We start from the raw sequence: 114,011 nt of genomic DNA on the forward strand, positions 1-114,011 counted from the left end.
GCCGCTTCCCGGTCCACCTGCCGTGGATCCGCCGCATGCAGCGGGCCCGCGAGGCCCTCGACACCGAGATGCTGCTCTCGCTGATCGACGAGCGCCTCTCGACACCGGACTTCCTGACCCCGCCGCCGCGCTCCCCGTTGACCCGCCTCGAGGACGAGCTGGCCGCGATGGCAGCCACACCGGCCGACGTGGTCCGGCGCAATCTGCGTCAGCTCTACCGCACCGACGAGGACGTCCCGCCGCCGCTGCGCGAGGCGGACGCGCTGCCCCGCATGGTGGCCGCCCTGGCCGGCTACTGGGACGCCTGCTTCGCCGCGCACTGGCCCCGGATGCGGGCCCTGCTGGAGGGCGACGTCACCCACCGGGGACGGGAGATCACCCAGCACGGCCTGGCCGCGATGTTCGCGAGCCTGTCCGACCGGGTCACCATGACAGGCGACACCGTGGAGGTACGGCTGCACTCCGACGTCCACTACACCCGGCCGACCCTCGGCGGCCTGACCCTGGTCCCGACGCTGTGGACACCCGCGGTGGCGGCCCCGATCTCCCCCGACGAGCCTCCGATGATCATCTACCTGGCCCGGGGCAGCGGCACCCTGTGGGAGCCCGAGCCGCTCCCCGCACCGGGCGCCCTGGCCGCACTGCTGGGCGCCCACCGCGCCGGCCTGCTGGCCCGCCTGGACTCCCCCGCCTCCTCCACCGAGCTGGCCACCCGCCTCGGCGTCACCACCCCGGCCGTCAACCAGCACCTACGTGCCCTCCGTGCCGGCGGCCTGCTGGTCAGTGCCCGTCATGGCCGGTCGGTCCTCTACCGCCGCTCCGACCTCGGCGACCGTCTCCTGGCCGGGTCCGCGCGCCCGGACCGGTGATCCGGGCGCGCGGCGGCCTTCGTCAGGGCAGGGTCCAGCGCTGGTTGTCGCCGGCGAAGCAGTCCCAGAGCTGGAGCTTCGTGCCGTCGGCCGAGGACGGGCCGGTGGCGTCCAGGCACTTGCCCAGCGAGCGCAGGGTTCCGTCGGTGCCGGCGGTCCACTGCTGGGCCGCGGTGCCGTTGCAGTCGTAGATCTGGATCTTCGTGCCGTTGGCGCTGGACGCGGCGTTGACGTCCAGGCACTTGCCGAGGGCGCGGATCGTGCCGTCCGAGCCGACGGTCCAGGTCTGGGCCGACGAGTTGTTGCAGGTCCAGAGCTGCACCTGGGTGGCGTTGGCGGCGGACGCGCCCGCGACGTCGACGCACTTGCCGCCGAAGCCGGTGATCTGCCCGGAGCGCGACGGGCCGGCGCCCGCGTCGCCCGCGCCCGCCCAGACGTAGGTGCCGGTGGTCTTGGCCGGCAGCGTGCCGGTGAACTGCCGGGTTCCGGCGCGCAGCGTGAAGGCCTGGTTCGACGCGGTCTGGTTGACCACGACGGTGACCAGGGAGTTGTCCGGGTTCACGAACGCGACGTTGGTGACCGTGCCGGTCGAGCCGTAACCGGTGGCGACACGTTTGGCGCCGGCCTGCACGAACTTCGAGAACTGGGCGACCATGTTGAAGTCGGGGGTCTTCCAGAACGTGTCGGGGTTCGAGGTGCTCTGCACCAGCATCGTCGGGTCGGGCGAGCCGCTCCAGCGCTCCGGCGAGCGGTTCTGGTCGAGCATCGAGACCCAGCCCTCGTAGAGCGTGGACTGGTTGCGGAAGTACTGCACGATGCGGTCGGCGCCCGAGGTGCCCCAGACCGAGCGCTCGGTCATCAGTACGTCCTTGTCGGGGAACTGCGCCTTGACCTGTGCCATCGCCGACGGGTCACCGGCGTAGTCGTGGAAGGCGATGCCGTCGACGGAGGATCGGGCGTCGGCGGTGAGGACCCCCTGGGCGTACGCGACGCCCTCGCTGAAGTTGTGGTCGAAGGCCCAGATCCTGGTGGCACCCAGCCCGTTGCCAGTGAGCTCGGCCCGCAGCGCGATCGCGAGACGCCGCTCCTGGTCGGCGGTGACCCGCATGCCCGGGTAGTCGGCGGGCTCGAACAGCGGCTCGTTCTGCAGGGTCAGCCCGTGGATCGGGATGCCCTGCGCCGCGTACGCCTGGATGGACTTGCGGTAGTAGGTGGCGAGCGTGGGGATGTACTGGTCGAGCAGGCTGCCGGTGATCAGCGAGTTGCTGCTCTTCATCCACGCCGGCGCGGACCACGCGCTCGCGAAGACCTTGAGGTTCGGGTTGATCGCCAGCGCCTCGCGCAGCGTCGAGACGATCTTGTAGTCGATGTCCCGCTGGATCGAGAACCGCGACAGCGACGGGTCGGCGGCGCCGTCGTCGTAGGTGTAGAAGTCGTGCGAGGTGAAGTCGCTGGTCCCGAACGTGATCCGGGCGACGTTGAAGCCCGCGCCGGCACTCGGGTCGACGAGCGTGCGCAGGGCGTTCGTGCGCCCGGCCGGGCTCATCCGCGCCAGGTTGAAGATCGTCGACTCCTCCAGTGAGGAGCCGACGCCGAGCACGGTCTGGAACTTCTGGTTGGTGTCGACCGAGATCGTGGCGGTGCTGCCGGCCGCGGCCGTGGCGATGTCGGCCTGCCGGCTGAGCTGGTAGGGGGTACCGGCCAGACCGGTGGCGGGATCGGTGTACCAGTTGGCGTTCTTGGGCTCGTAGCCCGCGGTACGCGACTCGGAGCTGAACCACACCTGCACACTCGCGGCGGGCGCCGCCTGGGCGGCCTGCGGGATGAGGAGACCTGTGGTGGCGAGCAGGCTCGCTACCAGGCCGGCGAAACGGGGACGGGTCATTCGGCGGAGGCCTCTCCACTCAGTCGAAATAGCAAAGAAACTGAACGGAAATCCTTCTGACCCCATCGGATCGAGTCAATGGCCCTGCCCGCCCCGGAGGCGAAGGAGCGACGAAAAACTATGAAACACCTCAGCCGCGGTCACTTCTCGGGGCCGGACAGGGCGGCTCGCAGAATCGGCTCGGCGTCGGGAGCCGCGTCCAGGGTGTCGAGAGCCAGCAGAGCTGCACCGGTCACCGGCGGGGTGGACAGGACCGTGACGTCGGCCAGCGGCGCCTGGGCCCGGAGACCACCGACGACCGCATCGTGCAGGCGGGGGATGCGGGCCTGCAGGACACCGCCGCCCAGGACCACGGCGTGCGGGGCGGTCAGCAGGCCCAGGCGGGTGGCGGCCACCCGGTGCTGGGCCAGGATCTCCGCGGCCTGCCGGTCGACCAGCGCCGACGCCACCTCGTCACCGGCCGCCGCCACCTCGAACAGCAGCGTGGTCAGCTCGGGGATGCGGTCGCGGGGCACGTCGCCCAGGTGCAGGGCGATGCTCACCCGCTCGACGGTGGGCAGCCCGAAGTGGGCGGCCACCGCGGCGGACAGGGCGGTGGGACGGCCGCGGCCGTCCTCGCCGCGCGCCGCCTCTCGCAGTGCGTGCTCGGCGAGGTCGTGGCCGCCGCCCCAGTCACCGGAGATCGGGCCGAGGGCGACGAACCTGGCGGTACGCCCGTCGGCCGCCCGCCCCACACAGTTGGTGCCCGCGCCGCACACCACGGTGACCGCGTCCGGTGTGGACGTCCCGGCCCGCAGCAGGGCGAAGCAGTCGTTGTCGGCGAGCGCCCGGCGGGCCCACCCCTGCGCGGCGACGGCCTCGTGCAGACGGGTCACCTCGATCGGCAGGTCGGCTCCGGCGAGGTAGACGGCGACCGTCTCGACCGGCACGTCCGCGGCCAGGCCGGCCCGGTCGCGGGCCTCGCCGATCAGGTCGCCGAGCACGTCGATCGTCCCGGCGAGGCCGATGTTGTGCGGGGACGACGTGCCGCCGCGGACCGTGGCCAGCACCTTGCCGGTGGCGTCGCCCAGGACCACGTCGGTCTTGGAGTTGCCGCCGTCAGCCGCCAGGTACAGCGTGTTCACCGGGCCCACGCGAGGTGGGCACGGCCGGCCGCGATCAGCCTGTCGGCCAGCGCGTCGGCGTACTCGTGCTGGCCGATCAGCGGGTGTGCCAGCAGCGCCCGGTAAACCCGGTCACGGCCACCGCGCCGAGCCGCGTCGAGAGCCAGCTCCTCGTACCCCCAGGTGTGGGTGATCAATGCGGCCAGATCGGGCGGGACCGCGGTGACCGGCAGCGGCGTCGGCCCGTTGAGGCCCGCCCGGGCCGAGACCTCGATGACCGCGTCGGCCGGGAGGAACGGCAGGGTGCCGTTGTTACGCACGTTCACCGAGTGCACCGCGGTGTCGTCGAACCCGAAGAGGGAGGCGAGGAGACCGACCGCGGCCTCGGAGTAGAAGGCGCCGCCGCGTTCGCCGAGCAGTGCGGGCTTCTCGGTGAGGGTGACGTCGCGGTACATGTCGAGCAGGGTCGCCTCGATCTCGGCGACCCGTTGGCCCCGCGTGGACGTGCCGACCGATTGCCGCACATGCGCATCGTGTCGATAGAAGTAGGACAGATAATATGAAGGCACCGCACCGAGCATGGTGATGATGTCAGCCGGAATGTCGACCTCTTCGGATATCTCCGACAAATGAGAGTCGATGAGCCCCGGCAGGCGGTCGACGCCGTCCACCAGCGCCGCCCGCTCCCACGTCAGGTGGTTGAGCCCGACGTGGTCCAGCACCACGGCGGCAGGGTCGACACCCAGGTAACCGGCGAAACGCCGCTGGAAGCCGATGGCCACGTTGCAGAGGCCGACCGCCCGGTGCCCGTCGTCCAGCAGGGCGCGGGTGACGATGCCGACCGGGTTGGTGAAGTCGACGATCCAGGCGCCCGGCTTCGCACGCCGGCGGACCCGGTCGGCGACGTCGAGGATCACCGGGACCGTGCGCAGCGCCTTGGCCAGCCCGCCGGCCCCGGTCGTCTCCTGCCCGACACAGCCGCAGTCGAGCGGGAACGTCTCGTCGGTGATGCGGGCCTGCTGGCCGCCGACCCGCAGCTGGATGACGACGGCGTCGGCATCGGTGACCCCGGCGTCCAGATCGGACGTCCAGGTCACCTTTCCCGGGTGCCCGTAGTGCCGGAAGATCCGGGCGGCGAACGCCCCGACGATCTCCAGCCGGTCGGCGGCCGGGTCGATGAGCACCAGTTCGGAGACCATCGTGCCGAGCCGGGCGAACCCGTCGACCAGCTCGGGCGTGTAGGTCGATCCGCCTCCGACGACTGCGATTTTCACCCTTTGAATCCTGTCAGCGTGATGCCCTGCACGAACGAGCGCTGGGCGAAGAAGAAGATGACGATCAGTGGGGCCATGGCCAGTACGGTCGCGGCCGTGACGAGGTTCCAGTCGACGTGGTGGACGGTCCGGAACGACGCCAGGCCCAGCGAGAGCGTCCACGAGCTCTCGTTCTCACTGGTGTAGAGCAGCGGGCCGTAGTAGTCGTTCCAGCAGTAGAAGAACTGGAACAGCCCGGCGGCCGCGATACCGGGACGGGCCATCGGCAGCACCACCCGCAGCAGGGTGCGCCACTCGCCGCAGCCGTCCACCCGGGCCGCGTCGAGGTATTCGCTCGGAATGGTCAGCAGGAACTGCCGCAGCAGGAAGATGCAGAACGCGTCACCGAACAGCGCCGGGATGATCAGCGGGGCGAGCGAGCCGGTCAGTCCGTAGCGGGCCCACATCAGATACAGCGGGACTGTGACCACCTGCGGCGGGAGCATCATCACGCAGATCACCACGAGGAACATCGGGTTCCGGCCGCGGAACCTCAACTTCGCGAGGGCGTACGCCGCGGGCACGCTCGACACGAGGGTGAGGACGGTGGCGGTCACCGCGTACAGCATGGTGTTCAGCAGGTAGTGCGGCAGCGGGGTGGCCTGGAAGACCTTGAGGTAGTTCTCCGGATGCCAGGTGTTGGGCCAGTAGTCGCTGGTGAGGGCCTGGTCACTGGTCATCAACGACAGCAGGACGAGGTAGACGACCGGCGTGACGAACATGATCGCGAGCGCGATGGCGATGCTGTGCCGGGCGATCCAGGCGAGCCTCTGCTGCCGTCGCCCGGCCTTCCTGTCGGAGAGCGGTAGGGCGGTCACGATTCCTCCCCGGAGAAGGCCTTGGCGCGGCGCAGCAGGATCACGGTGACGGAGAGCGCGACCAGGAAGAGGACGATGGCGAGGGCGTTGGCGTAGCCGAGCGCGCTGTAGCGGAACCCGACGGTGTAGAGCCACAGTGGATAAGTGAAGGTGGAGCCCTCCGGGTAGCCGAAGGCCTGGGAGATCCCGGCGCCGACGGTGGCCTGCCCGCTGGCGATCGAGCCGGCCACCGCCGCCTGGTCGAAGTACTGCAAGGTGTAGATCACGCCGGTGACCGCGGCGAAGAGGATCACCGGGCGGATCGTCGGCAGCGTGATCGACCGGAACTTGTGCCAGGCGTTCGCGCCGTCCAGCGACGCGGCCTCGTAGAGGCTCTCCGGGACGCCCAGCACCGCCGCCAGGAAGATGATCATCAGGTCGCCGATGCCCCACAGGCCGAGCAGGACCAGTGACGGTTTCGCCCAGGCCGGCGAGTTGAACCAGAGCGGGCCGTCGATGCCGATCATCTCGAGGAAGTGGTTGACCGGACCGGTGCCCGGCTTGAGCAGGTAGACGAACGCGATGGTGGCGGCCACCGGCGGGACCAGGGCGGGCAGGTAGAAGATCGTCCGGAAGAACCCGGCACCCCGCTTGAGCTGCACCAGAAGCATCGACAGGCCGATCGCGCCGAGGATGCGGATCGGGACGAAGACCACGACCATCCACAGTGTGTTGCGGATGGCCTGGAGCAGGAAGGGATCCCCGCCCATCCGTCGATAATTGTCCAGACCGACCCATTGGGGTACGGACAGCAGGTCGAACTCGGTGAACGAGAAGTAGATCGCCGAGAGCAGTGGGTAGACGAAGAAGATCGCGATGCCGAGGAGCGCGGGCGCGACGAACGTGAACGTCGTCGCGCCCCGGCGCAGGGAGGTTCCGGTCACCGATCAGCCGCCGAGCGACATGACGCTGTCGATCTGCTTGTCCGCCTCCAGCAGGCCCTGGTTCAGGTCGGCGACCTTGCCGGACTGGTAGCCGGTCAGGAACGTCCCGAAGGTCTCCTGGTAGGCGGGCCCGGACGACGACGGCGGCGAGGTCATCGAGTTCGGGTTGTTGAAGATGTCGATGAACGCCTTGAAGTCCTGGTCGGCGTTGAGCCCCGGGTCGGCGATCGCGGTGGTCGTGGTCGGCACGTTCTTCAGCAGGCCGGCCAACTTGATGACCGCCTTGTCGTCGGCGGTCAGGTACTTGATCAGCTCCCAGGCCGCCTCGGGGTTCTTGGCGTTCCTGCTGATGCCGACGATGTTGCCGGTCACGTAGCCGCCGCCGTAGCGGGACGGGTCGCTGGTCGGGAGCGGCGCCACCCCGTATTTCAGGTCCGGGGCCTGGTCCTTGAGGAAGGCGAGGCGGTACTCGGCGTCGACGTTGATCGCGACCTGGCCCTTCTGGAAGGCGTTGTCGGCGCTGAACTCGTCACCGAGACTGGCCTTGAACCGGGTCAGGTCGTCGTAGCCGTACCAGTCGACGAGGCTCTTCTGCCAGGTCAGCAGAGTCTTCCAGCCGGGGTCGGTGCCGACCGCGCTCCTACCCTCGGCGGTCAGCCACTTGGCGCCGGTGGCCGGGGCGAGGTGCGAGGCCGAGTTCTCGTAGAAGTCGTAGAGCGGCAGGAACCCGACGGTCTTGAGCGAGCCGTCCGGGTTGCGCACGGTGAGCTTCTTGGCGTACTCGGTCAGCTCGTCGAGGGTCTTCGGCGGTGCGGTCAGGCCCGCCTTGGCGAAGAGGTCCTTGTTGTAGTACATCCCATACGCGTCGGCGAGGAACGGCATCGCGCAGCGCTTGCCGCCGAACTCGGTGTACGTCCGGGTGGTCGCGTTGAGCTTGTTCAGGTCGACCTTGTCGCGGGCGATGTACGGGTTGAGGTCGACCCACGCGCCGGAGGAGCAGAACTTGCCGACGATGTCGGTGGAGTAGGACAGGCCGATGTCGGGCCCGTTGCCGGCGCCGATGGCCTGGGTGACCTTGGAGTCGTCCTGTCCGGACTTGACGGTGACCTTGATGTTCGGGTGGCCGTCCGAGAAGTCCTTGATCACCTCGTCGATGGCCTTCGCCTCACGCTCGGTGAAGAAGTGCCACAGTTCGACGGTCCCGGACACCGCGGTCCCGGGGTCGGCGATCTTGTTCTCCTTGGGCGCGGGGGTGCACCCGGTGGTCAGCAGAACCGCTGTTGTCATGACAAAAAGGGCATGGGGTATCCGCTTGTTCACTATTCAGGCCTTTCAGCTGTCTCTAGCTGTCGCGAATGGCGGTGATCAAGGCTTGCCGGACCGCGGCGAGACCGGCGTCGAGTGCGCCGACCAGCACCGCGTCGTCTTCGATGGTGGTGACGGCGAACGAGCTCTCCAGCGGGGCGGCCCGCCGGAACGCGGTGTTCACCGCGGCGAGCAGGGTGTCGCCGCCGGCCTGGGCGATCGGGCCGGCGAGCACCACGAGGTAGGGGTCGAGGATCGCGGTCACCGCGGCCAGGCCGACGACGATGCGGTCGGCCAGGGTGTCGATGAAGTCCTCGGCGCCGGTCGCGGCGGCGCTGGTGACCACGGCCGCCGGAGTGTCCCCGGCGACGCCGTTGTCCCGGGCCAGCTCCATGATCGCGGCGCCGCCGAAGAGATCCTGCAGGTCGAGCTTGCGGTGCGGGGAGTCGGGTGAGTAGAGCGGCACGTAACCGATCTCGCCCGCGCCCCCACGGGTGCCGCGCAGCAGTGTGCCGTTGATGTCGATGGCCAGACCGAGGCCGTCCTGGCCGATCCAGAGCAACGCGAAGTTCTCCGCGTCCTGGCCGGCACCGCGCCGGCGTTCGGCGACGGCGGCCAGGTTGACGTCGTTGTCCACGCCGACCTGCGCACCGAGCGCCGCGGCGATCGCGGACCGCAGGCCGGGCCGGTCGAAGCCGGGGACGTCGACCAGGCGGATCGATTCGGTACGCGGGTCGTAGGAGCCGGGCACGCCGAGCTGCACGTGCCGGATCCGCTCCGCCTCGACGCCGGCCTGCTCGCGCAACCGGTCGACCACGCCGGCCACGACGGTCACCGGGTCGGCGCCGAGGAAGTCGACGCGCGACTCGAACCGGGCCCGGACCGCACCGGTCAGGTCGCAGAGCGCGGCCCCGACCGACGGGGTGCCGCTGGTGCCGACGTCCCGTACCGAGACGGCGACCGCGTAGGCCGCGTCCGGGTTGGCCGCATAGACCTCGGCGTTCGGTCCCGGCCGGCCGCTGGCGTGCCCGACGACGTCGACCAGCCCGGCCTCGGTCAGCCGGCGCAGCACCTCGGAGATCGTCGGCGTGGAGAGCGCGGTGAGTTTGCGGAGGTCGGCCCGGGTGAGGTTGCCGGGCTCCAGGAGCAGCTCGAGTGCGGCGCTCTCGTTCATGGCGCGCAGCAGTTTGGACGAGCCGGCCAACCGCGCCATCGGACCTCCGTTAATAGGCAAAGTGTTTAACAGTTGGCTCATCCTGTGCCAACGAGCCGCCCGCGTCAAGCCTCTCAGCAAACATTGATAAAGCTACTTAACAGTCGTAGAGTCCGACTCCAACGCGCGCGCCACCCCCATCATTCCCCCTCTCTCAGGAGCGCCATGATTCGCGTCAGGACAATCGCCTACGCAGCATCAGGCCTGGTCATCGCCGGAACAGCCGTGATCGTCGGGCTGCTTCCGGCCAGCGCCGCCACCGCGGGCCCGATCAAGGGACTGGGCGGCAAGTGCATCGACGTCGCCGGCGCGGCGTCCGCCAACGGCACCGCCGTTCAGCTCTACGACTGCAACAGCAGCGCCGCCCAGCAGTGGACGGTCGGCAACACCGACAACACCATCCGGGCGCTCGGCAAATGCCTGGACGTCACGGCGGCCTCGACCGCCGACGGCGCCAAGATCCAGCTGTACGACTGCAACGCCACCGGCGCCCAGAAGTGGACCGCCGGCAACGGCACCCTGGTCAACACCGGGTCGGGCAAGTGCCTCGACGTCACCGGCAACACCAGCACCAACGGCACCCGGCTGCAGATCTGGACGTGCGCCGCCACGGCGAACCAGAAGTGGACCCTGCCCGGCGGCTCGACCCCGCCCACCAGCCAGCCGCCGTCCACCGGTAAGAACCTCGACGATCCGGCGAAGAAGGACGTCGCCATGCAGATCGTCTCGGCGGCGGAGAACTCCTCGCTGAACTGGCGAGCCCAGTTCTCCTACATCGAGGACATCAACGACGGCCGCGGCTACACCGCCGGCATCATCGGGTTCTGCTCGGGCACCGGCGACATGCTGGAGCTGGTCGAGGCGTACACCGCCACCAAGCCGTCGAACGTGCTGGCCAAATACCTTCCGGCGCTGCGCAGCGTCAACGGCACCTCGTCACACGCCGGCCTCGACCCCAACTTCACCAGGGACTGGAAGAGCGCGGCGGCCGATCCGGTGTTCCAGGCCGCCCAGGAGTCCGAGCGGGACCGGGTCTACTTCAACCCGTCGGTCCGCGACGGCAAATCCGACGGGGTACGGGCACTCGGGCAGTTCGCCTACTACGACGCGTCGGTGGTGCACGGCTACGAGGGCATGCGGTCCATCCGTACCCGGGCCCTGAGGAAGGCCAAGCCGCCCACGCAGGGCGGTGACGAGCGCACCTGGCTCAACGCCTTCCTGGACGAGCGGGTCGTCGAGATGAAGAAGGAGGCGGCCCACGACGACGTCACCCGGATCGACACCGCCCAGCGGGTCTTCCTGAACAACGGCAACTTCGACCTCAACACGCCGCTGGACTTCAAGGTCTACGGCGACCCGTTCCACATCGGATGAGCCCGCGCCGGGGCCCCGATCCCCTCGGGGGCCCCGGCGTGTTCCGGAACCACAGACCATTGACCGCCGCCGGTCGCAACAGCGAACATCCCTTCCCATCGCGACAACACGAAGGGTCCCCTATGCGTCGCCTCGCCCGGATCGGAGCCGCATCCGGCTTCACCGTGCTCCTCCTCACGGCCACCGCCGCACCCGCCCTCGCCGACCCGCCCCACAACCTCCCCCAGAACGCCGGCGGGTACGAGCAGTCGTTCTCGCCCGCGTTCGACTACGACGGCGACGGCTGCTACGCCACCGCCGCCATCGGACCGGACGGCACGATCGCACCCGGACTGAAGACCACCGGCGCGGTCAACGGCAGCTGCCGCGACCAGTCCGATCTCGACAACTCGCAGACGTACGCCCGGTCGAAGTGCAACAACGGCTGGTGCGCGATCGTCTACGCCGGCTACTTCGAGAAGGACCAGGCTGTGGCCGGCAGCGGGCTCGGCGGCCACCGGCACGACTGGGAACACGTCGTCTCCTGGGTCAGCCAGGCGAGCAACCAGGTCGAATACGTCAGCACCACCCAGCACAGCTCGCAGAAGACGTACCCCCGCTCGCAGGTCCGTTTCGACGGCAGCCACCCGAAGGTCGTCTACCACAAGGACGGCCTGTCCACCCACTTCTTCCGGCTGGCCAACAGCAACGACGAGCCGCCGGAGAACCACTACCACAACTGGCGCTACCCGCCGCTCGTCGACTGGAACGGCTGGCCCAGCCTCGACCTGCGGAACCGTCTGATGGCCGCCGACTTCGGCTCGGCCACCATCAAGATCAAGGACGGCTCGTTCGAGTACCTGCTGAACGCGGCCAAACCGGCTGGCATCCCCTTCGACCCGTACGCCTGACGCCCGCAGCCGTTCTCAGCCGGGCGGGCCCGCGTCTGCGGAGCCCCGCCCGGCGTAGCGCCGGTAGGTCCACTTTCCGAGCCGAAAGACGAGGTAGGCCGGCACGACCACGATCGCCAGCGCCACGTCGAGCAGCTTCTTCAGGATCGGGTCCACGACCCGGTCGACGGCCCGGTCGATCCGGTCCCCGATCGCGCTGAAGAGCAGCACGAAAGGCAGGAAGACCAGATAGATCCCGCACGTCAGGGCCACGGCGATGAGATGGACGTAAAGGGGGACGCCGGCGATCTCCTGCTCGAAGAACGAGGGCTCCGGCTCACGGGGCGGGTATGGGTACACGCGATCACCGTAGAGACCCCTGCCAATACCGGTTCCTCCTTGCGGGTACCGCCTGTCGTCGGCCCCGTGCCATTCACCGAGCATAATCCGACGCGCTGAGCCGGAGGGCCGCCGCCAACCAGTGGAGCTCCGCGGTGGCGTCCGGTGAGCTGCGCTGCCCGCGAACCCTGGCGACGAGAAGGCGATATCGCTCCGCGCCCGCCTCGATTCCGGCCTCCAGGGATCGCAGCACGACAGCCCGGTCGGCGTCGCCGAACATGTCGGCGATCAGCTGCTCCGCGGCCGGATCGCCCGGGTCGACGCCGTCCTCACGGGCTTTCGCCACGAGCGAGACGACCTGCCTGGCCCACCAGATGCGCGCCCCCGGCGGCACCGGCCCGCCCGGCACCGGGGTGTTCGATGCCAGGAAGACCCGCATTCCCGCGCGGAAATCCGGATCCTGCACCAACTCCGCCAGTTCCACCCAGGCGTCCACCTGATCCGGCGACGGGTCGTCGGGCAGTTCGATGCGCAATTCACGAACCCTTTCCCGCAGCTCCGTCCCGATGTCCAGACTCCCGAACACCTCCGCCTTGAAATCGTCGATGATCTGCACGCGTTCGGCGGCCGAGAGCCGCGCCAACCGGTTCATGAAAGCTGTCTCCTCCACGGTGGAACCACGCTGTGACACGGTGGACAGAACCGCCCGGCTGACCTTGAGGGAACGGATCTGCGCATCGAGCGCCGCCACATGAGCCGCGGCGACCTCCGCCACCGTGGCCGACCCGTCCAGCACCCGGCACACCTCGCCGAGCGGGAGCCCGAGCTCCCGCAGCGTGCGAACCAGCTCGACCCGGGCCACACCCGCAGCGTCGTAGAGCCGGTAGCCGCCCGCCGACCGGCCCGCCGTCGGAACCGCCCCCTCGTCCGACCAGAACCGCAGGGTGCGTACCGAGAGCCCGGTACGGCGTGCAAGCTGACCGATGGTGATCAGTTCGGGTTCGTCGTCCATGAACGCATCCTCGACGTTCCAGCCACGGGAGGGTCAAGCCACCCGAGGCGAATCCGGGGCCGGTAGCCGTACGGTGAAGGTGCTGCCCTCGCCCGGAGCACTGACCACGGTGACGTCGCCGCCGTGGGCCCGGGCCAGTTTGCGGGCGATGGACAGCCCGAGGCCGCTGCCGACGGTGGCGCTGGTTCGACGCCGCCACCGAACGGTTCCCCGCGGTCGTGCTCGGCGCGGAAGCCGCCGGGCGCCTCGGCATCGAGGACCCGTCCGGCGACCCTCAGCTGTGGATCGGCGCCCGCTGGTTCACCGTGACCGGCGTCCTCGATCCGATCCCGCTCGCCCCCGAGATCGACCGGGCCGCGCTGATCGGCCGGCCGGCCGCGAAACAGCTTGCCGTCAAGAAGGACGGCGAATGGGCTCCCGGCCCCACCTGGTTCGGTGACGACGCCCTGCCGCCGAACGAGAGCGTCGAGCTCGCCTGCCAGGCCGAGGCCTTCGACGGCCGCAAGGGCTAGCTAGCCGGCCAGGCTCTTGACGAACCGGGCCGAGGACGCGCAGACGTCCTCGTAGCCGAGGAGCCGATAGAACTCGTGGGTCCGCGTCCGGTGCCGGCTGCTGGTGACCTCCATCCTCACGCAGCCGGCCGCGCGGGCCTGCTCCTCGACCGCCGTGACCAGCGTCTGCCCCAGCCCACGGCTGCGGTACCGCTCGTCGACGACCAGAGCCAGCAGGCGACCCAGCCGGCCGTCGACCTCCAGCATCGGCATGACGTGGAGCGCCGCCACACCGGCCAGGACGCCGTCGTCGTCCGCCCCGGTGAGCCGGCTCGACGGGTCGTCCAGCCACCGCCCGAGCCGCTCGCTCACCTCCGCCTCGGTCGCCGGATACCCCAGCTGGCCGAGCAACCCGGCCAGCTCTGCCGCGTCCTGTCGCCGAATCGGCCGAAGCTCCAGACCCATGCCGGGCATGTTGTCACCCGTCCGCCACCACCGCGGTACCGGCTGCGGGACGGCGCCGCTGCCGCGCGGCTACTTCCCCGATCCGGCTTGACCTCGGTGAGCTGCAGCGATATATCCTGCACCGGAAGCATGTCGCTCGTCGATGGCCCGCGTGCGCCGCGAAGCACGTTTCCACATGACTCTCGAGTGCTGGAGCGCCGCAGCTCCCCCACGGTGAAGCCCGCGATCCGGGTCCGGACCCCACAGGAGATCCGGTCGGCCCGGCGACCTCGACGGCACCGATGCTGGGGCCATCTCGTCGCAGCCCCCCTGTGGCCGATGCACGGCGCCAATCTGGGCACGCTCCTGCGTACCTGTGACGCCGTCGGCGCGTGCCTCGCGGTGCCGCCGTTCGGCTGGGTGGACGAAGCCCTCGCCCGCGGCAACACACTGCGGCAGCCGTCTTGCGTGCACCGCGTCGGCAATCCGCTGACATGGCTCGCCGAGGAGCGCCGGACGGGCGCGGCGGTCCTCGGCGTGGAGTTGGCCGACGAGGCGGTACGGCTCGCCGACCTGCCGCCCGCCCGGCGCCGCACGGTGATGGTTCTCGGACACGAGGCCACGGGCATTCCACCGGAGGCGCTGGACCTGCTCGATGGGGCGGTGGAGATCCCGATGACCGGCACCGGCTCGAGCCTCAACGTCGCGGTCGCCGGGTCACTGGTGCTCTACCGGCTCGCCGGCCTGCTGTGAGCCGGCCCGCCATCGGCCGGGCGGCCCATCGGGAGGCGGCCCGTCAGGGGCGGGCCGCCGCGAGCCGGCCACCGGCGGGTCAGCCGAACTCGATCTCCACCAGGGGGCTTCCGGCGATCCAGCTCTCCAGGCTGCCGCCCCAGTCCAGTGCCGGCACTATCTCGCCGAACACGCGGGCCCGCTCGTCCGGATCGGTCACCGGGCGTCCCCGTACCGCGAGATCGCGATCTTTCAGATGCAGGGTGAAGCCGGGGTGCGCGACCACGTTGGCATACCAGTCCCGCGCGCCGGGGCTGCCGGTCAGCCAGAAGCGGCCGGCAGCCAGATAGCGCCATGTCTCGATACGCCGCGGCCGGGCGCTGCGCCGGCCGACCGTGGTGATCTCCACGGTCCGCTGCCGCTCCAGCGCCTGCCGCACCTCGTCGGAAACCGTCATGCGCCCATGCTGCGACCTGAACCCCACTTCAGGTCAAGACGATCACTGCTCGACGATGTCGCCGTCGACCACACGAGCCCCCGGCTGCGACAGCTCCAAACCGGCGAGGTGTTTCTTCAGCCTTTTGGCCATCGGCAGATAGGTCGCAAGGGTGAATCCACCGGAGATGACCGCCCCGATGATCGGGATTGCTTTGGAAACCGACCGCGCGAACGTCTGTTTCGTCATGTGGACGCCGAGATAGCCGGCCACCTTCTTCACCGCCGGATAGATGACACCCTTGGTGAGGGCCTGCTGCGGCAGCTTCTTGACGGCCTGTTCGGAGAGCATGCCCGCGACCTTTCCCACGGCGGCGTTCGCCGATTGGGTGCCGACCATGACACCGACGAAAAGAGTGAGCACGCTCTTGGTCGCATCGTCGACGTCGTCACTGTCGTTGTCGAACAGATCCGGCCAACTGTAGAGGTAGGCGAGTTTCTGCGCGATACGCAGCATGTGACCGAAATACTGGGCCACGTCGGCCGGGATCGTCGCCGGCAGGAAGAGCAGGCCCGGGATCCCGGCGGCGGCGGACAGCGCACTGGCTTTGGCAGCCTCGTAGTTGATGGACTCGTTGGCCGCCTTGTCGAGGACCTCCAGAGGAATTCCCGCCGCGGCCGGGCTCTGCTCGATCGCGCGGCTGATCTCACCCTCGGAACAGTGTTTCTTCAGAGCCGTCCGGAGATATGCGTTTCTTTCGATCCGCACTCCCGGAAGCCTTGCCGCACCCACCAGTAATGCGGTGAAGGTGGAATCCGGATTGTCGATGGCGCTGCTCGCGGTCACGGCAGGAATCTACCGCACGACTCGGCATCCCCATTCTCGGGCGGAAATGGCCGGGATCTCCGGAACCGGCGATTCACCCCGCAGTGACCGATGACGATAGGATCCGCCGCGGAGGGGGTTTCTTGAAACGCACGATGCTGCTCCTGCTGGCTCTCGTGGCCGGCGGCGCCTGGCTGATCGCAGGAGCCGACCGGGGCCTGCGCCACGAGCACGTCACCTCGGCCGGGAGGCCACTCGACGTGGTGCACCCGTCGGTGAGCGGCCGCCGGCCCGGTGTGGTGGTCGCGCACGGTTTCTCCGGGTCGGCGAGGCTGATGGCGCCGTTCGGTGACACCCTGGCCGCCCGTGGCTACGTTGTCGTCCTGGTCGACTTCGCCGGCCACGGGGCGAACACGAGCCCCCTGCCGGACCAGACCGCCGGAACCGAGAGGTCCACCGACGCCCTGGCGGACGACCTCGCCACGGCGGTGGCCCATCTACGGTCCCGGCCGGACGTCGACCCGTCCCGGATCGCGCTGGTCGGGCACTCGATGGGCGCGGGCGCCGTGACCAGATATGCGGCGGCCCACCCCGACGTGACCGCCACCGTGGCGATCTCCCTGCCCAGCGCCGTCGCCGCCTCCGCCGAGCGGCCCGCCCGCCTGCTCACCGTGGTCGGTGCCCTGGAGTTCCCCGGCTTCCGGTCGGCCGCCACCACCGTCGCCGCCCAGCGCGACGACCGGGCGGTCCGTGTCGTCCCCGGCGTCGAGCACATCTCCGTGCTGTACGCGCCGGCCACCCACCGCGCCACCGTCGACTGGCTCGACCAGGCCTTCGACGCCCCGCGCGCCGAAGACGGGACCACCCCGCCCAGCCCGCGCGCCGACGACGGGACCACCCTGTCCGACCGGCGCGCCGACGACGGGATCCCCTTTCCCGGCCGTCGCCTGGCCGGCGCCGCCCTGCTGGGGCTGGCCCTTCTGCTCGGCCTCCACCCGTTGGCCGCCCGGCTCGGCGAGCGGCGCGCCACCCCACGACGGCCGGCTCCCCGCCTCATGATCGCGGCGATCGCCACGGGGGCGGCGGTGGTCGGAGCGCTGACCGCCCGGCTCCTGCCCACCACGATCCTGCCCCTCGCGATAGGCGGTTATGTCGCCGCCTACGCGGCCGTCACCGGGGCATTGCTTCTGCTGTACGCAACCCGGCGCACCCGGGAACACCTGAAGCACGAGGACCGCACCGTGGAACAGGCCGGAGCCCACCACCCACCCCGATCCAGTGGCCCCGCAGCGGCAACCGCCGGCGACCGCCGACCGGCACAGAGCGCCGACCGGTCCCCAGGCCCGTCGGACGACCGTCAACCGGCACAGACCGCCGGGCTCTCCCTGGGACCGTCGGACGACCACCGACCGGCACAGACCGGCGACCACTCCCCAGGACCGTCGGACGACCACCGACCGGCACACCACGGCGGGCCTGCCGCGGCCGGTTCGGGCGGCCACCTCCCGGCCACGAAGGGTGGGCCCGGTTCGGAGGGTTCCAGCGATGGCGCATCGGCGAAGACCGGCCTCCGTCTGCGCTACCTGCTGGTCCCGGCTTATGCGGCGATCGCGATCGCCGTACCCGTGCATCTGGGTATGACCCACGCCCTGCCCGTCGGTGACCGCTGGTGGTTGCTGTCGATCATCTGGGCCGCGTTCGCCCTGCTCGCCTACGCGACCGAACGCGTCACCGACGGCGATCCCGTGGCCGTCCTGGCGATCGCGGCGGTCTTCGTGGCCGTCCTGGCCGTCGCGGCGATGTCCGGTCTGACCCACGGCTTCGTGGTCCTGGTCCTGTTCCCGCTGATCGGCCTCCTGCTCTGGCAGGCGCTGTGGAGTGCCCTCCTGCACCGTTTCGCGGCGCCCACCTGGGCGATCGCCCTGGCCGGCTCCCTCGTCGTGACCTGGCCGCTGGCGGTGACGCTGCCCCTGGTCGGCTGAGCGCACCGATCAAGCCGGCGGGCCACGCCGGCCGGTCGTGTAACGGCCGCGCTCACCGGCAGCACTCGCGGGCCGCGCTCACCAGCAGCGCTCACCGGCAGCACTCGCCAGCAGCACTCATTGGCCACGCTTGCCAGCAGCACTCGCCAGCAGCACTCACCGGCCACGCTTGCCGGCCACGCTTGCCAGCAGCACTCGCCGGCAGCGCTCACCGGCCACGCTTGCCAGCAGCGCTCACCGGCAGCAGTCACCGGCCGTGCTCACCGACGTGCTCGTCGACCGCGCTCGCCGGGCACGCTGAAACCATTCAGCGCTATCGTCGTCCCATGATGGATCAACGGCCCACGCTCGCCGACGTGGCCCGGGTCGCCGGAGTGTCCCGGGCGGCCGCGTCACGGGCGATGAACGGCGCCTACGGCGTGTCCGACACCGTACGCGACCGGGTCCGCGCGGTCGCCGCCGAGCTCGGCTTCGAGCCGCACGCGGTGGCGCGGGCGCTGGCGACCGGCCGGGCCAGCGCGGGCCGCCGGGAGCGCATCGAGGTCCTGATCGTCGATCCGGATCCGGCCGCGATGAGCGCCAAGCCGTTCTACAGCCGGGTGCTGACCGGCGCGATGCGTGCTCTCGGCGACCGGGACATCACCCTGGAGGTCCGCCGGGTCGCCACTCTGCCCGCCGATGACGCCGACCCGCCGTTCGGGCGGTTGCTGATCAACGTGCCGGGCGCGGCGGGGGCCGCCTACGCCCGCCGGGGGCGCACGGTCGCCCTGGGCCGTTCCGCGCCGGGTGTCATGTTCGTCGCCCCGGACAACGACGGCGGTGGCTATCAGGCCGCCGCCCATCTGGTGACGAGCGGGCGTGAGCGGATCGGCGCGGTGTTCGGCCCGCCGACCCCGTGCGCCGACGAGCGCCGGGCCGGTTTCCTGCGGGTGATGGCCGGCGCCGCCCGCCCGGTGACCGCCGCCGACGGCGATTTCACCCGGGCCCGCGGTTACGCCGCGGCCAGGGAGCTGCTGGCCCGCGAGCCACGTCTCGACGCGGTGTTCGCCTCCTGCGACGTGACCGCGATGGGTGTGCTGCAGGCGCTCCGCGAGTCCGGCCGCCGGCTGGCCGACGACGTCGCGGTGGTCGGTTTCGACGGCAGCACCCTGGCCGAGGCCGCCGACCTCTCTTCGGTGTACATGCCGGTCGAGGACGAGGCGACGGCCGCGGTCCACCACCTGCTCGATCCGTCCCTGCCGCCGCCTGCCCGTCTGCCCACCAGCCTGACCGTCCGCGGTTCCAGCTGAGACAGGCCGCACCCGGCCACCTCACCGCGCCGCACCGCACCGCGCCCCCACCGCGCCGCACCCGGCCACCCGACCGCACCGCACCCCGTCACCCGGCCGCACCGCACCGCACCCGATCACCTCACCGCGCCGCACGGTCCGTCATAGGAGCCTCCACGGGCTGCTGACCGCACCGGTCACCGGACGGCGCGCGACAGGCTCGGTCAGGCCCGGCCGGCGCGGAAAGGCCCGGTGGCCCGGCGGGCGCCGTCGGGTCCGGCGGGCGCGGTCAGGCCCGGCGGGCGCGGCGGGCTCGGCGGGCGCGGCAGGCGCGATCAGGCCCGGCGGGCGCGGCAGGCGCGGTCAGGCCCGGCGGGCGCGGTCAGGCGCGGAAAGGACCGGCAGGCGCGGCGGGCGCGATCAGGCCCGGTGGCCGGACGCGGGGGTGGACTCCTCGAAGAGCAGGAGGGTCCGGGTGCTGACCACCCCCGCCATGCCCTGGATCTCGTCGAGCACGAGGTGCCGCAGCTCGGTGTTGTCGGCGACCCGGACCAGCAGGATCACGTCGAAGTCGCCGCCGACCAGGCCGATGTGCACGACACCCGGCAGGGCGCGCAACCGGCCGAGGACCTCGCGCCAGTTGGCCTGCTGCAGGTTGAGCGTCACGTAGGCGGCGGTGGTGAGCCCGGCTGCGACCGGGTCGACGTCGGCGTGGAAGCCGCGGATCACCCCGTCCTGTTGCAGGCGGGCGACCCGGGCGTACGCGTTGGCGCGCGAGATGTGCAGTGTCTCGGCGAGCGTGCGCATCGACATCCGCCCGTCTCGCCTGAGCTCGGCGAGGATGCGCCGATCGGTGTCGTCGAGCATGTGGCCACCTGTCTTCCCGGCCGGGCTGACGACCGGTCGTGAAAAGACGATCGGCCCTCTTTTCGGGGCGTACACGAAACAATATCTCGTCTTCTCCACACCTCTGGTGATCGTTTGGCAACGTGGCCACAATCCTGGCATGACACGTGACGCAGCTCTCCTGCTGCCGTCCACGGAGCCGGTGACGCTCATCGACCCGGACGGCCACCCCGTTCCGCACGTCGGCCACGATCTGCCCGACCCTCAGGCACTGGTACGCGCGTACGCTGCGCTGATCTCCGCCCGGCGCTTCAACGACCAGGCGAACGCCCTGGTCCGACAGGGCAGGCTGGCCGTCTATCCCTCCTCGCACGGACAGGAGGCCTGCCAGGTCGCCTGTGTCCAGGTTCTCGACGACGGCGACTGGTTGTTCCCCACCTACCGGGACAGTGCGGCGATCGTGGCCCGCGGTGTCGACCCGGTGGAGACGCTGACGCTGCTGCGCGGCGACTGGCACAGCGGCTACGACCCGCACGCCACCCGGGTCGCGCCGCAGGCCACGCCGCTGGCCACGCATCTGCTGCACGCGGTCGGCGTCGCTCACGCGGCCCGGCTGCGAGGCGAGCCGACGGTGGTGATGGCGCTCTGCGGGGACGGCGCGACCAGTGAGGGCGACTTCCACGAGGCGCTCAACTTCGCTGCGGTCTTCCGTACCCCCGTGATCTTCTTCATCCAGAACAACGAATATGCGATCTCGGTGCCGCTGGCTCGCCAGACGGCGGCGCCGTCGCTGGCGCACAAGGGCATCGGGTACGGCGTGCCCGGCGAACGTGTCGACGGCAACGACGTCGCCGCCCTGCTGAAGGTGCTGGGCACCGCCGTGGCCCGGGCGCGTGCCGGCGAGGGCCCGCAGCTGGTGGAGGCGCACACCTACCGGGTGCAGGCGCACACGAACGCCGACGATCCGGGCCGTTACCGTTCCGCCGACGAGGTCACGCCGTGGCTGGCCCGCGATCCGATCACGCGGTTGGAGACCCATCTGCGGGGGCGCGGGCTTCTCGACGACGACACCGCGCGGGGGTACGCCGAGCAGGCCGAGCACCTGGCCGGGCGGATGCGCGCCGGACTGGGCGAGGACACGCCCTCGGACTACCGGGACCTGTTCGCCCACGTCTACGCCGAACCCACCCCCCAGCTGCGTGAACAGCAGGCCCTCGTCGCCGACGAGCTGTCCCGTGAGGAGGTCCGCGGATGACCGCCGAGAAGCTCACCATGGCCACCGCTCTCAACCGCGCCATGCGCGACGCCCTGCGCGCCGACCCGGCCGTGGTCGTCTTCGGGGAGGACGTCGGCCCGCTCGGCGGCGTCTTCCGGGTCACCGACGGACTGACCGCCGAGTTCGGTGACCAGCGCTGCTTCGACACCCCGCTGGCCGAGTCGGGGATCCTCGGCATGGCGATCGGGATGGCGATGAACGGCATGCGCCCGGTCGTGGAGATGCAGTTCGACGCGTTCGCCTACCCGGCGTTCGAGCAGCTGGTCAGCCACGCGGCGAAGATGCGGAACCGGACGCGCGGCCGGGTGCAGGTGCCGCTGGTCATCCGGGTGCCGTACGCCGGTGGCATCGGTGGCGTCGAGCACCACTGTGACTCGTCCGAGGCCTATTACGCGCACACGCCCGGCCTGCACGTGATCGCGCCGTCCGATCCGGCCGACGCGTACGGGCTGCTCCGCAAGGCCATCGAGTCGGACGATCCGGTCGTCTTCCTGGAGCCGAAGAAACTCTACTTCTCGAAGACCGAGGCGGATCTGACCGCGCCGGTGCCGCCGATCGGCCGGGCCGTCGTCCGCCGGCCGGGCACCGACGCCACGCTGATCGCCTACGGCCCGGCCGTCCCGATCGCCATGGAGGCCGCCGAGGCCGCCGCGCAGGAGGGCCGCAGCCTGCAGGTCGTGGATCTGCGCTCGATCGTGCCGTTCGACGACGAGACCGTCTGCGCGGCCGTCCGCTCCACCGGCCGGGCCGTCGTCGTGGCCGAGGCCGCCGGGTTCGCCAGCGTGTCCTCCGAGGTGGTGGCCCGGGTGACCGAGCGCTGCTTCCACTCGCTGCACGCCCCGATCCGGCGGGTCACCGGGTTCGACATCCCCTACCCGCCGCCGAAGCTGGAGCACGTTCATCTGCCGTCGGTCGACCGGATCCTCGACGCCGTCGACGAGTTGCAGTGGGAGTACGCGTGACCGCCCCGAGCACCACCGCCCGTACCTTCGTGCTGCCGGATCTCGGCGAAGGCCTCACCGAGGCGGAGATCGTGCGCTGGCTCGTCGCCGACGGCGACCTGATCGAGGTCGACCAGCCGGTCGTCGAGGTGGAGACGGCCAAGGCCGTGGTCGAGGTCCCGTCGCCGCACGGCGGACGGGTCGTCACCCGGCACGCCGCCGAGGGCACGACCCTCGACGTCGGCTCGCCACTGATCACGGTGGCCGCGCCCGCGACGGCCGGGCCGTCGACGGCGGTGGCGGCCGAGACCTATCGCGAGGAGGAGCGGGCCGGTTCGGGCAACGTCCTCATCGGGTACGGGACCAGGCCTGGCCACGCCGCGGCCACCCGGCACCGCCGCCCCCGCAACTCGCGCCCGTCCGCCCCCGAGCCGCCCGCCCGTCCGGCCGCGCCCAAGGTGGCGTCCCCGCTGGTCCGGCGGCTGGCCAGGGAGACCGGCGTCGACCTGTCGGCGCTGCACGGCACCGGCCCGGACGGCGTGATCACCCGGCAGGACGTCGAGTCGGCGGCCAGGCCGGGGCCGGCTCCGGAGAGCACGAAGGCAGCCCCTCCCACGGCGGCGGTGACGGCCGCCGCCGGGGAGCGGAGGGTTCCGCTCAACGGGTTCCGCAAGCAGGTGGCGGCCGTGCTGAGCCGCAGCCGGGCCGAGATCCCCGAGGCCACGGTCTGGGTGGACGTCGACGCGACCGCCCTGTGGGAGCTGCGCGAACGGGGTCGCGGAAAACCGGGGGCGCCGGGCCTGATGGCGTACGTGGCCCGGTTCACGGTGGCGGCGCTGCGCGAGTACCCGGTGTTCAACGCGCGGCTCGACACCGAGCGGCAGGAGATCGTCGAACTCGACCGGATCAACCTAGGCATCGCCGTGCAGAGCCCCCGCGGCCTGGTCGTCCCGGCCGTGACCGACGCGCAGACGATGACGGCGACCACCCTGGACGTCGCGATCCGGGACGTGACGGCACGGGCGCTGCGCGGGGAGTCGACCGCGGCCGAGCTGTCGGCGGGTACGTTCACGCTGAACAACTACGGCGCTCTCCGGGTCGACGGCAGCGCGGCGATCATCAACCATCCCCAGGTGGCCATGCTCGGTCTCGGGCGCATCATCGACCGCCCCTGGGTCGTCGACGGCGCTCTGGCCGTACGAAAGATCGCGCAGTTGTCCTTCGTCTTCGATCATCGGGTGTGTGACGGCGGTGCGGCGGCCGGTTTCATGCGGGCGGTGGCCGACGCGATGGAGGATCCGTCGTCGGCGCTGGCCCGCCTGTGACCCGCTGATCCGTCGTCGCGGCGCGGGCCGGTGGCAGGGCCGGGCCCGCTCGTCGCGGGCCGGCCCGCGCCGCGCGACTTCGGCCCTGGTCCCGAGGGGTCTAGAAGGCGGCGCCGCCCGCGCGCAGCTGCTCCAGGACCAGCGGGTCGATGGCGCCCGCCACGATCCGCTCCTCCAGGTTCTCGACACCGGCCCAGCTCGCCAGCGTCTCGTCCAGGTCGGGACCGGTGTGGCCGGCCTTCGCCAGGCGGGCGCGTACCTCGTCGGCGATCTCGCCGGTCAGCGGGATGAGGGTGGCCGGGTCGGGGCGCTCGAAGTAGAGCGTGTGCAGCTCCAGCAGGCGCGCCAGCTCGGCCACCGGGTCGGGGTGGTCGTCGACCCGCAGATCGGCCAGGACGTCACTGGTGCCGCCATACCCCATGCCCTTGGCCACCACCAGCAACGCGGCGCTCTGCCGGCCACGCCGGTCGCCGCCGGCCAGGTCACCGGCACGCAGCGCGCCGAGCAGCCGGTACGGCAGTCGTGACTGATCCGCGCCGGCCAGCCACGCGGTCTCCATGTCGGCGACCACCTGCGGGCCGGCCAGCATGTTGCCCTGGATGGCGTAGCCGTCACCGGCCACCCCTCCCGCCCATGGATGACACTCGTCGCCGGTGAACGTCGCGCCCGGCCCCGTCACGCCGACGACACCGACCTGCCGGTGCGTGACCGGCCCGGCGTCACCGGCGATCAGCGCCTGCACGGTGCCGGTCGCGGTCACCCCGGTGCCGAGCAGCGCCAGACCCTGCGGGCGGTAGGCGAGGTTCGCATACGACTGGGTGGCCACCGCGCCGACGTCGGCCAGGGCGGCCGGAACAGCCGCGCCGACGCCGAGGAACCTACTGGCCACGGCCACGCCGAGCACGGCGTCGTCGGCGGAACGGGCAACGATCGAGAAGGTCATGGCGTGACCGTACGCCGATCGTGGATCATCGTCCCCCGGGAGGATCCGCGGCTCGGCCGAACCACTGACCGCCGGGGACGTACCCGTGCCCGTTGTGGCCTTGCCCGCCGTTCCCGGGTGGGACCGTCGGCGAAAGCCGGCGGATCGGAGGCCCGACGTGACAGTGGTGGACGACGCGTACGGTCCGGTCCGGCGCACGGCGGCGTTCGTCGTCGCCACGATCCTTCTGCTCGGCTCCGCGCGGGCGGGCGCTTCCGAGGTCACCGTGTGGGTGGTGTTCGCGGTCTTCATCAGCGTCTCGACGATCTGGATCCGCGGTCAGTACGTGGACAGCCTCGACGGCCGCCAGTGGGTGCTGCCCCGGCGGGCCGTCGCGACGCTCGCCGTCCTCGCGGCCGTCCTGTTCGTGATGCCCGGCCCGGAGTGGTTCGGCACCGGTTTCTGCAGCGTCGGCGCGGTGGTCCTGGTGTACCTTCTCGCCGGATCGCTCCTCACGCGCCTGCGGCAGAGCGCGTCCGTTCCGGTGTTGCGGAGGCGGGTGACGACCGGCCGGTTCGGTGTGTGGCTCACCGGCGGCGGTGTCCTGACCGTGCTGGCCGGCGCGCTGCTTCTGGGTTCCGGTCTTCCGATCATCGTCGGCGCGGTGGCTCTCGCACTGGGTTCGTTGCTGATCCTTCCGGCCGGTCTGGCCCTCACGGCCGAGGGCGCCCTCCGCGTGCTGTGCCGTCGCGAGCGGGCGGCCGCGCTGCTGTGGGGGCTCGGCATCGGCGGCGTCGTGGTCTTCGCCGGGGCCGCCCACCTCGCCGTGGAGGTGAGCGGGTCGCGGTGGCTGACCGTCGTCCTGGTGGTTCTCGGGCTGGTGGTCTTCGCCCTGGTGTCGACGACCCAGGCCGACATCGTCGCGGTGCTGGCGCTGGTCGCGCTGATGGGGGTCACCCCGTCCCAGGAGCCCCAGCCGGACACGCCGAAGCCGGCCCGCAGGAACGTGCTGGTGGCTCTGGGCGACTCCTACATGTCGGGTGAGGGCGCCCGGGTCTATTACCGCGACACCGACAACGGCGGAGTGAACGAGTGCCGCCGGGCGCCGACCGCGTGGGCCGCCATGGCCGCCCACGAGCAGTTCTACGGCATCCGGTTCCTGGCGTGCTCCGGCGCCCGGACCCGGCACGTCCTGACCGCGACCGGCCCGGACACCGGGGCGTCCGAGGAGAAGGTACGGACCGGCATGAGCCCCGGCCCGGAGCCGCAATACCCGGCGGAGGGATTCACCCAGCTCGACGCCTACCTCGCCGCGAAAGCCAACCCGGCCACCGATTTCCAGCCGGCGATGGTGGTGCTGAGCATCGGCGGCAACGACGCGGGCTTCTCCTCGATCGGGGAGATGTGTGTGGCGCCCGGCAACTGTCACGACCGGAAGGAGCTGTGGGAACGGACGGTTCCCCAGCTACGGGCGCAACTGCGGGTCACCTACTACGAGGTGGACCGGATCTTCCGGAACATCCCGGTGGTGGTGGTCCCCTACCCGGATCCGATCGCGCTGCGGGGAGACGAGTGCACCGGTGTGGCGCTCTCCGCCGGCGAGCAGGTCTTCATCCACGACTACGTGACACGGACGTTGAACCCGGCGATCCGCGCCACCGCCCGCGAGTACGGCTTCCACTACCTCCAGGAGATGGAGAGCGCGCTGGCGGTCGCGGGCCTTCAACTCTGCGACCGGGTCAACGGTGACCGGCCCGGCATCAACTTCATCGGTCTCCGGTCGGTGGACGGCTTCGCGCACCATCGCTTCAACCCGGCCAAGTGGATGCACGGCAGCCTGCATCCGAACGAGCGCGGACACGTGGCGATGCTGCGGGCCTTCCAGACGTGGCGGGCGAAGCAGCCTCCCTACATCAGCGCGCGGGAGCCGATCAACTGGACCACCTCGGTGCGGAGCCGGAGTGAGCTGCACAAACTGGACCAGGCCAGCGAGAGCGAGGTGGAGCGGACGGCGCGGGCGGGAAGGCCACCGTGCGACCTGCTCGCGGCCACCGAGGACGGATGCCGGCGGCAGGCGCAGAGCTGGGCGTACCGGAAGATCGGCCAGAGGCTCACGGAGGACGGGCTGTGTCTGTGGATCACGGCGGCCGTCGGGGGCGCATGGTGCGTCGGCGTCGCGTTCTTCGGCCATCGCCGCCGGGTGTGGGCACGACGCTGGGCGAAGTCTCGTCCGGGGGACCGGTCCGGCGCGCCGGACGGGCCGGACCGGTGTGATCCCTAATCTCGGCGACGTGCCTGAAAACACCACGCAACGCCGCACGACCGCACGCGCGATGATCGTGCTGGCCGGACTGTTCGCCCTGGCCGTGCCGCCGACGGCGATACCGGCGCGGGCCGCGGCAGCCGACTACTACGACGCCGCGGCCGGCCTCTCCGGCGCCCGGCTCAAGGACGCACTGCACGACGTCATCTCCACCGGGACGACGGCCATCTCGTACCGGAGGGTCTGGGACGCCCTCAAGGTCACCGATGAGGACCCGTCGAATCCGGACAACGTGATCCTGCTGTACTCGGGGTTCAGCCGGGCCAAGGCGCGCAACGGCGGCGGCGTGGGCGACTGGAACCGTGAGCACGTCTGGCCGCAGTCGCACGGTCCGTTCACCACCGGCACCACACCCGGCACCGACCTGCACCATCTGCGGCCGGAGGACGTCCGCGTCAACAGCGACCGGGGGAACAAGGACTTCGACACCGGCGGATGGCCCGCCGCGGGGGCGCCGGGCAACCGGACCGACGCCGACTCCTGGGAGCCGCGGGACGCGGTCAAGGGCGACGTCGCCCGGATGGTCTTCTACATGGCCGTGCGGTACGAGGGCGGGGACACCCGTCCCGACCTGGAGGTCGCCGAGGGCCCCACGCACGGCAGGACCCCACTGCTGGGCCGCCTGTCGGTGCTGCGTGCGTGGCACGAGAAGGACCCGGTGGACGCCTCCGAGCGCCGTCGCAACCAGATCATCTTCGACCGCTACCAGCACAACCGGAACCCTTTCATCGACCACCCGGAATGGGTCGACGAGGTGTTCTGAGAGCCGGTCCGCCGGAGCGCGGAGCCCCCCGGTGCACGAACCGCACTCCGGGGGTCTCCGACGAGGCCGCGCCCGGGGACGGTCGGGGCGGGGCCGAGTGGGGGTCAGCCGCGGTAGGCGGTGTGCAGGGCCGGGCCGTAGCGGCGGGCGGCGTCCTGGCGGCTGAGGATGGCGTCGATCTCCGCCGTCTCGGCGGCGCTGTGGCGGCCGAGCACGAGGTCGAGCTCACTGCGCTCCGCGGCGGTGCGGAAGGCCGCGAGCTCGTCGCTCAGACGGCGGTGGGCGCGGCGCTCGGCGAGACGGTGAGACAGGGCGGTACGGGCGTTACGGATGAACTTCACGGCGAGCTCCTCGACGGATAGTGACGGGGACTCTGACGTGACCAACCATCCCTCAGCCCCGCGTCGTCCCCAAATCCACCAGGTAAAACTCCCGTGCGGAAAGTGACCGCCACCACCGGATTCCGGTAACCCACGTCACTGTGCGTTGTGGACCCGCTGGTCACGACGGGTTAGTGATCTCCCCCACCGGAAGAGCCGACAGCAGCTGTGTACGCGACCGGACGCCCAGTTTGCGGTAGACGCGGGTGAGTGTCGCCTCGACCGTCTTGACGCTCAGATACAGCCGGGTGGCGATCTCCCGGTTGCTGGCCCCGTCCCGGACCATCCCGGCGATCCGCAGCTCGGTCGAGGTCAGTCCCTGATCGGGGGTGCCCTCGGTACGGGCCAGCGCCCGCTCCGCCTCGAGCAGCCACGGGCGGGCCTCGGCCGCGCGGAACAGGGCCGACGCCTCCCCGATGGCCTGCCGCGCGGCCGCGTACCGTCGCCGCCGCCGTTCCGCCCCGGCCACCACGAGCAGGGCGTACGCCTGCTCCACCGGCTGACGCAGCAGCTCGAAGTGCTTGGCCGCCGCGGTCGCCAGATCGGCGGCGGTGTCGGCCTGCCCGGACTCGGAGTTGACGATCGCCGCGGCCCGGTGCAGGTAACCGCTGAGCGCAGGGGTGCTGCCGAGGCGTTCCGCCGCGGCCCGGGCCAGCGCCAGGGTGGTCGCCGCCTCGCCGTGCTCGCCGAGCGAGGCCAGCGCCGCGGCCAGGTCGGCACGCCACCGCACGATCATCGGGTCGGAGCTGCCCGCCTCCGCCTCCTGGTCACGCAACTGCCGCAGGGTGACCACCCCGGCCCGCGTCTCCCCGGCACGCACCTGGGCCTGCCCGAGGGCGTGCAGCAGGCGGCGCAGATAGAGGCTGTCGCCCTCCTGCTGAGACGACCGGATCCCGCGCCGGGCGAATCCGGCCGCCGCCTCCAGGCTGCCACCGGCCAGCTCGGCGACCGCCGCGGTGTACCAGGTGGGACCGGGGCTCAGGCCCGCCTCCTGTGCCGCCCGGACCGCGCGGTGGGCGTACCGCAAAGCCTCCTGGCACCGGCCCGCCCTGGTGGCCACCTCGGAGAGGCTGCGCAGCACCTCGACCCTCGCCTCGCCGACCCGGTCGTGCTCGGCGACCGCGAGCAACCGCAGCAGCTCGGCACGGGCCTCGTCGAGCCGGTCGTCGAAGAGCGCGAACCGCGCCGCCATGTAGTGCGGGCCGTAGTGCAGCCAGTCGGGCGCGGGCGCGGCCGGCAGCGCCATGGCCCGGTCCAGGGTCTCCTGCCAGCGGTCCTCGCCCTGCACCCGCTGGATCTGCGCCTGCATGGTCAGCGCCATCGCCTCGATCGTCAGGTCGCCACCGAGACGCGCCGCCTCCTCGGCGCGGCGGGCCTCGTCGGCGCCCGCGTCCAGGTCACCGACCAGGAACGCCGCCCAGGTCAGCCGCAGGCGAACCGGGGCGGCCAGCACCGGGTCGTCACCGGCCTCGGCGAGAGCCGCGGCGAACGTCTCCCCCATCTCGGCGAGCGCCTGCCCGGCCAGGTCGAGCAGCACCAGCCGGGCCCGGACCCGGTGGCCGGCCGGCGCGTCGGCGGCCAGGACGGCCTCCGCGGCGCGGCCGGCCAGTGCGGGCGAACCGCCGGTGATCGCGGTGCGGGCCGCGGTGACCAGCCAGTCGAGACGGTCGGCGGACCGGTCCGGGGTGCACCGGTCGGCGGCGAGAAGATACAGCTCGGCGGCGGTACGCTCGGCGCCGCTCCGTGCACAGCGCCCGGCCGCGGCGGCCAGATCGGCGGCGACGGCGGCGTCCGGGCGGGCGGTGCGCAGCGCCTGCTGGCGAAGTGCCTCGACCGGGTCGTACGCCGCGGCGGCCAGCTCGGCGTGCACCCGGCTCCGCCTGGCCGCCGGCGTCTCCTCGGCGAGCACCTGGGCCAGCAGCGGCGGCGTGAACCGCATCCGCTCACCGGACACCTCGATGACCCCGGCGGCGACCGCGACACGAAGCTCCCGGGCGGCGTCGTCACGGCCGGCGCGCAGCATCAGACCGAGCGTCGGCTCGGTTGCCAGGGCCGCGGTCAGCAGGGTGTCGAGGACCTCGGCCGGGAGCAGGGCGAGCCGCTCGCGGGCCATCTCGCGAACCGGCTCCGGCAGCGGGGCGGGCCGCCACGACGGGCCACGGGCGACGGCGCCGCCGAGGGCGAGGGCGAGGAACGGGTTGCCGGCGCTGGCCCGGTGCAGCTGACTGGCCGTACGGCAGGGGAGCCCGTGTGATTCGAGCAGGGCGGTCAGGTCGTCCGGTGACAGCGGCGGGACGGCCAGCTCGACGGCGGGGGCCGGGCACAGCCGGACGGCCCGGGACGGGCCGGGCCGGCGCTCGGCGGCGAGCATGCGGACCCGGGCGCCCGGGCGCCGGCGCATGGCGAAGGCGATCAGCTCGGCCGACTCGGGGTCGAGCCACTGGGCGTCGTCGAGGACGATCAGGACCGGGCCGTTACGGGCGCAGTGGGCCAGCAGCTCGGGCAGGACCAGGCGCCGGGCCAGGGCCGGGACGCCGGTGCGCGACGGTCGCCGGCCCTGGCGGAGGGCGGCCAGCGAGTGCCGTGGCGCGGGCGCGAGGGCGGCGACCGCCTCGTCGGGGACCTGGCGCAACAGGTCGGCGACCCCGGCGTAGGCCAGGACGCGCTCGCCGCGGGCCGGGCGCAGGCGGAGAACCGTCTCCCCCCGTGCCGCGGCCCGATCGGCGACGGTGTCGAGCAGTGCGGTGCGGCCGATGCCGGGCGGGCCCTGCAGGGCGACCCCGCCCCCGGCGGCGAGCCGGGCTTCGATGGTCGCGAGCAGGGCCTCCCGGCCCAACAGAGAGGGCACTGGGCTCTCACCCCCTAGGTCTGAGGTCGTCAGCCTAGGAACAGCGACGTACAACCATCAATAAGTTCGCGGGTATGTCACATCGCGGTCATTTGGTCGCGGTGACCGCGGTGGCGGTCACCGAGCCGTCGTCACCGGTGGCGCCTTCGACGGTGATCGATTGACCGGCCTTGACGTCGCCGAGCTTGCCCCTGGTCGCGGTGTTGACCGTGGTCGATCCATCGGTCTTGACGGTGACGACCGTGCCGTCCGCCGTCTCCACGTAGATGGTCTTGCCGTTGACCAGCTTGACCTTCCCCGTGGCGCCACTACCCGCCGCCGCGGTGCCGGTCGTCGCCGCGCCGGGGAGGTTCCCGCCCGGCGCCCCGCTGGCCCCGGTCCGGGGGAATCCGGCGCCGCCCGCGCCACGTGTGCCCGTGCCGCCGCCGGGGAAGCCGCTCGCCGCGCTGGTGGTCGCCCCCCACTGCTTCTGCGCCTGCACCCCGCCCAGGAAGCCGCCCATCAGCAGCACCGCCACCCCGAGGGCGACGGTGCCCTTGTTCCACCACTTCTTCGGCGCGGCCGCCGCCAGCTCGGCGGAGAGACCGTCCCGGTCCGGCTCCTCGATCTTCGAGATGATCGCGGTCTCGTCGTTCATCGTTGTCACAGCAGGGTCCTCACTCGTAGCGCAGCGCGTCGATGGGACGCAGCCGGGCGGCGCGGGCGGCGGGCAGCCCGCCGAAGAACAGGCCGATCGCGATGGACACGCCCACGGCGTACCCGATCGAGCTGGGCACGATCACCGGTTTCACGCCGACGATCTCGAACTGGCTCCCGATCAGGGCGGCGGCGACCCCGAGGGCGCCGCCGAGCACGCTCAACAGACTCGCCTCGATCAGGAACTGGGTCAGGATGACCCGGCGGGGCGCGCCCAGGGCCTTGCGGATGCCGATCTCCCGGGTCCGCTCGGTCACCGTCACCAGCATGATGTTGGTGATGCCGATGCCGCCGACGAGCAGACTGATCGCGGCGACCGCCCCGAGCAGCGTGGTGAACGTGTCGGCGGTCTCGGTCTGCGTCTCCAACAGCGACGACGCGTTCTGGATCCGGTACGGGGTGCTCGTCGACGACGCGTCGACGTCCAGTCTCTGGTTGAGGATCGTGGACACCTCGGACTGGGCGGCGTCCACCCTCTCCGGGTCGGCGGCCTCCACGATGATCGACGTCAGCGCGCCGTAACCGGTGAGCACCTGCTGCACCGCGGTGAGCGGGGCGACCGCCGTGTCGTTGGCGTCGTTGAAGCCGGTGGAGCTCTTCTCCTCCAGCACGCCGACGATGGTGAACAGCGCCCCGCCGACGGTGACCTGCTTGTCGATCGGGTCGACGCCGGGGAAGAGCTCCTCGGCGACGGTCTGGCCGATCACCACGACCCGCCGGCCCTGGTCGACGTCGTCGGAGCTGAAGGCCGAGCCCCGGCCGACCGGGGTGGTGGAGGCCGCGAACCAGCTGGGCGTGGTGCCGACGAACGTGGCGACCGAGTGGTCGCTGCCCTCGTAGGTCATGGTCGCCGACGACGAGCTGACCACCGGCGACACGGACTTGACGTCGGGCGCCAGCTCGGGGTCGGTCAGCGCGTCGGCCATGTCCTTGGTGAGGGCGGTGCTGCTGGATCCGCCGCGGCCGGTGCTCATCACGGTGATGGTGTTGGTGCCGAGCGCCTCGATCCGGTCGCTGATCGTCTTGGCCGAGCCGTTGCCGACCGCGACGAGCAGGATGACGGCGGCGACGCCGATGAGGATGCCGAGCATGGTCAGGGCGGAGCGCAGCTTGTTGGCCGACAGACCGCGCAGGGAGAAGCGGACTACCTCGAAGAAGTTCACTGGGAGTGTCGCCCTCCGGAGTACATCGCGGCACGCCCGGCCGGTGGCTGATACGACTGGTGCGACTGGCGTGGGCCGACCGGGGGCAGGTGGATCGGCGACTGGCGCACGTCGGTGACGATCGAGCCGTCGACCAGGCGGATCAGCCGTTTGGCGCGGGCGCCGACCTCGTCCTCGTGCGTGATGATCACGATGGTGCGGCCGGCGGTGCTGAGGTCGTCGAAGACCTGCAGCACGTCGTCGGTGGACTTGGAGTCCAGGTTGCCGGTCGGCTCGTCGGCGAGCAGCAGGGCCGGCTCGGTGACCAGGGCCCGGGCCACCGCGACACGCTGCTGCTGGCCGCCGGAGAGCTGGTTCGGCTCGTGACCGCCACGGTCCGCGAGACCGACCACGTCGAGGGCCTCCATGGCGCGCCGGCGGCGTTCCCTCGGCTTGACCCCGGCGTACGCCAGAGGCAGCTCCACGTTGGCCACCGCGGTCGTCCGCGGGATGAGGTTGAACGACTGGAAGATGAACCCGATCAGCCGGTTCCGGGCGAGCGCGAGCTGCCCGTCGGACAGCTTGCTCACGTCCACGCCGTCCAGAAGGTACTGCCCGGAGGTGGGGACGTCGAGCGCGCCGAGGATGTTCATCAGGGTCGACTTGCCGGAGCCGGACGAGCCCATGATGGCCACGTAGTCCCCACGGTGCACGGTCGCGGAGACCCCGCGCAGCGCGTGCACGGTCGCCTCGCCCTGGCCGTAGATCTTCTTCAGGTCGGTCACCTGCAGGACGGGTTTGCTCACCGGGTCCGCCCGCCGCCGCCGGGCGCCGCTCCGCCACCGTTGAGCCCGCCGCCGCCGAACCCGGTGCCGCCGCCGGGGAATCCGCCGCCGCCCTGCTGGGTGCCGCCACCCGTACTCGTGGAGGTGGTCTTGACGACGACCTGCTCGCCCGCGGTGAGACCGGAGGTGACCTCGGTGGCGCTGTCGCCCTCCAGGCCGATCTCCACCGACCGGGTCTCCTGGACGCCGTTGGTGACCACGGTGACCGTGTGCCGGTTGCCGACCGTGGTGATCGCCGCCGCGTTGACCAGGACGGCGTTCTCCTTGGAGCCGGTGGTGACCGACACCGAGACGGTCTGGCCGACTTTCGCGCCGGCCGGCACCGCGTCGAGCGTGAGCGTGACGCCGTAGGTGACCACGCTGTTCGACGTGGTCGCGGACGGGTCGATCGCCGCGATCTTCGCGCTCTGCGAGGTGCCGCTGAGCGCGTTCCAGGTCACCGTGGCGACCTGGCCGTCCTTGAGGCTGGTCGCGTCGGCCTCGGCGAAACCGGCCGACACCTGCATCTTGGTGAGGTCGGCGATCTCGATGAAGCCGGTGCTGCTGCTGGAGGAGGACGAGCTGGTGGAGCCGCCGCTCTGGGAGCCGCCGCCGGAGGTGGAGCTGGAGGAGCTGCTGCCGGAGGCGGAGCCGCCGAGGGTGCCGTTGACGGCGGTGACGGTGCCGGCCATCGGGGCGGTCAGCGTGGCGCCCTCGACCGCGGCCTCGGCCTCGTCGACGGCCAGGTTCGCCTCGGTGACCTGGTTCTCGGCGTCGGAGGTGTCCGAGCCGGCGTCCTCGGCGCGGTCCAGGGCGTCCTGGGCGGCGTCCAGGTCGGCCTCGGCGGCGTCGAGTGAGCGCTGGGCGGCGGCCGGGTCGACCTTGGCCAGTACCTGGCCCTTCTTGACCTTGTCGCCGACTTTCACACTGATCGAGGTGACCGTGCCGCTGGTCTCGAAGGTGGCGCTGGCGGTGCTCGCGCTCTCCAGGGTGCCGTCGGCGGTGGCGGTCTTGGTGACCGTGCCCTGCTGGACGGTGACCGTTCGCTCGGAGGCCGTCGCGGCCGTCGCCCCGTCGTCGGTTCCGGAAAATGTCTCGTACACCGTATAGGCCCCGGCGACGAGCACGACGCCTATCACGGCGTTGACCACCAACGACGGGTGGCGGCTCAGACGTACCTTCATGGCGGACACTCTGGAGCCACGGGCTATGAGGAGCTTCGGCGCAACCTGGGAGCCACCTCAAAACCTCACACGGAGTCACTGACAGCAGGCAGGGCCACACGGAACGTCGCGCCACCGCCCGGAGTGTCGCGCAACTCCACCCGGCCGCCGTGCTGCGCCACGATCGCCGCCACGATCGCCAGGCCCAGTCCGGAGCCGCCGCCCTTGGCCCGTGACCTGCTGGAGTCGGCCCGGTAGAGCCGCTCGAAGACACGGGGCGCGTGCTCAGTGGGCACACCCGGGCCGTCGTCACAGACCGCGAGCACCGCCTCGTCACCGTCCAGCCCCACCCGTACCGTCACCGTCGTCTCCGGCGGGGTGTGGCTCAGCGCGTTGGCCACCAGGTTCGTCACCACCTGCCGCAGCCCGTGATCGTCGCCGAGCACGGTCGCGGGCTCGAACGTGTCCTCCTCGTCGCTGAGCCCGGCGAGCAGCACCTGCCGGCCCGGCATCCGCGCGTGCGCGTCACGGATGGTGTCGGCCGCGATCTCCAGCAGATCGATGCGGCGCAGGTCGAGTGTTCGGTGCTGGTCCATCCGGGCCAGCCGCAGCAGATCCTCGACCAGCACCGCCATCCGCGCCGACTCGGCCTCGATGCGGCCCATCGTCTCGTCGAGTTGCGGGCCGGGCGGAGAGCCGCCCCGGCGGTAGAGCTCGGCCCAGCCGCGGATCGAGGTGAGCGGGGTGCGCAGCTCGTGCGAGGCGTCCGCGACGAACTGCCGCAGGCGCTGCTCCGAGGCGGTCCGCGCGTCGACCTCGCCCTCGATGCGGGTGAGCATCGCGTTGAGGGCCAGGCCGAGACGGCCGGGCTCGGTGTGCGGGTCGGTGCCGGGCACCCGGCCGGACAGGTTGCCGCCGGAGATGTCGGCGGCCACCGCCTCCATCTCGGTGAGCGGCCGCAGCCCGATCCGCACCACGAACGCCGCCCCGAATCCGAGCAGGGTCAGCACCAGCAGCAGCACCCCGGCGTCGATGAGCATCAGCTGGTCGGTGGTCTGCTCGACCTCGACCAGCGAGTAGCCGATGAGCGCGCGCTCGCCGGTGTCGGCGATGTCGACGGTCAGCACCCGCCAGTCGGCGCCGGCGACGGTCGAGACGGTGTAGGGCAGGCCGGCGCCGCCACCGATCGCGTCGGTGACCGGCCGGGTGTCGTCGGCCGGGGAGCTGCGGGCGGCGTCGAGAGTGCCGTCAGCGTTGTAGAAGTACATGATCTGGTCGGGGCCGAGGCCACGGAAGCGGCCCGGTCGCGGCCCGAATCCACCCTGCGGCGCGTCGGCCAGCGGGCGGCTGATCGCGATGAGCTGGTCGTCGATCCGGTTCTCGAGGTATTTCCGGATCAGCAGCACCCCGGCGACGTTGGCCACCACCAGGGCAATGCCGGATAAAACCGCAACGACGAGGACGAGTCTGGACTTGAGTGTCCAAAAACGCCAGCTTCTCACTCCTCGCCGCTTCGGGGCAGGCGCAGGGCGTACCCCACTCCCCGCACCGTGTGGATCAGCGGCGGATCGGTCTTGTCGATCTTTCGCCGCAGGTAGTAGACGTAGGACTCCACGATGCGGCCGTCGCCCCCGAAGTCGTACTTCCACACCCGGTCCAGGATCTGCGCCTTGCTGACCACCCGGCCCGCGTTGATCATCAGGTACCGCAGCAGGTTGAACTCGGTCGGGGACAGCTCGATCAGCCGGCCCGCCCGGCGCACCTCGTGGGCGTCCTCGTCCAGTTCCAGGTCCGCGTACCGCAGCACGCCGGTGTCCTCCTGCGGCTCCTCCGGCTGGCTGCGGCGCAGGATCGCGCGTATCCGTAGCACGACCTCCTCGAGACTGAACGGCTTGGTGACATAGTCGTCCGCGCCGGCTGACAGCCCCAGGATGCGATCCTCCACCGCGTCCCGCGCGGTCAGGAACAGGACCGGGACCCGGTGGCCGGCGGCTCGCAACCGCCGCGCGACCTCGATCCCGTCGACGTCCGGAAGCATCACGTCCAGGACGATCAGATCCGGCTCGAAGTCCTGCACCGCCACGAGAGCGCCGTGCCCCGTCTCCGCCACCCGGACCTCGAAGGCGACCAGCCGCAACGTCGCGCTCAGCAGCGCGGCGATGTTGGGCTCGTCGTCGACGACCAGGACCCGGAAGGGCCGGGACGCGGCGTCACTGAGGGTCACGGGACCACGGGTTTCGGAGAGCACCGTAAAGAACTATCAGCGTTTTCTTTGAATGACCTATGAACGGGTGGGGAGGACGCTGCTCACCAGGACTTCGCCACCGGGTCGCCCTCGGTGATCCCGGAGGCGATCTCGGTATACCGGTCGCCGCGCAACCCCAGCTTGACCTGGACCTCGGCACCGCCCTTGAGGACGGTACCGCTGTCGCCGGACACATCGTGCACCGCCGTACTCGGCACCCGGAGCACATCCTCCTCACTGCCGGTTGTCACCCGGACGTTTGCACTCTGCCCGACGAGCAGCTCGTCCGGCGCGTCGTTGAACGACAGCACCACCCCGAAGCGGGTGAGCGTGCCGTCGCTGGTGCCGACCGGGTCGACCTGCACCACGGTCGCGTCGAAGGTCTCGCCGGGCCGGTCGGCGAGGGTGATCACCGCCTTCTGGGTGACCTCCAGGTGATCGGCGTCGGCCTCCGGGAAGTCGGCGCTGATCTGCATGTCGTAGACGTCGGCCAGGGTGATGAAGGCCGACCCGGACCTGGCCGTGCTGCCCACCTTGCCACTCACCGAGATGATCTTCCCGGCGATCGGCGCCTTGATGGTGGCCCCGGCCAGGTTCTCCTCGGCCTCCTCCAGCGCCACCTCGGCCGCGTTGACACGCTGCTGTGCGCTGAGGATCGCGTCACCGCCGGAGCCGCCGCGGGTGGAGCCGCCCGTGGAGGTGGCACACGTCTTCGTCGCGGTCGCCCGCGGCTTGGTGGTCGTCCTGGCCGGCGTCGGCGAGGGCGACACCGACGGGGAGGACGACGGCGAGGGCGAGGCCGAGGGAGACGCCGAGGCCGAGACGCCGGGTGAGGTGCTGGTGTAGGCCGCCGCCACGTTGCAACCGGACGTGGCGGCGGAGGTCGAGGCGGACTGCGCCGACTCCAGCGCGTCGTAGGCGTCCGAGAGCGTCGACGTGGCGTCGTCGACCTTCTCCGCCGCGGCGGTGTCGTCGACGGTGGCGAGCACCTGGCCCGCGGTCACCGTGTTGCCGGCCCGCACCTTCACCGACTCCACCTCGGCCGACACCGCGAACGACAGGCTGCGCGTCTGCGCCGCCTGCAGCGTGCCGGTGGTGGCGACCTCGGTGGTCACCGTTCCCCTGTCGGCCTTGACGATCTCGGCCGCCTTCGACTCCTCCTGCGCCGCGCCGGCCGTCAGCGCCCGCACCACGCCGAAGGCGATCAACGCGAGTACGACGACCGCCACGGCGAGCCAGATCAGACGCCGGCGACCGGCCAGTGCAACACCCATGGTCGCCGAGTGTGACGAGCGGTCCTCGCCGCGGGCTCGGTCCTACCTGGGAGTTCGCTCGGAGCGCCGGAAGTCGTTCTTAGGTAACTCCTAGGGTCGTCCGACCTTGCGCACAGGTGCGGCCGCTTTCCTTCACACGTCCGGAGCACCAGTGCCGATCCTAAGGAGAACCCCCGTGCCGGTGATCAGTTCGAAGGCGCCCCGCCGCGCCGTAGCCGTCGTCGCGGTCTCGGTCGCCATGCTCTTCACGGCGGCGTGCGGCTCGGACGAGGCGACCACGGACAACAGCGGCACCACCGGTCAGAACGGCGGCGGCAGCAACGCGTTCGCGGCGTACATCAGCTGTCTCAACGAGAACGGCGTCACGATCACCATGCCGTCCGGTGCGCCCGGTGGCGGCATGGGCAACGGCGGCGCCCGGCCGTCCGGCGCGCCCGACGGCGTCCGACCGTCCGGCGGCGCGCGCCCGTCCGGCCAGCCTCGGCCGGAGGGCAGCGCCGGCCAGCGTGGTGGTGGCGGCTTCCCCGGTGGCGGCGGTTTCAGCAAGCCCGAGGGTGTCGACGACGCGACCTGGCAGAAGGCCCAGGAAGCCTGCGCCTCGGTGCGCCCGAGCATGGGCGCCGGTCGCGGCGGCAACGGCAACGGTGGCGGCGGCCGGGGCGCGAACGCCGCCTACGAGAACTGCCTGAAGGAGAACGGCGTCACCGACACCGCGAACCCCGACACCTCCGACGCGACGGTGAAGAAGGCCGTCGAGACCTGCGCGGTCCTCAAGCCCACCGCTAGCGCGGCTTCCTGACGAAGCCCACCCCGGTCCCCGTGCCGGCATCGCCGTCCCCCCGTCGATGCGATGCCGGCACGGTGTCATCTCTGATGCGATCCAGGCCTTCATCCGGTACGGGCCACCCGGCCCCGCCGAACCACACCTCCCGGACCACCCCGCGACGGGGCTGCCGGGTCCGGGCCGCAGCGCGACCGCCGGGCTGGTCGCCCACTCACCGAACAGCCGGTGGCCGGGCCGTGTCCAGCACGTCCTGGACCAGTTCGCGATCGGGGCCGGCCGCATAGACGGCCAGTTCACCGGCGTACACGTACCCCGCCCAGGTCTCGCCCTCGCTCTTGCGCACTCCCGGCCGGTGCGCCGGGTCGAACGTCGCCGCCCCGTAGAACACGACCCCGACCGTCATCCGGCACGGCGGCGCACCGGGCGGCGCCCACCGCTCGAACCGCAGCTCACAGCCCGTGCCGTCCGGCTGCACCCAGTCGGCGGGGACGTCCACCCGCACGTCCCGGTACTCGACGGTCTTCCACCCGTCCCGCAATCGAGGTGCCTCCGATGCCGACGGCGATGCCTCCGCCGACGGGGCCGTGACCGGGGCTACGGCAGCGGTCGATCGTTGCTGCTCGCCCGCCTCCTTCTCGCCCGCCGTGCACCCCGCGACGACGAACAAGGCGAAGGCGGTGGCCGACGCGACGAACCGGGCACGGTGGGAACCGCTCTGATGAGTCATGCTGCTCCGACGGTCCCCGGCGTGGCCGAGTTCCGCCGGCCGTGCGCCGCCCACCGCTGAGACCTCCGCCGGCCGGGCGCCGGGCGCCGCTGAGACCTCCGCCGGCCGTGCTCCGCACATCGCTGAGGGCTGTGCGGGAGGGCGGTGGGCGCCTCACCGGCCCCGGGACGCCGCGGGTGGGGGGCCGGTCGTGGTGCGGACGACGAGGCGGGGCGGGAGGATCACGGCCCGGGGGCCGGACGGGGTGCCCTCGACACGCTCGACCGCGCGCTCGATGGCCCGGGTGGCCAGGGCGTCGATGTCCTGGCCGATGGTGGTCAGGTCGATGTGGGCCAGGCGGCTGAGGCTGGTGTCGTCGTAGCCGACGACGCTGATGTCGCCGGGCACACGCAGGCCGTGCTGGCGCAGCACGTCGAGCAGGCCGGTCGCGCTCAGGTCGTTGAAGACGGTCACCGCGGTCGGCGGGTCGGTCAGCAGCCTCGCGGCGGCCCGGGCGCCGTCCTCCTCGCCGGCGCCGCCGGGCACCACCCGGATGTGCTCGCCCAGACCGTGCCGGTGCATCGCCTCCTGGTAGCCGGCGCGCCGCTCGGCCGAGCCGTGCACGGTGCCGCCGTCGACGTGCGCGATCCGCCGGTGCCCCAGCGACACCAGGTGGTCGACGGCCTGGTGGGAGCCGAGCGCGTCGTCGTTGTGCACCACGTCGACGTCGCGCCGGCGGGCGCTGCGCATCATCGCCACCACCGGCAGGCGGGACGCGATCGAGGCGAGCTCGGCCGAGCGCATCGTGCCGCCGAACAGGACGATCGCCTCGCACCGGTCCTGCAGCAGGTCGCCGACGGCCGTACGCTCGCCGCGTCTCGGTGTCACCGCGCTCAGGGTGAGCTGATAGCCGGCCGCGCCCGCCGCGTCGTAGAGCCCGGTGAGCAGGTCGTGGTGGAACGGGTGCCGCACGTCGAAGACGACGCCGATCAGGCGGCTGCGACCGCTGCGCAGCAGGCGGGCCCGGCTGTCCGGCTGGTAGCCGAGGTCCGCCGCGACCTTGAGCACCCGCTCGCGGGTGGCCTCCCCGGCGCCCGGCGCGCCCCGCATCACGATCGACACGCACGCCACCGACACCCCGGCCTCGGCCGCGACGTCGGCGAGCGTGATCCGCCGCTCCCCTGAACGCATGTCGCGATGGTACGGGGTGTGACAACTAGAACGTTCTACCGACACGGCCACTAGAACGTTCTAGGATCCGGTGAGTGGACACCCTCACCCGCGGCCGCCGATGGGCCGCCCTGCTCGCGCTCTCCCTCGGCGGCTTCGGGCTCGGCCTCACCGAGTTCTCGGCCATGGGCCTGCTGCCCGAGATGGCCCGCGACATGCTCCCCGTCGAGTACGCCGCCTCACCGCCCGACGCGGTCGCCAAAGCCGGCTGGATGATCACGATCTACGCGCTCGGCGTGGTCGCGGGCGCGCCGACCATCGCCGCCCTGACCGCCCGGCTGCCCCGCAAGCGCCTGGTCCTCGGGCTGCTCGGGCTCTTCCTGGTGGGCACGGTGCTGTCCGTCGCGGCGCCCACGTTCGAGCTGGTCCTGGCCGGGCGGTTCGTGGGGGCGCTGGCCCACGGCGCCTACTTCGGCGCGGCGGCGATCCTGGCCGGGCGCATCCTCGGCCCCGGCAACCAGGGCAAGGGGTTCGCGATCGTGCTCGGCGGCCTGACCGCGTCCAACCTGCTCGGGGTGCCACTGGTCACCAGCCTCGGCCAGAGCCACGGATGGCGTACGGCGTACCTCCTCGTGGGTTTGATCTTCGCTCTCAGCCTCCTGGCCGTGCTCGCCACCGTGCCCACCGTCGCCGCCGCCCCCGGCGGATCACCGCGCGCCGAATTGCGCGCCTTCCGTTCGCCGCGGGTGTGGCTGGCGTCCGCCGTCGTCGCCGTCGGGACCGCCGGGTTCTTCGCCGTCAACAGCTACATCGCGCCGCTCACCACCGAGGTCGCGGGCCTCTCCAACGGCGCCGTCCCGTGGGTGATGGCGCTGATGGGGCTCGGCATGACCATCGGCATCGCGGTCGGCGGAGCCGCCGCCGACCGCGACCTGAGCCGCACCCTCCGGTACGGGTTCGTCGCCGTCGTCGCCGCGGTCGTCCTCTTCGGTCTCGCCGCCGGCCACCCGGCCGCCCTGTTCCCGGCCGCCTTCCTGGTCGGGGCCACCAGCGCGTTCATCGGGCCGGCCCTGCAGTCGCACCTGATCGAGAGCGCGCCCGGAACCCAACTGATGGGCGCCGCCGTCAACCAGTCCGCCGCCAACGTCGCCAACAGCCTCGGCGCCGCCCTCGGTGGCGCCGCGATCGCCGCCGGCTGGGGCTACCTGTCGTCGGTGTGGATCGGCGCCGTCCTCGCCGCGGTCGGGTTGCTGCTCGCGCTCCGCAGCCTGCGCCCGGCCCCGACCCCGGCCCCGATCTCGACTTCGGCCTCGGATCCGGCCCCGGCCCCGGCCCCGGCCCCGGCCCCGGCCCCGGCCTCAGCTTCGGCCTCGGCTTAGGCCAGCCCCAGCCTGGGCTCCAGCGCCGGCTTCGGCTCCGGCCCCGGCTCCGGCCCCGGCTCCGGCCCCGGCTCCGGCTCCGGCTCCGGCTTCGGCTTCGGCTTCGGCGGATGCCAACGATGCGGTATCCGCCTAAGCAGGGCTCCACGCCCCCCTGTGATTGCTAGAACGTTCTATTCCCGCCCGGACTAGAACGTTCTAGGGTCGCGGGGTGGACACACTCACCTCCGGGCGTCGCCTCGCGGCCCTGATCGCGCTGGCGCTGGGCGGCTTCGGGCTCGGGCTGACCGAGTTCGTCGCCATGGGACTGCTCCCGGAGATGGCCCGCGACCTGCTGCCCGAGGCGTATGCGGCCTCGGTTCCGGACGCGCTGGCACAGACCGGCTGGATGATCACCGTCTACGCGCTCGGCGTGGTCGTGGGCGCCCCCACCATCGCGGTGATGACCGCCCGGGCGCCACGGCGCCGGCTCGTCGTCGGGCTGCTCGTACTCTTCGTCGCCGCGACCGCGGCATCGGCGCTCGCGCCCACGTTCGAGCTGGTGCTGGCCGCACGGTTCGTCGCCGCGCTCGGGCACGGCGCATACTTCGGAGCGGCCGGGATCCTCGCCGCCACCATCCTGGGGCCGGGCAACCACGGCAAGGGCGTGTCGATCGTCATCGGCGGGCTGACCGCGGCGAGCCTCGCGGGAGTTCCGCTGATCACGGTGCTCGGGCAGTCACGCGGATGGGAGGCCGCCTACCTGGCGGTGGCAGCCGTCTTCGCCCTCAGTCTGCTCGCGGTGCTCACGACCGTACCGTCGACGGCGGCCCCGGCCGGCGGATCACCCCGCGCCGAACTGCGGGCCTTCCGCTCGCCGCAGGTCTGGCTCGTCGCCCTGGCCGTCGCCGTCGGCACCAGCGGATTCTTCGCGGTGAACAGCTACATCGCGCCGATCACCACCGATGTGGCCGGGCTCGACGAGTCGACGATCCCGTGGGTGCTCGCGTCGATGGGCCTCGGCATGACCGTCGGGGTCGCCCTCGGTGGCATCGCCGCCGACCGTGACCTGCGGCGCAGCGTGCTGGCCGGGTTCGGCGGCCTGATCGTGTCAGTGGCGTTCTTCGCCCTCACCGCCCACCATCCGGCCGGGCTCGTTGTCGGCGCGTTCCTGGTCGGGGCGGCCAGCCTGTTCATCGTCCCGGCGCTCCAGTCACGGCTGATCGCCGTCGCGCCCGGCGCACAGCTGATGGGCGCGGCCGTCAACCAGTCGTCACTGAACATCGCCAACAGCATCGGCGCCGCCCTCGGCGGAGTGGTCATCGCCGCCGGGTGGGGATACCTCGCGTCGGCGTGGCTCGGCATCGGGCTCTCCATCGCCGGCCTGTTGCTGGCGCTGCTCAGCTTCCGCCTCTCCTTCAAGCCTGAGACCGCCGAATTCGACGAGAAGGCACTGGTCAACAGCTTGTGACTTGCACTCGGCCGGTCCGAGTGCTAACACAGAAGTAGTGGATGTCCGGGAGGTTCTCCCGGCACCCGGCCGGGATATCTCACCCGGCAACGCGTCCGGGAGGTTCTCCCGGCGACCTGTCCGGGAGGCTTTCCCGGCATTGGTGAGGCTTTTGGTGAGGGAGCACCGAAGGAGGAGATGACCATGCTTCTGCGCACCGACCCGTTCCGTGACCTCGACCGCCTGTTCGAGCAGTTCAACGGCACCAGCAGCCGCCCGGCGGCGATGCACGTCGACGCCGAGCGTGACGGCGACACCTTCTACGTCTACTTCGATCTTCCCGGCGTCGACCCCGACTCCATCGACGTGACCGTCGAGCGCAACGTCCTGCAGGTCCGGGCCGAGCGACGCCGCCGGACCAAGGACAACGCCGAGACCGTGATCAGCGAGCGTCCGATGGGCGTGTTCAGCCGGCAACTGTTCCTCGGCGACACCCTCGACACCGACAAACTGCAGGCGGCGTACGACAACGGCGTCCTGACCCTGGAGATCCCGGTGTCCGATCGCGCCAAGCCCCGCCGGATCACCATCGAGTCCGGCACTTCCGGCCGACGGCAGATCAAGGGCTGACCCCTCCCCGAGACCTTGACCCGGTCACCTCCATAGCGGCCCGGCATCCGGCACCCAGTCTGGTTGCCGGGCCGTGACCACGCCAAGCGACAGACCGGGATCCAGGCGGGCCGCCGTCGTAGCCGGTCGGGATGCCGGCGGGCCGCCTACGTGGCCAGCCGGGATGCCAGAGGCCGCCTACGTGGCTGGCTGGGATACCAGCAAGTCTCCGTCATCACCGGCCGGGTAGCCGGTGGGCCTCCGGGGTAGCCGGTGGGCCTCCGGGGTGCCCCGGCGGGGTCAGGCGTCGTTCTCGGGGGCGGTGAAATCGGCGAGCCTGCTGCGGTCGGTGACGGTGACGCCGTTGGGGCTGAGACGGACGGCGGCCGCGCGGCTCAGGCGGTTCAGCGCGCGGTTGACCGTCACCCGGCTCAGACCGAGCGTGCGGGCCAGGTCGTCCTGCGAGCCCGGCCACGCCGTCCGGCGGCTCGGGTCCTGATCGAGCAGCCGGGTGGCGACGCGGGCCACCGCGGGCAGGGTCGCCGAGCGGACCAGCTCCCGGCGGCCGGCCAGCGCGTCCCGGGCCAGGGCCGCGAGCACGTGATCGCGGACCTCGGGTTCGTCGTGCAACAGCCGGCGGAAGTCGGCGGCGGGCAGGAGCCGGGCGGTGACGGCGGTCGTGGCGCGGAGCCCCGTCGGGGACGGCTCGCCGCTGAGAACGGCCGGTTTGTCGGCGATCGTGGGCCCGGTCCACCGGCCCGGCCACACCTCACCGCCGCCGGCCGTCTCGTGGGTGGCGACGACCGTACCCGAAAGAAGAAGGACGACGTCGGACGCGCTCGCCCCGGCCCGGCGCAGGAGGTCTCCCGCCGCGAAGCGTGCGGCTCGTGCCCGGCGCCCCAGGTCGTCGAGGCGCTCGGGCGGGAGACCGCGCAGCGCCGGGATGGTGCCGAGAGAAGTCACGTATCAACTGATACATCGTGGCACCGGCAGGCCGCCGTAGCGTCGGGCGCATGTGGATCGTCGAGCTCACGTTCACCCCGGCGCCGGAACGGCTCGCCGCCCGCCCCGCCCATCGGGACCGGTTGACCGCGCTGCACGCCGCCGGTGCCGTCCGGGCAGCCGGCCCGTTGGCCGACGACAGCGGCGCCCTGATCATCCTGGACGTGCCCGGCCGGGCCGGGGCCGACGAGATCCTGGCCGCCGACCCGTACTTCCGAACGCCGGGCGTCGAGGTGCGATCCGTACGGGAGTGGAGCCCGTTCCTTCGCTGAGGAGCACCTTCACGGAACGGACCGGCGAGACCCTCTTCCTGGTTGAGGCCGTCGACCGGCGGCCATCACGTCTCGGAAAGGGTGCGTGCCCGGTGAACGACATCGACTCTCCATCCGGTGACGGCGAGCAGGCGGCGGTACGACAGGTGACGCCGCTGTCCGCCGAGAACCTGCTGATGGTGATCAACGGGATCCTCGTCGGAGTGGGTGGGGTGTTCCTGACGACCTCGTCGCTGCCCGTCACGGCCGTCGCCGCGGCCTCCGCGGTTCTCCTCGCCGTGGTGATCCTGCGATCGCGCCGCTGAACACTATGTCCGAAAAAAGATTAAAAAGGATGTCACAGTCGGGCATCTCGGCACCTCTTCTGTATGACAGCCGGTCACTACGACGAGCCAAAGCAGGTGCCGATGGGCCACAAGGAGACCAACCGTCCCGACGACGGTCCTCAGTTGCCCCCCGCAGCGGAGTTCGACCCTTTCTTCGACCTGCTCTACCCGCAGTTGGTGAAGTACGGCGCGGTGGTGTGGGGAAGCATCCCCGACGCCGAGGAGGCCGCCGCCGACTCGATGACCTACCTGTACCGGCACTGGTACAGCATCGAGAACAAGGAGGCGTACGCCCGGACCATGGTGACCCGCTCCATCGGCCGCCTACGCCGGGACGAGGCTCGCCACGCTGACCGGCTCGACCGGGCCGAACACGCGAACCGCGCCGGCAACCCGATCTCCGAATACGTGCAACGACGGTGGATCACCGAGCTGCTGCGAACCCTGCCACCCGCTCAACAGGCGGTCATGGCCGGCTTCCTCGACCAGGTGCCCACCGCCGACATCGCCGCCGCGCTGGGCAAGACCGAGGCGGCCGTACGCAAGAACCTGCAACTGGCCCGCCGGAGGCTGCGTGACGAGGTCGAACGGCAACGAGCACGCGACGCGGTCACGTCGGCATCCGGAAAGGAGGCAGCGTGAGCCACTTCGACGATCGTGAACAGCCCCTCGGGGAGTTGATGTGCGAGGTCATCGGGCTGGCCGACGAGGCGGTCACCGACCGGCTGGCCGGCGATGAGCTGGCCCGGCGCCGGGAGCTCCTCAAGTTCGAGGCCTACATCGGCCCGGACACTCCACCGGCGCAGAGCCGTATCCGCCACGGTCTCGCCACCGCGGCCGCGGGCATGCGCCGCTGCGTCGCTGCGCTGCGGCCGACGACGGCCGTGGCGATGGTGGTGCTGTTCGGCTTCCTGGGCACCGGGCTGACGGTCACCGCACTGCACCGCCAGCAGGAGCGGCAACAATTCGCACACTTCATGGACCTGCAAACGCAGAGCGCCACCCGAGCGGTGTCCGCGAGCCTCTCCCGTTACACCGAGCTGGTGGACAGCCTGGCCGCCGCTGTCGGTGGACTGTCCGACTCCGACACGGTGCGGTTCTGGGACCTGTCCGCGCCCATGGATCAGCAGCCCCTTCCGGCGGCGGCCGGCGTGGCATATGTCGTCGCCGGTCACACGACCGAGATCCCGCAGCTTCAGGCGTCGTGGCGTGCACTCGGCGTATCGCAACTCGATCTGCGACCTGCGGGCTCATCGGATTCGCACCTGTTTCCGGTTCTCAGCTGGCCACCGCAGAGTGCCACCGACGTGGTCGGCAGCGATCTCTCCGTCCGGCCGGAGGTGGCCGACGCGCTGCAGGACGCCCGGCGCACGCGCACGACCGTGACGAGTCGCACCTATGTCACGCCGACACGACAATCGTCCGCGGTACTCAGCGCGCCGGTCTACGACACGACCGACGACTTCCGGGGGTGGATGGTTCTCAGCCTGCGCTGGCAGATCCTCCTCGCGGAGAGCCTTGACGGCATCACGACGGGCGGCATGTCGGTTCGCCTGGCCGACATCGACCACGAGGAGCTCGCGACCTACGGGCAGACCGAGGACGCCGAGGCGACGAGGAGCACGCTCGTCCTCACGTCAAGCCGGGAGTTGGCGCTGCGGATCAGTGCTGACGAACGACCGGGCGGTTCGGGCGGCGTTCTGGCCATGTGGCTGGTCGGCTCGGTCGCCACTGCGCTACTCACCGCGCTCACCTCGACGGCGACTCGGCGCAGGAACGGTAGCCCGCGCCGAGACGAGCCGATCCCCCTCGCAGCCGGCCTTCCTGTACTCGATGACCCTGCCGCCGACGAGGACGATCTGGTGATCCACGGTGAGCGGGTCAGCGGCGCCGGGTGGCGACGGTGAGGCCGAGGTCGGTCGGTCTGCGGGTGATCACTTCGGCGCAGACCGGGTGGCGGCCGTCTACTGCGGAGCAGCCGATTTCCGGGCGGCCCGGGCGAAGAACCGGCCGATCATGCGGGCCCCCGTCCGGGTGGGCAGGATCCGGCTGAAGACGAACACCTGCGCGGCGTAGAGACGGCCGTCGACCACGGCTGGAGCGCGCCCGCGCAGGGCCGCGACCACGGTGTCGGCCACCTGTTCGGGGCTTCGCTTGCCGCGGAAGTGGCCGGGGTTCATCGGGGTCTCGACCGCTCCGGGGCTGACCGCGACCACCCGGACGCCGGTGCCCTCGGTCTCGATCGCGAGCGCCCGCGTGTAGGAGAGGACGAAGGCTTTCGAGGCCGCGTACGCGGCGTTCCAGGGCGCGGGTGTGTACGCGGCGGTGCTGGCGATGTTGACGATGGCGCCCCGGCCGCGGGCCAGCATGGCGGGCAGGAACCGCGCGGTGATCTCGGCGAGGGCCGTGGCGTTGAGGTCGACGGTCGCGCGGATCCGGTCCGGTCCGGCGTCGGCGACCGTGCCGACGTGGGCGACGGCGGCGTTGTTGACCAGCACGTCGATGTCCGTGCCGGCGAGGTGCTTCTCCAGTTCGGCGGCGGCGTCCGGCCGGGACAGGTCCAGGGGTACGGTCCGCACCTCGATCCCGTGGGCGGCACGCAGCCGCCGGGCCGTCTCGTCGAGGCGGGCGCCGTCGCGGGCCACCAGGATCAGGTTCGTGCCGTCGGCGGCCAGGCGGTCGGCGATCGCCGCGCCGATGCCGGTGCCCGCGCCGGTGATGATGCCGTTTCTCGTCATGACGCCAACGCTAAACTTTCACGTTGACGTCAATGTCAAGCCGAGGACGGAGCGGGTGGCGATGCGGATCGGGGAGCTTGCGACGGCGGCCGGGGTCAGCACCCGGGCGCTGCGCTACTACGAGGAGCAGGGCCTGCTCACCGCCGAGCGGCGCGGCAACGGTTACCGGGAGTATGACGAGCAGGCGGTCCGGCAGGTCGCCTTCATCCAGGATCTGTACGGTGCGGGCCTGCCGTCGGAGGTGATCCGGGAGATCCTGCCGTGCACGGGGGCCGCCGGGCCGACCGGTGACTGTTCCGCGCTGCAGGTGAAGGTGCAGGAGGTCCGCGATCGGCTGGCCCTGCAGGAGCGGCAGATCGCACAGCGCCGGGAGATGCTGGAGCGCTACCTCACCGGTGCGGCCGCGCCGGCCGAGTTCAGCGGACTCCCTGGGCTCTCAGCAGGCGCGTGATCACGGGCCCGGGCAGGGCCGGGTTGGCGGCGGCGGCCTCGGCCGTGGACTCGTCGTCGACGAGCGCGAGCAGCCGTGACCGTGGGATGCGCGGGTCGGCGGCCATCGCGCGGCGGACCGGGCCGGCCGGGTCGTGACTGAGCCGTTCGATCAGCGCCGGCGGGGCGGAGGGGTCCAGCGCGACCAGGGCGCGGGCTCGAGGGGCCGGGTCGTCGGCGAGGCGGGCCAGGTCCGTACGCGGAAAGGCCGGATGCCGCAGCAGGTCCTCGTCGCCGGTCGCGAGATACGTCTCCAGCACCAGCTCGCCGGGGGCGTGCGCCTGATGGGAGCAGAGCAGCGCCCGTACCCCCGGGTCGGGGTCGGCGGTGAGCACGGCGAGCAGGTCGGCCGGCAGGTCCGGGTGGCAGGCGGCGCTGCGCCGCAGGGCGGGATGCGCCGAGCGTACGCACCGGTCCAGCTCGGCCGGCCCGGAGGCGAGCACCCAGTCCAGGGGCGGTGTGGCGTCGGCCGGTCCGGTCCGGTGATCGATGGCGGCGCGCCGGGCCTCGGTGAGCTCGGGGCGGGTGGAGACGGCCAGGCGCACCCGGGGCGACGGGTCGGCGGCGAGAACGGTGATCCACTCACTGGGGAGGGCGGGGTCGGCGGCGGCCCGTTCGCGGTTCCAGTCGGCGGCGTCGGCGGCGAACCGGGCGGCCTCGTCGCGGCCGAGGGAGACGGGCTCGTACGGCTTGCGGTCGAGCAGGGCCCGGGCCGCGTCGGCGATGCCGGGGTGCCGGTCGCGGGCGAGCAGCGCGACCACGTCACGGGGTGTGCCGGGCAGGAAGGTGAGCAGGTCGCGCACGAGCGGTTCGGGGTGTTCGGCGAGGCGGCGGTACACCCAGTCGGGCAGCGGCCCGGCCCAGCGGGTCGGCGGGCCCTCGAGCACGGCCTGCAGGACCCGGACGCTGAGGTCGCCGACGAGCCGGGCACGCTGGTCACCGGTGGCGCCGGGGCTCTGGGCGAGCGCCTCCCGGACCTCCGGGTCGGGGTGGGTGGCGAGAGCGTCGAACGCCTCGTCGGTCCATGCGCTGCGGGCGGCGAGGTCCCACCGGCTGACCCGGTCGTCGCCGGCGAGCCGCAGGAGGGCGGCCGGCGGGAGGGCCGGGTTGCGAGCCAGGCCGCGCAGGGGGGTGGACACGAGGAGGAACATTACGGCTCTTCGTTTCTCGTATCCATGTGCTGTCGTGGGGGTGACCGAAATGGATCCGGCCGGGCCGGTGTGACCGGCCCGGCCGGATCACCGGGGCATCAGCTCAGCGGGCAGCTGCTGCGGTAGTCGGAGATCGCGGTGCCGCTCGGCCCGGGACAGATGAACTGGTCGTAGCGGGTGTCGTTGTCGACGAACCGCTTCAACCAGGACACCGCCTGCACCGCGGTCGGCGTGTTGGTCGACTGCGGGAAGAAGTGACTGGCGTTGTTGAGCTCCAGGTACGACTTCTCGGCCGACGACGGGATGCTGTTGTAGAACGGGATGGAGTGCGAGGCGACGGCCGCGATGCTGTCGCTCTCTCCGCCGACGATCAGGGTCGGCACCCGCAGCTCCGACCACGACTTGTCGGTGTTCCACGGGGCCAGCGGGACGGCGGCCTGCAGCGACGGCCGGTCGCTGGCGGCTTCGAGGCTGCCGCCGCCGCCCATCGAGTGCCCGGCGACCGCGAGCCGGGTGGCGTCGATCCGCGTCCGCACGGAGCTGCGCTGGGTGAGGTAGTCGAGGGCGGCCAGGAGCTGGTCGCCGCGGGAGCCCGGCTGGTCGGCGGTGGTCAGCGTCTCGATGCCGATGACGACGAAACCGTGTGAGGCCAGCCGCGGCCCGAGCCAGGAGATGCTCGACCAGTAGGCGGTGAAACCGGGCGAGATCGCGATCGCGCCGAAGGTCCCGTCGCCGGTGGTGGTCGGGTAGTAGATCTCGCCGCCGCCGAATCCGGTGGCGGCCAGGCGGGACACCGAGGTGGTGCTGACCGCGTAGGGGCCGCGGGAGGCCTGCAGGGCCGCGAGGGTCGGTGCCGGGCCTCGCTCGTACGGGTTGGCGGCGGCCGCTGCCGGGGTGACGCCGGCGCCGGTGACGAGGGTGATCGCGGTGGCCGCGACGACCAGCCAGCGTCGGGCGCGATCGGAAACGAATGTCACGTCGATGTCTCCTTACCGTGGGGGAACAGATCGACGGGGGTCAGTTTTGGCGCTCCGGCAACAAGCGCGCATCGGCGAAATCACCTGCGTCGTGTCATCGCCCCGCAACATCCCGGAAATTTCATTTGCCGCAACGGTGTTCCGTTCCGGCCGGGGGCACGGCACACTCGCCGCATGATTGATGCACCGGCAGTGCAGAAACTTGGGCTGGCCGGGCGCGCGGACGCCCTGGCCGTCATCGGCCGTCTGACCTCGGCGGCCGCGGCCGGGCGCGGCGGCATCCTGGTGATCTCCGCGGGCCCCGGCGAGGGCCGGACCGCGCTGCTGCACGCCGTCGCCGAGCACGCCGACGGCTGGACGGCACTCACCGCCTCGGGCTTCGCCGACGAGCGCGATCTGCCGTACGCGAGCCTGCAGACCCTGCTCGCGCCCCTCGATGACCGGCACGCCGACCTGGCTCCGGCAACGCGCGAAGCGCTGTCGCGCGTTGCCGGCGGTGACCGAGGCGATCCCCTCGCGGCCGGCCTCGCCGCACTGTCCCTCGTGCGTACGGCCACCCGCACCCGCCCGGTGCTGTGCCTCATCGACGACGCCCACCTGCTGGACCCGTACTCGTGGCGGGCCGTCGCGTTCGCCGCCCGCCGCGTCGGCGGTGAACGGATCGCGATCGTCGCCTCCGTGCCGGCCGGTGCCGAACCGTCCGGCTTCCCGACGCACCGGCTCGCCCCGCTCGACCCGGCCGCCTCCCGCCGGGTGCTCGCCGCGCACGCCCCCGACCTGGCCGAAGATGTCGCCGGCACACTCACCGAGATCGCCGCCGGGCACCCGGGCGCCCTGATCGACCTGGTCCACGGGCTCAGTCCGGAGCAGCGCCGCGGCTACGCGCCCCCACCGGAGGCGCTGCCGCCGGACAGTCCACTGCGCCGCCGGCTCGCCGCCGAACTGCACGCCCTGCCGGCCCGCACCCGGGAACTGCTGCTGCTCGCCGCCGCGGCCCCCGACGCCTCCCCCGACACCCTGCTCACCGCGGCCACCGCACTCCACGCCACCGGCCAGGCAGAACGCCACGCCCCCGGAAACGAGACGGCCACCGCACTCCACGCCGCCGGCCAGGCAGAACGCCACGCCCCCGGAAACGAGACGGCCACCGCACTCCACGCCGCCGGCCAGGCAGAACGCCACGCCCCCGGAAACGAGGCGGCCGCCGCATTGCGCGCCACCGACCCGGCCGGCCACGACCGGGAACACGGCACGGTGGACAACCGCGGCCTCGACGACTTCGCGCCCGCCGAAAGGAAGGGGCTGGTCACGGTCACGGCCGCGGGTGTGCGCTTCCGGGGGCCACTGATGCGCGGGGTCGCGTACGCCGAAATGCCCGTCGCCCGCCGCCGGATCGCCCACGCCGCGCTCGCCGCCGTGCTGGAGGAACGCGGCGCCCACCTGCCCGCGCTGCTGCATCGCGCCGCCGCGACCACCGGCCCCGACGCGGCCCTCGCGCATGATCTGGCGGTCGCCGCGAGGGAGGCGGATCCGGTGGTCGCCGCCGAGGCCGGACGGTACGCCGCAGCGCTGTGCCCCAATCCGGCGGAGAAGGCGGGCCTGCTGCTGGCGGCGGCCCGTTCGGCCTGGCTGGCGGGCCGTCCGCACCAGGCCGGCCAGTTGATCCGCCGGATCCCCGCGGCCGGTGGCGCCGCCCGGGTCCGCGCCCGCGGCCTGACCGCCGAGATGAGCCTGCCGGAGGGCCGGCCGGGTGCCCGCGACGTGCTCCTGGACGTGGCCGCCGAACTGGCCGAATCCGATCCCGGCACGGCCCTGGAAGCGCTCGCCCTGGCCGGCGAGTCGGCCTGCCGTTCCGGCGAGCAGACCCGGTACGCCGCCCTGGCCCGCCGGGTCGCGGCCGGCCGGCGTGGCGACGAGCCGCCCGCGGTGACACTGGCGTTCCACCATGTCGCCGGGCTGGCCTGTATCGCCGACGGTGACGAGCCGGGTTCGTTCACCCGGTTGCGGCAGGCCGTCGAGCTGGCCGACCGGGTCGCCGAGCCGGGACCGCTACTGCGGGCCGCGACCGCCGGCATCCTGATCGGCGACGCCCGCCGGGCCGGCGCGCTGGCCGGGCGGGCCGCGGTCCTGGCCCGGGAGGCGGGGGCGTCGGTGCTGGTCCCGCAGGCTCTGGAGCTCGCCGCGCTGGCCGGGATGGCGGCCGGCGACTATCCGGCGGCGAACGAGGCCGCGATGGACGGCGCGGCGGTGGCCCGCGGAACCGGGCAGCCGATCCTGGCCGGCGCCCACCTGGCGGTGCTCGCGGTGCTGGCCGCCCTGGTCGGTGACCGCGACACCGCCCTGACCCGGATCGCGTCGGTCCCGGACGGCCCGTCCCGGCCGCTGTGCGAGTGGGCGCTGGCGCTGCTCGACATGGTCGACGGCCGTTGCCCGGCCGCCGCCGAGCGCCTGCTGGCGGTGGTGTCCGCGCCGCCGGGCCCCGGCTCGGCGCTGCTGCGGGTGGCCGTGGTGCCGCATCTGCTGGAGACGGCGGCGCAGGCCGGGGTGCGGCAGGCGGTCGAACCGGTGGCGGTCGCCTTCGACCGGTGGGCGGACCGGACCGGTCAGCCCGGCTGGCTGGCGTTGCGGGACCGATGCCGGGCGCTGCGCGCCGACGACGCCGAGACCGCGGCCGACCATTTCGAGACGGCGCTGGGGCGAGAGGGCGAGGCGGGTTTCCCCAGGGCACACACCGAGCTGCTGTACGGCCGGTCGCTGCGCCGCCGTCGCCGGAACGTGGAGGCCCGCACCCACCTGCGCCGGGCGGCCGAGACGTTCCAGCTCCTGGACGCCGCCCCGTGGGCCGAGCAGAGCGTCCGTGAGCTGCGCGCCGCCGGGGAACGGGTGGAGACTCCCCTTCCGTCGGGACCGGCACTGACCGCCCAGCAGGAGCGCATCGCATCGCTGGTCGCCGGGGGCGCCACCAACCGTGAGGTGGCGCAGGAGATGCACCTGAGCCCGCGGACGGTCGACCATCACCTGCGCAACGTCTTCGCCCGGCTGGGGGTGCGCTCCCGGACCGAGATGGCCCGGTTGCTGACCGCCCGTTAGCCCGGCGGTCCAGGTACCGGACGCTCGCCGACCTCGGCCGTCCGGGAGCCGGACGCTCGGTCGACGTCGGCCGTCCGGGAGCCGGAGGCTCGTTCAGTGGGGCAGGTCGAGGGTCTCCCAGCGTTCGGAGAGCTGGCGGCGGCGGCAGGCGACCAGGTGGCCGGCGAGGACGCCGGGGTGGCCGCCGCGCACGCACACGTCGGCGCCCGCGGTCAGGACGCCGGAGACCACCTCGGCGGCGGCCCAGTCGTCGATCAGGGCGATCACCCGGGTGGTCTGCGGCAGAACGGCGCGGGCCATGCGGACGTCGTGCACGGTGGCGCCGCTGAGCACCACCAGCTCGCCGGGGCGGACGGCGTCGAGGCCGTCGATGCGGCGCATCCGCCAGCCGTGCGGCAGGTGCTGCGGCAGGGCCGCGACCCGGCTGAACTGGCCGAGAACCGCGACGGTCGGCTGCGGTGCGGGGGCGATGTCGTGGTCGATCTGCACAAGCATGGTGTCTCTCCTAGCCCGGTTCCCTCGTGTGACCTCCACGATTCGCCTCGCGCCTGTGCGTCACCATGTGCGCATCCTGTGCGTTCACTGTCCACCGGCGGGCGCGCTGAGCTGCGCTTTTCAGGCCGGCGCATTCCAGGTCAGGAGCACCGGGTCGGTGTCGTGCTCGAAGCCGAGCGCCGAAAGGGTCGCGGTGTCCAGCCGCAGGAGCCCCCCGCCGGCCGGTGGCAGGCCGATCCATCGGGCGCCGGCCACGCGCAGGCAGTGACCGTGACCGATCAGTGCCACGTCACCCTCGGCCGACAGCTCACGGGCGCGGGCCAGGACCCGGTCGAGGCGCTCGCCGATCTGCTCCGGCGACTCGCCGCCGGGACAGCCGTCGGTCCACAGCGACCAGCCCGGCCGGCCGGCGCGGATGTCCGGCGTGGTGATGCCCTCGTAGTCGCCGTAGTCCCACTCGGCCAGGTCCTCGGTCACCTCGGTCACGGTGAGCCCGGCCAGCTCGGCGGTGCGCAGCGCCCGCTGCCGCGGACTGGCGATCACGGCGGCGAAGGCACGCCCGGCGATCCGCTCACCGGCGGCACGGGCCTGACGTTCACCCTCCGAGGTCAAGGGCAGGTCGGTGTACGACGTATGCCTGCCGTTGGCGCTCCACTCGGTCTGTCCGTGCCGGATGAGCACGATCTCCGCCATCGCCCCTCCTCTGTCCCGGCCCTCCATCCTGCCAGGGCGGGCGAGCGCTCAGGGGTGGGCGTCCCAGGGCACGATCATCGGGTGGCGTTCCTCGTCACGGGCGGCGATCTTCTCCTGGGCGCGCAGATACTGCGAGCGGGTGATCTCCCCGCCGATCAGCTGGGCGGTGAGGACACCCTCCAGGCTGCCCGGAACGGCCGGCTCGGCGTGCCCGTGCTCCAGCGCCGTCGCGGCCCTGTCCGGTTCGGCCCGCTCGTCGCGGGACGGCCAGAAGGCCAGCGCGGCCGCGACGATCAGGCCCAGCGTCGCCACCAGCAGGACCACCATCGGACACCACCACCCCTCCTGTGACATCTTCGTCACTCCCCGCAATGATCGGCAGGCAAAGCGCGAAAGATCCCTTTCGACACACCGCCTTTCGACACACCAGCCGAAAGCCCCGACGAATGACTACCGGCCCCGACTGTGTCCGGCCTGTCGAATCACCGTGGATTTCCGAGGTCCCGGCGTGAGACGACCAGGCGCTCCGCCCGCACCGCATCGACAGGCGCGAAGTCGAGGTGACAGCGGACCGAGGAGGAGCCATGCGGACCGGAACCGTCGTCGCCACCGAAGCCGAGCCGGACCCGGCAGCGCCGCCGGCCCGCCGCCTCCGGCCCGCCCGCCTCCGGCCCCGCAGCGCGCAAGCCCAGCCGCCACCTCAACCCTCGCGGCACACCGAGCCCGGCCGCCCACAGCGGGCCTCGCCGCCCACCAACCAAGATTGGCCGCCAGGCCAGCCCTCGCTGCCCGCCACCCCGGGGCCTCGCGACTCGCTAACCGAGCCCGGCCGCCAAACCTCGGGTTACACCGCCCGCTAACAACGTCCGGCTGCCAACCCCGGGCCCAGGCGGCCGCTATCCGCGTCCGCGGCCCGGGCCCGACACTTGGCAAATCGGAATAGAATTCACAAAAAGGCACCGCTTGATGACCCTGGGGAGGCAGTGATGAGCACCGGTCACCTGATCGTGGTGGGCGTCGACGGCTCCGAAGGCGGCCGCCGCGCCCTGGACTGGGCGGCCACCGAGGCCGACGCCCGTGGAGGCGCGGTCCGGGCGGTCATCGCCTGGTCGTGGAACGGGCTCGACTACGGCCCGGTCACGGCCGTCACCCCGCTCGAAGAGGACGCACTGGCCGCCCAGGTGGTGACCGCCGAGGTGGACGCCCTGGTCCACCGGCGTGGCTCCCGTGTGCCGGTCACCGGGGAGGCGATCGAGGGCAGCCCCGCCGACGTCCTCACGATCGCCGCCCATGACGCGGACCTGCTGGTCCTGGGCAGTCACGGCCACAGTCGGGTCCGGCACACCGTGCTCGGCTCGGTCAGCGAGTCCTGCATCCGAAAGGCCACCTGCCCGGTCGTGGTCATCCCGGCTCAGGTCCACGAGCCCGCCGCCGTCTGACTCGACCGCCAGTCCACCGTTTCCCGCCGCGAGCCCGCGCTTCCTGCCTCGCGGATCCGGCGGCCCTCTCCCCCACTGCCGCCCCAAGTACCCGCCCCGCGCGAGCCGCCCGAAACGGCCACCTGGAGAGGCCCGGGTCGATGGTCCTGAAACGGGCGGGACTTCGGCCCGACCAGGACGGGGTTTTCGGCACGGGCGTCGATGCCTCGCCGGGCGGAGAGTCACAGGTGAAGACATCGCCTCGAGGAGGACCAGATGGCCACCACCGCCCACCCCCACACCGCCCAACTGGAACAGGTCGAGGCCCCCGGCTCGATGATCACCCACACCGCCGCCCGCGTGCTGGCGGTGCTGCGGATCGCCACCGGGTTCGTCTTTCTCTGGGCGTTCCTCGACAAGGCCTTCGGATTCGGGTACGCCACTCCCGCGGCCAGGGCCTGGATCAACGGCGGGTCGCCGACCAAAGGGTTTCTCTCCGGTGTCGCGGTCGGGCCGTTCGAGAGCGTCTTCCACGGCATCGCCGGAGCCGTCTGGGCGGACTGGCTGTTCATGCTGGGCCTGCTCGGCGTCGGCGTCGCGCTGATCCTGGGCATCGGCCTGCGGTTCGCCGCCGTCGCCGCCGGCCTGATGATGGCTCTCATGTGGGCCGCCGAATGGCCGCTCGCCCAGGAGACCAGCGCCGGCGAGGCCACCCGGTCGAGCAACCCGCTCGTCGACTACCACGTCGTCTACGGCGTCACGGCCGCGGTGCTGGCGCTGACCTACGCGGGACACACCTGGGGTCTGGGCCGCTGGTGGGCGAAGCTCCCGCTGGTGCGGAAGAACCGCTGGCTCATCTGAGAGCCCCGATGGAACAGCCCGGCCGGGACACCCCGGCCGGGCTCCTTCTGTCTAGGGTGTGCCGGTGACGGAGATCGTTGAGTACGGGGTCGGCGACGTGACCGTGGTGGCGCTGTGCGACGCCGTCAGCTCCTTCGATCAGCCCGCCCGGGAGTTGTTCCCCGGCGCGACGCCGCGGCTGTGGGCCGAGGCTGCCAGGATCGACCCGCACGGCGGCGACCTCGACGACCCGTGGCGGCTGACGTTCCGGTGTTTCGCGGTCCGGGAGCCCGGCGGCGGAGTGCTGCTGGTGGATGCGGGGATCGGGCCGTCGTCGGACTGGTCGCCGTCACCGGGCGAGCTGCCGGCGCGACTGGCCGACGCCGGCATCGCCCCGGACGACGTGACCACGGTGCTGCTCACCCACCTGCACACCGACCACATCGGGTGGGCGGCCGTGGACCGGGAGCCCTATTTCCGCAACGCCCGCTACCTGCTGCAGCGCGACGAGGTCACGCACTATCCGTGGCTGGAGGAGACCCTGCTCGAGCCGTTGCGGGACCGGCTGCACCTGCTCGACGGGCGTACCGCGGTGACGGCGGCGGTGACGGCGGTGCCGGCGCCCGGTCACACTCCCGGGCATCAGGCGGTTCTGGTGTCGTCGGGCGGCGCGGATCTGCTGATCGGCGGGGACGTGGTCCAGCACGCGGTGCACCTGCTGGATCCGGAGGTCGGGTACGCGTACGACGCCGACCCGGACGTGGCCCGGGCCACCCGCCGCGCGCTGCTGGCCGAGACTCTGCGGCGGGGCGCGGCCCTCGGCACGGCGCACCTGAACGTCCCGTTCGTGACAGCATGGGCCGGATGACCCCGGAGCAGCTCGTCGCCCACGCCGTGGACGCCGCCGAGGACGGACTGCGGGCCGGCGAGATGCCGATCGGCGCGGTCGTGGCCATGGGTGACGAGATCATCGGGCGCGGATTCACCTCGGAGCGGACGAGGGGCCGTCGCCTGGTTCACGCCGACCTGCTGGCCATGATCGAGGCCGACGAGCGTCTCGGCTGGTCCCGTCGCGAGCAGCCGCTGCGCATGGGGATCACGATGGAGCCGTGCCTGATGTGTCTGGGCACCGCCCTGACGCTGGGGGTCTGCGAGATCTACTTCGGCCTGGCCGCCCCGGACGACGGCGCCGCGGGCGTCCCGGCGGTGTGGCAGCCGGGCGCCACCGACGGCATCTTCTTCCCGCTGCCGACCCTGTCCGGCGGTTTCCTGCTGACCGAGTGCCGGGACCAGTTCCGCCGCTACGCGACCATGACCACCAAACCCCACCTGCGCCGTTACGCCGAGGCGATGGCCGGTCCGGCCTGACCCGGACGTGGCCGGGGCGCGGCAGGGCACCTCGCGTTCGAGGTGCGCGTCGACCTGGACCGGCTCTGTACAGGGCCGATCGCGTGCCATGACCGGGTCGAACCGGGTTCCGGCGGCGGGCGTACATCCGTGCATGTCCGGTGATGGTGTGCACCTGAGCAGGAACTTTCATTTCGAGGGCGGGACCTGGGACGCCGAGCATCGCGATCCGTGGGCCGGTGACCGGCCGCGGCTGCCGGGACGGGCTGTCCCCGGCCTCGTCATCATCGCCCTGATCACGCCGCTCTTCCTGGTCGGCGCCGTGCTGGCGGCCGCCCGCGGCGAGTGGACGATGGCGGCGGGGTTCGGCGCGTGGGGCGGGTTCTGCGGCCACATCGCGGGCAGCGTCGCCTTCGTCCGGTGGCGGCCGTTCAGGTCGAAGGCGCTGCCGACGACGGCCGTCACGCCGGACGGGGTGACGGGTCTGTGTTTCCGCTATTCGGGCTGGGCCTACTTCTGGCTGCTCGGGATGATCGGCTGGAGCGCGCTGGTGCCGCTCGCGATCGCGACGGTCTGGTTCGTGACCGGCGGGGTGGCCGTGATCGGCTCGGTCGTCCTGGTCGGCGTCGCTCTGCTCGTCCTGGCGCAGGTCGTCGCCACGCTGAGCCTCGCGCCGGGGCGCCTGATCGCCACCCCGGACGGCCTGTACCACCGCGGGCAGTTGATCACCCAGTATTCGCCCTGGTCGCAGGTCACAAGTGTGGAGGCGGGGCGGGCCGGCCGGGCGCGGCTCGTCCGGGTCCGGGTCACCGCGTCGGCTGCCGACCGGCCGCGGATCCTGCTGCGGCCGTGGTTCCTGCCGGCGGAGGAACGGGTGACGCTGCCCGGCATCGTGCTGCGCGACCCATGGCTGGCCGTCGACCCGCGGCTCGTCCACCAGGCGCTGCGCCACTATCTGCTCAACCCGGCGCATCGCGGTGAGCTGGGCGGGCCCGCCGCGGTCGAGCGCATCGAGCAGGGCCGGCTCTTCCTCTACTGACAGTAATGAACGAACTCCACTGACAATCGTGAACGAACTTCACCGACAGTCGTGAAGGAATTTCGCTGCGTGGTTGAACCCGTTCGGGTGCGCACGGGTACACCCGGTCGTCGTCCTGAGAGGAGTCGCGCCAATGACCGATCGACTGCACGTCGACCCGATATCGCTCGAGGGGATCGCCGACCAGTTGCGGCGGTCCGGCGGCACCCTGCGGGCCGCCGCCGGCGGCGGGCCCGGCACACCGGACGCCGGTACCGACACCCCGATCTTCGAGGATCTGATCACCCGCCTGGTGCAGGACGCCACCGCGCTCGCCGGTGGCCTCGACGAGGCCGCGACACGGGTTCTCCAGGCGAGTCGGACGTACGCCGACGAAGACCTCGCCAACGCCCAGAACATCTCCGGGAGCCGATGATGCCCATCGACACCCGCCTCGACGGCAACCCCGCCACGTTGTACGCCGGCAGCCAATACCTGCGCGCCCGGCTCGGATTCGAGGTGGACGGGGCCGCCACCACGCTGCGTGCCGTCGGCGACGAGGCCCGGCACGGGTGGCTGGGGTCGGCCGGCGCCGCCTTCAGCGACCGGATGACCGCCGCCGCCACCCGGGCCGACGCGCTGCGTGCCGAGGTCGACGCGACCGCGCTGACCTTCTCGCAGTACGCCGACATGCTCACCAGCGCGCAGACCACGATGCTCGTCGCCCGGCAGATCGCGGCGAGCGGCGGCCTCATCGTGGCGGGAACGATGATCCTCGACCCGTACTCCCCGGATCCGGCCACCTATCAGCAGCAGCGCCTGACGTACGCGCTGGCCGTCCAGCAGGTGTCGCAGGCCCGCACGCTGATGGTGACCGCCCGGACGATCGCCCAGGCCCGCCAGTCGGCGGCGCGGGCCCAGCCGATGATCAAGCCCGGCGACGTGGTCGGCGGAGCGGCCGGCGCGGCGGGCGGTGCGCCGAGACGGGAGGCGAACGGGTCGGGGGAGATCCGCTTCGCGCCGGAGCAGCGTGAGCCGTCGCTCGCCCACGAGCAGGCGCACGTACCGCAGCAGGGCGGCGCCCGGCGCGCGACCGAGTGAGCGTGCCGGGGGTGGGCCTCCGAGCCGCGGCTCCGCGGAGCTGAGCGCCCCGGCACGGCCGGCGACGCTACAACCGGGTGGCAACCCGCGTCGCAACCGTGACCGGGCAGAGTGCGCTGCATGCGAAAACTGGGAGCAACCGTCGCCGTCGTCGCGTCGATCATCGGTGTGGCCGGGAGTATCGCCGGTCCCCTGTACGCCGTGTTCGGGGCGAGCTGACACACTTGACCGATCATGACGCTGACCGATCGCCTCCCGCGCTCCCCCGAACCTGACGCCGTCTTCGACGCCTTTCAATCGTGGGTGGCGGAGCAGGGCCTGACCCTGTATCCGCATCAGGAGGAGGCGCTGATCGAGATCGCCACCGGGGCGAACGTCATCCTCAACACCCCCACCGGCTCGGGCAAGAGCCTGGTCGCGACCGGCGCGCACTTCGCGGCGCTGGCCGACAACCGCACCACCTTCTACACCGCCCCCATCAAGGCGCTGGTGAGCGAGAAGTTCTTCGCCCTGTGCGCGGTCTTCGGCGCGCAGAACGTGGGCATGCTGACCGGCGACGCCAGCGTCAACGCGGATGCGCCGATCATCTGCTGCACCGCGGAGATCCTGGCCAACCTGGCGCTGCGCGAGGGCAAGGACGCCGACGTCGGCCAGGTCGTGATGGACGAGTTCCACTTCTACGCCGAGCCGGACCGGGGCTGGGCGTGGCAGGTGCCGTTGATCGAGCTGCCGCAGGCCCAGTTCATCCTGATGTCGGCGACGCTCGGGGAGACCGCCCGGTTCAAGGACGATCTGACGAAGCGCACCGGGCGGGAGACGGCGGTCGTCGCGAACGCCGAACGGCCGGTGCCGCTGATCTTCGAGTATGCGATGACCCCGCTGCACGAGACGATCGAGGAGCTGCTGAAGACGAAGCAGTCGCCGGTCTACATCGTGCACTTCACGCAGATGGCGGCGCTGGAGCGGGCGCAGTCGCTGATGAGCATCAACATGTGCACCCGCGAGGAGAAGGACCGGATCGCCGCGGCGATCGGCAACTTCCGGTTCACCTCCGGCTTCGGGCGTACGTTGTCGCGGCTGGTCCGGCACGGCATCGGTGTGCACCACGCGGGCATGCTCCCGAAGTACCGCCGCCTGGTGGAGACCCTCGCCCAGGCCGGCCTTCTCAAGGTCATCTGTGGCACGGACACGCTCGGCGTCGGCATCAACGTGCCGATCCGCACGGTGCTGTTCACCGGCCTGTCGAAATATGACGGGGTGAAGACCCGGCTGCTCAAGGCCCGCGAGTTCCACCAGATCGCGGGCCGGGCCGGGCGCGCCGGCTACGACACCATCGGCACGGTGATCATCCAGGCGCCGGAGCACGTCATCGACAACGAGCGGGCGCTGGCGAAGGCCGGTGACGACCCGAAGAAGCGCCGCAAGGTGGTTCGCAAGAAGCCACCGGAGGGGCAGATCGGCTGGGGGCGGCCCACGTTCGACAGGCTGGTCGACGCCGAGCCGGAGCCGTTGACGTCGTCGTTCCAGGTGTCGCACGCGATGCTGCTGAACGTGATGAACCGGGGCGGCGACCCGTACCCCGCTCTGAAGCATCTGCTGACCGAGAACCACGAGGAGCGGCCGGCCCAGCGCCGGCACATCCGGCGGGCGGTCGGGATCGCGCGGGCGCTCATCGCGGGTGGCGTCATCGAGCGTACCGAAGAGGGTGTCTATCGGCTCGTGGAGGATCTGCAGCTGGACTTCGCGCTGAACCAGGCGCTGTCGCCGTTCGCCCTGGCCTGCCTGGAGCTGCTCGACAAAGAGTCGCCGGAGTATCCGCTGGACGTGGTCTCGGTGATCGAGTCGACCCTCGAGGATCCCCGGCAGATCGTCTCCGAGCAGCGCAAGAAGGCGCGCGGCGAGGCGATCAACGCGATGAAGGCCGAGGGCATCGAGTACGAGGAGCGCATGCAGCTCCTGGAGGACGTGACCTGGCCGCAGCCGTTGAAGGAGCTGCTCGACGCGGCGTACGAGACGTACCGTCGCGGGCATCCGTGGGTCGCCGACTACGAGCTCAAGCCCAAGTCGGTGGTCCGTGACATGTACGAGCGGGCCATGACGTTCACCGAGTACGTGTCGTTCTACGGCCTGTCCCGCTCCGAGGGGCTGGTGCTGCGCTACCTCGCCGACGCGTACCGGGCGCTGCGTCAGACCGTGCCGGAGGACGCCCGTACCGAGGAGCTGACCGACCTGATCGAATGGCTCGGGGAGCTGGTCCGGCAGGTCGACTCCAGCCTGCTCGACGAGTGGTCGCGCCTGCAGAACCCGGAGGCCCCCGAGGCCGAGGTGCGGATCGACGACAAGCCGCCCGCGGTCACCCGCAACACCCGCGCCTTCCGGGTGCTGGTCCGCAACGCCATGTTCCGCCGGGTCGAGCTGGCCGCGCTGCGCCGGTGGGACCTGCTCGGCGAGATGGACGCCGAGCACGGCTGGATCTCCGAGCGCTGGCAGAAGGCCATCCAGGAGTACTTCGAGGAGTACGACACGCTGGGCACCGGCCCGGCCGCGCGCGGCCCGGCGTTCCTGCACATCGAGCAGGGCGCCACCCAGTGGATCGTCCGGCAGGTCTTCGAGGACCCGGAAGGCGACCACGACTGGGGCATCGACGCCACCGTGGACCTGGCCGCGTCCGACGAGGCCGGCACCGCCATGATCACGGTCACCGCCGTCGGCCCGCACTGACCGGCCCGCCCGGCCCGGTCAGGATGGTCGGTGGTCGAGGATGCGGCCGATGTCGGTGACCGCGGGCAGGCGGACGGTGAACATGGTGCCCAGCCCCGGCTTGCTGGTGGCGGTGACGTCGCCGCCCTGGTCAGCGATGATGCGGCGGACGATGGTCAGGCCCAGGCCGGAACCGCCGGTGGCGCGTTGCCGCGCCGGGTCGGCGCGCCAGAACCGGTCGAAGACACGGGCCACCTCGTCGGCGTTCATACCGACGCCGGTGTCACGGACGGTGAGGACTGCGTCCGGCCCGTCCCGGCTGACCGTCAGCTCGACGCGGCCGCCCGCGTCGGTGTAGCGGATCGCGTTGCTCATCAGGTTGCCGACCACCTGACGCAGCCGGTCCGGGTCGGCGCACACCTCCACCGGCTCGGGCGCGTCGACCACCACGTCGATGCCGGCGTTACCGGCGACCACGCGATGCGCCGTGGCGGCCATCTCGGTCAGCTCGGACAGGTCGAACGGGACCGGGTCGTAGCCGAGCTCCCCCGCCTCGGCCAGCGCGAGGACCTGCAGGTCGTCGAGGATGCGCCGCTGCAGCAGGGTCTCCTCGTGCAGGGACGCGAACAACTCCGTCGACGGCTCGATCACCCCGTCGGCCAGGCCCTCCAGGTAGCCGCGCAGGTTCGACAACGGCGTACGCAACTCGTGGGCGACGTCGGCGACCAGCCGCCGCTGGCGCTCCTCGCTGCGCTGCAGGGCCTCGGCCATCGCGTTGAACGCGCCGGACAGGCGGGCCAGCTCGTCCTGGCCGCGGGTCGGCACGCGCACGTCCAGCCGGCCGGCGGCCAGCTGCAGGGAGGCGCCGGTGAGCAGCCGCACCGGCCGGCTCACCCGCCGGGCGATGGCGGCGGTGCCGACGGCGGCGAGCAGCAGCAGCGCGGCCACCCCGAGCAGCGCGGGCTGCTGCAGCACGTCCAGGTCCTGATCCTGCCGGGCGCCGAAGAAGATCTCCACGGGTACGACCGACGGGCTCGCCACCGCCTGCTGGAACCCGATCATCAGGCACTTGTCGTAGCCGGACCCGGTGATCGCGCAGTCACCGAGCCGGGACCACGCCTCGTTCTGCCACGTCGTGTCCCGGAAGACCACGGCGATGGCGTCGCGCACACATTCCGGCTCGGCCCGGAGACGCTCGTCGTCGAGATACGGTGGCCGGTCCGTGGTCAACGACGCCGACCAGCCACCGGTCTCGGCCATGCACCGGACCGCGATCAGCGCCGCACGGTACTGCGCGGCCTGGGCCATGGCCCGTGCCGACGGCTCACCCCGGGCGGCGGCCGGACCGAACAGGTCGTCCGGCAGGTCGGGGGCGGTCCGGACCACGTACGGCCGCGTCTCGCGCACGTCCTTACCGGAGGCCGTCAGTTTCGCCTGGAGCGCGGCGCCCTCGGTCTGCGCGGCGATCTGGATCGCCGCGTCCAGGGCCGGGACCGGGTCGACGTTGCTGGGCAGCAGCTGCACCGGCCCGGCCGCCCGGTCCTCCATGTTGTCGGAGTCGGTGAGCACGTCGCCGTCGCGGGTCTCCACCCGGATGTGCAGCCCGGTCCGGTCGGACAGCTCGCCGACCACCGTGTCGATGCCACCCCACTGGCCGTTGAGCACGCCGAACAGCCGGATCGCATCGACGATCTCGGCCTCGTGCCGGTCGCGGGCCTCGGCGACCCGGGCCGCCTCGCGGGAGGCCAGGCTCAGCGTGAGCCAGGCGGTCGCGCCGATCGCCGAGCCGGCGACGACCAGCACGAGCAGGAAGATCCGCAGTCGGAAGCTCACGGCTCGGCGATCCGGTAGCCGCGCCCGTAGACGGTCTGCACATACCGCGGCTCGGCCGGGTTGACCTCGATCTTGCGGCGCAGGTTGACGACGTGCGCGTCGACGGTGCGCTCGGACACCTCGTTCTCGAAGCCGAACGTCTTGTCCAGGATCTGACCGCGGGTGAACACCCGGCCCGGCTCGCGCGCGAGCAGCTCCAGGATGCCGAACTCCTTGGCCGTCAGCCGCACGGGGGCGCCGTTCACCCGTACCTCGAATCGGGGTGCGTCGACCTCGAGCTCGCCCACCCGCAGGATCTCGGAGGCCTCGTTGCCGCGCGCGCGGCGCAGCAGCGCGCGGATGCGGGCGGTGAGCTCGCGCGGGCTGACCGGCTTGCTCAGGTAGTCGTCGGCGCCGATGTCCAGGCCCAGGAGCATGTCGTTCTCCGCGGACCGGGCGGTGACCAGCAGGATCGCGACGTTGGCGAGGGCGGCGTCGGAGTCGGCGCGAAGGATGCGGCAGACGTCGAGGCCGTCGACCTCCGGCATCATCCAGTCCAGGACGAGCAGGTCGGGGCGGCGGGCCCGGGTCTGCTCCAGGGCGGCCCGGCCGTCACCCACAGTCAGCACCTGATGCCCCTCACGCTCCAGGTAGAGGCGGATCAGCTGGGCATGCTTGGGATCGTCGTCGGCTACGAGGATGCGGGCGGTCACGGCTCGAATTCTGACCCAGCCTGTCCAGGCCGACCAACAATGCGAGAAACCTATGAAGATCAGGTCCCGGATTCGTGCCGCGCACATTCTCGGCAGCTTCCGCACAGGTTCTTCACAGGTCGGAGCCTACGGTCGCCTTCTTGAATCGTTGAGGAGGATCTTTCGATGTGTGGCCTGAGCGCTTTTGTCAGCAGCCGCCCCGACCCGGGGCCGCTGGACGCCACGTTCCGCGAGGCCTTCGCCGCCGCCCTGGCGACCCTGCACCACCGTGGACCGGACGACACCCAGATCGAGTTCGGCGACGGATTCGCGTTCGGCTTCAAGCGCCTCGCGATCATCGACCGGGAGCACTCGGTTCAGCCGCTGCACTACGGCGACCGGTGGACCGTCGTCTTCAACGGTGAGATCTACAACTACCGGGAGCTGCGGACCGAGCTGATCCAGCAGCACAACGCGGTCTTCGCCACCGAGGGTGACAGCGAGGTGCTGGCCGCGGCGTTCCACTACTGGGGCGAGGCGGCCCTGCCCCGGCTGCGCGGCATGTTCGCGTTCGTGGCCTACGACCACCGCACCGGCACGCTGCACGCGGCCCGTGACGCCTTCGGCATCAAGCCGCTCTACATGCTGGAGACCGCCGACGGGCTGTTCCTGGGCAGCGAGCGCAAGGCCCTCGACCCGTTCGCGGCCCCGGCCGGCGCGGCGCTGGAGACCGAGTCGCTCGCGCACTACCTGACCTTCCAGTTCGTGCCCGACCCGATGAGCCTGCACCGGCACATCCGCCGGCTGCCGCCGGGTCACCGGATCATCTGGACGCCGGGTGGCGGCATCCGCATGCACCGCTGGTTCCGGCCGTCGCTGCGCCCGCTGCGGGTCGAGCCGGAGGACGCGTACTCCCGGATCCGGGAGGCGCTGACCGACAGCGTCCGCGCGCACATGCACGCTCACGTGCCCGTCGGGACGTTCCTGTCCAGCGGCGTCGACTCCTCCGCGATCGCGGCGCTGGCCGTCCGGGAGAAGCCGGACCTGCACGCGTTCACCGCCGGGTTCGCCGCCCAGGGCTACTCGGAGATCGAGATCGCCCAGGACACCGCCGACCAGCTCAACATCCGGCTCACCCCGACGGTCGTCTCCGACGAGGACGTGCTGACCCACCTGCCGCGGATCATCCAGCTGCTCGACGACCCGATCGCCGACCCGTCGCTGATCCCGCTGTTCTTCCTGGCACGTACGGCGTCGCAGTTCGTCACCGTGGTGCTGTCCGGTGAGGGCTCCGACGAGCTCTTCGGCGGCTACACCATCTACCGTGAGCCGCTGTCGCTGGACCGCGTCGACCGGCTGCCCCCGGGCATGAAGCGCGGGCTGAAGCACCTGGCCGAGGTGCTGCCCGAGGGAGTGCGGGGCCGGTCGTTCCTGGAGCGCGGCACCACCCCGATCGAGCAGCGCTACTACGGCAACGCGCGGATCTTCGACCCGGACGAGAAGGCCCGGGTCATGCGGTTCACGTCGCAGCCGCACACGGCGATCACCGCCCACCTGTATGCGGAGACCGCCGACGTCGACCACGTCGCGTCGATGCAGTATGTGGACCTGCACACCTGGCTGCCCGGTGACATCCTGGTCAAGGCCGACCGCATGTCGATGGCGCACAGCCTGGAGCTGCGGGTGCCGTTCCTCGACCAGCAGGTGTATGCGGCGGCCGCCGGCCTGCCCACCGACCTGAAACTGCCGCCCGGCGTCACCACCACCAAGCACGCGCTGCGTGAGGCGATGAAGGGCATCGTGCCCGAGTCGGTGCGCTCGGCCAAGAAGCTGGGCTTCCCGACCCCGACCCGGCTGTGGCTGCGCGGCCAGATCGGCGACTGGGTCGACCACCTGCTCTCCACCTCGCAAGCCGGCGACCTGATCGACCTGGAGTATGTGCGCGGCCTGCTCGCCGAGCACCGCGCCGGGGGCGCCGACCGGTCCCGCAAGGTGTGGACCGTCGCGATGTTCTGCCTGTGGCACGCCATCGCCGTGGAGAAGTCGATCATCGTCGACAACCCGTTGCCGGCGCGTCTGCCTGCTCCGCGCCAGGAGCCGGGCCTGTCGCACGTCTTCGGCTGACCCCCGTGACCCGGTGCGGCGGCTCCCAACCCGGACCGCCATCCGGTGTCACGTCGCACCGGGTCACGGTTTGCCCATGGACCGGCCCGGCAGCGGGGAGCTAACGGCCGCGCAGCCCTCCCCGTTGCCGGGTCCAGACCCGGCGCCGGGGGTACTCCCCCGGATACCCGGACATTCCCGGGCTCCGGGGCGCCTTCCGAGCGCATCGGGTGTGTTCCCCGGATGTCCGGAATGCTTCCCGGCTCCGGGGCGCCTCCCCGCGCGGGGGTGTTCCCCGGCGGCAGGCCTGGGTCCCCGCTTCTCCCGGCCACCGGTGTTCCCTCCTGGTGCCCGGCCGCCCGGAATACTTCCCGGATGCCCGAGAGCATCCCAGCGACGTTCAAACTCGGTTCTGCGGTCATCACAGGTCTCTCCTTCGTGATCTTCAAGCAATCCGAAGGATCTGCGGTGGCCGCCTCGCTCATTCCGGAAAATCCAGGTCGTACGCCACTTCGGTGGACGCAACCCCGGCGGCCCGGTGCCGCCGCCCGGAAGCCCGTGAGCATTCCCCGATTCCGGGGTGCCTTTCCGCGCGCGGGAGTGGATCCCGGGCGGCTAACCTACTTGCCCGCACCCGACATACCTCCCCGGCCGCCGGTGTTCCCTCCCGGCGCCCGCCGCCCGGAATACTTCCCGGACCCCCGCGACGCTTCCCCGATCCCGGGGCGCCTCCCCCGCGCGCGGGAGTGGATCCCCAGGCGGCCAACCTGCTTGCCCCCACCCGACATACCTCCCAGCCGCCGGTGTTCCCTCCCGGCGGCCGAATGCTTCCTCAGGTGTCTGGCACGCTCCCCGACGGCCGGGATGATTCCTCGCCGCCGGATGTATCCGCTGGTGCCCGGGTGCCGAGGCCGCCAACCGCCGTACCGCGCCCGCCGCCCTCCACCCGCCGACTATTCGACCGCCGCTTGCCGCCCGCCGCACGGCGCGCGCCGCTCGGCGCCTGCCTCCTCCCTCCCCGCCGCCTGCACCTCGGCGCCCGGACGCCTGCCTCCTGCTGTCTGGGCGTTCGCCCAGCGGGCGAACGGCGGCGGCCGATCCGGCATGATCGCGGTGTGACCGTTCTGGAGCAGGCCATGATCGACGCGGCTGCTGATCCGCGGTCGGCCGCCTGGGACGTCGTCTGGCACGAGACGATCGACCAGGGCGACGCGGTGATGGGCAGCGAGAAGCTGTTGCCGTGGCTCGCGGCGACCTGTGCCGGGTTTCCCGTCGCCGAACGGGAGAAGGCTCTCGTCCTGGCCGGACTGATCGCCGTCGACACCGTGGAGCGTGACCGGGAACGGTATGCGGCGGAGATCGCGGCGCTGCGGAGCCTGACCGTCGAGAACCTGACGGCGGGCGCTTCCGACGAGCGCATGTTCGTGTATCTGCAGCAGGCCGTCCTCGGGTTCGACGGCGACGACGTCTGGGGCCGGCAGCTCGACCTGATCAACGACGGTGAGACGGCGGTCGAGTGTCCGTCGTGCGAGGCGGAGTTGCTGCTGTCGCTGGACCCGGCCGACTCCGAGATCGAGCCGGATCTGCCGGGGCCACTCGCGGCCCGTCTGCACGCCGAAGCGGTGGCGGGCGGTTTCCCCGAGGTGGCGTCCACGGTCGGCCTGCTGTTCGGCCGGGGTTCCTGCCCAGAGTGCGGTGCCGGCTTCCAGGTCGCCGATCGGGTCGCGGCGTGAGCACCGGCGAACCCGGCCGCGGTGCGGAGTCACCGACCGACATCACCGTGGGCGCGGGCGCTGAGTGGTGGCGGGGGTTGCAGCGGTCCGCGGAGGCACGGGAACCGACGGATGCCTGGCTTCAACCGCGGGTGGCTCTCCACTGGGAGGCCGTTGACCTGCCGATCCACGGGCCGGTGGCAAAGCTCGGCGGGCAGCCGCACTGGTTGGGCGAGCCGTTCTGGCCGGTCTCGGTGACCTTCGGGACGCCGATGGTGTTCATCGGGCAGTTCCCGCTCCCGACACTGGCGATGCATGCGGCAACGGGAACGCCCGAGACAACCACACCGGCAACGGAACAGGCGATGGCGGCCGAGAGCGCCCCGTGGACTGCGACGGGGCAGGTTCCGGCAGCCGCGCAGGGTCCGGTGACCGTGCAGAAGACCGCGACAGGACAGACCCCGGCAACCCCGCAGGAGAGCACGACGGGGGCGGGGACGGCGATGGCGTATCTGTTCATCGCTGACGACCCCGACGGCACCGGACTGACGATGGAACCGGAGGAGGGCGACAATCTGCTGCTCGTGCAGCCGGATGGCCGGGTTCCGGGATTCGTTCGAGGACTGCCTCTGCGGACCGGGCCGTCGTTGTGGCGGCGGGGTGAGCGGTGGACCGATCGGGTGCCGGTTGAGTTGCGGGTGACCGCGACGGGATCGGTGGACGAGGACTGGTTCAGTTGGGCCGGTGGGCGGCCCCGCGGGTGGCAGTCGGACTTCGTCGAGCTGCTCGACGGACGGTGGCGGTTCTTCTTTCAGATCGACGGGGCCGAGGGCATCGGCGGGGACGCCTATGCGCTGAACTTCGGGGGCGGGACGGGATATGCGTTCCTGAGCGCGGACGAGCGGGAGGGCCGGTTCTTCTGGGACTGCGTCTGACGGGACCGCGAGCTGACCGCACCGCGAGCCAACCGCACCGCTAGCCAACCGCACCGCTACCAACCGCACCGTGGGCTGACCGCACCGCGGCGGAGTGGTCGGGCGTGGTGCAATGGGGGCGGCCGGCTGGGCAAGATCGGTCACGAGCCCCGTGGTCCGCCTCTGGTGGACGGTCGTGGTCTCCGCCCCGGTGTAACACCGACGTGGAGATGGATGACGTCCCGCCGCTATCTGCGGGATCCTGCCCGGTCGGCGATGAGTTTCGGGGCCGGCGGCGGTCTTCACTCTCATGGGGGACACTGCGGTTCGGTTCACGGTCGGGGTGGCGGTCACTCGCGCCGACATTCCGGCGTTGTGTGCCCGTCTGGCCGATCTGCTGCGCGGAAAGGGCGGTGGCCTCGTCGACTGTGACGTCGGCGCCATCCGCGAACCGGACGTGGCGGTGGTCGAGGCGGTGGCCCGGCTGCGGCTCACGGCCCGGCGGCACGGCCGGCACCTGGTGGTCACCGGCGCGGGACCGGATTTGGTGCTGCTGTTCAGCCTGCTCGGCCTCACCGACCTGCTGACGCCCGTCAGCCCCGGCCTCGACGCATCCGGCCCCGGCATGCCCGGCTGCTGACACGCCCGGAGCCGGGCGAGGCCGGAAGCGGACCAGAGCCCGCGCGGCGCGCCCGGCGGTGCTTCGCCAGGGCGAGCACCTGGGCTTGGAGAGGGCCGGATCGAGTTCTGGGACCATGCGCGCCCGCCAGGCCCACCGCGCAGAAGCCAAGACCCGGCACACCCGCCGCAACCGGCGCGGGCAAGCCAGGGCGCGGGCACGGCCGCAGGGACCGGCAAGGAGGGGCCGGGCCCGGCGGGGGCGGTCAGGGGAGGTCGTTCGGGGGCAGGTGGAGGGGCAGGCCGAACAGGGGGAACAGGCGGGCGGTGTCGAGGAAGTTGTTGACGGCGGCGATACGGCCGTCGACGATCTCCAGGACGATCAGGGCCCAGGCGTCGTGGCCGTCGCCGATGGGGGCGGCGCGGTACTGGCCGAAGGCGGGCAGGCCGCTGGCCACGACCGGGATCAGGCGGGAGCCTTCGCAGCCGCTGCCGGTGCCGGACATCCAGGCGCTGATGTCAGCATGACCGCGTAGCCACAGGGCCAGCGGCGGCATCGACAGGGTGGCGTCCTCGTGCAGGAGTGTGGTGAGGGCGCGCAGGTCGTACGCCTCGAAGGCTTTGACATAGCGGGCGAGAAGCTCGCGCTGCTCGGCATCGAGGGGCCGGAAGGTGTCGCCGGCCGAAGGCGTGGCGGCCGCGAGGGTGGCCCGGGCGCGTTGCAGGGCGCTGTTGACGCTGGCCACCGACGTGTCGAGCAGGTCGGCGACCTCCTGTGCCGACCAGGCCAGCACCTCGCGCAGGATCAGCACCGCCCGCTGCCGGGGAGGCAGGTGTTGCAGGGCGGCGACGAACGCGAGGCGGATCGATTCGCGTTCGGCGATGAGGTTGGCCGGGTCGGAGCCTTCGGGGAGGATGCGCTCGTCGGGGACCGGGCCGACCCAGATCTTCTCGGGGTGCACGGCGCCGGGGTCGGTGGCGTGGCCGGAGCCGGCGGGGCCGAGGTCCATCGGCCGGATCCGCCGCTGTGCGCTGTCGACCATGTTGAGGCACACGTTCGTGGCGATCCGGTAGATCCACGAGCGTAGCGACGAGCGGCCCTCGAAACTGTCGTGGGCGCGCCACGCCCGGATCATGGTCTCCTGGACGGCGTCCTCGGCCTCGAAGGCCGAGCCGAGCATCCGGTAGCAGTAGCCGGTCAACTCGGCCCGGAAGCGTTCCAGCTGCGCCTCGATGGGTGGGTCTGTCACCGCGTCACTCACGCGCCCGAACCTATCGCGATTCTTTTCGCACGGCAGCGATGAGTTTCCGGTACGGGCCGGGTCTACCCGATGTAAGCAACGATGAAGATCATCTCCAGGGAGCAACGATGAGCTACGCCGAGGTCAACGGGATCAACCTGTACTACGAGACGCACGGGACCGGCCGGCCGCTGGTCCTGCTGCACGGCGGTCTCGGATCGGGTGAGATGTTCGGCGCGTCGCTGGCCGCGTTCGCCGAGAGACACCAGGTCATCCTGCCGGATCTGCAGGGGCACGGGCGGACCGCGGACATCGACCGGCCGCTGGACTTCGCGGTGATGGCCGACGACGTGGCGGCGCTCATCGACCACCTGGGCCTGGAGAAGCCGGACGTCGTCGGGTTCTCCCTCGGCGGCGGGATCGGCCTGCACCTGGCGATCCGGCACCCGGAGAAGGTCGGCCGGCTGGTGTCGGCGTCGGCCGGGATCCGCCGGGACGCCACCTATCAGGAGATCCTCGACCAGCAGGGGCAGGTGACCGGCGCGGCCGCCGAGTTCATGAAGGAGACCCCGATGTACGAGCTGTACCAGCGGGTGGCGCCGCGGCCGGAGGACTTCCCGCGTCTGCTGGACAAGATCGGCGCGGCGATGCAGCACGATTTCGATCTGACCGAGGAGGTACGGGGTCTGCGCGTACCGACGCTGATCATGGGCGCCGACGCCGACATGGTCCCGCCGAGCCACTTCGTGGAGATCTTCGCCCTGCTCGACGGCGGACAGCGGGACGGCGGCTGGACGGGTGACGGCCGGCCCAAGGGTGGGCACGCGCTGGCGATCCTGCCGGGCACCACCCACTACGACATCATCGACTCGCCGTTGTTCGCCACGACCGCGCTGGCCTTCCTGGAGACGTAGTCGCGCAGGTGCTGGGCGGTCAGGGTCTCGGATTTCGCGACCAGCTCGGTGGGGGTGCCGGTGAAGACGACGCGGCCGCCGTCGTGCCCGGCGCCCGGCCCCAGGTCGATGATCCAGTCGGCGTGGGCCATGACGGCAAGGTGGTGTTCGATGACGATGACCGTGTTGCCGGTGTCGACGAGACGGTCGAGCAGGGCCAGCAGCTGGTCGACGTCGGCCAGGTGCAGGCCGCTGGTGGGCTCGTCGAGCAGGTAGGTGGCCACGCCGCTGCCCATGTGGACGGCCAGTTTGAGGCGCTGCCGCTCGCCGCCGGACAGGGTGTTGAGCGGCTGCCCGAGGGTGATGTAGCCGAGCCCGACGGCGTTGAGGCGTTCCAGGATCGCGCGGGCCGCCTTCTCGGTGAAGAAGTCGAGGGCCTCGCTGACCGGCATGGCCAGGACCTCGCTGATGTCGCGGCCGCGCAGCTTGTACTCCAGCACCCGGGCGGTGAAGCGTTTGCCCTCGCACTCCTCGCAGACACCGGCGACACCGGCCATCATCGCGAGGTCGACGTAGACCAGGCCGATGCCTTTGCAGTTCGGGCAGGCGCCCTCGGAGTTGGCGCTGAACAGGGCGGCCTTGACGCCGTTGGCTTTGGCGAAGGCGGCACGGACGGCGTCGAGCAGCCCGGTGTACGTGGCCGGGTTGCTGCGCCGGGAGCCACGGATCGCGGACTGGTCGACGACGATGACGCCGTCACGCTGCGGCAGTGACCCGTAGATCAGCGAGCTCTTGCCGGACCCGGCGACACCGGTGACGACCGTGAGCACACCGGTCGGGATGTCGACCGAGACGTCACGCAGGTTGTGGGTGGACGCGTCCTTGACGGCGATGTGCCCGGTGTGCGGCCGTGTCGAGTCCTTCAGAGCGACCCGGTGCCCCAGGCAGCGGCCGGTCAGCGTGTCCGAGGCGCGCAGCTCGGGGACGCTGCCCTCGAACTGGATGCGGCCGCCGGCCGGCCCGGCGCCGGGTCCGATGTCGACCACGTGGTCGGCGATGGCGATCGTCTCCGGCTTGTGCTCGACGACCAGTACCGTGTTGCCCTTGTCACGCAGGCGTTGCAGCAGCCCGTTCATCCGCCGGATGTCGTGCGGGTGCAGCCCGACGGTGGGCTCGTCGAAGACGTACGTGATGTCGGTGAGGCTCGATCCGAGGTGCCGGACCATCTTGACCCGCTGCGCCTCACCGCCGGACAGGGTGGCCGACTCCCGGTCCAGCGACAGGTAGCCGAGCCCGATCTCCACGAGCGAGTCCAGGGTCTGCCGCAGGTTGCTCACGACCGGCCCGACCGACGGTGCCGTGACCCCGGCGAGGAACTCGGCCAGATCACTGACCTGCATGGCCGAGCACTCGGCGATGTTGCGGCCGTCGATTCGTGACGCGAGCACGGACGGTTTCAGCCGGGCACCGCGACAGTCGGGGCAGGAGGCGAAGGTGGCCGCCCGGTCGATGAACGCCCGGATGTGGGGCTGCACCGACTCACGTTCCTTCGTCAGGTACATCCGCTGCACCTTGACCACGAGTCCCTCGTACGTCGTGTTGATGCCGTTGACCTTGATCTTGATCGACGGTTTGTAGAGGAAGTCGTCGAGCTCGGCCTCGGTGAAGTCGCGCACCGGTTTGTCCGGGTCGAACAGTCCCGACTCGGCGAACCCGCGCACGTACCAGCCGTCGACGCTGAAGTTCGGGACCGTGATCGCACCCTCGTTGATCGACCTGGACCGGTCGACGAGCTGGTCCAGGTCGAGGCTGGACACCTTGCCGAGGCCCTCACAGTTCGGGCACATGCCCTCGGCGTTGAACGAGTAGGCCAGCGCGCTGCCGGCGCTCGGCGACCCGAGACGACTGAAAATGATCCGGAGCATGGTGTACGCGTCGGTGGCCGTCCCCAGTGTGGACCGGGCATTGGCGCCCATCCGCTCCTGGTCGACGACGATCGCGGCGCTCAGATTGTGCAGCGCGTCCACGTCCGGGCGGGCCGGGCTGCCCATGAACGACTGGAGGAACGCCGAATACGTCTCGTTGATCATCCGCTGCGACTCGGCGGCGATGGTGCCGAACACCAGCGACGACTTACCGGAGCCGGAGACTCCGGTGAAGACGGTCAGGCGCCGTTTCGGGATGTCGAGCGAGATGTCGTGCAGATTGTTCTCCCGGGCCCCGCGGACCTGGATGACATCGTGGCTGTCTGCGATGTGAGTCACGAACAGACAGTAGCCACGATTGCGGCCAGTTACCGACCGCTATCCCGCCCGGCGCCGGGCCCGTCGGGCCGCCAACTCGTCGTTCTCATCCGGGGCGGCAGCGGCGCCGACCGGCTGCGGACCCGCGGCGGGCTCGGACGGCAGGTGCGACAGCGAACCCTGGATCTCCTTGAACGCCCCGCCGATCGCGATGCCGAACACACCCTGGCCGCCCTGCAACAGGTCGACGACCTCCTCCGGGGACCGGCACTCATACACCGTCGTCCCGTCGGAGATCAGCGTGATCTCGGCCAGATCGTCCACCCCGCGCGAGCGCAGCGTCTCGATCGCCCGCCGAATGTTCTGCAACGACACCCCGGCGTCCAGCAGGCGCTTGACCACCTTGAGCACCACGAGGTCGCGGAACGAGTAGAGCCGCTGGGTGCCGGAGCCCGACGCGTCGCGCACACTCGGGACCACCAGCGTGGTCCGCGCCCAATAGTCGAGCTGCCGATAACTGATCCCGACAGCCTGACACGCGGTCACCCCGCGATATCCGACCTCGCCGTCCTCGCCGACGAGTGGGCCTTCAAGAGGTTGCTCGTGCACGCGACTACCTCCCCCGCGCCCATGATCGAAACTAGGCGGTGTGCCGGTTCACCTGGACTTCACGAGCGTATATCTCAATCCCAGCTGAAACATGGAGGTAACCGCTCGACACGCCGCGCAGGGACGAACGGTGCCGGTCGATGTCACCCGGCTCCGGTCACCCTGCGAAGTCCTCGGGCCGCACCTGATCGAGGAACTCGCGGAATTTCTCCACCTCGTCCTCCTGCTCGTCGGGGATCACGATCCCCGCCTCGGTGAGGACCTGGTCGGCACACCGGATCGGGGCACCCACCCGCAAGGCCAACGCGATCGAGTCACTCGGCCGCGCCGACACCCGCAGATCGTCACCGATCAACAGATCGGCGTAGAACACGTTGTCCTTCAACTCGGTGATCTCCACCGCCTTCAACGGCGCCTTCAGCGCCGCGAGGATGTCGCGCAGAAGATCATGGGTCAGCGGCCGGGCCGGCTTGACGCCCTGCTGCTCATAGGCGATCGCGGTGGCCTCCACCGCGCCGATCCAGATCGGGAGATAACGGTCGCCGTCAACCTCCCGCAACAGCACGATCGGCTGGTTGCTGGGCAGCTCCACCCGGACCCCGACCACGCTCAGCTCACGCACCGCCGCCTCCGTGTCGTTATCGTCTCGGCTGCAGCGCAGCCGCCCTAACCTGCACGGTACACGCACACCGCGGGCACCTGATCCGCACGGCGGCGGGTTCAGCGGCCCAACTCACCCCGTAGACCCGACCGAACCAGAGCCGCATGCAACCGCTGCGAGAGCGCCTGCAGCTCACGCGCGGTCTCGGCGGCCCGCGCCCGCGCAGCCGGATCGTGCTGACGAGCCATCGGCGCCAGCAACTGTGTGAACAGGCCCACCTCACGGTCCGCGGCATTGCGGAAAGCACGCAGGTGACGAACCTCCAGCCCGTAGTGGGTCAGACCCACCACGGCCTCCACGATGATCACCTGATCGGCGTCATACCAACCCGGCGGCCGCGCCGTCACCAGACCGATCTGCTCCAGCTCGGCCAGCAGCGCCTCACCGGCACCGGTCCGCTCGATCAGATCCGCCTTCGGCACCCGGGCGTCCGCCGGATCCTTCGCCTGGGAGGCACCCACCGCCACCAACGTGGGCCGCTGCGGAACGACCGGCTCCTTCTCCATCCGGTCCAACTGCTCCCGGATCACCCGCAAGGGGAGGTACTGATCGCGCTGCGCGGTCAGCACGAACCGCAGGCGTGCCACGTCGTTCCACGAGTACTTCCGGTACCCGGAGGCGGTGCGTTGCGGGTCGACCAGACCCTCCGCCTCCAGGAACCGCAACTTCGAGATCGTGGTGTCGGGGAACTCGGTGCGCAGATGGGCCAGCACCTCCCCGATGCTCATCAGCGCACTCTCACGCCCGTCCTGAGGGCGCGAAGCCCCCGGATCACGCGCAGCCGCCCCCGACGCCGTCACGCCCGGCCCTCGCCCTCCGGCCGCGGACCGGCGATGAACACCAGACGGAACTTGCCGATCTGGACCTCGTCGCCATTGCTGAGCGTCGCCGATTCAACCCTTTCCCGGTTCACGTACGTACCGTTCAGGGAGCCGACGTCACGAACCGTGAAGGTCCCGCCGTCACGATGGAACTCGGCGTGGCGACGCGACACCGTCACGTCGTCGAGGAAGATGTCACTGTCCGGGTGCCGGCCGCTGGTCGTCACATCGTGATCGAGGAGGAAGCGTGCGCCGGCATTGGGCCCACGGCGGACCACCAGCAGAGCCATCCCCGGGGGAGCGAGCCGGCCATCCGGCTCGGAACCACGTCCGTCTCGGGTCCCTCCAGCACCTCGTCAAGGGCGCCAAGGTTCAGCGTGGACGTGACGTCGAGCGGGGGGAACTCGTCGTCTGGGCGCGTCATCGGACCACCTCACGGATCAGTTGGTCGTCGCCTCCCAGCGAAGCCAGCGACGTTGCGGCCCCGCCGGGGCCATTTCGGCCCGACGCACGACTATCGGTTTCAAAGGAATAACAGTTCGCGGTGTGCTCCGCGAGCCTAGTCAGCGCCAATATCGCTGGGCAACCGGACTCGCGGAAGAATGAATGGACGGGCATGAAATGCCCGCGGCGTCAGCTTTCGGTGAGAGCCCGGTACGCCGCGGCGTCCAGCAGAGCGGCCACCGACGCCGGATCATCCGGCGCGATCTCCACCAGCCAGCCGGCCGCATACGGCTCGCCGTTGATGATTTCCGGCTCGTCGGTCAGCGTGGCGTTCTTCGCCACCACCGTGCCGGAAATCGGTGCGTAGATCTCCGAGACGCTCTTGGTCGACTCGATCTCACCGAGCGAGTCGCCCGCCTGCACCACCGTGCCCTCATCGGGCAACTGCACATACACGATGTCACCCAGCGCGTCCTGGGCGAAATGGGTGATCCCCACCCGCACCGGCCCGCTGCCGTCACCGGCGACCCACTCGTGCTCCGCGGTGTACCGCAGATCCTCAGGAATCAACGCTTCCTCCGTTAATCACGACACCGGACGCGCATACCGCAAGGCTGCCGCCTTACGCACCGCAGTCACTTCGACCAGCGAACGCGAGTCCATGGTCACGCTACCGCCGTCACTCTTCGCCGACGCCACCACCCCGCCCGGGATCTGCAGCGCCGTACTCATTGTGCTGGCCGGCCCGATCACCAGCAGACGGAACGGACCCGCCAGCTCCTCACCGTCGGCGATGATCCCACCACCCGACGCGTCCACGAAGAAACTCGACGCGACCAGCCGCACCGACACCCCGTTCGCGCCGTTGAGCTGCATCACCTCGCCGCCGGCGCCACGCAGCTCCTGCACCGTGTTGAGCACGTCCGACGCCCGCACATCACTCAACGTGATGTCCAGGCCCGGCCCGCTACCCGCCACCGTGCCGGCCAGCAGACCCAGGTCCTGACTGCGCCGCTGCGCCTCCGCCACCGCCGCCTCACGGCCTCCGACCTCGGAGTTCAGCTCCTGTTTACTCTGCTGAAGAGCCGCGATCTGAGCCAGCAGACGACTGTCCTCCGACTCCAGGTCACTCAGGATCCGCACCAGGTCCTCCTGCCGCGTCGCGGCCAGCCCGTCGTCGGCGTCGTTGCTGCGCAACTGCACGACCAGCGTGAACCCGAGCAACGCCAGCAGCACCCAGATCAACGTCCCGGCCGGCGCCGGCCGCCGGATCCGCGGGCGATCAAGATCACCTTCTCCGGCGGCCGCAGAAATCGACGGATCGGGTGACATGTCCGGCGTCACCCCCGGCTCACCCTTCCGGGGCTCCGCCGCCGCGACTTCGAGATCAAGATCACCAGGGGGTACGGCCGGAGCACTCCCCCTTCCCGTACCAGCCGCCGGGCCGCCGACCGCCACACGCTCGGCCCCCGGCCCGGGCAGTCCCACGCCGGCCGCCCCGGAGCGCGGCGGGAAACCGTCGCGCCCGGCGTCGCCGCGTCCAGCGTCGTCGCGCCCGACTTCGTCCCGTCTGGCATTGCCACGTCCAGCGTCGTCCCGCCTGGCATCGTCGCGCCCGACTTCACCGCGCCCGACATCGCCGCGTCCAGCGTCGTCGCGCTCGACTTCGTCCCGCGCATCGTCGCGCCCGGCCACGACCGGTCCACTCGATGCGGCTGGGATCCCCCCGACCGCTCGCGGTCCGTCCGAGGCCGCCGGGTCGGTTCCGAACGGCAGCGGGTCACCCCGCCCGGTCAGATCGCGGCCCGCCAGCGAGACGGTCGGCTCGTCGGCGTCCGGCGACCCGGTCAGCGCCCGGAAAGCCCCCAGCGGGACGGTCGGCTCCTCGTCGGCGTACGGGGGGACGGCCGGCGGCGTGCCACCGGAATGATCTTCGTCGTGGGGCCGTGCGGCGCCCGGCGTGCCGTCAGGATCGGTCATCTCATGTCCTATGCCCGGAAGAGGTGCCGTCGGATCGCCGCGACGTTACCGAAGATCCGCACGCCGAGCACGACCACGACACCCGTCGACAGCTGACCACCCACACCCAGCTGGTCGCCGACGTAGACGATCAGACCGGACACCAGCACGTTCGAGATGAACGACACCACGAACTGCTTGTCGTCGAAGATGCCGTCCAACTTGGCCCGCACCCCGCCGAACACCGCGTCCAGCGCCGCGACCACCGCGATCGGCAGGTACGGCACCAACTCCGGCGGCACCGACGGTTCGAACAGGATGCCCAGCAGGACACCGGCGAGCAGGGCGAGTACGGCGATCATCGGCCGCCTTCCGTCACTGACGAGTCCGGCACGGGTGACCCCGCACCGGACGAAACGTTCGCGGAGCCCGACGGAGCGGGCGCGACGCTGGGCTCGGCCGACCGCAACTTCAGGTCGGTCGCCGCCTCCAGCGTCACGTCGTCGGCCTCGGCGGTCTCCAACGAGATCCCGAACCGCGCCGACAACGTCTCGAAGAACTGACCCGCGTACCCATCGCGGAAATCGTCGGCCAGATCGTCCGGGCCGATCGCCACGATCTCGTACGGAGACCCGACCGGCCGGATGTCCACCAGGATCGCCTCGCCGGCCTGCCGGATCCGCGACGTCGCCGTCAGCCGCTGCCCGTTGATCATGATGGCCTCGGCCCCGGCCTCCCACAGCGCGTTCGCCGCCAGCTGCAGATCGGTGTCCTTCACCTGCGCCTCGGTCCGCCGCTCCCCGGTCACCGCGTCCACCGAAGTCGGACCGTCCACCAGCGTGATCCGCGCCCCCGAGCCACGCACCCGCGCCATCCCGGTGACCGCCTCCAGGTCCCTCAGCCGAGCCGCCGTCTCGCCGCTCAGCTCCCGGTCACGCAACGCCGCCACCTCGTCGGCCAGCTCGTCCGCCCGCCGCTGCAGCTTCTCGGTCTCCTCGCGCCGGTTCTGCACCTGGCCGATCAACTGCTCCCGCGCCTGTGTCCGGGCCGGCTCCTGCGCCATGGTCTGCCGATAGGCCACCACCAGCAGCACCCCGATCACCGCCAGGGTCAGCGCCGCAGACACCGCCGCGAAGCCACGCCGGGCGCCCGTCCGGGGGCCCTCCTTCGCGCGCCGCGCGGCCGCGTCCGCATAGCCGGGGTCGAGTGGATTCTGGAACAACTCGGTCAGGAAGTCCGGACCCCACCGCCGCTTCCCCGAACCACCGTCCGGATCCGGAGGCCCACCGATGCTGCCCAGCCCCTCCCAGGCGCCGCTCGGCTCCCGGAGCGCGGCCCGGGCGGACGCCGTCGGCCCGCCCGAGGTCTCGCCCGCCTTCCCGGCGCCCGCCTTCCCGGCGCCCGGCCGGATCGGCGAGCCGCCCGCCGTTCCGGACGCCGACCGGGCCGGGATGTCCTGCGGCCCTCCGGACGCCGGCCGAGCCGGGATGTCCCCGGACGGTGTCGCGGGGCCGTCGCCGAGCGGATGGCTCACGAGGGGCCCTCGCGGTCGGCGCGCAGCACACGCACCGCCTGCACCACGTAGAGGGCGGCCGCGCACCAGTAGAGACCGAGCGCCCACCAGGACAGGCCCCAGCCCACCGGGCCGACCCACCAGTCGATCGACGGCACCGCTTTCGCCAGCAGGATCAACGGGAAGGACGCCAGCAGCAGGAACGTCCCGGTCTTGCCGACGTAGTGAACGGGCGGCGGACCATACCCGTGCCGTCGCAGGATCACCAGGACGACACCGAGGACCGCCTCACGCAGCAGCAGCGCCCCGGTCAGCCACAGCGGGATCACCTCCCGCACGGTGAACCCGGTCAACGTCGCCACGATGTAGAGCCGGTCGGCGAACGGGTCCAGCAGCTCACCGAGACGGCTCACCGAGTTCATCCGGCGGGCGACGTAGCCGTCCACCCAGTCGGTCGAGCCGCCGATCATCAGCACGATCACGGCGGCCACGTCGTTCTCGGTGCCTAGCAGCAGATAGAGAAACAGCGGCACGCCGAGCAGCCGTAGGAAGCTGATCGCGTTGGGCAGGGTCCAGATCCGATTCGAGGATTCGATGGACGGCGCAGGGTGCTGCGACATCGCGACTTCCTCTCCCCCTCGGCCGAGGCCCCCGCCCGGCTCGTTTGCGAGCCCGGCCCGATCACCGCCGCCTTCCCGGGCGGCGGTGCGTACGCATTCCCGGTCGCTCGCCGAGCAACTATAACCAGCCGCGTCGCCCCACCTGACGCGCAGTCACACTGGCCACACTCGCTAGTCCATCCTAGGAGGCTAGCCTCCAGCCCGAACCGGCGCCCTCAAGGACGCCCGTCGGCGACTCGACACGCCCCCGACCCCCGGCCGGCAACGGCTCGACATTCGCCGTCGCCCCCGGCCGGCGGCGGCTCGACATGCGCCACCGGCCACCCGGGCCGGTCAATGGGAGTGGCGGCCGCGGCGGGCCCGGACGTAGTCGTCGATCACGTAACGGCCCAGATCGCCCGGGTCGGGGCTGAAGACGCGGCCACCGTTGCGGTGGGCCACGGCGGACACGAAACGGCGCAGCCCCGGGTCTTCGCCGAGCATGAAGACGTTCAGGGTGGCGCCGAACCGGGTCAGCAGGTCGACCTCGTGGATGGTCGCCTGGACGGTCTCCGGCAGCGGTGGCCACCAGAAGACGGCCTCACCGTCCGCCTCCAGGTGGGAGGTCGGCTCGCCGTCGGTCACGACCAGGATCACCGGCTCGGCTCCGGGGTGACGGCGCACGTGACGGGCGGCGAGCTTGAGGGCGTGCTGCAGGTTGGTGCCCTTCTCGATGGTGGGCTCGATGGCGGCCAGCTCACCCTGCGACAGCGTCTGGGCGTAGCGGCCGAAACCGATGATCTGCAGAGCGTCCTGCGGGTATTTGGTCGCCACCAGGTGCGACAGGGCCAGGGCGGTCTGCTTCATCGGGCCCCAGCGGCCGTCGGCGTACATCGAGTAGGACAGGTCGACGCACAGGGCGACCGCCGCCGAGGCGCGACGCTCGGTCTCGGCGACCTCGAAGTCGTCGGGCTCGAGGCGGACCGGCAGGGTGGCGGAACCACCGGCGGCCCGGCGCCGGACCGCGTTGCCGATGGTGCGGACCACGTCGAGGGGTTGATCGTCGCCGAACTCCCACCGGCGGGAGGAGCCGATCAGGTCGCCGGCCGCCCCGGCGTCGTGCATGTCGTGCTGGCCGCGTTTCCCGGCGACGTCGCGGAAGATCGCGGACAGGGCGGTACGGCCGAGACGGCGCAGCGCTTTCGGGGAGAGGGTGAGGCCGTCGGCGTCGCGGTGCACCCAGCCCTGGCGGCGTAGTTCGCGTTCGAGCTCGCGCAGGCGGCGCAGGTCGTCCGCGGCGGACCGGCCGAGCTGGCGTTCGACGGCCTCGACGTCGACGTCGTCGAGGGTGGCGCCCGGATGCTCCTGGCCGAGCTGGTCGATGAGCTCGTCGAGGTCGGCGATCTCACCGAGCGCGGCGGTGGCGTCGCCGTAGCCCAGGTCGGCGGGGCCGCGCATGCGCTCGCCGCGACCCCAGTTCAGGCCGGGGCGGAGGGCGCGCAGGTTGTCGGTGAGCTCGGCGAGCTGTCCGCGCAGCGGGCCGTCACCGAGCGCCTGGGCCATGAGCTGCTCCAGTTCCTCGCGCTGTTGCGGGCTCAGCGAGCGCATCAGGCGCTCGGCGGCGGCGGCCTGCCGGGCCAGGGAGTCGATCAGCTCGTCGACGTTGCGCGGGCCGTCCGGGAAGAACCGGCCGTGCCGGTCCATGAAGTCGCGGAAGGCGTCGTCGGTGTCCTCGCCGCGGGCGTGCCGGCCGAGCAGGTCGTTCAGATCCCGGAGCATGTCCGAGACGTCGGCCATGTCGCCCTGCTGGAGTGCCTGTTTCATACCCGCGAAGCGCTGCGAGACCACCTCCTCCCGCAGGCCGGCGAGGATCTGCTGGTAGATGTCGCGGGCCTCAGTCGAGGACCAGTCGTATTCCGACAGGTCGGAGACGGCCTGGGAGACAGATCGAGGCAGGTTGTCGAGGACCGCCTCGCTGAACCGGGCCGCGTCGTCGTCGCGGGCCGCCAGTGAGTCGCGCTCGGTCGCCAGCGCCTGGTCGAGCATCTGCCGTGCCCGCGTGACCGCCCCGTCGAGGTTGCCGCGCCGGAGGGCGTCCCGGCGCAGCCGCCGGGCACGGTCACGCAGCGAGTCCAGTCCGCGCCCGTCACGGGGGCCCTGACGGATCAGGTCGCGCAGCGCGTCGCGCAGGCTGTCGCCCGCGAGGACCCGCTCCCCCATCTCGTCGACGGCCACCCGCACGTCGTAGGGCGGCGCGAGCGGATCGGGCCCGTCGCGCCAGGCCCCGTACCGGAAGACGTTGCCACTCATCGCCGGTCAGCTTCCGTAGATGGTGCGGCCGTCGTCGGTCAGCTCCTTCGCCAGGCGGCGGGTCAGGTGCAGGCCCTCCAGGGCGAACTCGATGCCGGAGGCCGCCTGCCCCGGGCTGGGCGCGTCGCCGAGATCGAGCCGGTCGAGGAGCTTGGCCAGGCCGGGGACCGTGCCGATCTGGGACAGCAGCTCCTCGGCGCTGACCAGGTCGCCGGTCTGGATGATGGCGCCCTCGGCGACCAGGTCGGTGAAGCCGGACAGGTCGAGGCCGGCGAGCCGGGCCCGGAACGTCTCGGCGGTGGCGACGCGCAGCAGGTGGCCGAGGATCTCGGTCTCCCGCCCCTCCTCGCCGCTCTCGAACTCGACCTTGCCGCGCAGCGTCGACGTCACCGACACGGTGTCGCAGACGCGGGCGACGGCCTCACGCTCACCACGCAGCCCGGCCCGGCGCAGCGCGGACGCGGCCACGGTCTCGGCGGCCGCGATCGCGAACCGGGCCGACACGCCGGAACGGGCGTCGACCGACGGCGACTCGCGGACGCCGCGCGTGTAGCGGGCCAGCACCTCCACCAGGAAGGCGGGCAGCTGCGCGACGAGCGACGCCTCCTGCCGGATCAGTGCGGTCTCCAGCTCGAGGTCGACCGGATAGTGGGTGCGGATCTCGGCCCCGAACCGGTCCTTGAGCGGCGTGATGATCCGCCCGCGGTTCGTGTAGTCCTCCGGGTTGGCCGACGCCACGAGCAGCAGGTCGAGCGGCAGTCGCAGCTGGTAGCCGCGGACCTGGATGTCGCGCTCCTCCAGCACGTTGAGCAGCGACACCTGGATGCGCTCGGCGAGGTCGGGCAGTTCGTTGACGGCGAAGATGCCCCGGTTGGTGCGCGGGACGAGGCCGAAGTGGATGGTCTCCGGGTCGCCGAGCGAGCGGCCCTCGGCCACCTTGATCGGATCGACGTCGCCGATCAGGTCGCCGACGCTGGTGTCGGGGGTGGCGAGCTTCTCGCCATACCGCTCGGAGCGGTGCAGCCAGGCGATCGGCAGCAGGTCACCGGCCTCGGCGGCACGCCGGCGGGCGCCGGGGGTGAGCGGATGATAGGGATGCTCGTGCAGCTCCGAGCCCTCGATGTAGGGCGTCCACTCGTCGAGCAGGCCGACGAGCGCGCGGATGAGCCGGGTCTTGCCCTGGCCACGCTCGCCGAGCAGGACCATGTCGTGGCCGGCGAGCAGCGCGCGCTCGACCTCGGGCAGCACGGTGTCCTCATAGCCGACGATGCCGGGGAAGCGGGGCTCGCCGGAGCCGAGCCGGACCAGGAGGTTGTCGCGCAGCTCCTGTTTCACGGTGCGGAACTCGTGGCCGGTGGCACGCAACTCGCCCACGGTGCGGGGCAGATCGGTGGGCGGGACGGGAGTGATCGCGATGGGCGCCTCTGTCACCGCAAGAACGCTACCCCTCCCCTGTGACAAACCACGACTGTGCGGGCGGACACATCCAGGGCCGCACGATTGGCTCTGGTCGCGGTCTCCGCCGCGCGGCACGCTTCGCGGCATGACGACCGACATTCAGAGGTACGCCGCATTCGCTCACGATCCGGAAGGAGGCAATCCGGCCGGCGTGGTGCTCGACGCGAGCGCCCTGGACGACGCCGCCATGCAGGCGATCGCCGCCGACGTGGGCTATTCCGAGACGGCGTTCGTGACGGCCCGTGACGGCGCCCGTCTCCGGGTGCGCTATTTCAGCCCGCTGGCCGAGGTGCCGTTCTGCGGGCACGCCACGGTGGCGACAGCGGTGGCCCTGGGGCCGGGCGAGCACCTGTTCGAGACCAACGCCGGCGATGTGCCGGTGGTCGTCGACGAGGCCGGGACGGCCACGCTGACCAGTGTGGATCCGCACGTGGCGGACCTGGGGGCGGACGATCTGACGGCCCTCCTCCGGGCGCTGCGGTGGAGCACCGGTGACCTGGATCCGCTTCTTGCGCCGAAGGTGGGGTTCGGTGGGGCGTACCATCCGATTCTTGCCGTGACGAGCCGCAAGCGCCTCGCGGACCTGGACTACGACGTGCCGGCGCTGAAAGCGCTGATGACCGAGCGTGACTGGACCACGGTGCAGTTGGTGTTCCGGGCCGGGGTGGACGAGTTCGACGTGCGCAATCCGTTCCCGGTCGGCGGGGTGTATGAGGACCCGGCGACGGGCGCGGCCGCGGCGGCGTTCGGCGGCTATCTGCGGGAGCTGGGCCTGGTGGCCGCGGACGCGACGATCACGCTGCGGCAGGGCGACGACATGGGACGGCCGAGCCGCATCACGGTCCGCCTGGATCCGGAGATCAAGGGGATCCGCGTGAGCGGCGCGGCCGTCCCGATCGTCAGCTGAGGCGGGCCGTCAGGAACGAGGCCCCCGGCTGGACGCCGACGACCGTCCCCGCCGGGTAGCGCAGCGTGTGGTCGCGGTCGGTGGAGATCAGCACCACGCCGATCCGGTGCCCGGCCGCGAAGACGTGGTCGGTGCTCTGCAGCTCGAACCGGAACGTGTACGCCTTACCGGCCGTGACCGGTGTGGTCCGCGACGGCGAGATCCGGTTGCGCACGTCGATCCAGCCCCGGGTGACGATCTCCTGGTCGGAGGGCGCCGTCACGTACTCCCGTCTGGCGAAGCACCCGGGGTCGCCCTCGATGCCGGGCCCGACGCAGTCCTGTTCGGCGAGGGTCCGCACCCGGACGAACCGGTCGGCGGTCCCGTAGTCGACGAGCAGCGCCGTCAGATACGGCGAGTCACCGGCGAGGTCGGCCCGGACGCTGATCTCGGGTGTCCCGGAGAGCCGGACGTCCCTCGTCAGCGGCGCGGTCAGGTGCACGAAACGGTTCGGGTCGGCGGCGTCCGGGGCGGCGGCCAGCGACTCGGCGGTGCGGGTGGTGTCGTCGACGAAGGTCTGCCGCGGTCCCGCGCCCAGCCGCAGGGTGGTCTCCCGGCCCTTCAGCGGCCAGGTCGGCGAGGTCACCCAGCGGTGGGGCGCGACCTCGACGTCGGCGGCCGGCTCCCGCATGATCCCGGTGTCGATCCGGTAGAGCCACTGGTCGAACCATCGGTGCAGGGTGTCGAGCCACTCGGCGCGGCGGATGTTGAATGGGTCGGTGTGCCCGGCCTGGTGCAGCCAGATCTTGCGGGGCACGTGGTTGCGGCCGAGCGCGTCCCACCACTGCCCGGCGTGCAGAGTCCGCACGTTGAAGTCGTGCAGCCCGTGCACCAGCAGCACGCTGGCCCGCACCTTGTCCGCGTCCCGCAGATAGTCCCGCTCGGCCCAGTAGCGGCTGTAGTCGCCGGTCTCCCGGTCCTGTTCCCGCTCCAGATCGGCCATGACTTCGGCGCAGGCCTCGGGGTTCGCGCGGGTCAGGACCGCCTTGGCGAGGATGTCGGTGTCCTCGCCCTGGAAGCCGCCCGGCGCGACCACGCCGCCGTTGGCGCGGTAGTAGTCGTACCAGCTGCTGATCGCGGCGATCGGGACGATCGTCTCCAGACCGCGGACCCCGGTCGCGGCGACCGCGTTGGGCAGGGTGCCGTTGTAGGAGACGCCGATCATGCCGGTCCGCCCGGTGGTCCAGCCTGCCCGCACCGGCGCGCCGGCGGCGTCGAACCCGGGGGCCCGCCCGTTGAGCCAGTCGATCACGGCCTTCATGCCGAGGGTCTCGTTGCGCCCGCCGGAGGTGGGGCAGCCGTCCGAGCCGCCGCTGCCGAGGCTGTCGGCGAAGATCACCGCGTAGCCACGGGGCACGAAGTAGTTGTCCAGGTAGCCGCCGAACGTGATGGTCTCGGCGCGGTCGGCGGTCGAGGAGGCGGCGAGACCGGCGGCGCCACGGTCGATGTCGTCGTGGTTCGGGATGTCGTTGAGGCCCGCGTAGTACGGGCTGGGCTGGAAGATCACCGGCACGCGGCGGGTGGTGTCGGGCCGGATGATCCGGACGGCGACCCGGTCGGGCCGGCCGTCGGAGTCGCTGTCCACGGGGGTCTGCACCCAGACCCGCTCACGGATGGCGGCGGCGTAGTCGTGGACCGGCTGGGTCCCGGTCGCGGCGTGAGCCGGTGTCGCGGCGGTGACCGCCGACCCGGCGAGAACCATGAGGACGCAGAGGCCTCTGGCGAGCAGTCGCATCGCCACACCATATCGTCATGCGTGAATGTCAGAGGATGTGTGGATGAGCGCCACAATGATCGCCCGGCAACTCGCGGCAGGGCACGGGGACCGCACCCTCTTCACCGAACTCGACCTGGTCGTGGCTCCGGGCGACGTGATCGGGCTGGTCGGGGTGAACGGCGCGGGCAAGACGACGCTGCTGCGTACCCTAGCCGGACTGATCGCCACGGAGAGCGGGAGCGTCGCGCTGAGCCCGCCCACCGCCAACGTCGGCTATCTCCCGCAGGAGCGGGAGCGGCGCCCCGGCGAGAGCGTGCGCGACTTCCTCGGCCGCCGCACCGGCGTCGCCGCCGCGCAGGAGGCGATGGACGCCGCGGCCGTGGCCCTCTCCGACGGCGAGCCCGGCGCCGACGACCGCTATGCGACCGCCCTGGACCGCTGGCTCGACCTGGGCGGCGCCGACCTGGACGAGCGGGTCGCCGAGGTCGGCCTCGGGTTCGACCTGGACCTGCCGATGACCGCCCTCTCCGGTGGTCAGGCGGCCCGCGCCGGGATGGCCTCGCTGCTGCTCAGCCGCTACGACATCTACCTGCTCGACGAGCCGACCAACGACCTCGACCTGGACGGGCTGGCCCGCCTGGAGGCGTTCGTGTCCGGGCTACGCGCGGGCGCCGTGGTGGTCAGCCACGACCGCGAGTTCCTCACCCGGACCGTGACCAAGGTGCTCGAGCTCGACCTGGCACAGAGCCAGGTCAACCTCTACGGCGGCGGCTACGGCGCCTACCTGGAGGAGCGCGACCGGGCCCGCAGGCACGCCCGCGAGGAGTTCGAGGAGTACTCCGACAAGAAGGAGGATCTGCTCGAACGCGGCCGGATGCAGCGCGCCTGGATGGACAAGGGCGTCCGCAACGCCCGCCGCAAGGCCCCCGACAACGACAAGATCGCCAAGTCGATGCGGGGGGAGAGCAGCGAGAAGCAGGCCGCCAAGGCACGGCAGACCGAGCGGATGATCGAGCGCCTGGAGGTGGTCGAGGAACCGCGCAAGGAGTGGGACCTGCGGATGGAGATCGCCACCGCGCCCCGCGCCGGCGCGGTCGTCGCCACCCTGCGCGACGCCGTGGTGCACCGCGGCGACTTCACGCTCGGACCGGTGACCCTGCAGATCGACTGGGCCGACCGGGTGGCGATCACCGGCGCCAACGGGTCCGGCAAGTCCACCCTGCTGGCCGCCCTGCTCGGCCGGCTCCCCCTCGACGCGGGCGCCCAGCACCTCGGGCCGGGTGTCGTGGTGGGCGAGGTCGACCAGGCGCGCGGCCTGTTCCTCGGCGGCGAGCCGCTGGCCCGGGCGTTCGGCGCGGCGGTCCCGGACTGGCCGGACGCCGAGGTGCGCACGCTGCTGGCGAAGTTCGGCCTGCGGTCGTCGCACGTGCTGCGCCCGGCGGTCACCCTCTCGCCCGGCGAGCGGACCCGCGCGGCCCTCGCGCTGCTCCAGGCCCGCGGGGTGAACCTGCTGGTCCTCGACGAGCCGACCAACCACCTCGACCTGCCGGCGATCGAGCAGCTGGAGTCGGCGCTCACCTCCTACACCGGCACGCTGCTGCTGGTCACCCACGACCGCCGGATGCTGGAGGCGGTCGTGACCGACCGCCGCCTCGAGGTCGCCGACGGCCGGGTGACCGGTTAGGACAGCTTGGTGACGGCGGCGCGGGCGGCGGCCTCCAGGTCGGCGACCGCGGGGTCGGCCTCGGACATCAACAGGACGGTGACATAGGACTCCCCGGCGGCGGCCGCCAGGAGGCGGCCCTTCACGGTCAGCTTGAGGGCGGGCACGGTCATCACGAAACTCACGGCCGCGGAGGCGTCACCGATCTTCGGAGCGAGGGGGTACGGGCTGAGCGCGAACCCCATCTCCGCCGGCAACTCCCCCGCGGCCCGGGTGAACGACGTGCACGCCGGCAGCACCCCGGCCACCGTCGTCACCGCCGCCCGCGCCGCGTCGCCACCCGGCTCGGCCAGGGTCTCGACCAGCAGCTCCTCCTCGCCGGCGCCGCGCACGTACTCCCGGTAGACCGTTCCGGCGGGCACCCGGGCGCCCTTGCCGCAGGCCGCGATCTCGGCCGGGATCCGCGCGAACAGGTCGTCCACGGCGTCGGTCTGCAGCGTGAACCCGGTCGGCGCCTCCCCGGCGGCCAGGAGCAAGGCGGTGAGCCGCTCGGCGACCGGGTCGTCCGGCGGCGGCACACTCGCGGCGCCCGCCGACTTCTGCGGAGCCGGCGCCGTGGAGGTGACGGGACTCGCGCCGGCCGGTTCACCGGGGGCTGCTTGCGCGGACCCCACCCCGGCCGGTTCACCGGGCGGTCCGGCATGGACGGCCTGCGCGGAGCCCACTCCGGCCGGTTCGCCGGGCGGTCCGGCGGGAGCGGCTCGCGCACCCGCCGGGTCTCCGGGCGGTCCGGCGTGGGCGGCCGAGGGCGGGGTGAGCACGGTGGAGAGCAGGGCGGCGGCGGTGAGCGCAATGATTCGGGACACAACTCACGCTAACGCCGCAAATAGCACTATACGGACAAAATGCCAGAATGCCCTGAGGCGTCAGCCCGCGGTGGTGAACGGGCTGCTCAGAGGCCCCTCGTTGGCGGAGCGGTCGAGGCCGCTGACGCAATAGGTGGCGGGGCCCGCCGGGGGCTTCGGATCGGCCACCGGACTGCCCGCCCGGCCTGTTGCGACGAGGGAGGCGGCGCCCTTCTCCGTACGGTAGAGGGCCCAGCTCGTGCCGCCGCCGTCAGCGACCGTCAGGGTGACCGCCCCCGCCTCGGACCTGGTCGCGGCGGTGATCCGGGGCGCCGCCGGCGGCGCTGCCGGAAGGCGCGCGATCCGCGGGAGGAACGCCGGCGCCGCGTAGTGCTTCGCCCGGTAACGGGTGGCCGCGCCCAGTTTGTCGTCGCGCACCGACGCGGCGCTGTAGTGGACCTGACCCTGCACCCCGAACTTGTCGTTCAGCGCCATCTGCCGGTCGAGCTCGGCCGGATCGCTCCAGTCGCCCTTCTCGCCGACCCGATAGTCGGCCATCCCGATGTAGAGCTGCACACCGGTGCCCTTGACCGTTTTCGCCCACCAGGGCAGCACCTTGGCGTAGTCGGCTTTGTCGAACCCGATGGTCCAGTACAGCTGCGGGACGATGTAGTCGAGCCAGCCCTCACGCACCCAGGTGCGGGTGTCGGCGTAGATGGCGTGGTAGCTCTCCAGGCCGTTGGTGTCCGAGCCCTCGCCGCCGTTGCGCCAGATCCCGAACGGGCTGATCCCGAACTTGACCCACGGCTTGACCTCGGCGATCCGCTGTCTCATCTCACGGACCAGGGTGTTCACGTTCTCCCGGCGCCAGTCGGCCCGGCTCTTGCCCCCGCCGTACTTCGCGAACGACGCGTCGTCGGGGAAGTCCTGGCCCTTGCCCTCGCCGGGGTACGGGTAGAAGAAGTCGTCGAAGTGGACGCCGTCGACGTCGTACCGCGCGACCGCCTCCAGCATCGCGTCCTCGACGAACCTGCGGGCCTCCGGGTTGCCCGGGTCGTAGTAGTAGCGGCCCTTCGCACCCGCCGGGTGGGCGATCCGCCACTCCGGGTGCACCACCAGCGGATGGTCGGCGGGCAGCTTCGACAGGTCGGTCCCGGCGCCGGACGGGGCGAACTGGGTCCCCCGGTACGGGTTGAACCAGGCGTGGAACTCCAGGTTGCGCTTGTGGGCCTCGTCGATAATGAAGGCCATCGGGTCCCAGCCCGGATCCGCGCCGTCCAGCCGGCCGGTCAGCCAGTTCGACCACGGGGCGTAGTCGGACTTCCAGAACGCGTCGCCGCTCGGGCGCACGTGCACGAAGATCGCGTTGTGGTTCTGCGCGACGGCCAGGTCCAGCCATCTCAGGTACTCGGAGCGGACCTGATCCTGCGGCAGGCCCGGCCTGCTCGGCCAGTCGATGTTGTAGACCGTGGTGAGCCACATCCCGCGCAGCTCCCGCGGCGCCGACACCGGCACCGACCCGCACAGCCCGGTCACCGTCTGCGTGGGCGCGTCGGCCACCGCCACCGTGTCGGCGCTGCGGGACGGCGGCTCGTAGAAGGCCGCCCGCAGCAGGCCGATCCCCAGCACCGCCACCGCGAACAGGACGGCCGACAGCAGCATCGCCACCCGCACCGATGGCCGGCGCAACAGACTCACAGCACCGACCGGTAGATCTCTAGGGTGTCCTCGGCGATCCGTGACCAGCTGAACCTCTCGACCGCCCGGCGGCGGCCGGCCTCACCCATCCGTTGCGCGAGCTGCGGGTCGTTCAGCACCCGGGTCAGGGTGGCGGTCAGATCGGCGACGAAGCGCTCCGGGTCGACGGGCGTGCCCGTACCGTCCTGGAGCTGCTCGATGCCGACGAGCAGGCCGGTCTCGCCGTCCGCCACCACCTCGGGGATGCCGCCGGTCGCGGTGGCGACCACCGCGGTCTCGCAGGCCATCGCCTCCAGGTTGACGATGCCCATCGGCTCGTAGATCGACGGGCAGACGAAGACCGTGGCATGCGTGAGGACCTGGATGACCTCCTGCTTCGGCAGCATCTCCTGCACCCAGACCACACCCTGCGGGTCACGCTTCTCGCGCAGCTCCCGCGCCAGCGACTCCACCTCGGCGGCGATCTCCGGCGTGTCGGGCGCGCCGGCCAGCAGGATGATCTGCGCCTCGGCCGGCAGCTCCTGGCAGGCCCGCATCAGGTAGGGCAGGCCCTTCTGCCGGGTGATCCGGCCGACGAACACGACGCTCGGCCGGTTGCGGTCGATACCGAGCCGGTCGACCACGTCGGTGCCGCGATCCGGCTGGTAGAGCTCGGTGTCGATGCCGTTGTAGACGACGTGGATGCGGTCCGGGTCGACCGAGGGGTACGCCCGGAGCACGTCACGCCGCATCCCGCCGGAGACCGCGATGACGGCGTCGGCACCCTCGATCGCGGTCCGCTCGCAGAACGAGGAGAGCGCGTAGCCGCCGCCGAGCTGCTCCGCCTTCCACGGGCGCAGCGGCTCCAGGCTGTGCGTGGTGACCACGTGCGGGACGCCGTGCAGCAGTTTCGCGGTGTGGCCGGCGAAATTGGCATACCAGGTGTGGCTGTGCACCACGTCGGCGCCGGCGCAGCCCTGGGCGATCGCAAGGTTGACCCCCATGGTGCGCAGCGCGGCGTTGGCCTGCGCCAACTCGGCCGGTTCCGGGTACGCCGTGACGCCGGCCTCGTCGCGCGGAGCGCCGAAACAGTGCACCCGCACGTCGGCGAGCCCGCGCAGGTCACGTGCCAGATACTCGAGGTGGACCCCCGCGCCGCCGTAGACCTCCGGCGGGTACTCACGGGTGATCAGGTCGGCGCGCAGTCGAGAGTCCGTCACGACTCGCAGCTTAGCCGCCGTGCCTCAGGTCGGCCGCCGGCGGTGACGATGGGTCCGGGCGTGAGAAGCCTCGACCGCCGGCTGTGGCCCGCCTTCCTGCTCGGCGGCGTCGCGGCGACCCTGGTCGCCCTGCTGCTGCCCCGCCCCGCTGACGAGTGGGCGCTGAGCGGTGTGGAAGCCGGCGCCGGTCTGGCCGTGCTGGCCGGGATCCGCCGGTACCGGCCGGAGGGTGCGCTGTTCTGGAGACTGCTGGCGGGCGGGCTGTTCTTCTTCGCCCTGACCCACCTGGCCGGCCCGCGCGGGCCCGGCCCCCTCGTCGACCAGCTCGCCTTGGCCTCGGCTTTTCTGCTGGTCACGGTCGCGATGGTGGTCCGGGTGCGGGCCTGCTCGCTGCCGGTCAACCGGCGTGCCAACCTGCTCGACGGCGCCATGGTGGTGCTCGGTGTGATGGCCGGCGCCTGGCCCATGGTGATCGGCCCGGTCCTCGCCGAACGCTGGCACCACCCGACACCGGCCGCGGTGTTCGGCTTCTACACGATCCTCACGCTGCTGCGGCTCGCGGCCGCGGCCGTCCTGCTGCTCGCGGGCAACCCACGCAACCGGGCCCACCAGCTGATCGTGGCCAGCACGTTCCTGCTGTTCGCGGCGGACGCCGCCTACGCCGCCTCGGACCGGCCGCCGACCGCCTGGCACATCGCGGCCTGGATGGCCGGCCACCTGATGATCGGGGCGGCGGCCCTGCACCCGTCGATGGCGACGGCCGAACGCGGCGCCGACCCGGAGACGCTGTCCCGGACCAGGCTCGCCCTGTTCGCCGCGCTGACCGCGTTCTACCCGCTGATGACCGGGCTGAGCGCACTGCCCCGGATGGCCGGCGGGCCGCCGCCGGACCGACCGCCGCCCGGGGACGACGGCCTGCACATGTTCGTGCTGCCGATGTTGCTCGGCGTCGGGGTCAGCGTGCTGCTGGTGCTGCGCATGGGCATGCTCGGCAACCTGGCCCAGCGCCGGGCCCGGGCGCTGGACGCCGCGCTGCGCGAGCAGGAGGCGCTGCGCGCCGAGTTGGAGCACCGGGCCACCCATGACCCGCTGACCGGCCTCGGCAACCGGGCGGCGCTCACCGAGGCCCTCACCGCGGCCGTCGCCCACCCCCGGGGCGACCGCGGCTGGCTGCTGCTCGTCGACCTGGACGGCTTCAAGGAGGTCAACGACACCCTGGGCCATCCGGTCGGCGACGAGCTGCTGGTCGCGCTCGGCGCCGAGTTCCGGCGGATCGCCGCCGGGGGCCTGGTCGCCCGGCTCGGCGGCGACGAGTTCGCGGTGATCGTCCCGGAAGGCGCTGCTGCCGTCGCGGACGAGCTGCTGAGCGCCGCCGCCCGCGAGCACCGGCTCGGCGGCCATCCGGTCCGGGTGTCGGCCAGCATCGGCGTGCTCGCCCTCGACGACGTGGACGACTGCGCCGAGGCGCTGCGCGACGCCGACGTGGCCCTGTACGCCGCGAAGGCCGCCGGCCGTGGATGTCACCGGGCGCACGCTCCACAGGCCGACCGCACCGTGACCGGGGTCAACGCTACGGAACGTGACCGCGGCCGCAACCGTTCCGCAACCGGGGTCGGGTGACATGGCCACGTGCCCACTCACCGCATCCCGGCCTGGCAGCTCGCCCTCGCGGGTGGACTCGCCGCCGTGCTCGCCCTGCACGCGCTGGGCAGCCCGTACGCCTGGCTGATCCCGCAGGTGGCGGGCACCGCGGTGCTGTTCCGCGCGGCCCGGCTGCACCGGTGCGGCTGGTGGTTGTTCTTCGCGGCGAGCGTGGCCGGCACGTCCGCGTCGCTGTGGTGGGCGGCGCACCCCGGCGAACCGGCCACCACACCGATGGGGCTGTCCCTGGCCGTCCAGTACGCCCTGCACGCGGCCGCCGCCGTCCAGTTCAGCCGCCGCCGCAAGCCGGGCGGGGCGGTGGAGGCCGCGGCCGTGGTGCTGACGGTGGCGATGCTGGCCTGGTCCTTCATCGTCCTGCCGTACCTGGGCCGGCCCGGCTACGCCATGGTCGACGACGCCCTGGCCGGCCTCTACGCGTTGCTCGACCTGGCGATCCTGGCGACCGTGCTGCGCACCGCGGCCGACGCCCGCCGGGTGCCCGGCATCCTGGTCGCCGCCAGCGGGTCGACCCTGCTCGCCGCACACCTCTTCTACGCCGGCACGGCCGCCGAGGGCACCGGCCCGTTCCTGCCCGGCGGTGGCCCGCACCTGCTGATGCAGCTGTGGTGGGTGCTGATCGTCGCGGCCGCCCTGCACCCCCGGGCCGCCCAGCCGGTCGCCGCCGACCAGGCGCCGGGCCGGGCCACCCTCGCCGTCATGTACATCGCCGCGGTCGCCAGCCCGATGCTCCCGGCCGTCGCCGACCCGTCCCTGAACGCCATCGTCCCGGGGCTGATCACCGCCGCGCTGTGCGGGCTCCTGCTGCTGCGGATCGTGGTGCTGGCCCGGCTCGCCGAGCGCCGGACACGGCAGGCGCGGGAGGCGCTGCAGGAGCAGCAGGTGCTCCAGCGGCGCCTGATCCACCGGGCGGGGCACGACGCACTGACCGGGCTGGCCAACCGTGACCTGCTGCTCGAGCACCTGGGCCGGGCCGGCGCCGGGGACCGGCCGTACGCGCTGATCCTGTGCGCGCTCGACGGGTTCAAGGAGATCAACGACTCGTACGGCCACCACGTCGGCGACACCGTGCTGCGCCAGGTGGCGGGGCGGCTGCTGCTGTTCGCGGCCGAGGTGGAGCTGGTGGCCCGGCTGGGTGGGGACGAGTTCGGGTTCCTGATCACCTCCGGGACCGATGCCGCCGACCTGGCCGAACGCGTCGTGACCACGGTGTCCGCGGCCCCGTACGCCGTCGACGACCGCCGCATCCACCTCACCGCCCGGGCCGGGCTCGCCGACGGGACGCCCGGCAACGACGCCGTCCTCGGCGACGCCGACCTGGCCCTGCGCGCCGCCAAGCAGGCCGGTGGCGCGCGGACCGCCCGGTTCGACGAGTCGCTGCGCGCCGAGCAGTCGGAACGTGCCCGCACCGCCGCCGGGCTGCGCCAGGCCCTCGCCGACGGCAGCCTGTTCATGCACTACCAGCCGGTCGTCGACACCCTCACCGGGCGGGCCACCGGCGTCGAGGCGCTGATGCGCTGGCGCCGCGACGGCGAGCTGGTGCCACCCGGCGTGTTCATCCCGGTCGCCGAGCAGACCGGCCTGATCGGGGCGATCGGGGCCCGGGCGCTGCGGCTGGCGTGCGCGCAGGCCGCCGCCTGGCACCGCGAGCACGGCCTCTACCTGACCGTCAACGTCTCCACCTTCCAGCTGCGCGACCCCGGCTTCACGGCGTCGGTGCTGGAGATCCTCGCCGACACCGGGCTGCCCGCCTCGGCGCTGGTGCTGGAGATCACCGAATCGGTGCTCATCGACGCGGCCGACACCCCGGTGCTGGGCTCGCTGCGGGCGCACGGCATCCGGATCGCGATCGACGACTTCGGCACCGGGTACTCGTCACTGGCGTACCTGCACGCTCTGCCGGTCGACATCCTGAAGATCGACCAGTCGTTCATCCGCCGCCACCAGGACCCGCCCCGGCCCCAGGACGTCAGCCTGACCAGGGCGATCTTGGAGCTGGCCCGCGGCCAGGACCTGCTCGCGGTGGCCGAGGGCGTGGAGACCGCCGGCCAGGCGGAGCTGCTCCGCGAGCTGGGATGCCCGCTGGTGCAGGGCTACTACTTCGGGCGCCCGGTCGATGCCGACGCGATCGACGCGCTGATGCGTGAGTATGCTTTCCAGGCCGCCGCCTGACAGGTAAGAACGCGGCAACAGCAGCAAGAATTTTCTAACCGCCCTTTCGGGTGGCGCGGGGGCGGCGGGAATATTAGCGTCCTCCCCATGGCAGTCAAGGTGCTTGCGATCGTTCTGGCTGGTGGAGAAGGCAAGCGCCTGATGCCGTTGACGGCCGACCGGGCCAAACCCGGTGTGCCCTTCGGTGGCATCTATCGCATGATCGACTTCGTGCTGTCGAACCTCGCGAACGCGGGGTATCTCAAGATCGTCGTGCTGACGCAGTACAAGTCGCACTCCCTCGACCGGCACATCTCCAAGACGTGGCGGATGTCGACGTTGCTCGGCAACTACGTCACCCCGGTCCCCGCCCAGCAGCGGCTCGGGCCCCGCTGGTTCGCCGGCTCCGCCGACGCGATCTACCAGAGCCTCAACCTGATCAACGACGAGTCGCCCGACTACGTGATCGTGTTCGGCGCCGACCACATCTACCGCATGGACCCGAAGCAGATGGTCAACGACCACATCGCCTCGGGCGCCGCGGTCACCGTCGCCGGCATCCGCCAGCCGCTGTCGCTCGCCGACCAGTTCGGGGTCATCGACGTCGCCGAGGACGGCAAGAGGATCAAGGCGTTCCGGGAGAAGCCGAAAGACGCGACCGGCCTGCCCGACTCCCCCGGCGAGGTGTATGCGTCGATGGGCAACTACGTCTTCACCACCCGGGCCCTGTGCGAGGCGGTCTCGACCGACGCACAGAACCCGGACAGCAAGCACGACATGGGCGGCAACATCATCCCGATGCTGGTGGAGAAGGGCGAGGCGAACGTCTACGACTTCCGCGACAACGACGTGCCCGGCGCCACCGACAGGGACCGCGGCTACTGGCGGGACGTGGGCACGCTCGACTCCTTCTACGAGGCGCACACCGACCTGATCGCCACCCTGCCGATCTTCAACCTCTACAACCACGACTGGCCGATCTTCACCAACTACGGCTCGTGGCCACCCGCGAAGTTCGTGCACGGCTACGACGACCGCCAGGGCCGCGCCATCGACTCGATGATCTCCCCCGGCGTGGTCGTCTCCGGGGCACTGGTGGAACGCTCGGTCATCTCCCCGAACGTGCGCGTCAACTCATGGGCCCACGTCGACGGCGCGGTCATCATGGAAGGCGTCTCGGTCGGCCGGCGAGCGGTCATCCGCAACGCGATCATCGACAAGAACGTGGTGATCCCCGAGGGCGCCCAGATCGGCGTCGACCTCGACCGAGACCGCAAGCTCTACACCGTCAGCGACAACGGCGTGGTCGTGATCGGCAAAGGCCAGCGCATCGAGCTGTAGGCCACCGTTTCCGGCTTCGGGGCGGCCCTCTGGACAGGCATCGAGACCGCCCCGCGCCGACCTTCCTACACGGCTTCACCACGCTCTGTCGCGGTCACCCTTCGCCGGGCTCGCGCGATCGCCCTCCGCCACGCTGCCGCGATCGCCCTCCACCGGCCTTCCGCCAGCGCTCTCCGCAGGGATTCCGCGATCGCCCTTCGCCGGGCTCTCGCCAGCGCCCACTGCCACGCTGCCGCCATCGCCCGCCACCGGCCGTCCGCCAGCCCTCACCGCCACGCTGTCGCCATCGCCCTCCACCGGCCTTCCGCCACGCTGCCGCCATCGCGCCTATGCCGGCCTTCCGCCAGCGCCCACCGCAGGACTCTCGCCATCGCCCCTATGCCGGGCTTTCGCCGTCGCCCTCCGCCGGGCTGTGGAGACGGCCTACTGCTGGGCGGCGGCTCCGCACGGCCCTTTCAAAGCACGTCGCGGTACGCAGAGTCGCCGGCTCATTCCACACGACGCTGAGGACGGCATCCGCGTCAAAGACGTGCACCCGGCCTCGGGCCTTTACCAGCAGGTTTACCGTCGGCGACCGGCCAGATCTGCACCCGCTCACCGCTGACCCCGTCCGGCAGGTCCATGTCATGGCCGGACTCGGTGTCGACCAAGCGGAAACCGACCCGGATCAGGTCCAGATCGCTGTTCTTCGCACCGACGATCACCCGGCGCCCATCGTCGGAGAACCTCCTGCACGCTGAACCCGCCGGTCGGACTCTCGTCCGCGTGGGCCACCCTCCGCGTCTCGGTGCCGTCCGGCACGGCCACCACGATGTCCGTGCCGTCCCGGTAGGCCACGACGCCACCCGCCGGTGACCAGGCCAGATTGCCGGTCACCCGCTGGACCGGGGTGGCGGCGCGCGTAATGTCGACGCCCCTGCGAGGCCACGCGTTGCCCTACCGGATCAGCACCTGCCTCGAGCCGGGCATCCACACCGGCCCGTTGCCTCCGGAACACGCCACCCCGGTGAGAACGATCGCCGCCCGCTGCTGTCCGACTCGGCCACCACCAGATCGCCCATGCCGCCACCACCGTCAGCCACCACCAGATCGCCCATGCCGCCACCACCGTCAGCCACCACCAGATCGCCGGTGGCGCCGCCGTCGTTGGCCTCCACTCAGGCGATCCGCCCACCATCCGGTGAGACGGTCAGCCCGCCGGCGCCCGGGGAGGACGAGAACAAACGGGTAGCAGTGTCGATCCGCAGCGTCCGGAGACTCCCGTCCTGACCCACGTAGAACAGAGACTCCGGCACCATCACACCCGGACGCGTCACGTCCCGGCTCGGCACGAGCGGCGGACTGGACGACAAGACCACATCGACCTGCCCATGCCGCGTCGGCGCCGCTTGGCAGAGCCCATAGGGACACCCACCATGCACCCGATGGCAGCCCCTGTGGCAAATCCAGGGCGGGAGCAGAAGTCGAAGACCCGGTTCCAGACTGGACAAAATGCAGCACTCGGCGAATTAGACCAGAACAGAAATTTCTAACGCCAACCAAAGGCGGGCGACCCAAATTAACCCGCCTCAGTCCGGCTACGATGAGTGAAACCTCAACCCTCACTCTGCACGGACCACACAAATTCATGGAAAACCCACGGCGACCCGAAGAAACCCGAGCCAAATCAAGCTGCAACCTCAGACAGTAGGCGGCAACAGAGACTGCGACCATCCTCACCGGAGGATCACCTGCGGCAATATCCGCTGCTGGCGACTGCACTGCTGCTTCTACTGCTGCTGTGGCGGCAGTCGCGGTCGCGGCGGTGGTCGCGGCAGCCGCGGTCGCGGTCGCGGTCGCGGGAGCGCTGGTCGCGGCAGCAGTCACGGTCGCGGTAGCGGCGGCGGTCGCAGTCGCGGCGGCGCTGGTCGCGGCAGCAGTCACGGTCGCGGTAGCGGCGGCGGTCGCGGCGGCGCTGGTCGCGGCAGCAGTCACGGTCGCGGCGGTGACGGCGGCCTCTGCCCTACTCTTACGCAGACGTCGAAGTTTCTCACCATGCCGTTGGCGCAAACCCCATTCACGATGAATCTCATGCTGACGGCGAAACTCGTCACGGGCGGCAGAATAGTTTCGCGCTCTGGTCCGGTCGCGCATCGAAGAGATCTCTGACCGACTGAACAACGAAACCTGCCCCATCCCCATACATCAATTCTCCCAGCTCTCCGTCTCCCATTGTCAGCAGTCGATCATGCCAAAGTTTCGGCGTGGCGGAATCAAGTTCCGTCTATGAAGAAGGGCCCGCAACGAAATGGGAGCGGCAGGGATACAGACCATGCCGAAGGGGAACGGACCCGGGCGGGACTGAAGAGAGGTGACGGACTGGGCGGTCGGGCGGAGGGCCGGGTCAAGCAGCGGGCAGGAGGAGGCTGGCGGCCAGGAAGGGGTCCCAGGCCACACGGCTGGGAAGGGAGCCCGGCCCGACACCCTCAAGAGAGCCCGACCTGACACTCGGCCAGAGGGCCCGACCGGGCCGCCGACAAGCAGGGGCGATCAGCGTCCCAGAAAGGGCCACGGCGGGGCACCCGAGAGGGGGCACAGCCGGACACGAAGGCACAGCCGAGATGAGGTGGCCGGCGAGAAGAGAGCACGGCTGACAAAAAGAGGGGGCGGCGGGAAAGGAGGCCTGGGCCGGGCGACCGGGAGGAGGTGTGGGGACTCGACGGGTGGCAGCCAGAACGAGGACGGGAACGGACCGGGAACGAGGACGGACCGGAAACGAGGACGGGAACGGGAACGGCGACGAGGACAGCGACAGCGACAGCGACGGGAACGAGGACGGCGACGACGACGACGACGGGAACGACGACGGGCGCGGGAACGGCGACGACGGCGACGGGAACGACGACGACGGGAACGGGAACGGCGACGACGGCGACGACGACGACGGGGACGGCGACAGGGACGGGAGACATGGTTGTCGGCTTGTCACGGTGCGGGCGGGCGTTGACGAGTGGATTCAGGAGTGAATGGGGATCGGGGGCGATCGGGGCCACTCGTCGGGTTCGGGGCGGAGGGTGTGCGGTTGGAGGGGGGCTTCGGGCGTACGAGATGGGGGTCTTCAGGAACGATCGCGGAGGGTTTGTGAGGGGGAGACGCCGAACCGATCGCGGTAGGCGCCCGCGAAGCGGCCCAGGTGGGTGAAACCCCAGCGGTAGGCGACCTCGCTGACGCTGACCTGGCCCGGATCGGAGCGGGTGAGCTCCGCGTGCACCTCGTCGAGGCGTAGGCGCCTCAGGTAGGTGAGTGGGGGCTGGCCGACGTGCTGGCGGAACGACTCCTGCAGGACGCGGGCGCCGACGCCGGCCAGGGCGGCCAGGTCGTGGGTGGTCCACGGGCGCCAGGGTTCGGTGTGCATGGCGTCCAGGGCGCGTTTCACGGTGCGTGGCCGGTGGGGGCCCTGCAGCCCGGCCGGTTCCTCGCCGTAGGGGTGCTCGACGGTCAGGGCCAGGCCGCTGACCACCATGTCTCGCCAGCGGGCCGCCATCCGGGGGCGGCTGGCGAGGGCGTCGGGGCAGCGGAGCTCGTGCAGCAGCAGGCGGGTCAGCGCGGACCAGGTGCGGCCGGGGCCGTCGACCACGTCGAAGGTGGCGCCGAGCGGCAACGGGGAGACGACGCGGTGGTCGAGGGCGGCGTCCACCTCGCGTTCGAGGGCGGCGCGGTCGACCTTGACGCTGAGCAGCCGGCAGGTGCCGGGCCAGTCGAGCTCGATGTCGCCGGTCGGGCGATAGACGACGGCGCGGGTGGCGTCGGCCTGGACGACGGCGCCGCGATGCCGGGAGCGGACGGCGCCGTCGAGGGGGACCAGCACGTGGTACGCGGTCTCCAGCGCCCCGATGGTGATGCGGATGTCGGTCCCGTATCGCACCTCGCCGAGGGTGATCGGGCCGATCGTGACCACGTCGGCGGTGAACCGCATCCGGCCGGGGTCACCGACCGGATCGATCCGCAGTGGTCCGTAGTAGAGCTTGCGGCAGAACTCCCGGGCCTCGTCCATGTCGGAGGTGCGCAGGCCGACATGGACCGGGACGTCCGCGCCCGGCGATGCCGGGCCCGGGAGCCGACCGCCTGCCATGACGTCCAGACTAGACCGCCACGGGTGCCCGTCCGGCTATGAGATTCGCCGGCCAGGTGACCTCGGCGACCGCACCGCCGGTGACTTCGACCTGCGTGAGCGGGGTGTCGTCGTCCTGCCAGACCACATAGCGGCCCTCCGGAAGACTGTCGATGACCACGCAGAAGGTGACACCCGACCGGACGTACCGGGCGCGCACCGCTGCGTGGGTCCGGTGGCCGGTGTCGCCGACCGGGGACACCTCGATCTCGTGTCCGTGCAGGGTGGCCGGCGTGTGGATGATCAACGCGCCGATCGTGCCGCCGATGTTCAGCATCACCGTGCCCTGCCCGGAGGGGGCGTAGGTGTGGTGGTGATGGTGGTGGTCGCCGTGTCCGAGGCTCATGCCGTGCTCCCTCGAGGTGGTCGTCAGGACGGGTTGTTGAAGCCGTCGAACGGGGTGGGCAGGAACGGGAACTTCTTGAGCAGCGAGGCGCTGACGTCCTTGATGCTCAGGCCCTGCTCTACCAGCCCGGAGGCGGCGTCGGCCTTGAAGTCCTTCTTGACCAGCGGCAGCGTGGCGCCGGCGATCGCCTTGATCGAGATGGAGACGACGTCGTCGGCGATGCGGCGGCCGTTGGGGAAGCCGGCGAGGTCGCCTCCGACGACCCCGAGCGCGTTCTCCTTCGCCGCCGGCGGGATGGCCGTGTTGAGGCGCAGCATGTCGGCCTGGAGGGCGCCGGTGTTGTTCTGGAAGCCGTCGATGACGCCGTCCGGGATGCCGGTCAGCAGGATCGCCAGCAGGTCGGCGCGGGCTTCCTTGGTCTTGTTGAACTCGGCCAGGTTGTCGAAGAGGCCCGGGTAGAGCACCGGCAGGAGCGCTCCCAGCTCGGGCGTGGCGACGAACTCGGCGAACCGCTTGTCCTCGCTCGGCGGCAGGCTGTTCCACTTGTCCTTCTGGGCCATCGGCACGATGACCTCGTTGAACAGCGGGTTGCCGAGACGGGAGACCTGCACCTGCGGGCCGACCACGACGTCGCCGCCGCCCTTGTCACCGCGCACCTCGACCTGACGGCGGCTGGCGGACGTCCACACGCCGATGACGGCGCCGGCGTCCTTGGCCCGGACCCGCTTCTTGCCCTCGCGGCGGACCATGTCCAGCGGGATCTGGATGGCGATGCTGTGCACGTTGGTCTTGTCGGTGGCGTTGACGGCCTTGCCGGCGTAGTTGAACAGCTGCTGGCCGACCAGGTGCTTGTCCTGGAAGGGGCGCAGGGTGCCCAGGTCGAAGATCGAGCCGAGGTCGACGAAGAAGGCGTCGGCGCGCTGGCCGGCGAAGACCTTCTCGCGGCTCTTCAGCTTGTGGACGGCGTCCTCGGCGAGCTTCGCGTAGTTCGGGATGGAGATCTTGCCGACGTTGCAGGGCGGGCACGGCAGCTTGTTGGCCAGGACCGTGCTCTTGCCGTGGCTGTCGACCTTCGTCACCGAGTAGAACTGGCGGCGGTTCCAGTTCTCGTCGTCGAGCGACTTGATCTGACCGGTGTTGTACAGGAACGTCTTGTCGTTGCGCAGCTCGGTGCGGAACCGGAACTGGTAGGTGATGTCGGGGCGGGCATCACCGTTCGCATCGATGTGGATCTCGTAGAGCACGTCGTCGCCGAACTCGAAGAAGTTCGGGCCGCTGGACGGAAGCTGCAGCGGCACGTAGTTCGCGATGATCGTGACCGTGTCCGGGTCGTCAGGGCTGACGAACGCGTACAGGTCGGAACTGTCGGCAACCGGGTCCTTGCTGATCTCCGGCGCTTCGCGATGGGAAGACATGTTCGGGGGGATCTCCTGTCGGGAAGTCTAGGTCGAAACGTCGGAAGTCAGCGACCGGCTGCTTTGAGCAGGCTGGCCACGAGCTTCTTGTCGGTGATCGTCTTGACCTTCTCACCGGAGAAGACGTCGATCGTGCCCTTCTTGACGTCGCGCAGCGAGATCACGAGCGGCGCACCGTCGTCCTCGCTTTCGGACGTTCCGGCGAGGCTCAGTCCGGCGACACCGGCGGCGGAGACGCCCACACCTGTCGCGGCGAGGGCCAGCACGCGGCGGCGGGACAGCCACGAGGTGCGGCCCGGTGCGCGGTAACGAACACGACTCATGCTTGGCCTTTCGTCGTTGGGGGCCTGACAGGCAATGCATCGTCGACGCCGATCAGTACGAGATCCAGAAGCCGGCGGTTCAACAGAAAACTCAGGGAACTCTCAACGAGTTGTGCGGCGGCGCAGCCGGGAGAGGCCCGCACCGGCCGCGACCAGCGCGGCGACGGCAAGCGCGCCGCCGATGAGCCAGTGACCGAGACCGATCATCGGGTCGTCGGCTGTCGTCACCCCGGCGGCGAGCTCGGGCGTCACGGTGGGCGCCGGTTCCCCGGCGAGCGTGGGCGCCGGTTCCCCGGCGGGCGTGGGCGCCACAGAGAGGGGGGCGGCGGTGGTCTTCTTCACGACCGGCGCGGCGCTCTGCGGGACGGACGGCGACGGGCCGGCGGCGGCCGGGAAGACGAGGTCGGAGCAGGAGTAGTAGGTGTCCGGGGTGCTGGACGTCTCCCACACCGTGTAGAGGATGTGGCGTCCGGTTCGTTTCGGCAGCTTCACCGACATCCGGTACGACCCACCGGTCAGCGGTGGATCCTTGATCTCGGTGATCGGGTCGCCTAGGTCACGCCAGGTCAGCTTCTTCGCGGGGTCGTAGCCCGTACCGGTGATGAAGATCCGGAACGAGCCCTGGTGCGGAATCGTCCCCCGGTAGGTGATCTTCAGGTTCTGCCCGGATCTGACCGCGGTCGACGGGAAGTCGTCGCGTGCCAGGTCGAGCCCCCGGTAGAGGTCGATGCCGGCGCTGCAGAGCTGCCCGTCGGGCACCCGCGTCCGGTCGTCCTTCACGTTCGCGAGGCGAAGGTTGTCGTAGGCGCCGAGGAACCCGTCGGTGGCTTTCAGCGCCGCCTTGCAGGCCACGGCGCCGCGCTGGACGCCGTTTCCGGCACAGGCGGCGCTGCGGCTGATCGGTGTCATCGGCGCGCCGTGCGCGCTCGCGGGCGAGGGCGCGGCGGGGACGGCGGCCGCGGCGACAAGGGCAGCGGCGGCGATGCGGCGGACGAGCATGAGATCTCCCGGGTACGGCAGTGCAGAGCCACCCGGGGGTACGGACTTCAGGCACCGCTCGTTCACCGGCCGTCGCGCTGTGATTGCATGGCCGAGTCAGGTAAGAAACCAGGAGGATTCATGCACAAGCCCGATGTCGGCCCCATCCCCGAAGCTCCGGCCACCGAGCTGCAGATCGAGGACATCGTCCAGGGCGAGGGCCAGGAGGCGAAGGCGGGCGACTTCGTCAGCGTCCACTACGTGGGTGTCGCCCAGTCCACGGGCAAGGAGTTCGACGCCTCCTACAACCGGGGCGAGCCGTTCGGTTTCCGGGTGGCCGGCCAGCAGGTCATCGCCGGCTGGGACCAGGGTGTCGCCGGGATGAAGGTGGGCGGCCGCCGCAAGCTGGTCATCCCGCCGCACCTGGGCTACGGCTCGCGTGGCGCGGCCGGCGCGATCAAGCCCAACGAGACCCTCGTCTTCGTGGTGGACCTGCTCCAGGTCCACTGAGGTGGCGGGCCCGAGACGGGTCCGAGCCACCGCTCGCGGCGGCCGCGTCGCACTGATGGGAACGCGGCCGCCGAGAGCGAGACGACAGAAGACCGACCTCCGCTGGAGAAGCCGGGAATGGCCACGGTACGCGTCGCGCCCACCGCCGACCTGCGCCCCGACGAGCGCGCCGCCGTTCGGGAGCTGCTCGACCTGGCCTTCGACGGCCGCTTCGACGACCACGACTGGGACCACGCCCTCGGTGGCCTGCACCTGATCGTCGCCCGGGACGGCCGGCCGGTCGCTCACGGCGCCGTGGTGCAGCGCCGCCTGCTGCTCGACGGCCGCGCCCTGCGCTGCGGATACGTCGAGGCGGTCGCCGTCCACCCCGGCCGGCGTGGACAGGGCCTGGCGGCCGCGGTGATGACCGAGGCCGAACGGCTCATCGACGGCGGCTACGACCTGGGCGCTCTCTCCGCGTCGGAGAGGGGCCGCGGACTGTATCTGTCCCGCGGCTGGCTGCCCTGGCCAGGCCCGACCGCGGTCCTCTCCCCCGGCGGCCTGCTCCGCACCCCGGACGACGACGGCAGCACCCTGGTCCGCCCCACCGGCGACCTTCCGCTCACCGGCACCCTCACCTGCGACTGGCGTGACGGCGACGTCTGGTGATCCGGCGCCCCTGGCCGGTGACTCGACGTCCACCGCTCAGCGGGCGGACCACAGTCGTTCGAGGAGCGCTCGCAGGGGGATCTCTTCGTCGGGCCTTTCGAGGGCCCGCGCGTCGGCCACGCCGATGACCGCCGCCGTCGCCGCGGTGATCAGCTCCACCCCGGGCCCGGCGTCGATCAGGCCGATCCGCACCCCGTCGGCGACCATCGCGGCGATCCACCCACCGTCCTGACCGGGTGCGGACGGGCCGGGTGCGGACGGGCCGGGTGCGGACGGGCCGGGTGCGGACGGGCCGGGTCCGGACGGGCCGGGTGCGGACGGGCCAGGTGCAGGCGGGCCGGCTGCCAGTACCGCCCGGTCGTCGGGATGCTCGCGCAGGTGCCCGGACAGTCGCGCCGACCCCGCGGAGAGCTGCTTCCAAAGCTCGTCCGCCGTCCGCACCGGCGTCCAGGGACCGAGCGCCGCCACCACCCGGGCGGTGGTGTCCGCGGCCACGGCGGCGAACAGGTCGTCCTTGCCGTCGAAGTAGTGGTAGGCGCTGGTCTTGGAGATCCCGGCGTCGGCGATGATCCGGTTGAGGGAGGCGCCGTCACGGCCGTCGCGGGCGAAATGCGCACGGGCCACGGCGAGGATCGCGGCACGGGCCTCCGGAGCGAGCCGGTCGAATCGGGGCAGCGGCATCGTCAGGACCCTACCCCGGAACCATGACCGCCATTCGGAAGGTCACAAGGCCACCCGGCGGCCGAGACGCCGGGTCCGGACCCGGCGGACGAGGAGGCGAGGGCGGCCAGCCGGCGGTTCAGGCGGGCGGTCAGCACCCAGTGCGCGCCCCACAGCGGCAGCGCCATCGCTCCCCCGGCCAGGCCGGCCGCGCCGGGCAGCAGTGACACGATCTGCAGGGCGCACCAGCCGTACCCGAGAGCTGCCCATCGCCGTACCCGGGCGGGTGGCGTCCCGGCGGCGGCCAGTGAGCCGGCCACCGCCCGGACGATGTAGAAGTCCTCGACGAAGTTGTGCGGGATCGCGAACATCCACCACACCGAGGCGGGACGGGTCCCGGTGCGGGTCAGGGTCAGTGTCCGCTGCAGGGTGCGGCAGAAGAGGGCGACCAGGCCGAGGAAGCCGGCGACGATCGCGGCGCTAGCCCAGGGGGGCTGCCCCGCGATCTCCCCCAGCAGGCCGGCGCCCCACTGCGGGGCCCAGATCGGGTAGGTCAGCAGGATCGTCACGCCGCTCGTGCCCGCGATCCGTGTCGCCACGCTCATGAGCCCACAGCGTACTATCAGTGTGCACTACCGGTACACCATCGTCGATCGGTTCGCCGATCGGGTTCACGCCTGCCTCCTGAGGTCCGCGCACTCCTTCTCATCCGGCAGCAGCGGCCGGAACTTGATCTGCCACTTCTTGCCGGCGGACTCCCACGGGGTCCGCTCGTTGGCATCGATCGCCGCGGCCAGCACCTCGTCCTTCGCCGCGCCCTCGACGGTCAGGCAGTTGATCCGCAGCTGCTCGTTGAGGAACGGGCCGGGCAGCTCCGCGGCGGGCCACTTGACCGGGGCGCCGACGATCCCGTCATCGGTCTGCTGGTAGGGCGAGGCCAGCACGGCGACGCGCTCCGCCCGGTACGGCGCAGCCGCGGGACTGCCGCCCTCGGCGAACAGGTCGTGCAGCGACTTCACGAACGCGCTGAGCTTCTTGCGGGCGGCCTGCTGCGACGCGGTCAGCGAGGTGTCGTCGGGGCGGGCCTCGCTCAGCGCCATCACCTCGACGGACTGCTCGCCACCGGCGGTGACGACGCTGATCCTCGTGCTGGGGATGTCGGCGACTCCGGGCGTACCGAAATCGGATCCGGAGGAGACGCCCGCGGCGACGGCGTCGGCGGTCAGTTGCCGCACCTGCGCCTCGCTGAGTTTGATCTCCCGCAGGTTCGGCAGCGCCGCGCCGGGATAGATCAGGGTGACCGGGCCCTCGGAGATCGCGCGGCCGTCGGCGTAGACGCTGAACAGCGGGATGCGGGAGGGGATGGTCTCGGCCGGGACGTAGCCGCCGCGGTATTCGACACGCAGGGCGATCGTGGGATCGGCGGGGGTGCTCTCGGTGACCGGAGCGGCGGAGCCCGGCGAGCCGGCCTCACCGGCGACGCCGGGCCGGGCGCAGGCGCCCAACAGCAACAGGGGGACGGCGACGGCGGTCATCAGACCGCGATTGGGGGTCATGACCGGTACGACGAGACGGGCCCCGCCGAGGTTCCGGCCTACGTCAGGAAACCACCCTCGCCCGGCGGCCGAGGACCTCGACCACGTCGCCCGGATGCAGCTGCCGGCCGCGGCGCACGTCGACCTCGCCGTTGACGGTCACGTCACCGGAGGCGATGAGGATCTTGCCCTCGCCACCGGTGTCGGTGAGATCGGCGAGCTTGAGGAATTGGCCGAGCCGGATCATGTCGCCGTCGATGGGCACGTCACGCATGGGCTCATCATCCGTCACGAGATCTCCTCGAAATCTTCCGGGTTGGTTTTGAACCATCGGGACCGGTGATCCGAACTACATGTCGTGAGGTATCTCGGGCTGGCCCGCCGTGCGGGCGCGATGACCGCTGTTACCGCCGTCGGCGTGCTGTTCGCCGCCGGCCCCGCGATGGCGGACGTGACGGTGAATCCGGCGACCGCGCCGCAGGGCAGTGGAGCGAATCTGAGCTTCCACGTGACCAACGACGGCACCGCGCCGATCAGCGAGGTGACACTGAGGATCCCGGCGGACACGCCGGTGGCCGAGGTGTACCCGCTGTCGGTGGACAAATGGGCGCCGAGGATCACCTATCAGAAGTTGCAGGTGCCCCTGACGACCATCCACGGTGGCACCCCGGCGGTCGAGGCCGCCGAGGCGATCACGTGGATAGCGGTGGAGGGCGCCGCCATCGCGCCGGGTGGCTCCGCCGACCTGACCGTGGCGATCGGCCCCATGCCGACGCTGAGCACGATGCGGTTCATGGTCGAGACGAAGTACGCCGACGGGAAGGCCGGTCCGGTCATGCCCGCGACGATGGCACTGACCCCGTCGAACGGCGGCCTCCCGGTGTCGCACCACGGCGCGACCACCACCACGCAGTCGGACACCACGGCGGCCGAGGAGCTCCTCTTCGCCGAGCTCGTGGGCAGCGTCGACGACGGGCCGTCCTGGCTCTCGATCTCCGGCTGGATCGTGGCCGCGCTGGCCCTGCTCGGCGCCGGCTGGACGATGCTGCGCAACCGGCACCGGGCCGTCGAGGACGAGAAGCCGGCCGAGGACGAGAAGGAGCCGGTCGGCGCCGGCACCGCCAAGTGGAGCTACAAGGGCGACTGAGACTCCCATGCAGGCCGGGCCTGCAGTTTGGGAAGACCCCCGCGCGGGTGGGTGTGGGGGGAACGTCGTGGCGAGCGCGTGGGGCGCGGAACCACGACCGGCGGGTGGGGCCCGGGCAAGGCCCGTGATCCGCGTGCTGTACGGGCGGGACCGTCACGGTCCCGCCCGTACGGTCATACGGTGACCGTGCGCTCCGTGCGCAGCGCGTCGATGATCTCGCGTTCCACCCGGTCGGACTCGTCGTGCGGGACCTGGCAGGTGCCGGCCGCGAGGTGACCGCCGCCGCCGTAGCGCAGCATCACCTCGCCGATGTCCACCGGGGACGTGCGGTCCAGGATCGACTTGCCGCAGGCGAACACGGTGTTGAGCTTCTGCCGGCCCCAGATGATGTGCACCGACACCCTCGACTCGGGGAACAGCGCGTACACCATGAACCGGTTGCCCGCCTCGATCACCTCTTCGTCACGCAGGTCGACGATCACCACGTCGCCCTCCATGTGGCACACCCGGTGCAACTGGTCGACGAACCGCTGCGAGCACTCGTGGAACAGCTCGGACCGCTCGACCACGTCGGGCAGGGCGAGGATCTCGTTGACGTCGTTGTGCTCGATGCACGCGTCGATGAGCTGCATCATCAACTGGTAGTTGGAGATCCGGAAGTTACGGAACCGGCCCAGGCCGGTGCGGCTGTCCATCAGGAAGTTGAGCAGCGTCCAGCCGCTCGGGCTGAGGATGTCGGTGAGCGTGTAGTCGGCCGAGTCGGCCTGGTCCACGGCGCGCATCAGATCGTCGGTCACCTTGGGGAACCGGTCCCTGCCACCGAAGTGCTCGTAGATCACCCGAGCCGCGGACGGCGCGTCCGCGTCGATCACGTGGTTGTCCAGGCCGCCGGTGTTGCGCAGGGTCTCCGAATGGTGGTGATCGAACACCATGTTGGCGCGCGAGTCGTACGGCACGTTGGTCAGGATGTCCCGGTCGGAGATGTCCACGACGCCGTCCTGCACGTCCTTGGGGTGCACGAAGAGGATGTCGTCGATCATGTCGAGATGGCGCAGGAGCACGGCACACACGAGACCGTCGAAGTCGCTACGGGTCACGAGCCGGTACTTCACAGGGTCCCCCTCGGTTGCCAGACCTTTGAACCCAGTTTGCCACTTTTTTCGCAATGGTCCGGCCGCATCGACTGACGGACGTGTTCACCGCCACGTTGTCCCGCTTTGCAGGAAGCTGATGAACCCTCCGGGGGTTACCGGCCGTAAGGTTCAAACGGACGGTTACGACCCGGTCGGAGGACTCGCACACCATGGACCACGCACCTCAGCTCATCCAGGAGCGCAGCGCCCCGCCAGCCACGCTGGTGATCTTCGGCGCGTCCGGCGACCTGACCCGCCGCAAGCTGCTGCCCGCGGTGGACAACCTGGCCCGGCACAGCCGCCTGCCCGACCAGTTCGCGCTGGTGGGTGTCGCGCGGACGCCGATGAGCGACGAGCAGTTCGCCGAGAGCGCGCTCGGTGGTCGCAGTCTCGCCGAGAAGCGCCAGCTGGCGGGCGGGATCCGTTACGTGGCCGGTGGGTACGACGACCCCGAGACCTACAAGCGCCTCGCCGAGACCCTCGACGAGCTGGACGCGGTCCGCGGCACCTCGGGCAACCGGCTGTTCTACCTCTCCACCCCGGCCGGGGCGTTCGAGCCGGTGATCAACGGGCTGGCCGGTGCCGGGCTCAACCAGGCGCGGGAGGGCTCCTTCTCCCGGCTGGTGATCGAGAAGCCGTACGGGCGGGATCTGGCCACCGCGCGCGAGCTGGACGGCATCGTGCACGGCGCGTTCGAGGAGCACCAGGTCTTCCGGATCGACCACTACCTGGGCAAGGACACCGTCCAGAACGTGCTGGCGCTGCGCTTCGCCAACTCGATCTTCCAGCCCATCTGGGACCGCTCCTGGGTCGACCACGTGCAGATCACCGTGGCCGAGACGCTCGGTGTCGGCACCCGCGGCGGATTCTACGAGGGCGCCGGCGCGATGCGCGACATCGTGCAGAACCACGTGCTCCAGGTCCTCGCGCTGGCCCTCATGGAGCCGCCCGCGTCGTTCGGCGGCGAGGGGCTGCGCAGCGAGAAGGTGAAGCTGCTCCAGGCGATCCGGCTCCCCACCGACCGCGACATCGCCGACGCCGCGGTCCGCGGGCAGTACACGCGGGGTGGCACCCGCGAGGAGCTGATGGCCGGTTACCGCGAGGAGGTCGGCGTCGACCCGCTGTCGCGGACGGAGACGTATGCGGCGATGCGCCTCAACGTGGACAACTGGCGCTGGGCCGGGGTCCCGTTCTACGTCCGGACCGGCAAGCGCTTGCCGGCCCGGCTCACCGAGGTGGCGCTGCAGTTCCAGCGGCCGCCGCACCTGCCGATCCCGACCGATCAGCTGACCGGCCTGGAGGCCGACGCGCTGATCCTGCGGATCCAGCCCAACGAGGGCATCTCACTGCGGTTCGGCGCCAAGGTGCCCGGTCACTCGTTCCGGGTGCGCACGGCGAGCATGGACTTCTCGTACGATCAGACGTTCGTCGAGGAGTCGCCG

Annotated in this window: 107 protein-coding genes and 1 pseudogene (2 of these 108 only partly in view); 45 read left to right on the top strand and 63 right to left on the bottom strand. The window is 71.5% G+C overall.

All coding sequences use genetic code 11. The annotated features are described in order from the left end of the window. Window positions 1–869 carry the 3' portion of a DUF5937 family protein gene (locus ACQPZW_RS33895; protein WP_433790088.1) on the top strand. 106 nt of this gene lie to the left of the window's left edge, so 869 of the gene's 975 nt are visible here — the last part of the coding sequence; the start codon falls outside the window, past its left edge; its stop codon occupies window positions 867–869. Window positions 870–891: 22 nt separating this feature from the next. On the opposite strand, the gene ACQPZW_RS33900 is transcribed toward ACQPZW_RS33895, so the two are convergent. The 7 genes from ACQPZW_RS33900 to ACQPZW_RS33930 all read right to left on the bottom strand — a co-directional run bounded on the left by ACQPZW_RS33900 (window position 892) and on the right by ACQPZW_RS33930 (window position 9,429). Then, window positions 892–2,754 carry a ricin-type beta-trefoil lectin domain protein gene (locus ACQPZW_RS33900; RefSeq protein WP_433790089.1) on the bottom strand — a complete coding sequence of 621 codons (1,863 nt, stop codon included), beginning with the start codon at window positions 2,752–2,754 and terminating at the stop codon, window positions 892–894. A gap of 140 nt (window positions 2,755–2,894) precedes the next feature. Beyond that, the gene (locus tag ACQPZW_RS33905) at window positions 2,895–3,878 is read right to left on the bottom strand and encodes an N-acetylglucosamine kinase (protein ID WP_433790090.1); all 984 of its coding nucleotides are present in this window, start codon (window positions 3,876–3,878) and stop codon (window positions 2,895–2,897) included. Next, entirely contained in the window at window positions 3,875–5,131 is a 1,257-nt protein-coding gene (locus tag ACQPZW_RS33910; RefSeq protein ID WP_433790091.1) for a 6-phospho-beta-glucosidase, read from the bottom strand. Before ACQPZW_RS33910 ends, ACQPZW_RS33905 begins: the two co-directional genes overlap by 4 nt. Continuing rightward, a complete protein-coding gene (locus tag ACQPZW_RS33915) occupies window positions 5,128–5,988 on the bottom strand; it encodes a carbohydrate ABC transporter permease (protein WP_433790092.1) in 861 nt (286 codons plus the stop codon). The genes ACQPZW_RS33910 and ACQPZW_RS33915 overlap by 4 nt, the downstream gene beginning before the upstream one ends. Further along, window positions 5,985–6,911 (bottom strand): carbohydrate ABC transporter permease, encoded by a 927-nt coding sequence (locus tag ACQPZW_RS33920; RefSeq protein ID WP_433790093.1) that lies wholly within the window; start codon window positions 6,909–6,911, stop codon window positions 5,985–5,987. The genes ACQPZW_RS33915 and ACQPZW_RS33920 overlap by 4 nt, the downstream gene beginning before the upstream one ends. 3 nt (window positions 6,912–6,914) lie before the next feature. After that, window positions 6,915–8,198 carry an ABC transporter substrate-binding protein gene (locus ACQPZW_RS33925; RefSeq protein ID WP_433790094.1) on the bottom strand — a complete coding sequence of 428 codons (1,284 nt, stop codon included), beginning with the start codon at window positions 8,196–8,198 and terminating at the stop codon, window positions 6,915–6,917. Window positions 8,199–8,253: 55 nt separating this feature from the next. Beyond that, the gene (locus ACQPZW_RS33930; protein WP_433790095.1) at window positions 8,254–9,429 is read right to left on the bottom strand and encodes an ROK family transcriptional regulator; all 1,176 of its coding nucleotides are present in this window, start codon (window positions 9,427–9,429) and stop codon (window positions 8,254–8,256) included. Between the two features lie 165 nt (window positions 9,430–9,594). Here ACQPZW_RS33930 and ACQPZW_RS33935 point away from each other — a divergent pair, with 165 nt between their 5' ends. Together ACQPZW_RS33935 and ACQPZW_RS33940 are read left to right on the top strand one after the other, a co-directional pair. Beyond that, entirely contained in the window at window positions 9,595–10,803 is a 1,209-nt protein-coding gene (locus ACQPZW_RS33935; RefSeq protein ID WP_433790096.1) for a chitosanase, read from the top strand. Between the two features lie 122 nt (window positions 10,804–10,925). Beyond that, window positions 10,926–11,693 (top strand): NPP1 family protein, encoded by a 768-nt coding sequence (locus ACQPZW_RS33940; protein WP_433790097.1) that lies wholly within the window; start codon window positions 10,926–10,928, stop codon window positions 11,691–11,693. Between the two features lie 15 nt (window positions 11,694–11,708). Here the strand turns inward: ACQPZW_RS33940 and ACQPZW_RS33945 are convergent, their stop codons facing one another. The 3 genes from ACQPZW_RS33945 to ACQPZW_RS33955 form a co-directional block, all read right to left on the bottom strand. Beyond that, the gene (locus ACQPZW_RS33945) at window positions 11,709–12,032 is read right to left on the bottom strand and encodes a hypothetical protein (protein ID WP_433790098.1); all 324 of its coding nucleotides are present in this window, start codon (window positions 12,030–12,032) and stop codon (window positions 11,709–11,711) included. A gap of 73 nt (window positions 12,033–12,105) precedes the next feature. Next, a complete protein-coding gene (locus tag ACQPZW_RS33950; protein ID WP_433790099.1) occupies window positions 12,106–13,023 on the bottom strand; it encodes a MerR family transcriptional regulator in 918 nt (305 codons plus the stop codon). 33 nt (window positions 13,024–13,056) lie between these two features. Next, window positions 13,057–13,179 carry an ATP-binding protein gene (locus tag ACQPZW_RS33955; RefSeq protein WP_433797691.1) on the bottom strand — a complete coding sequence of 41 codons (123 nt, stop codon included), beginning with the start codon at window positions 13,177–13,179 and terminating at the stop codon, window positions 13,057–13,059. Window positions 13,180–13,241: 62 nt separating this feature from the next. Here ACQPZW_RS33955 and ACQPZW_RS33960 point away from each other — a divergent pair, with 62 nt between their 5' ends. Next, window positions 13,242–13,535, top strand: coding sequence for a hypothetical protein (locus ACQPZW_RS33960; RefSeq protein ID WP_433790100.1), 294 nt, complete (start codon window positions 13,242–13,244; stop codon window positions 13,533–13,535). Here the strand turns inward: ACQPZW_RS33960 and ACQPZW_RS33965 are convergent, their stop codons facing one another. Next, window positions 13,536–13,979: a GNAT family N-acetyltransferase gene (locus ACQPZW_RS33965; RefSeq protein ID WP_433790101.1), complete on the bottom strand. Its 444-nt coding sequence runs from the start codon at window positions 13,977–13,979 to the stop codon at window positions 13,536–13,538. Window positions 13,980–14,297: 318 nt separating this feature from the next. On the opposite strand from ACQPZW_RS33965, the gene ACQPZW_RS33970 reads away from it, so the two are divergent. Further along, on the top strand, window positions 14,298–14,711 hold the full coding sequence (locus tag ACQPZW_RS33970; RefSeq protein WP_433790102.1) for a TrmH family RNA methyltransferase: 414 nt from the start codon (window positions 14,298–14,300) through the stop codon (window positions 14,709–14,711). Window positions 14,712–14,790: 79 nt separating this feature from the next. Here the strand turns inward: ACQPZW_RS33970 and ACQPZW_RS33975 are convergent, their stop codons facing one another. Both ACQPZW_RS33975 and ACQPZW_RS33980 read right to left on the bottom strand, forming a co-directional pair. Continuing rightward, on the bottom strand, window positions 14,791–15,147 hold the full coding sequence (locus tag ACQPZW_RS33975; protein ID WP_433790103.1) for a nitroreductase/quinone reductase family protein: 357 nt from the start codon (window positions 15,145–15,147) through the stop codon (window positions 14,791–14,793). 42 nt (window positions 15,148–15,189) lie between these two features. Further along, a complete protein-coding gene (locus tag ACQPZW_RS33980; protein WP_433790104.1) occupies window positions 15,190–15,972 on the bottom strand; it encodes a hypothetical protein in 783 nt (260 codons plus the stop codon). A 122-nt stretch (window positions 15,973–16,094) separates the two neighbouring features. Here ACQPZW_RS33980 and ACQPZW_RS33985 point away from each other — a divergent pair, with 122 nt between their 5' ends. Both ACQPZW_RS33985 and ACQPZW_RS33990 read left to right on the top strand, forming a co-directional pair. Continuing rightward, window positions 16,095–17,933: a dienelactone hydrolase family protein gene (locus tag ACQPZW_RS33985; RefSeq protein ID WP_433790105.1), complete on the top strand. Its 1,839-nt coding sequence runs from the start codon at window positions 16,095–16,097 to the stop codon at window positions 17,931–17,933. Window positions 17,934–18,259: 326 nt separating this feature from the next. Beyond that, window positions 18,260–19,222, top strand: coding sequence for a LacI family DNA-binding transcriptional regulator (locus ACQPZW_RS33990; protein ID WP_433790106.1), 963 nt, complete (start codon window positions 18,260–18,262; stop codon window positions 19,220–19,222). Between the two features lie 399 nt (window positions 19,223–19,621). On the opposite strand, the gene ACQPZW_RS33995 is transcribed toward ACQPZW_RS33990, so the two are convergent. Beyond that, window positions 19,622–20,068, bottom strand: coding sequence for an Lrp/AsnC family transcriptional regulator (locus ACQPZW_RS33995; protein WP_433790107.1), 447 nt, complete (start codon window positions 20,066–20,068; stop codon window positions 19,622–19,624). Between the two features lie 139 nt (window positions 20,069–20,207). Here ACQPZW_RS33995 and ACQPZW_RS34000 point away from each other — a divergent pair, with 139 nt between their 5' ends. From ACQPZW_RS34000 to ACQPZW_RS34010, 3 genes are read left to right on the top strand one after another with little or no spacing between them, the layout of a single operon-like run. Then, a complete protein-coding gene (locus ACQPZW_RS34000) occupies window positions 20,208–21,302 on the top strand; it encodes a thiamine pyrophosphate-dependent dehydrogenase E1 component subunit alpha (RefSeq protein WP_433790108.1) in 1,095 nt (364 codons plus the stop codon). Beyond that, window positions 21,299–22,285, top strand: a complete 987-nt coding sequence (locus tag ACQPZW_RS34005) for an alpha-ketoacid dehydrogenase subunit beta (protein WP_433790109.1) — start codon at window positions 21,299–21,301, stop codon at window positions 22,283–22,285. Before ACQPZW_RS34000 ends, ACQPZW_RS34005 begins: the two co-directional genes overlap by 4 nt. Further along, on the top strand, window positions 22,282–23,589 hold the full coding sequence (locus tag ACQPZW_RS34010; RefSeq protein WP_433790110.1) for a dihydrolipoamide acetyltransferase family protein: 1,308 nt from the start codon (window positions 22,282–22,284) through the stop codon (window positions 23,587–23,589). Before ACQPZW_RS34005 ends, ACQPZW_RS34010 begins: the two co-directional genes overlap by 4 nt. A 100-nt stretch (window positions 23,590–23,689) precedes the next feature. Here the strand turns inward: ACQPZW_RS34010 and ACQPZW_RS34015 are convergent, their stop codons facing one another. Beyond that, the gene (locus tag ACQPZW_RS34015) at window positions 23,690–24,532 is read right to left on the bottom strand and encodes a DUF1028 domain-containing protein (RefSeq protein WP_433790111.1); all 843 of its coding nucleotides are present in this window, start codon (window positions 24,530–24,532) and stop codon (window positions 23,690–23,692) included. A gap of 157 nt (window positions 24,533–24,689) precedes the next feature. Between ACQPZW_RS34015 and ACQPZW_RS34020 the strand changes: the two genes are divergently transcribed. Together ACQPZW_RS34020 and ACQPZW_RS34025 are read left to right on the top strand one after the other, a co-directional pair. Then, window positions 24,690–26,792 carry a GDSL-type esterase/lipase family protein gene (locus ACQPZW_RS34020; RefSeq protein WP_433790112.1) on the top strand — a complete coding sequence of 701 codons (2,103 nt, stop codon included), beginning with the start codon at window positions 24,690–24,692 and terminating at the stop codon, window positions 26,790–26,792. Between the two features lie 10 nt (window positions 26,793–26,802). Continuing rightward, window positions 26,803–27,597, top strand: a complete 795-nt coding sequence (locus ACQPZW_RS34025; protein ID WP_433790113.1) for an endonuclease I family protein — start codon at window positions 26,803–26,805, stop codon at window positions 27,595–27,597. A gap of 104 nt (window positions 27,598–27,701) precedes the next feature. Here ACQPZW_RS34025 and ACQPZW_RS34030 read toward each other — a convergent pair whose 3' ends face one another. From ACQPZW_RS34030 to ACQPZW_RS34070, 9 genes are all read right to left on the bottom strand, one after another. Then, window positions 27,702–27,938 (bottom strand): hypothetical protein, encoded by a 237-nt coding sequence (locus tag ACQPZW_RS34030; RefSeq protein ID WP_433790114.1) that lies wholly within the window; start codon window positions 27,936–27,938, stop codon window positions 27,702–27,704. Between the two features lie 160 nt (window positions 27,939–28,098). Continuing rightward, the gene (locus ACQPZW_RS34035; RefSeq protein ID WP_433790115.1) at window positions 28,099–30,825 is read right to left on the bottom strand and encodes an AAA family ATPase; all 2,727 of its coding nucleotides are present in this window, start codon (window positions 30,823–30,825) and stop codon (window positions 28,099–28,101) included. An 88-nt stretch (window positions 30,826–30,913) separates the two neighbouring features. Beyond that, window positions 30,914–31,462: a hypothetical protein gene (locus ACQPZW_RS34040; RefSeq protein WP_433797692.1), complete on the bottom strand. Its 549-nt coding sequence runs from the start codon at window positions 31,460–31,462 to the stop codon at window positions 30,914–30,916. A gap of 19 nt (window positions 31,463–31,481) precedes the next feature. Further along, the gene (locus ACQPZW_RS34045) at window positions 31,482–32,684 is read right to left on the bottom strand and encodes an ABC transporter permease (RefSeq protein WP_433790116.1); all 1,203 of its coding nucleotides are present in this window, start codon (window positions 32,682–32,684) and stop codon (window positions 31,482–31,484) included. Further along, window positions 32,681–33,469: an ABC transporter ATP-binding protein gene (locus ACQPZW_RS34050; protein ID WP_433790117.1), complete on the bottom strand. Its 789-nt coding sequence runs from the start codon at window positions 33,467–33,469 to the stop codon at window positions 32,681–32,683. The genes ACQPZW_RS34045 and ACQPZW_RS34050 overlap by 4 nt, the downstream gene beginning before the upstream one ends. Continuing rightward, window positions 33,466–34,671 (bottom strand): efflux RND transporter periplasmic adaptor subunit, encoded by a 1,206-nt coding sequence (locus tag ACQPZW_RS34055; RefSeq protein WP_433790118.1) that lies wholly within the window; start codon window positions 34,669–34,671, stop codon window positions 33,466–33,468. The genes ACQPZW_RS34050 and ACQPZW_RS34055 overlap by 4 nt, the downstream gene beginning before the upstream one ends. Window positions 34,672–34,736: 65 nt before the next feature. Next, the gene (locus tag ACQPZW_RS34060) at window positions 34,737–36,152 is read right to left on the bottom strand and encodes a sensor histidine kinase (protein ID WP_433790119.1); all 1,416 of its coding nucleotides are present in this window, start codon (window positions 36,150–36,152) and stop codon (window positions 34,737–34,739) included. After that, entirely contained in the window at window positions 36,149–36,874 is a 726-nt protein-coding gene (locus tag ACQPZW_RS34065; protein ID WP_433790120.1) for a response regulator transcription factor, read from the bottom strand. The genes ACQPZW_RS34060 and ACQPZW_RS34065 overlap by 4 nt, the downstream gene beginning before the upstream one ends. A gap of 83 nt (window positions 36,875–36,957) precedes the next feature. Continuing rightward, the gene (locus tag ACQPZW_RS34070; RefSeq protein ID WP_433790121.1) at window positions 36,958–38,169 is read right to left on the bottom strand and encodes an efflux RND transporter periplasmic adaptor subunit; all 1,212 of its coding nucleotides are present in this window, start codon (window positions 38,167–38,169) and stop codon (window positions 36,958–36,960) included. A gap of 175 nt (window positions 38,170–38,344) precedes the next feature. On the opposite strand from ACQPZW_RS34070, the gene ACQPZW_RS34075 reads away from it, so the two are divergent. After that, window positions 38,345–38,968: a hypothetical protein gene (locus tag ACQPZW_RS34075; RefSeq protein ID WP_433790122.1), complete on the top strand. Its 624-nt coding sequence runs from the start codon at window positions 38,345–38,347 to the stop codon at window positions 38,966–38,968. A 196-nt stretch (window positions 38,969–39,164) separates the two neighbouring features. Here the strand turns inward: ACQPZW_RS34075 and ACQPZW_RS34080 are convergent, their stop codons facing one another. After that, window positions 39,165–39,680: a hypothetical protein gene (locus ACQPZW_RS34080; RefSeq protein ID WP_433790123.1), complete on the bottom strand. Its 516-nt coding sequence runs from the start codon at window positions 39,678–39,680 to the stop codon at window positions 39,165–39,167. A gap of 153 nt (window positions 39,681–39,833) precedes the next feature. Continuing rightward, on the bottom strand, window positions 39,834–40,850 hold the full coding sequence (locus ACQPZW_RS34085) for a LacI family DNA-binding transcriptional regulator (protein WP_433790124.1): 1,017 nt from the start codon (window positions 40,848–40,850) through the stop codon (window positions 39,834–39,836). 74 nt (window positions 40,851–40,924) lie between these two features. Here ACQPZW_RS34085 and ACQPZW_RS34090 point away from each other — a divergent pair, with 74 nt between their 5' ends. The 3 genes from ACQPZW_RS34090 to ACQPZW_RS34100 all read left to right on the top strand — a co-directional run bounded on the left by ACQPZW_RS34090 (window position 40,925) and on the right by ACQPZW_RS34100 (window position 44,267). Beyond that, on the top strand, window positions 40,925–42,208 hold the full coding sequence (locus ACQPZW_RS34090) for an MFS transporter (RefSeq protein ID WP_433790125.1): 1,284 nt from the start codon (window positions 40,925–40,927) through the stop codon (window positions 42,206–42,208). A gap of 211 nt (window positions 42,209–42,419) precedes the next feature. After that, a complete protein-coding gene (locus ACQPZW_RS34095; RefSeq protein ID WP_433790126.1) occupies window positions 42,420–43,658 on the top strand; it encodes an MFS transporter in 1,239 nt (412 codons plus the stop codon). Window positions 43,659–43,841: 183 nt separating this feature from the next. Further along, complete coding sequence (locus tag ACQPZW_RS34100) at window positions 43,842–44,267, top strand: Hsp20/alpha crystallin family protein (RefSeq protein ID WP_433790127.1); 426 nt, start codon at window positions 43,842–43,844, stop codon at window positions 44,265–44,267. Between the two features lie 279 nt (window positions 44,268–44,546). On the opposite strand, the gene ACQPZW_RS34105 is transcribed toward ACQPZW_RS34100, so the two are convergent. Further along, on the bottom strand, window positions 44,547–45,209 hold the full coding sequence (locus tag ACQPZW_RS34105) for a Crp/Fnr family transcriptional regulator (protein WP_433790128.1): 663 nt from the start codon (window positions 45,207–45,209) through the stop codon (window positions 44,547–44,549). Between the two features lie 50 nt (window positions 45,210–45,259). Here ACQPZW_RS34105 and ACQPZW_RS34110 point away from each other — a divergent pair, with 50 nt between their 5' ends. The 4 genes from ACQPZW_RS34110 to ACQPZW_RS34125 all read left to right on the top strand — a co-directional run bounded on the left by ACQPZW_RS34110 (window position 45,260) and on the right by ACQPZW_RS34125 (window position 47,753). Beyond that, complete coding sequence (locus tag ACQPZW_RS34110) at window positions 45,260–45,520, top strand: YciI family protein (protein ID WP_433790129.1); 261 nt, start codon at window positions 45,260–45,262, stop codon at window positions 45,518–45,520. A 92-nt stretch (window positions 45,521–45,612) separates the two neighbouring features. Beyond that, window positions 45,613–45,825, top strand: a complete 213-nt coding sequence (locus ACQPZW_RS34115; protein WP_433790130.1) for a hypothetical protein — start codon at window positions 45,613–45,615, stop codon at window positions 45,823–45,825. 102 nt (window positions 45,826–45,927) lie between these two features. Next, window positions 45,928–46,488 (top strand): RNA polymerase sigma factor, encoded by a 561-nt coding sequence (locus ACQPZW_RS34120; RefSeq protein WP_433790131.1) that lies wholly within the window; start codon window positions 45,928–45,930, stop codon window positions 46,486–46,488. Then, a complete protein-coding gene (locus tag ACQPZW_RS34125; RefSeq protein ID WP_433790132.1) occupies window positions 46,485–47,753 on the top strand; it encodes a CHASE domain-containing protein in 1,269 nt (422 codons plus the stop codon). Before ACQPZW_RS34120 ends, ACQPZW_RS34125 begins: the two co-directional genes overlap by 4 nt. Before the next feature lie 57 nt (window positions 47,754–47,810). On the opposite strand, the gene ACQPZW_RS34130 is transcribed toward ACQPZW_RS34125, so the two are convergent. After that, complete coding sequence (locus tag ACQPZW_RS34130; protein WP_433790133.1) at window positions 47,811–48,584, bottom strand: SDR family NAD(P)-dependent oxidoreductase; 774 nt, start codon at window positions 48,582–48,584, stop codon at window positions 47,811–47,813. 61 nt (window positions 48,585–48,645) lie between these two features. On the opposite strand from ACQPZW_RS34130, the gene ACQPZW_RS34135 reads away from it, so the two are divergent. After that, window positions 48,646–49,035, top strand: a complete 390-nt coding sequence (locus ACQPZW_RS34135; protein ID WP_433797693.1) for a MerR family transcriptional regulator — start codon at window positions 48,646–48,648, stop codon at window positions 49,033–49,035. Here the strand turns inward: ACQPZW_RS34135 and ACQPZW_RS34140 are convergent. Further along, complete coding sequence (locus tag ACQPZW_RS34140) at window positions 49,001–50,212, bottom strand: hypothetical protein (protein WP_433790134.1); 1,212 nt, start codon at window positions 50,210–50,212, stop codon at window positions 49,001–49,003. The two genes, ACQPZW_RS34135 and ACQPZW_RS34140, sit on opposite strands and share 35 nt — an antisense overlap. Window positions 50,213–50,322: 110 nt before the next feature. Continuing rightward, the gene (locus ACQPZW_RS34145; protein WP_433790135.1) at window positions 50,323–51,201 is read right to left on the bottom strand and encodes an alpha/beta hydrolase family protein; all 879 of its coding nucleotides are present in this window, start codon (window positions 51,199–51,201) and stop codon (window positions 50,323–50,325) included. Window positions 51,202–51,393: 192 nt separating this feature from the next. Between ACQPZW_RS34145 and ACQPZW_RS34150 the strand changes: the two genes are divergently transcribed. Continuing rightward, window positions 51,394–54,291: a LuxR C-terminal-related transcriptional regulator gene (locus ACQPZW_RS34150; RefSeq protein ID WP_433790136.1), complete on the top strand. Its 2,898-nt coding sequence runs from the start codon at window positions 51,394–51,396 to the stop codon at window positions 54,289–54,291. 93 nt (window positions 54,292–54,384) lie between these two features. Here ACQPZW_RS34150 and ACQPZW_RS34155 read toward each other — a convergent pair whose 3' ends face one another. The 3 genes from ACQPZW_RS34155 to ACQPZW_RS34165 all read right to left on the bottom strand — a co-directional run bounded on the left by ACQPZW_RS34155 (window position 54,385) and on the right by ACQPZW_RS34165 (window position 55,806). Beyond that, window positions 54,385–54,786, bottom strand: coding sequence for a hypothetical protein (locus ACQPZW_RS34155; RefSeq protein ID WP_433790137.1), 402 nt, complete (start codon window positions 54,784–54,786; stop codon window positions 54,385–54,387). 120 nt (window positions 54,787–54,906) lie between these two features. Then, window positions 54,907–55,479: a histidine phosphatase family protein gene (locus ACQPZW_RS34160; protein WP_433790138.1), complete on the bottom strand. Its 573-nt coding sequence runs from the start codon at window positions 55,477–55,479 to the stop codon at window positions 54,907–54,909. 48 nt (window positions 55,480–55,527) lie between these two features. Then, on the bottom strand, window positions 55,528–55,806 hold the full coding sequence (locus tag ACQPZW_RS34165; protein WP_433790139.1) for a hypothetical protein: 279 nt from the start codon (window positions 55,804–55,806) through the stop codon (window positions 55,528–55,530). 659 nt (window positions 55,807–56,465) lie between these two features. On the opposite strand from ACQPZW_RS34165, the gene ACQPZW_RS34170 reads away from it, so the two are divergent. From ACQPZW_RS34170 to ACQPZW_RS34205, 8 genes are all read left to right on the top strand, one after another. Next, window positions 56,466–56,918 carry a universal stress protein gene (locus ACQPZW_RS34170; RefSeq protein ID WP_433790140.1) on the top strand — a complete coding sequence of 151 codons (453 nt, stop codon included), beginning with the start codon at window positions 56,466–56,468 and terminating at the stop codon, window positions 56,916–56,918. 255 nt (window positions 56,919–57,173) lie between these two features. Then, window positions 57,174–57,758: a hypothetical protein gene (locus tag ACQPZW_RS34175; RefSeq protein ID WP_433790141.1), complete on the top strand. Its 585-nt coding sequence runs from the start codon at window positions 57,174–57,176 to the stop codon at window positions 57,756–57,758. 64 nt (window positions 57,759–57,822) lie between these two features. After that, window positions 57,823–58,605 carry an MBL fold metallo-hydrolase gene (locus tag ACQPZW_RS34180; protein WP_433790142.1) on the top strand — a complete coding sequence of 261 codons (783 nt, stop codon included), beginning with the start codon at window positions 57,823–57,825 and terminating at the stop codon, window positions 58,603–58,605. Next, on the top strand, window positions 58,602–59,105 hold the full coding sequence (locus ACQPZW_RS34185) for a nucleoside deaminase (protein ID WP_433790143.1): 504 nt from the start codon (window positions 58,602–58,604) through the stop codon (window positions 59,103–59,105). The genes ACQPZW_RS34180 and ACQPZW_RS34185 overlap by 4 nt, the downstream gene beginning before the upstream one ends. Before the next feature lie 133 nt (window positions 59,106–59,238). Then, complete coding sequence (locus ACQPZW_RS34190; RefSeq protein ID WP_433790144.1) at window positions 59,239–60,123, top strand: hypothetical protein; 885 nt, start codon at window positions 59,239–59,241, stop codon at window positions 60,121–60,123. 133 nt (window positions 60,124–60,256) lie between these two features. After that, window positions 60,257–60,538 carry a WXG100 family type VII secretion target gene (locus ACQPZW_RS34195; protein ID WP_433790145.1) on the top strand — a complete coding sequence of 94 codons (282 nt, stop codon included), beginning with the start codon at window positions 60,257–60,259 and terminating at the stop codon, window positions 60,536–60,538. After that, window positions 60,535–61,203, top strand: a complete 669-nt coding sequence (locus tag ACQPZW_RS34200; RefSeq protein ID WP_433790146.1) for a hypothetical protein — start codon at window positions 60,535–60,537, stop codon at window positions 61,201–61,203. Before ACQPZW_RS34195 ends, ACQPZW_RS34200 begins: the two co-directional genes overlap by 4 nt. 234 nt (window positions 61,204–61,437) lie before the next feature. Beyond that, on the top strand, window positions 61,438–63,924 hold the full coding sequence (locus tag ACQPZW_RS34205; RefSeq protein WP_433790147.1) for a DEAD/DEAH box helicase: 2,487 nt from the start codon (window positions 61,438–61,440) through the stop codon (window positions 63,922–63,924). A gap of 18 nt (window positions 63,925–63,942) precedes the next feature. Here ACQPZW_RS34205 and ACQPZW_RS34210 read toward each other — a convergent pair whose 3' ends face one another. Together ACQPZW_RS34210 and ACQPZW_RS34215 are read right to left on the bottom strand one after the other, a co-directional pair. Further along, a complete protein-coding gene (locus tag ACQPZW_RS34210) occupies window positions 63,943–65,736 on the bottom strand; it encodes a sensor histidine kinase (RefSeq protein ID WP_433790148.1) in 1,794 nt (597 codons plus the stop codon). After that, the gene (locus tag ACQPZW_RS34215) at window positions 65,733–66,437 is read right to left on the bottom strand and encodes a response regulator transcription factor (RefSeq protein WP_433797694.1); all 705 of its coding nucleotides are present in this window, start codon (window positions 66,435–66,437) and stop codon (window positions 65,733–65,735) included. Before ACQPZW_RS34215 ends, ACQPZW_RS34210 begins: the two co-directional genes overlap by 4 nt. A gap of 156 nt (window positions 66,438–66,593) precedes the next feature. Here ACQPZW_RS34215 and asnB point away from each other — a divergent pair, with 156 nt between their 5' ends. From asnB to ACQPZW_RS34235, 4 genes are all read left to right on the top strand, one after another. Next, entirely contained in the window at window positions 66,594–68,531 is a 1,938-nt protein-coding gene (asnB, locus tag ACQPZW_RS34220; RefSeq protein ID WP_433790149.1) for an asparagine synthase (glutamine-hydrolyzing), read from the top strand. 1,094 nt (window positions 68,532–69,625) lie between these two features. Further along, on the top strand, window positions 69,626–70,243 hold the full coding sequence (locus ACQPZW_RS34225) for a hypothetical protein (RefSeq protein WP_433790150.1): 618 nt from the start codon (window positions 69,626–69,628) through the stop codon (window positions 70,241–70,243). Window positions 70,244–70,419: 176 nt separating this feature from the next. After that, window positions 70,420–71,157 (top strand): hypothetical protein, encoded by a 738-nt coding sequence (locus tag ACQPZW_RS34230; protein WP_433790151.1) that lies wholly within the window; start codon window positions 70,420–70,422, stop codon window positions 71,155–71,157. Between the two features lie 322 nt (window positions 71,158–71,479). Next, window positions 71,480–71,776 (top strand): STAS domain-containing protein, encoded by a 297-nt coding sequence (locus ACQPZW_RS34235; protein WP_433790152.1) that lies wholly within the window; start codon window positions 71,480–71,482, stop codon window positions 71,774–71,776. A 244-nt stretch (window positions 71,777–72,020) separates the two neighbouring features. Here ACQPZW_RS34235 and ACQPZW_RS34240 read toward each other — a convergent pair whose 3' ends face one another. Next, window positions 72,021–73,016, bottom strand: coding sequence for a sigma-70 family RNA polymerase sigma factor (locus tag ACQPZW_RS34240; protein ID WP_433790153.1), 996 nt, complete (start codon window positions 73,014–73,016; stop codon window positions 72,021–72,023). Between the two features lie 107 nt (window positions 73,017–73,123). On the opposite strand from ACQPZW_RS34240, the gene ACQPZW_RS34245 reads away from it, so the two are divergent. Then, window positions 73,124–73,909 (top strand): alpha/beta fold hydrolase, encoded by a 786-nt coding sequence (locus tag ACQPZW_RS34245; protein ID WP_433790154.1) that lies wholly within the window; start codon window positions 73,124–73,126, stop codon window positions 73,907–73,909. Here ACQPZW_RS34245 and ACQPZW_RS34250 read toward each other — a convergent pair. From ACQPZW_RS34250 to ACQPZW_RS34305, 12 genes and pseudogenes are all read right to left on the bottom strand, one after another. Beyond that, on the bottom strand, window positions 73,849–76,152 hold the full coding sequence (locus ACQPZW_RS34250) for an ATP-binding cassette domain-containing protein (protein ID WP_433790155.1): 2,304 nt from the start codon (window positions 76,150–76,152) through the stop codon (window positions 73,849–73,851). The genes ACQPZW_RS34245 and ACQPZW_RS34250 overlap by 61 nt on opposite strands. A gap of 39 nt (window positions 76,153–76,191) precedes the next feature. Then, on the bottom strand, window positions 76,192–76,740 hold the full coding sequence (locus tag ACQPZW_RS34255) for a MerR family transcriptional regulator (protein ID WP_433790156.1): 549 nt from the start codon (window positions 76,738–76,740) through the stop codon (window positions 76,192–76,194). A 157-nt stretch (window positions 76,741–76,897) separates the two neighbouring features. Continuing rightward, window positions 76,898–77,362, bottom strand: a complete 465-nt coding sequence (locus ACQPZW_RS34260) for a bifunctional nuclease family protein (RefSeq protein WP_430790870.1) — start codon at window positions 77,360–77,362, stop codon at window positions 76,898–76,900. Window positions 77,363–77,460: 98 nt separating this feature from the next. Further along, window positions 77,461–78,129, bottom strand: a complete 669-nt coding sequence (ftsR, locus tag ACQPZW_RS34265) for a transcriptional regulator FtsR (RefSeq protein WP_433790157.1) — start codon at window positions 78,127–78,129, stop codon at window positions 77,461–77,463. Between the two features lie 68 nt (window positions 78,130–78,197). Further along, a pseudogene (gene odhI / locus ACQPZW_RS34270) lies at window positions 78,198–78,646 on the bottom strand (oxoglutarate dehydrogenase inhibitor Odhl). A 209-nt stretch (window positions 78,647–78,855) separates the two neighbouring features. Beyond that, window positions 78,856–79,236, bottom strand: coding sequence for a glycine cleavage system protein GcvH (gene gcvH / locus ACQPZW_RS34275; RefSeq protein WP_317792356.1), 381 nt, complete (start codon window positions 79,234–79,236; stop codon window positions 78,856–78,858). A gap of 15 nt (window positions 79,237–79,251) precedes the next feature. Beyond that, on the bottom strand, window positions 79,252–80,361 hold the full coding sequence (locus ACQPZW_RS34280) for a DUF881 domain-containing protein (RefSeq protein ID WP_433790158.1): 1,110 nt from the start codon (window positions 80,359–80,361) through the stop codon (window positions 79,252–79,254). A gap of 293 nt (window positions 80,362–80,654) precedes the next feature. After that, window positions 80,655–80,987: a small basic family protein gene (locus tag ACQPZW_RS34285; RefSeq protein ID WP_109588616.1), complete on the bottom strand. Its 333-nt coding sequence runs from the start codon at window positions 80,985–80,987 to the stop codon at window positions 80,655–80,657. Next, window positions 80,984–82,159, bottom strand: a complete 1,176-nt coding sequence (locus tag ACQPZW_RS34290; protein ID WP_433790159.1) for a DUF881 domain-containing protein — start codon at window positions 82,157–82,159, stop codon at window positions 80,984–80,986. Before ACQPZW_RS34290 ends, ACQPZW_RS34285 begins: the two co-directional genes overlap by 4 nt. Beyond that, a complete protein-coding gene (locus ACQPZW_RS34295) occupies window positions 82,156–82,758 on the bottom strand; it encodes a CDP-alcohol phosphatidyltransferase family protein (RefSeq protein WP_433790160.1) in 603 nt (200 codons plus the stop codon). The genes ACQPZW_RS34290 and ACQPZW_RS34295 overlap by 4 nt, the downstream gene beginning before the upstream one ends. A 333-nt stretch (window positions 82,759–83,091) precedes the next feature. Further along, window positions 83,092–85,047, bottom strand: a complete 1,956-nt coding sequence (locus ACQPZW_RS34300; protein WP_433790161.1) for a vWA domain-containing protein — start codon at window positions 85,045–85,047, stop codon at window positions 83,092–83,094. 6 nt (window positions 85,048–85,053) lie between these two features. Further along, window positions 85,054–86,478, bottom strand: coding sequence for a sigma 54-interacting transcriptional regulator (locus ACQPZW_RS34305; RefSeq protein WP_433790162.1), 1,425 nt, complete (start codon window positions 86,476–86,478; stop codon window positions 85,054–85,056). Between the two features lie 112 nt (window positions 86,479–86,590). On the opposite strand from ACQPZW_RS34305, the gene ACQPZW_RS34310 reads away from it, so the two are divergent. Then, window positions 86,591–87,412 carry a PhzF family phenazine biosynthesis protein gene (locus tag ACQPZW_RS34310; RefSeq protein ID WP_433790163.1) on the top strand — a complete coding sequence of 274 codons (822 nt, stop codon included), beginning with the start codon at window positions 86,591–86,593 and terminating at the stop codon, window positions 87,410–87,412. Here the strand turns inward: ACQPZW_RS34310 and ACQPZW_RS34315 are convergent. Next, a complete protein-coding gene (locus tag ACQPZW_RS34315; protein WP_433790164.1) occupies window positions 87,405–89,186 on the bottom strand; it encodes a Xaa-Pro dipeptidyl-peptidase in 1,782 nt (593 codons plus the stop codon). The two genes, ACQPZW_RS34310 and ACQPZW_RS34315, sit on opposite strands and share 8 nt — an antisense overlap. 43 nt (window positions 89,187–89,229) lie before the next feature. Between ACQPZW_RS34315 and ACQPZW_RS34320 the strand changes: the two genes are divergently transcribed. Beyond that, window positions 89,230–90,852 carry an ABC-F family ATP-binding cassette domain-containing protein gene (locus ACQPZW_RS34320; protein ID WP_433790165.1) on the top strand — a complete coding sequence of 541 codons (1,623 nt, stop codon included), beginning with the start codon at window positions 89,230–89,232 and terminating at the stop codon, window positions 90,850–90,852. Here the strand turns inward: ACQPZW_RS34320 and ACQPZW_RS34325 are convergent. From ACQPZW_RS34325 to glgA, 3 genes are read right to left on the bottom strand one after another with little or no spacing between them, the layout of a single operon-like run. Then, a complete protein-coding gene (locus ACQPZW_RS34325) occupies window positions 90,849–91,697 on the bottom strand; it encodes a hypothetical protein (RefSeq protein ID WP_433790166.1) in 849 nt (282 codons plus the stop codon). The genes ACQPZW_RS34320 and ACQPZW_RS34325 overlap by 4 nt on opposite strands. Window positions 91,698–91,757: 60 nt before the next feature. Beyond that, entirely contained in the window at window positions 91,758–93,374 is a 1,617-nt protein-coding gene (locus ACQPZW_RS34330; protein ID WP_433790167.1) for a glycoside hydrolase family 10 protein, read from the bottom strand. Beyond that, window positions 93,371–94,573, bottom strand: a complete 1,203-nt coding sequence (gene glgA / locus ACQPZW_RS34335) for a glycogen synthase (protein WP_433790168.1) — start codon at window positions 94,571–94,573, stop codon at window positions 93,371–93,373. Before glgA ends, ACQPZW_RS34330 begins: the two co-directional genes overlap by 4 nt. 60 nt (window positions 94,574–94,633) lie before the next feature. On the opposite strand from glgA, the gene ACQPZW_RS34340 reads away from it, so the two are divergent. From ACQPZW_RS34340 to glgC, 3 genes are all read left to right on the top strand, one after another. After that, a complete protein-coding gene (locus ACQPZW_RS34340; protein WP_433790169.1) occupies window positions 94,634–96,193 on the top strand; it encodes a diguanylate cyclase domain-containing protein in 1,560 nt (519 codons plus the stop codon). Between the two features lie 9 nt (window positions 96,194–96,202). Beyond that, the gene (locus tag ACQPZW_RS34345) at window positions 96,203–98,404 is read left to right on the top strand and encodes a putative bifunctional diguanylate cyclase/phosphodiesterase (RefSeq protein ID WP_433790170.1); all 2,202 of its coding nucleotides are present in this window, start codon (window positions 96,203–96,205) and stop codon (window positions 98,402–98,404) included. 87 nt (window positions 98,405–98,491) lie between these two features. Next, the gene (gene glgC, locus ACQPZW_RS34350) at window positions 98,492–99,724 is read left to right on the top strand and encodes a glucose-1-phosphate adenylyltransferase (protein WP_433790171.1); all 1,233 of its coding nucleotides are present in this window, start codon (window positions 98,492–98,494) and stop codon (window positions 99,722–99,724) included. Between the two features lie 521 nt (window positions 99,725–100,245). Here the strand turns inward: glgC and ACQPZW_RS34355 are convergent. Further along, complete coding sequence (locus tag ACQPZW_RS34355; RefSeq protein WP_433790172.1) at window positions 100,246–100,428, bottom strand: hypothetical protein; 183 nt, start codon at window positions 100,426–100,428, stop codon at window positions 100,246–100,248. A gap of 1,998 nt (window positions 100,429–102,426) precedes the next feature. Between ACQPZW_RS34355 and ACQPZW_RS34360 the strand changes: the two genes are divergently transcribed. Further along, on the top strand, window positions 102,427–102,729 hold the full coding sequence (locus ACQPZW_RS34360) for a hypothetical protein (RefSeq protein ID WP_433790173.1): 303 nt from the start codon (window positions 102,427–102,429) through the stop codon (window positions 102,727–102,729). Between the two features lie 92 nt (window positions 102,730–102,821). Here the strand turns inward: ACQPZW_RS34360 and ACQPZW_RS34365 are convergent, their stop codons facing one another. The 5 genes from ACQPZW_RS34365 to ACQPZW_RS34385 all read right to left on the bottom strand — a co-directional run bounded on the left by ACQPZW_RS34365 (window position 102,822) and on the right by ACQPZW_RS34385 (window position 106,957). Continuing rightward, window positions 102,822–103,835 (bottom strand): AraC family transcriptional regulator, encoded by a 1,014-nt coding sequence (locus ACQPZW_RS34365; protein WP_433790174.1) that lies wholly within the window; start codon window positions 103,833–103,835, stop codon window positions 102,822–102,824. A 10-nt stretch (window positions 103,836–103,845) separates the two neighbouring features. Then, on the bottom strand, window positions 103,846–104,220 hold the full coding sequence (locus ACQPZW_RS34370) for a phospholipase (RefSeq protein WP_433790175.1): 375 nt from the start codon (window positions 104,218–104,220) through the stop codon (window positions 103,846–103,848). 23 nt (window positions 104,221–104,243) lie between these two features. After that, entirely contained in the window at window positions 104,244–105,635 is a 1,392-nt protein-coding gene (locus ACQPZW_RS34375) for a DUF4331 domain-containing protein (protein WP_433790176.1), read from the bottom strand. Between the two features lie 47 nt (window positions 105,636–105,682). After that, window positions 105,683–105,958, bottom strand: coding sequence for a hypothetical protein (locus tag ACQPZW_RS34380; RefSeq protein ID WP_433790177.1), 276 nt, complete (start codon window positions 105,956–105,958; stop codon window positions 105,683–105,685). Window positions 105,959–106,060: 102 nt separating this feature from the next. Continuing rightward, complete coding sequence (locus ACQPZW_RS34385; RefSeq protein ID WP_433790178.1) at window positions 106,061–106,957, bottom strand: lytic polysaccharide monooxygenase; 897 nt, start codon at window positions 106,955–106,957, stop codon at window positions 106,061–106,063. Between the two features lie 120 nt (window positions 106,958–107,077). Between ACQPZW_RS34385 and ACQPZW_RS34390 the strand changes: the two genes are divergently transcribed. Then, window positions 107,078–107,446 carry an FKBP-type peptidyl-prolyl cis-trans isomerase gene (locus ACQPZW_RS34390; protein ID WP_433790179.1) on the top strand — a complete coding sequence of 123 codons (369 nt, stop codon included), beginning with the start codon at window positions 107,078–107,080 and terminating at the stop codon, window positions 107,444–107,446. A 117-nt stretch (window positions 107,447–107,563) separates the two neighbouring features. Then, entirely contained in the window at window positions 107,564–108,094 is a 531-nt protein-coding gene (locus ACQPZW_RS34395; protein ID WP_433790180.1) for a GNAT family N-acetyltransferase, read from the top strand. Between the two features lie 36 nt (window positions 108,095–108,130). Here ACQPZW_RS34395 and ACQPZW_RS34400 read toward each other — a convergent pair whose 3' ends face one another. From ACQPZW_RS34400 to ACQPZW_RS34415, 4 genes are all read right to left on the bottom strand, one after another. Then, the gene (locus tag ACQPZW_RS34400; protein ID WP_433790181.1) at window positions 108,131–108,775 is read right to left on the bottom strand and encodes a TetR/AcrR family transcriptional regulator; all 645 of its coding nucleotides are present in this window, start codon (window positions 108,773–108,775) and stop codon (window positions 108,131–108,133) included. Between the two features lie 2 nt (window positions 108,776–108,777). Then, window positions 108,778–109,359, bottom strand: a complete 582-nt coding sequence (locus ACQPZW_RS34405) for a hypothetical protein (protein ID WP_433790182.1) — start codon at window positions 109,357–109,359, stop codon at window positions 108,778–108,780. Window positions 109,360–109,425: 66 nt separating this feature from the next. Next, window positions 109,426–110,310 (bottom strand): hypothetical protein, encoded by an 885-nt coding sequence (locus ACQPZW_RS34410; protein ID WP_433790183.1) that lies wholly within the window; start codon window positions 110,308–110,310, stop codon window positions 109,426–109,428. Between the two features lie 43 nt (window positions 110,311–110,353). Continuing rightward, entirely contained in the window at window positions 110,354–110,563 is a 210-nt protein-coding gene (locus ACQPZW_RS34415) for an RNA-binding S4 domain-containing protein (protein ID WP_433790184.1), read from the bottom strand. A gap of 84 nt (window positions 110,564–110,647) precedes the next feature. Here ACQPZW_RS34415 and ACQPZW_RS34420 point away from each other — a divergent pair, with 84 nt between their 5' ends. Further along, window positions 110,648–111,436, top strand: coding sequence for a DUF1775 domain-containing protein (locus ACQPZW_RS34420; protein ID WP_433790185.1), 789 nt, complete (start codon window positions 110,648–110,650; stop codon window positions 111,434–111,436). A gap of 173 nt (window positions 111,437–111,609) precedes the next feature. Here ACQPZW_RS34420 and ACQPZW_RS34425 read toward each other — a convergent pair whose 3' ends face one another. Then, window positions 111,610–112,548: an exopolyphosphatase gene (locus tag ACQPZW_RS34425; protein WP_433790186.1), complete on the bottom strand. Its 939-nt coding sequence runs from the start codon at window positions 112,546–112,548 to the stop codon at window positions 111,610–111,612. Between the two features lie 191 nt (window positions 112,549–112,739). On the opposite strand from ACQPZW_RS34425, the gene zwf reads away from it, so the two are divergent. Continuing rightward, window positions 112,740–114,011, top strand: partial view of a glucose-6-phosphate dehydrogenase gene (zwf, locus tag ACQPZW_RS34430; RefSeq protein ID WP_433790187.1) — the 5' portion only. The gene runs 222 nt beyond the window's last position; the window shows 1,272 of its 1,494 coding nt (coding positions 1–1,272); the start codon lies at window positions 112,740–112,742; its stop codon lies beyond the right edge, outside the window.

Origin of the sequence: Actinoplanes sp. CA-252034 (assembly GCF_050956125.1) — a bacterium.
Lineage (GTDB): Bacteria > Actinomycetota > Actinomycetes > Mycobacteriales > Micromonosporaceae > Actinoplanes.

Excerpts from the sequence above, each read along its gene's own strand:
- ACQPZW_RS33900 (WP_433790089.1), bottom strand. The coding sequence starts at position 2,754 with ATGACCCGTCCCCGTTTCGCCGGCCTGGTAGCGAGCCTGCTCGCCACC.
- ACQPZW_RS33925 (WP_433790094.1), bottom strand. The coding sequence starts at position 8,198 with ATGACAACAGCGGTTCTGCTGACCACCGGGTGCACCCCCGCGCCCAAG.
- ACQPZW_RS33930 (WP_433790095.1), bottom strand. The coding sequence starts at position 9,429 with ATGGCGCGGTTGGCCGGCTCGTCCAAACTGCTGCGCGCCATGAACGAG.
- ACQPZW_RS33935 (WP_433790096.1), top strand. The coding sequence starts at position 9,595 with ATGATTCGCGTCAGGACAATCGCCTACGCAGCATCAGGCCTGGTCATC.
- ACQPZW_RS33940 (WP_433790097.1), top strand. The coding sequence starts at position 10,926 with ATGCGTCGCCTCGCCCGGATCGGAGCCGCATCCGGCTTCACCGTGCTC.
- ACQPZW_RS33950 (WP_433790099.1), bottom strand. The coding sequence starts at position 13,023 with ATGGACGACGAACCCGAACTGATCACCATCGGTCAGCTTGCACGCCGT.
- ACQPZW_RS33965 (WP_433790101.1), bottom strand. The coding sequence starts at position 13,979 with ATGGGTCTGGAGCTTCGGCCGATTCGGCGACAGGACGCGGCAGAGCTG.
- ACQPZW_RS33970 (WP_433790102.1), top strand. The coding sequence starts at position 14,298 with ATGCACGGCGCCAATCTGGGCACGCTCCTGCGTACCTGTGACGCCGTC.
- ACQPZW_RS33975 (WP_433790103.1), bottom strand. The coding sequence starts at position 15,147 with ATGACGGTTTCCGACGAGGTGCGGCAGGCGCTGGAGCGGCAGCGGACC.
- ACQPZW_RS33990 (WP_433790106.1), top strand. The coding sequence starts at position 18,260 with ATGATGGATCAACGGCCCACGCTCGCCGACGTGGCCCGGGTCGCCGGA.
- ACQPZW_RS33995 (WP_433790107.1), bottom strand. The coding sequence starts at position 20,068 with ATGCTCGACGACACCGATCGGCGCATCCTCGCCGAGCTCAGGCGAGAC.
- ACQPZW_RS34000 (WP_433790108.1), top strand. The coding sequence starts at position 20,208 with ATGACACGTGACGCAGCTCTCCTGCTGCCGTCCACGGAGCCGGTGACG.
- ACQPZW_RS34005 (WP_433790109.1), top strand. The coding sequence starts at position 21,299 with ATGACCGCCGAGAAGCTCACCATGGCCACCGCTCTCAACCGCGCCATG.
- ACQPZW_RS34015 (WP_433790111.1), bottom strand. The coding sequence starts at position 24,532 with ATGACCTTCTCGATCGTTGCCCGTTCCGCCGACGACGCCGTGCTCGGC.
- ACQPZW_RS34040 (WP_433797692.1), bottom strand. The coding sequence starts at position 31,462 with ATGAACGACGAGACCGCGATCATCTCGAAGATCGAGGAGCCGGACCGG.
- ACQPZW_RS34055 (WP_433790118.1), bottom strand. The coding sequence starts at position 34,671 with ATGAAGGTACGTCTGAGCCGCCACCCGTCGTTGGTGGTCAACGCCGTG.
- ACQPZW_RS34070 (WP_433790121.1), bottom strand. The coding sequence starts at position 38,169 with ATGGGTGTTGCACTGGCCGGTCGCCGGCGTCTGATCTGGCTCGCCGTG.
- ACQPZW_RS34080 (WP_433790123.1), bottom strand. The coding sequence starts at position 39,680 with ATGACTCATCAGAGCGGTTCCCACCGTGCCCGGTTCGTCGCGTCGGCC.
- ACQPZW_RS34085 (WP_433790124.1), bottom strand. The coding sequence starts at position 40,850 with ATGCGTTCAGGGGAGCGGCGGATCACGCTCGCCGACGTCGCGGCCGAG.
- ACQPZW_RS34100 (WP_433790127.1), top strand. The coding sequence starts at position 43,842 with ATGCTTCTGCGCACCGACCCGTTCCGTGACCTCGACCGCCTGTTCGAG.
- ACQPZW_RS34110 (WP_433790129.1), top strand. The coding sequence starts at position 45,260 with ATGTGGATCGTCGAGCTCACGTTCACCCCGGCGCCGGAACGGCTCGCC.
- ACQPZW_RS34120 (WP_433790131.1), top strand. The coding sequence starts at position 45,928 with ATGGGCCACAAGGAGACCAACCGTCCCGACGACGGTCCTCAGTTGCCC.
- ACQPZW_RS34130 (WP_433790133.1), bottom strand. The coding sequence starts at position 48,584 with ATGACGAGAAACGGCATCATCACCGGCGCGGGCACCGGCATCGGCGCG.
- ACQPZW_RS34135 (WP_433797693.1), top strand. The coding sequence starts at position 48,646 with ATGCGGATCGGGGAGCTTGCGACGGCGGCCGGGGTCAGCACCCGGGCG.
- ACQPZW_RS34155 (WP_433790137.1), bottom strand. The coding sequence starts at position 54,786 with ATGCTTGTGCAGATCGACCACGACATCGCCCCCGCACCGCAGCCGACC.
- ACQPZW_RS34160 (WP_433790138.1), bottom strand. The coding sequence starts at position 55,479 with ATGGCGGAGATCGTGCTCATCCGGCACGGACAGACCGAGTGGAGCGCC.
- ACQPZW_RS34165 (WP_433790139.1), bottom strand. The coding sequence starts at position 55,806 with ATGGTGGTCCTGCTGGTGGCGACGCTGGGCCTGATCGTCGCGGCCGCG.
- ACQPZW_RS34170 (WP_433790140.1), top strand. The coding sequence starts at position 56,466 with ATGAGCACCGGTCACCTGATCGTGGTGGGCGTCGACGGCTCCGAAGGC.
- ACQPZW_RS34175 (WP_433790141.1), top strand. The coding sequence starts at position 57,174 with ATGGCCACCACCGCCCACCCCCACACCGCCCAACTGGAACAGGTCGAG.
- ACQPZW_RS34185 (WP_433790143.1), top strand. The coding sequence starts at position 58,602 with ATGACCCCGGAGCAGCTCGTCGCCCACGCCGTGGACGCCGCCGAGGAC.
- ACQPZW_RS34190 (WP_433790144.1), top strand. The coding sequence starts at position 59,239 with ATGTCCGGTGATGGTGTGCACCTGAGCAGGAACTTTCATTTCGAGGGC.
- ACQPZW_RS34195 (WP_433790145.1), top strand. The coding sequence starts at position 60,257 with ATGACCGATCGACTGCACGTCGACCCGATATCGCTCGAGGGGATCGCC.
- ACQPZW_RS34200 (WP_433790146.1), top strand. The coding sequence starts at position 60,535 with ATGATGCCCATCGACACCCGCCTCGACGGCAACCCCGCCACGTTGTAC.
- ACQPZW_RS34205 (WP_433790147.1), top strand. The coding sequence starts at position 61,438 with ATGACGCTGACCGATCGCCTCCCGCGCTCCCCCGAACCTGACGCCGTC.
- asnB (WP_433790149.1), top strand. The coding sequence starts at position 66,594 with ATGTGTGGCCTGAGCGCTTTTGTCAGCAGCCGCCCCGACCCGGGGCCG.
- ACQPZW_RS34245 (WP_433790154.1), top strand. The coding sequence starts at position 73,124 with ATGAGCTACGCCGAGGTCAACGGGATCAACCTGTACTACGAGACGCAC.
- ftsR (WP_433790157.1), bottom strand. The coding sequence starts at position 78,129 with ATGAGCATCGGGGAGGTGCTGGCCCATCTGCGCACCGAGTTCCCCGAC.
- ACQPZW_RS34285 (WP_109588616.1), bottom strand. The coding sequence starts at position 80,987 with ATGATCGCCGTACTCGCCCTGCTCGCCGGTGTCCTGCTGGGCATCCTG.
- ACQPZW_RS34295 (WP_433790160.1), bottom strand. The coding sequence starts at position 82,758 with ATGTCGCAGCACCCTGCGCCGTCCATCGAATCCTCGAATCGGATCTGG.
- ACQPZW_RS34300 (WP_433790161.1), bottom strand. The coding sequence starts at position 85,047 with ATGAGTGGCAACGTCTTCCGGTACGGGGCCTGGCGCGACGGGCCCGAT.
- ACQPZW_RS34310 (WP_433790163.1), top strand. The coding sequence starts at position 86,591 with ATGACGACCGACATTCAGAGGTACGCCGCATTCGCTCACGATCCGGAA.
- ACQPZW_RS34315 (WP_433790164.1), bottom strand. The coding sequence starts at position 89,186 with ATGCGACTGCTCGCCAGAGGCCTCTGCGTCCTCATGGTTCTCGCCGGG.
- ACQPZW_RS34320 (WP_433790165.1), top strand. The coding sequence starts at position 89,230 with ATGAGCGCCACAATGATCGCCCGGCAACTCGCGGCAGGGCACGGGGAC.
- glgC (WP_433790171.1), top strand. The coding sequence starts at position 98,492 with ATGGCAGTCAAGGTGCTTGCGATCGTTCTGGCTGGTGGAGAAGGCAAG.
- ACQPZW_RS34365 (WP_433790174.1), bottom strand. The coding sequence starts at position 103,835 with ATGGCAGGCGGTCGGCTCCCGGGCCCGGCATCGCCGGGCGCGGACGTC.
- ACQPZW_RS34370 (WP_433790175.1), bottom strand. The coding sequence starts at position 104,220 with ATGAGCCTCGGACACGGCGACCACCACCATCACCACCACACCTACGCC.
- ACQPZW_RS34375 (WP_433790176.1), bottom strand. The coding sequence starts at position 105,635 with ATGTCTTCCCATCGCGAAGCGCCGGAGATCAGCAAGGACCCGGTTGCC.
- ACQPZW_RS34380 (WP_433790177.1), bottom strand. The coding sequence starts at position 105,958 with ATGAGTCGTGTTCGTTACCGCGCACCGGGCCGCACCTCGTGGCTGTCC.
- ACQPZW_RS34385 (WP_433790178.1), bottom strand. The coding sequence starts at position 106,957 with ATGCTCGTCCGCCGCATCGCCGCCGCTGCCCTTGTCGCCGCGGCCGCC.
- ACQPZW_RS34390 (WP_433790179.1), top strand. The coding sequence starts at position 107,078 with ATGCACAAGCCCGATGTCGGCCCCATCCCCGAAGCTCCGGCCACCGAG.
- ACQPZW_RS34395 (WP_433790180.1), top strand. The coding sequence starts at position 107,564 with ATGGCCACGGTACGCGTCGCGCCCACCGCCGACCTGCGCCCCGACGAG.
- ACQPZW_RS34400 (WP_433790181.1), bottom strand. The coding sequence starts at position 108,775 with ATGCCGCTGCCCCGATTCGACCGGCTCGCTCCGGAGGCCCGTGCCGCG.
- ACQPZW_RS34405 (WP_433790182.1), bottom strand. The coding sequence starts at position 109,359 with ATGAGCGTGGCGACACGGATCGCGGGCACGAGCGGCGTGACGATCCTG.
- ACQPZW_RS34410 (WP_433790183.1), bottom strand. The coding sequence starts at position 110,310 with ATGACCCCCAATCGCGGTCTGATGACCGCCGTCGCCGTCCCCCTGTTG.
- ACQPZW_RS34415 (WP_433790184.1), bottom strand. The coding sequence starts at position 110,563 with ATGCGTGACGTGCCCATCGACGGCGACATGATCCGGCTCGGCCAATTC.